Annotated in this window: 105 protein-coding genes and 1 pseudogene (1 of these 106 cut by a window edge); 47 read left to right on the forward strand and 59 right to left on the reverse strand. The window is 69.6% G+C overall.

The window, feature by feature from the left end:
- Positions 1–64 precede the first annotated feature (64 nt).
- From ASF65_RS20005 to ASF65_RS20015, 3 genes are all read left to right on the forward strand, one after another.
- Complete coding sequence (locus tag ASF65_RS20005; protein WP_055893430.1) at positions 65–1,882, forward strand: AAA family ATPase; 1,818 nt, start codon at positions 65–67, stop codon at positions 1,880–1,882.
- A gap of 478 nt (positions 1,883–2,360) precedes the next feature.
- On the forward strand, positions 2,361–3,782 hold the full coding sequence (locus ASF65_RS20010) for a reverse transcriptase domain-containing protein (protein WP_055893443.1): 1,422 nt from the start codon (positions 2,361–2,363) through the stop codon (positions 3,780–3,782).
- A 405-nt stretch (positions 3,783–4,187) separates the two neighbouring features.
- Positions 4,188–5,018, forward strand: coding sequence for a hypothetical protein (locus tag ASF65_RS20015; RefSeq protein WP_055893446.1), 831 nt, complete (start codon positions 4,188–4,190; stop codon positions 5,016–5,018).
- 175 nt (positions 5,019–5,193) lie between these two features.
- Here ASF65_RS20015 and gyrB read toward each other — a convergent pair whose 3' ends face one another.
- Positions 5,194–7,644 (reverse strand): DNA topoisomerase (ATP-hydrolyzing) subunit B, encoded by a 2,451-nt coding sequence (gene gyrB / locus ASF65_RS20020; RefSeq protein WP_055893450.1) that lies wholly within the window; start codon positions 7,642–7,644, stop codon positions 5,194–5,196.
- 198 nt (positions 7,645–7,842) lie between these two features.
- On the opposite strand from gyrB, the gene ASF65_RS20025 reads away from it, so the two are divergent.
- Together ASF65_RS20025 and rpsU are read left to right on the forward strand one after the other, a co-directional pair.
- Positions 7,843–9,222 carry a cytochrome P450 gene (locus tag ASF65_RS20025; RefSeq protein WP_055893452.1) on the forward strand — a complete coding sequence of 460 codons (1,380 nt, stop codon included), beginning with the start codon at positions 7,843–7,845 and terminating at the stop codon, positions 9,220–9,222.
- Between the two features lie 233 nt (positions 9,223–9,455).
- Positions 9,456–9,710, forward strand: coding sequence for a 30S ribosomal protein S21 (rpsU, locus tag ASF65_RS20030; RefSeq protein ID WP_055893455.1), 255 nt, complete (start codon positions 9,456–9,458; stop codon positions 9,708–9,710).
- 73 nt (positions 9,711–9,783) lie between these two features.
- Here the strand turns inward: rpsU and ASF65_RS20035 are convergent, their stop codons facing one another.
- Positions 9,784–10,734 (reverse strand): mechanosensitive ion channel family protein, encoded by a 951-nt coding sequence (locus ASF65_RS20035; protein WP_055893457.1) that lies wholly within the window; start codon positions 10,732–10,734, stop codon positions 9,784–9,786.
- Between the two features lie 135 nt (positions 10,735–10,869).
- On the reverse strand, positions 10,870–11,898 hold the full coding sequence (gene cysK / locus ASF65_RS20040; protein WP_055893460.1) for a cysteine synthase A: 1,029 nt from the start codon (positions 11,896–11,898) through the stop codon (positions 10,870–10,872).
- Positions 11,899–12,166: 268 nt separating this feature from the next.
- Here cysK and ASF65_RS20045 point away from each other — a divergent pair, with 268 nt between their 5' ends.
- Positions 12,167–13,006 carry a GGDEF domain-containing protein gene (locus tag ASF65_RS20045; RefSeq protein ID WP_055893465.1) on the forward strand — a complete coding sequence of 280 codons (840 nt, stop codon included), beginning with the start codon at positions 12,167–12,169 and terminating at the stop codon, positions 13,004–13,006.
- 7 nt (positions 13,007–13,013) lie between these two features.
- Here the strand turns inward: ASF65_RS20045 and ASF65_RS20050 are convergent, their stop codons facing one another.
- The 7 genes from ASF65_RS20050 to ubiE are packed head-to-tail and all read right to left on the reverse strand — an operon-like array spanning position 13,014 to position 18,385.
- Positions 13,014–13,631 carry a LysE family translocator gene (locus ASF65_RS20050; RefSeq protein ID WP_055893468.1) on the reverse strand — a complete coding sequence of 206 codons (618 nt, stop codon included), beginning with the start codon at positions 13,629–13,631 and terminating at the stop codon, positions 13,014–13,016.
- Between the two features lie 5 nt (positions 13,632–13,636).
- Positions 13,637–14,092, reverse strand: coding sequence for a dUTP diphosphatase (dut, locus tag ASF65_RS20055; protein ID WP_055893471.1), 456 nt, complete (start codon positions 14,090–14,092; stop codon positions 13,637–13,639).
- A complete protein-coding gene (gene coaBC, locus ASF65_RS20060) occupies positions 14,089–15,300 on the reverse strand; it encodes a bifunctional phosphopantothenoylcysteine decarboxylase/phosphopantothenate--cysteine ligase CoaBC (RefSeq protein ID WP_055893474.1) in 1,212 nt (403 codons plus the stop codon). Before coaBC ends, dut begins: the two co-directional genes overlap by 4 nt.
- Entirely contained in the window at positions 15,297–15,692 is a 396-nt protein-coding gene (locus ASF65_RS20065; RefSeq protein WP_200940086.1) for a type II toxin-antitoxin system VapC family toxin, read from the reverse strand. The genes coaBC and ASF65_RS20065 overlap by 4 nt, the downstream gene beginning before the upstream one ends.
- Positions 15,689–15,961, reverse strand: a complete 273-nt coding sequence (locus ASF65_RS20070; RefSeq protein WP_055893476.1) for a hypothetical protein — start codon at positions 15,959–15,961, stop codon at positions 15,689–15,691. Before ASF65_RS20070 ends, ASF65_RS20065 begins: the two co-directional genes overlap by 4 nt.
- 54 nt (positions 15,962–16,015) lie before the next feature.
- Positions 16,016–17,602: a 2-polyprenylphenol 6-hydroxylase gene (gene ubiB, locus ASF65_RS20075; RefSeq protein WP_055893479.1), complete on the reverse strand. Its 1,587-nt coding sequence runs from the start codon at positions 17,600–17,602 to the stop codon at positions 16,016–16,018.
- Positions 17,603–17,605: 3 nt separating this feature from the next.
- On the reverse strand, positions 17,606–18,385 hold the full coding sequence (ubiE, locus tag ASF65_RS20080; protein ID WP_055893482.1) for a bifunctional demethylmenaquinone methyltransferase/2-methoxy-6-polyprenyl-1,4-benzoquinol methylase UbiE: 780 nt from the start codon (positions 18,383–18,385) through the stop codon (positions 17,606–17,608).
- A 140-nt stretch (positions 18,386–18,525) separates the two neighbouring features.
- On the opposite strand from ubiE, the gene mutM reads away from it, so the two are divergent.
- The 11 genes from mutM (at position 18,526) to ASF65_RS20135 (ending at position 29,282) form a co-directional block, all read left to right on the forward strand.
- The gene (gene mutM, locus ASF65_RS20085) at positions 18,526–19,425 is read left to right on the forward strand and encodes a bifunctional DNA-formamidopyrimidine glycosylase/DNA-(apurinic or apyrimidinic site) lyase (protein ID WP_055893484.1); all 900 of its coding nucleotides are present in this window, start codon (positions 18,526–18,528) and stop codon (positions 19,423–19,425) included.
- On the forward strand, positions 19,422–19,760 hold the full coding sequence (locus ASF65_RS20090) for a hypothetical protein (RefSeq protein WP_055893487.1): 339 nt from the start codon (positions 19,422–19,424) through the stop codon (positions 19,758–19,760). The genes mutM and ASF65_RS20090 overlap by 4 nt, the downstream gene beginning before the upstream one ends.
- A gap of 58 nt (positions 19,761–19,818) precedes the next feature.
- A complete protein-coding gene (locus ASF65_RS20095; protein WP_055893490.1) occupies positions 19,819–20,592 on the forward strand; it encodes an enoyl-CoA hydratase in 774 nt (257 codons plus the stop codon).
- Positions 20,593–20,795: 203 nt separating this feature from the next.
- Entirely contained in the window at positions 20,796–21,065 is a 270-nt protein-coding gene (gene rpsT / locus ASF65_RS20100; RefSeq protein WP_055893495.1) for a 30S ribosomal protein S20, read from the forward strand.
- 677 nt (positions 21,066–21,742) lie between these two features.
- Entirely contained in the window at positions 21,743–22,177 is a 435-nt protein-coding gene (locus ASF65_RS20105) for a rhodanese-like domain-containing protein (protein WP_055893499.1), read from the forward strand.
- 116 nt (positions 22,178–22,293) lie between these two features.
- Entirely contained in the window at positions 22,294–23,742 is a 1,449-nt protein-coding gene (gene dnaA / locus ASF65_RS20110; RefSeq protein WP_055893501.1) for a chromosomal replication initiator protein DnaA, read from the forward strand.
- 151 nt (positions 23,743–23,893) lie between these two features.
- Entirely contained in the window at positions 23,894–25,012 is a 1,119-nt protein-coding gene (gene dnaN / locus ASF65_RS20115; protein ID WP_055893505.1) for a DNA polymerase III subunit beta, read from the forward strand.
- 20 nt (positions 25,013–25,032) lie between these two features.
- Positions 25,033–26,184: a DNA replication/repair protein RecF gene (gene recF / locus ASF65_RS20120; protein ID WP_055893507.1), complete on the forward strand. Its 1,152-nt coding sequence runs from the start codon at positions 25,033–25,035 to the stop codon at positions 26,182–26,184.
- On the forward strand, positions 26,181–26,963 hold the full coding sequence (gene moeB / locus ASF65_RS20125) for a molybdopterin-synthase adenylyltransferase MoeB (RefSeq protein WP_055893512.1): 783 nt from the start codon (positions 26,181–26,183) through the stop codon (positions 26,961–26,963). The genes recF and moeB overlap by 4 nt, the downstream gene beginning before the upstream one ends.
- 168 nt (positions 26,964–27,131) lie before the next feature.
- Positions 27,132–28,538: an FAD-dependent oxidoreductase gene (locus ASF65_RS20130; protein WP_055893516.1), complete on the forward strand. Its 1,407-nt coding sequence runs from the start codon at positions 27,132–27,134 to the stop codon at positions 28,536–28,538.
- A 162-nt stretch (positions 28,539–28,700) separates the two neighbouring features.
- Entirely contained in the window at positions 28,701–29,282 is a 582-nt protein-coding gene (locus ASF65_RS20135; protein ID WP_055893518.1) for an SH3 domain-containing protein, read from the forward strand.
- Positions 29,283–29,374: 92 nt separating this feature from the next.
- Here the strand turns inward: ASF65_RS20135 and irrA are convergent, their stop codons facing one another.
- Both irrA and ASF65_RS20145 read right to left on the reverse strand, forming a co-directional pair.
- Entirely contained in the window at positions 29,375–29,812 is a 438-nt protein-coding gene (gene irrA / locus ASF65_RS20140; protein ID WP_055893778.1) for an iron response transcriptional regulator IrrA, read from the reverse strand.
- A gap of 161 nt (positions 29,813–29,973) precedes the next feature.
- Positions 29,974–30,429 (reverse strand): hypothetical protein, encoded by a 456-nt coding sequence (locus ASF65_RS20145; protein ID WP_055893521.1) that lies wholly within the window; start codon positions 30,427–30,429, stop codon positions 29,974–29,976.
- Positions 30,430–30,587: 158 nt separating this feature from the next.
- Between ASF65_RS20145 and fabA the strand changes: the two genes are divergently transcribed.
- Genes fabA through fabI form a run of 3 tightly spaced genes read left to right on the forward strand, consistent with a single transcriptional unit; the run spans position 30,588 to position 33,258 of the window.
- Positions 30,588–31,121: a 3-hydroxyacyl-[acyl-carrier-protein] dehydratase FabA gene (fabA, locus tag ASF65_RS20150; RefSeq protein ID WP_055893525.1), complete on the forward strand. Its 534-nt coding sequence runs from the start codon at positions 30,588–30,590 to the stop codon at positions 31,119–31,121.
- Between the two features lie 57 nt (positions 31,122–31,178).
- The gene (fabB, locus tag ASF65_RS20155) at positions 31,179–32,402 is read left to right on the forward strand and encodes a beta-ketoacyl-ACP synthase I (protein WP_055893529.1); all 1,224 of its coding nucleotides are present in this window, start codon (positions 31,179–31,181) and stop codon (positions 32,400–32,402) included.
- A 13-nt stretch (positions 32,403–32,415) separates the two neighbouring features.
- Positions 32,416–33,258, forward strand: a complete 843-nt coding sequence (gene fabI, locus ASF65_RS20160; RefSeq protein WP_055893533.1) for an enoyl-ACP reductase FabI — start codon at positions 32,416–32,418, stop codon at positions 33,256–33,258.
- Between the two features lie 7 nt (positions 33,259–33,265).
- On the opposite strand, the gene ASF65_RS20165 is transcribed toward fabI, so the two are convergent.
- On the reverse strand, positions 33,266–33,922 hold the full coding sequence (locus ASF65_RS20165) for an HAD family phosphatase (RefSeq protein WP_055893535.1): 657 nt from the start codon (positions 33,920–33,922) through the stop codon (positions 33,266–33,268).
- A gap of 8 nt (positions 33,923–33,930) precedes the next feature.
- Positions 33,931–34,611 (reverse strand): alpha/beta hydrolase, encoded by a 681-nt coding sequence (locus ASF65_RS20170; RefSeq protein WP_055893537.1) that lies wholly within the window; start codon positions 34,609–34,611, stop codon positions 33,931–33,933.
- A 146-nt stretch (positions 34,612–34,757) separates the two neighbouring features.
- Here ASF65_RS20170 and ASF65_RS20175 point away from each other — a divergent pair, with 146 nt between their 5' ends.
- The gene (locus ASF65_RS20175; RefSeq protein WP_055893540.1) at positions 34,758–35,810 is read left to right on the forward strand and encodes an aldo/keto reductase; all 1,053 of its coding nucleotides are present in this window, start codon (positions 34,758–34,760) and stop codon (positions 35,808–35,810) included.
- Between the two features lie 4 nt (positions 35,811–35,814).
- On the opposite strand, the gene ASF65_RS20180 is transcribed toward ASF65_RS20175, so the two are convergent.
- On the reverse strand, positions 35,815–36,285 hold the full coding sequence (locus ASF65_RS20180) for a MarR family transcriptional regulator (protein WP_055893543.1): 471 nt from the start codon (positions 36,283–36,285) through the stop codon (positions 35,815–35,817).
- Between the two features lie 125 nt (positions 36,286–36,410).
- On the opposite strand from ASF65_RS20180, the gene ASF65_RS20185 reads away from it, so the two are divergent.
- Positions 36,411–36,839: an organic hydroperoxide resistance protein gene (locus tag ASF65_RS20185; protein WP_055893546.1), complete on the forward strand. Its 429-nt coding sequence runs from the start codon at positions 36,411–36,413 to the stop codon at positions 36,837–36,839.
- Between the two features lie 138 nt (positions 36,840–36,977).
- Here the strand turns inward: ASF65_RS20185 and pnp are convergent, their stop codons facing one another.
- The 21 genes and pseudogenes from pnp to ASF65_RS20285 form a co-directional block, all read right to left on the reverse strand.
- On the reverse strand, positions 36,978–39,110 hold the full coding sequence (gene pnp / locus ASF65_RS20190; protein WP_055893549.1) for a polyribonucleotide nucleotidyltransferase: 2,133 nt from the start codon (positions 39,108–39,110) through the stop codon (positions 36,978–36,980).
- A 322-nt stretch (positions 39,111–39,432) separates the two neighbouring features.
- A complete protein-coding gene (gene rpsO, locus ASF65_RS20195; protein ID WP_055893552.1) occupies positions 39,433–39,702 on the reverse strand; it encodes a 30S ribosomal protein S15 in 270 nt (89 codons plus the stop codon).
- A gap of 161 nt (positions 39,703–39,863) precedes the next feature.
- On the reverse strand, positions 39,864–40,850 hold the full coding sequence (gene truB, locus ASF65_RS20200; RefSeq protein WP_055893555.1) for a tRNA pseudouridine(55) synthase TruB: 987 nt from the start codon (positions 40,848–40,850) through the stop codon (positions 39,864–39,866).
- Positions 40,850–41,269, reverse strand: coding sequence for a 30S ribosome-binding factor RbfA (gene rbfA / locus ASF65_RS20205; protein WP_055893558.1), 420 nt, complete (start codon positions 41,267–41,269; stop codon positions 40,850–40,852). Before rbfA ends, truB begins: the two co-directional genes overlap by 1 nt.
- A gap of 129 nt (positions 41,270–41,398) precedes the next feature.
- Positions 41,399–44,152: a translation initiation factor IF-2 gene (gene infB / locus ASF65_RS20210; protein WP_348271184.1), complete on the reverse strand. Its 2,754-nt coding sequence runs from the start codon at positions 44,150–44,152 to the stop codon at positions 41,399–41,401.
- Positions 44,153–44,524: 372 nt separating this feature from the next.
- Positions 44,525–44,674, reverse strand: a pseudogene (locus ASF65_RS22365) (translation initiation factor IF-2 associated domain-containing protein); the annotation flags it as partial.
- Positions 44,675–44,771: 97 nt separating this feature from the next.
- Positions 44,772–45,440 (reverse strand): RNA-binding protein, encoded by a 669-nt coding sequence (locus ASF65_RS20215; protein ID WP_055893565.1) that lies wholly within the window; start codon positions 45,438–45,440, stop codon positions 44,772–44,774.
- 8 nt (positions 45,441–45,448) lie between these two features.
- Positions 45,449–47,038: a transcription termination factor NusA gene (gene nusA, locus ASF65_RS20220; RefSeq protein ID WP_055893568.1), complete on the reverse strand. Its 1,590-nt coding sequence runs from the start codon at positions 47,036–47,038 to the stop codon at positions 45,449–45,451.
- A gap of 95 nt (positions 47,039–47,133) precedes the next feature.
- Positions 47,134–47,742 carry a ribosome maturation factor RimP gene (rimP, locus tag ASF65_RS20225; protein ID WP_055893570.1) on the reverse strand — a complete coding sequence of 203 codons (609 nt, stop codon included), beginning with the start codon at positions 47,740–47,742 and terminating at the stop codon, positions 47,134–47,136.
- Between the two features lie 196 nt (positions 47,743–47,938).
- Positions 47,939–48,652: a tRNA (guanosine(46)-N(7))-methyltransferase TrmB gene (locus ASF65_RS20230; RefSeq protein WP_055893573.1), complete on the reverse strand. Its 714-nt coding sequence runs from the start codon at positions 48,650–48,652 to the stop codon at positions 47,939–47,941.
- Positions 48,642–49,850, reverse strand: a complete 1,209-nt coding sequence (gene metK, locus ASF65_RS20235; protein ID WP_055893576.1) for a methionine adenosyltransferase — start codon at positions 49,848–49,850, stop codon at positions 48,642–48,644. Before metK ends, ASF65_RS20230 begins: the two co-directional genes overlap by 11 nt.
- Positions 49,851–49,955: 105 nt before the next feature.
- Complete coding sequence (locus ASF65_RS20240; protein ID WP_055893581.1) at positions 49,956–50,381, reverse strand: helix-turn-helix domain-containing protein; 426 nt, start codon at positions 50,379–50,381, stop codon at positions 49,956–49,958.
- A gap of 121 nt (positions 50,382–50,502) precedes the next feature.
- A complete protein-coding gene (gene lnt, locus ASF65_RS20245; protein WP_082505911.1) occupies positions 50,503–52,095 on the reverse strand; it encodes an apolipoprotein N-acyltransferase in 1,593 nt (530 codons plus the stop codon).
- 120 nt (positions 52,096–52,215) lie between these two features.
- Positions 52,216–53,256, reverse strand: a complete 1,041-nt coding sequence (locus ASF65_RS20250) for a hemolysin family protein (RefSeq protein WP_082505913.1) — start codon at positions 53,254–53,256, stop codon at positions 52,216–52,218.
- 21 nt (positions 53,257–53,277) lie between these two features.
- The gene (gene ybeY / locus ASF65_RS20255; RefSeq protein WP_082505915.1) at positions 53,278–53,820 is read right to left on the reverse strand and encodes an rRNA maturation RNase YbeY; all 543 of its coding nucleotides are present in this window, start codon (positions 53,818–53,820) and stop codon (positions 53,278–53,280) included.
- Positions 53,817–54,851, reverse strand: coding sequence for a PhoH family protein (locus ASF65_RS20260; protein ID WP_055893587.1), 1,035 nt, complete (start codon positions 54,849–54,851; stop codon positions 53,817–53,819). Before ASF65_RS20260 ends, ybeY begins: the two co-directional genes overlap by 4 nt.
- On the reverse strand, positions 54,848–56,296 hold the full coding sequence (gene miaB / locus ASF65_RS20265) for a tRNA (N6-isopentenyl adenosine(37)-C2)-methylthiotransferase MiaB (RefSeq protein ID WP_055893589.1): 1,449 nt from the start codon (positions 56,294–56,296) through the stop codon (positions 54,848–54,850). Before miaB ends, ASF65_RS20260 begins: the two co-directional genes overlap by 4 nt.
- Before the next feature lie 155 nt (positions 56,297–56,451).
- Entirely contained in the window at positions 56,452–57,255 is an 804-nt protein-coding gene (locus tag ASF65_RS20270) for a lysophospholipid acyltransferase family protein (RefSeq protein ID WP_055893784.1), read from the reverse strand.
- Between the two features lie 64 nt (positions 57,256–57,319).
- Entirely contained in the window at positions 57,320–57,892 is a 573-nt protein-coding gene (locus ASF65_RS20275) for a GNAT family N-acetyltransferase (protein ID WP_244486873.1), read from the reverse strand.
- A 16-nt stretch (positions 57,893–57,908) separates the two neighbouring features.
- On the reverse strand, positions 57,909–58,613 hold the full coding sequence (gene tsaB, locus ASF65_RS20280) for a tRNA (adenosine(37)-N6)-threonylcarbamoyltransferase complex dimerization subunit type 1 TsaB (protein WP_055893592.1): 705 nt from the start codon (positions 58,611–58,613) through the stop codon (positions 57,909–57,911).
- A gap of 16 nt (positions 58,614–58,629) precedes the next feature.
- A complete protein-coding gene (locus ASF65_RS20285) occupies positions 58,630–59,211 on the reverse strand; it encodes a NifU family protein (protein WP_055893595.1) in 582 nt (193 codons plus the stop codon).
- A gap of 174 nt (positions 59,212–59,385) precedes the next feature.
- Between ASF65_RS20285 and ASF65_RS20290 the strand changes: the two genes are divergently transcribed.
- A complete protein-coding gene (locus ASF65_RS20290) occupies positions 59,386–60,549 on the forward strand; it encodes an HPP family protein (RefSeq protein ID WP_055893598.1) in 1,164 nt (387 codons plus the stop codon).
- Positions 60,550–60,604: 55 nt separating this feature from the next.
- Here the strand turns inward: ASF65_RS20290 and ASF65_RS20295 are convergent, their stop codons facing one another.
- Positions 60,605–61,489 carry a hypothetical protein gene (locus ASF65_RS20295; RefSeq protein WP_156369406.1) on the reverse strand — a complete coding sequence of 295 codons (885 nt, stop codon included), beginning with the start codon at positions 61,487–61,489 and terminating at the stop codon, positions 60,605–60,607.
- A 139-nt stretch (positions 61,490–61,628) separates the two neighbouring features.
- Between ASF65_RS20295 and ASF65_RS20300 the strand changes: the two genes are divergently transcribed.
- Together ASF65_RS20300 and ASF65_RS20305 are read left to right on the forward strand one after the other, a co-directional pair.
- Entirely contained in the window at positions 61,629–62,300 is a 672-nt protein-coding gene (locus ASF65_RS20300) for a response regulator transcription factor (RefSeq protein ID WP_055893605.1), read from the forward strand.
- The gene (locus ASF65_RS20305) at positions 62,297–63,766 is read left to right on the forward strand and encodes a HAMP domain-containing sensor histidine kinase (RefSeq protein WP_055893607.1); all 1,470 of its coding nucleotides are present in this window, start codon (positions 62,297–62,299) and stop codon (positions 63,764–63,766) included. Before ASF65_RS20300 ends, ASF65_RS20305 begins: the two co-directional genes overlap by 4 nt.
- Before the next feature lie 3 nt (positions 63,767–63,769).
- Here ASF65_RS20305 and ASF65_RS20310 read toward each other — a convergent pair whose 3' ends face one another.
- Both ASF65_RS20310 and trpS read right to left on the reverse strand, forming a co-directional pair.
- Positions 63,770–64,261 (reverse strand): universal stress protein, encoded by a 492-nt coding sequence (locus ASF65_RS20310; RefSeq protein WP_055893609.1) that lies wholly within the window; start codon positions 64,259–64,261, stop codon positions 63,770–63,772.
- Between the two features lie 241 nt (positions 64,262–64,502).
- On the reverse strand, positions 64,503–65,570 hold the full coding sequence (gene trpS, locus ASF65_RS20315; protein WP_055893611.1) for a tryptophan--tRNA ligase: 1,068 nt from the start codon (positions 65,568–65,570) through the stop codon (positions 64,503–64,505).
- Between the two features lie 232 nt (positions 65,571–65,802).
- On the opposite strand from trpS, the gene ASF65_RS20320 reads away from it, so the two are divergent.
- Complete coding sequence (locus ASF65_RS20320; protein ID WP_055893613.1) at positions 65,803–66,357, forward strand: DUF3597 domain-containing protein; 555 nt, start codon at positions 65,803–65,805, stop codon at positions 66,355–66,357.
- 21 nt (positions 66,358–66,378) lie between these two features.
- Here the strand turns inward: ASF65_RS20320 and murJ are convergent, their stop codons facing one another.
- The 4 genes from murJ to mutS all read right to left on the reverse strand — a co-directional run bounded on the left by murJ (position 66,379) and on the right by mutS (position 74,603).
- Positions 66,379–67,989 carry a murein biosynthesis integral membrane protein MurJ gene (murJ, locus tag ASF65_RS20325; RefSeq protein WP_055893617.1) on the reverse strand — a complete coding sequence of 537 codons (1,611 nt, stop codon included), beginning with the start codon at positions 67,987–67,989 and terminating at the stop codon, positions 66,379–66,381.
- Entirely contained in the window at positions 67,986–70,847 is a 2,862-nt protein-coding gene (locus tag ASF65_RS20330) for a [protein-PII] uridylyltransferase (RefSeq protein ID WP_055893620.1), read from the reverse strand. Before ASF65_RS20330 ends, murJ begins: the two co-directional genes overlap by 4 nt.
- Before the next feature lie 140 nt (positions 70,848–70,987).
- On the reverse strand, positions 70,988–71,833 hold the full coding sequence (locus tag ASF65_RS20335; RefSeq protein WP_055893791.1) for an SDR family oxidoreductase: 846 nt from the start codon (positions 71,831–71,833) through the stop codon (positions 70,988–70,990).
- Between the two features lie 124 nt (positions 71,834–71,957).
- On the reverse strand, positions 71,958–74,603 hold the full coding sequence (mutS, locus tag ASF65_RS20340) for a DNA mismatch repair protein MutS (protein WP_244486883.1): 2,646 nt from the start codon (positions 74,601–74,603) through the stop codon (positions 71,958–71,960).
- Positions 74,604–74,915: 312 nt separating this feature from the next.
- Here mutS and ASF65_RS20345 point away from each other — a divergent pair, with 312 nt between their 5' ends.
- Entirely contained in the window at positions 74,916–75,233 is a 318-nt protein-coding gene (locus ASF65_RS20345; RefSeq protein ID WP_055893625.1) for a DUF1236 domain-containing protein, read from the forward strand.
- Positions 75,234–75,279: 46 nt separating this feature from the next.
- On the opposite strand, the gene ASF65_RS20350 is transcribed toward ASF65_RS20345, so the two are convergent.
- The 4 genes from ASF65_RS20350 to ASF65_RS20365 form a co-directional block, all read right to left on the reverse strand.
- The gene (locus ASF65_RS20350; RefSeq protein WP_055893794.1) at positions 75,280–76,134 is read right to left on the reverse strand and encodes a GNAT family N-acyltransferase; all 855 of its coding nucleotides are present in this window, start codon (positions 76,132–76,134) and stop codon (positions 75,280–75,282) included.
- Positions 76,135–76,339: 205 nt separating this feature from the next.
- A complete protein-coding gene (gene lspA / locus ASF65_RS20355) occupies positions 76,340–76,840 on the reverse strand; it encodes a signal peptidase II (protein WP_055893628.1) in 501 nt (166 codons plus the stop codon).
- Positions 76,837–77,703: an RNA methyltransferase gene (locus tag ASF65_RS20360; RefSeq protein ID WP_055893631.1), complete on the reverse strand. Its 867-nt coding sequence runs from the start codon at positions 77,701–77,703 to the stop codon at positions 76,837–76,839. The genes lspA and ASF65_RS20360 overlap by 4 nt, the downstream gene beginning before the upstream one ends.
- Positions 77,688–78,812, reverse strand: coding sequence for a class I SAM-dependent methyltransferase (locus tag ASF65_RS20365; RefSeq protein WP_055893634.1), 1,125 nt, complete (start codon positions 78,810–78,812; stop codon positions 77,688–77,690). Before ASF65_RS20365 ends, ASF65_RS20360 begins: the two co-directional genes overlap by 16 nt.
- Positions 78,813–78,928: 116 nt before the next feature.
- Between ASF65_RS20365 and ASF65_RS20370 the strand changes: the two genes are divergently transcribed.
- Complete coding sequence (locus ASF65_RS20370; protein WP_055893637.1) at positions 78,929–79,402, forward strand: carbon monoxide dehydrogenase subunit G; 474 nt, start codon at positions 78,929–78,931, stop codon at positions 79,400–79,402.
- A 3-nt stretch (positions 79,403–79,405) separates the two neighbouring features.
- Here ASF65_RS20370 and ASF65_RS20375 read toward each other — a convergent pair whose 3' ends face one another.
- The 3 genes from ASF65_RS20375 to sppA form a co-directional block, all read right to left on the reverse strand.
- Positions 79,406–79,798 carry a LapA family protein gene (locus ASF65_RS20375; RefSeq protein ID WP_055893639.1) on the reverse strand — a complete coding sequence of 131 codons (393 nt, stop codon included), beginning with the start codon at positions 79,796–79,798 and terminating at the stop codon, positions 79,406–79,408.
- Positions 79,799–79,929: 131 nt separating this feature from the next.
- Entirely contained in the window at positions 79,930–80,211 is a 282-nt protein-coding gene (locus ASF65_RS20380; protein WP_055893642.1) for an integration host factor subunit beta, read from the reverse strand.
- A 111-nt stretch (positions 80,212–80,322) separates the two neighbouring features.
- The gene (gene sppA / locus ASF65_RS20385; protein ID WP_055893647.1) at positions 80,323–81,279 is read right to left on the reverse strand and encodes a signal peptide peptidase SppA; all 957 of its coding nucleotides are present in this window, start codon (positions 81,277–81,279) and stop codon (positions 80,323–80,325) included.
- Positions 81,280–81,431: 152 nt separating this feature from the next.
- Here sppA and lptC point away from each other — a divergent pair, with 152 nt between their 5' ends.
- From lptC to ptsN, 6 genes are all read left to right on the forward strand, one after another.
- Entirely contained in the window at positions 81,432–82,220 is a 789-nt protein-coding gene (gene lptC / locus ASF65_RS20390; RefSeq protein WP_055893650.1) for an LPS export ABC transporter periplasmic protein LptC, read from the forward strand.
- On the forward strand, positions 82,217–82,831 hold the full coding sequence (locus tag ASF65_RS20395; protein WP_055893653.1) for an LptA/OstA family protein: 615 nt from the start codon (positions 82,217–82,219) through the stop codon (positions 82,829–82,831). The genes lptC and ASF65_RS20395 overlap by 4 nt, the downstream gene beginning before the upstream one ends.
- Positions 82,832–82,961: 130 nt before the next feature.
- The gene (gene lptB, locus ASF65_RS20400) at positions 82,962–83,714 is read left to right on the forward strand and encodes an LPS export ABC transporter ATP-binding protein (RefSeq protein WP_055893656.1); all 753 of its coding nucleotides are present in this window, start codon (positions 82,962–82,964) and stop codon (positions 83,712–83,714) included.
- Between the two features lie 109 nt (positions 83,715–83,823).
- Positions 83,824–85,278 (forward strand): RNA polymerase factor sigma-54, encoded by a 1,455-nt coding sequence (rpoN, locus tag ASF65_RS20405; protein ID WP_055893659.1) that lies wholly within the window; start codon positions 83,824–83,826, stop codon positions 85,276–85,278.
- Positions 85,279–85,441: 163 nt separating this feature from the next.
- Positions 85,442–86,017: a ribosome-associated translation inhibitor RaiA gene (gene raiA, locus ASF65_RS20410; protein WP_055893662.1), complete on the forward strand. Its 576-nt coding sequence runs from the start codon at positions 85,442–85,444 to the stop codon at positions 86,015–86,017.
- A gap of 145 nt (positions 86,018–86,162) precedes the next feature.
- Positions 86,163–86,627 carry a PTS IIA-like nitrogen regulatory protein PtsN gene (gene ptsN / locus ASF65_RS20415; RefSeq protein ID WP_055893665.1) on the forward strand — a complete coding sequence of 155 codons (465 nt, stop codon included), beginning with the start codon at positions 86,163–86,165 and terminating at the stop codon, positions 86,625–86,627.
- Between the two features lie 71 nt (positions 86,628–86,698).
- Here the strand turns inward: ptsN and ASF65_RS20420 are convergent, their stop codons facing one another.
- From ASF65_RS20420 to ASF65_RS20445, 6 genes are all read right to left on the reverse strand, one after another.
- Positions 86,699–86,947 carry a DUF1150 domain-containing protein gene (locus ASF65_RS20420; RefSeq protein ID WP_055893667.1) on the reverse strand — a complete coding sequence of 83 codons (249 nt, stop codon included), beginning with the start codon at positions 86,945–86,947 and terminating at the stop codon, positions 86,699–86,701.
- A 44-nt stretch (positions 86,948–86,991) separates the two neighbouring features.
- Positions 86,992–87,447: an Hsp20 family protein gene (locus ASF65_RS20425; protein WP_055893670.1), complete on the reverse strand. Its 456-nt coding sequence runs from the start codon at positions 87,445–87,447 to the stop codon at positions 86,992–86,994.
- Positions 87,448–87,616: 169 nt separating this feature from the next.
- Positions 87,617–88,108 carry a peptide-methionine (R)-S-oxide reductase MsrB gene (gene msrB, locus ASF65_RS20430; RefSeq protein WP_055893673.1) on the reverse strand — a complete coding sequence of 164 codons (492 nt, stop codon included), beginning with the start codon at positions 88,106–88,108 and terminating at the stop codon, positions 87,617–87,619.
- Between the two features lie 86 nt (positions 88,109–88,194).
- Entirely contained in the window at positions 88,195–88,752 is a 558-nt protein-coding gene (locus tag ASF65_RS20435; protein ID WP_055893676.1) for a fasciclin domain-containing protein, read from the reverse strand.
- A gap of 125 nt (positions 88,753–88,877) precedes the next feature.
- Positions 88,878–89,321, reverse strand: a complete 444-nt coding sequence (arfB, locus tag ASF65_RS20440) for an alternative ribosome rescue aminoacyl-tRNA hydrolase ArfB (RefSeq protein WP_055893679.1) — start codon at positions 89,319–89,321, stop codon at positions 88,878–88,880.
- Between the two features lie 124 nt (positions 89,322–89,445).
- A complete protein-coding gene (locus tag ASF65_RS20445) occupies positions 89,446–91,056 on the reverse strand; it encodes a phosphoenolpyruvate carboxykinase (RefSeq protein WP_055893681.1) in 1,611 nt (536 codons plus the stop codon).
- A gap of 296 nt (positions 91,057–91,352) precedes the next feature.
- Between ASF65_RS20445 and ASF65_RS20450 the strand changes: the two genes are divergently transcribed.
- The 13 genes from ASF65_RS20450 (at position 91,353) to trxA (ending at position 109,994) form a co-directional block, all read left to right on the forward strand.
- The gene (locus tag ASF65_RS20450) at positions 91,353–91,832 is read left to right on the forward strand and encodes a pyridoxamine 5'-phosphate oxidase family protein (RefSeq protein ID WP_055893684.1); all 480 of its coding nucleotides are present in this window, start codon (positions 91,353–91,355) and stop codon (positions 91,830–91,832) included.
- Positions 91,833–92,022: 190 nt separating this feature from the next.
- Positions 92,023–92,727, forward strand: a complete 705-nt coding sequence (locus ASF65_RS20455; RefSeq protein ID WP_055893685.1) for a response regulator transcription factor — start codon at positions 92,023–92,025, stop codon at positions 92,725–92,727.
- Positions 92,728–92,821: 94 nt separating this feature from the next.
- Complete coding sequence (locus ASF65_RS20460) at positions 92,822–94,537, forward strand: sensor histidine kinase (protein ID WP_280137654.1); 1,716 nt, start codon at positions 92,822–92,824, stop codon at positions 94,535–94,537.
- The gene (locus ASF65_RS20465; protein WP_055893691.1) at positions 94,534–95,001 is read left to right on the forward strand and encodes a hypothetical protein; all 468 of its coding nucleotides are present in this window, start codon (positions 94,534–94,536) and stop codon (positions 94,999–95,001) included. The genes ASF65_RS20460 and ASF65_RS20465 overlap by 4 nt, the downstream gene beginning before the upstream one ends.
- Before the next feature lie 180 nt (positions 95,002–95,181).
- The gene (locus ASF65_RS20470; protein WP_055893695.1) at positions 95,182–95,583 is read left to right on the forward strand and encodes a PTS sugar transporter subunit IIA; all 402 of its coding nucleotides are present in this window, start codon (positions 95,182–95,184) and stop codon (positions 95,581–95,583) included.
- Positions 95,584–95,621: 38 nt separating this feature from the next.
- Positions 95,622–95,957 (forward strand): HPr family phosphocarrier protein, encoded by a 336-nt coding sequence (locus ASF65_RS20475; RefSeq protein WP_055893699.1) that lies wholly within the window; start codon positions 95,622–95,624, stop codon positions 95,955–95,957.
- 166 nt (positions 95,958–96,123) lie between these two features.
- Entirely contained in the window at positions 96,124–97,524 is a 1,401-nt protein-coding gene (gene ahcY / locus ASF65_RS20480) for an adenosylhomocysteinase (RefSeq protein WP_055893702.1), read from the forward strand.
- 262 nt (positions 97,525–97,786) lie between these two features.
- A complete protein-coding gene (locus ASF65_RS20485; RefSeq protein ID WP_055893705.1) occupies positions 97,787–100,279 on the forward strand; it encodes a PAS-domain containing protein in 2,493 nt (830 codons plus the stop codon).
- Positions 100,276–101,829: a tRNA (adenosine(37)-N6)-threonylcarbamoyltransferase complex ATPase subunit type 1 TsaE gene (tsaE, locus tag ASF65_RS20490; protein ID WP_055893707.1), complete on the forward strand. Its 1,554-nt coding sequence runs from the start codon at positions 100,276–100,278 to the stop codon at positions 101,827–101,829. The genes ASF65_RS20485 and tsaE overlap by 4 nt, the downstream gene beginning before the upstream one ends.
- A gap of 66 nt (positions 101,830–101,895) precedes the next feature.
- Positions 101,896–102,609, forward strand: coding sequence for a nucleotidyltransferase family protein (locus tag ASF65_RS20495; protein ID WP_055893796.1), 714 nt, complete (start codon positions 101,896–101,898; stop codon positions 102,607–102,609).
- A 202-nt stretch (positions 102,610–102,811) separates the two neighbouring features.
- Positions 102,812–105,922: a double-strand break repair protein AddB gene (addB, locus tag ASF65_RS20500; protein WP_055893710.1), complete on the forward strand. Its 3,111-nt coding sequence runs from the start codon at positions 102,812–102,814 to the stop codon at positions 105,920–105,922.
- Complete coding sequence (addA, locus tag ASF65_RS20505; RefSeq protein ID WP_055893712.1) at positions 105,919–109,545, forward strand: double-strand break repair helicase AddA; 3,627 nt, start codon at positions 105,919–105,921, stop codon at positions 109,543–109,545. Before addB ends, addA begins: the two co-directional genes overlap by 4 nt.
- Positions 109,546–109,673: 128 nt before the next feature.
- A complete protein-coding gene (gene trxA / locus ASF65_RS20510; RefSeq protein WP_055893715.1) occupies positions 109,674–109,994 on the forward strand; it encodes a thioredoxin in 321 nt (106 codons plus the stop codon).
- Positions 109,995–110,059: 65 nt separating this feature from the next.
- On the opposite strand, the gene ASF65_RS20515 is transcribed toward trxA, so the two are convergent.
- From ASF65_RS20515 to trpA, 3 genes are all read right to left on the reverse strand, one after another.
- A complete protein-coding gene (locus ASF65_RS20515) occupies positions 110,060–111,397 on the reverse strand; it encodes a folylpolyglutamate synthase/dihydrofolate synthase family protein (protein WP_055893717.1) in 1,338 nt (445 codons plus the stop codon).
- An 8-nt stretch (positions 111,398–111,405) separates the two neighbouring features.
- Complete coding sequence (gene accD / locus ASF65_RS20520; RefSeq protein ID WP_055893720.1) at positions 111,406–112,317, reverse strand: acetyl-CoA carboxylase, carboxyltransferase subunit beta; 912 nt, start codon at positions 112,315–112,317, stop codon at positions 111,406–111,408.
- Positions 112,318–112,397: 80 nt separating this feature from the next.
- On the reverse strand, positions 112,398–112,540 hold the final stretch of the coding sequence (trpA, locus tag ASF65_RS20525; protein WP_055893723.1) for a tryptophan synthase subunit alpha. It continues 685 nt past the right edge of the window; 143 of the gene's 828 nt are visible here — the last part of the coding sequence; its start codon lies beyond the right edge, outside the window; it ends in the stop codon at positions 112,398–112,400.

Below are 112,540 nucleotides of genomic sequence, written 5' to 3' on the forward strand. Positions count from 1 at the left end.
GCCACACCTCCGGTCGGGCTACGCCCTCCCTACGATGCGGCCCGCGCCGTCCGTCTCATCCTGATTGACGCCCAGTCTCATCCTGTTTGTCGCCGCGCAGAAGGCCGACCGCACCAAGTCGGTCGACGTCGTAGTGCCAAGTCTCCAAAGCCATCGCAGCACCTGCTGGCTCTATGACACGCCCGACGACGTCCCGGCGTTCCTCGCGACCATCGCGGACGGCGTCGCCGCCATTCCCGTGCCCGACAGCCGCCTGCTCCTAGCGATGGCCTCGCGCGTGCGGGCCATCGAGCCGATGGGTGCCCGCGAGATTGAGGACGTTATGTCTGTGCCCTGGCACCTCCTGACGTCCCTCGTGGAGGGCGGGCGCTCGTTCCGTGCCGCGGCCGGGCTGGCCAAGCGCGTCGAGGCGGCGCGCTCGGCTGAGCCGACGGGCCGGGATACCGAGGTTGCACCGGAAAAGAATTCCGATGCGGCGGGCGACACGTACGGAGTTTCCGACGGGCCGACGCTCGACGAGCTGCCCGGCCTCGGCGAGGCCGCCGAATGGGGACGGACCCTCTCGGTCGACCTCGCGGACTACAGGGCCGGCCGGATCGGTTGGGGCGAGGTCGACCGGGGCGCGCTCCTGCACGGACCGCCGGGGACGGGCAAGACCACGTTCGCAAGGGCGCTCGGACGCACGTGCGGCGTCCCCGTCCACGTCCACAGCCTCGCGCGCTGGCAGGCAGCGGGCTACCTCAACGCCCTGCTGAAGGCCATGCGTACCGCCTTCTCCGAGGCGATCGCGGCCGCTCCGTGCATCCTGTTCGTCGACGAACTCGACTCGTTCGGCGACCGGGCGAACGTCGACGACCACAACGCGCGGTACACGAGGGAGGTCATCAACGCCTTTCTGGAGTGCCTCGACGGCGCCGAGGGACGGCCGGGCGTCGTCGTCGTCGGCGCCACCAACCACCCGCACCTGATCGACCCCGCGATCCGCAGGGCCGGTCGCCTCGACAGGGAGATCGCCATCCCCATGCCGGACGCGGACGCGCGGGAGCGGATCCTACGCTTCCACCTGCGGGGGGATCTCCCGGGCGCGGACCTCACGGAAGTCGCGGACGCCATGGACGGGAAGAGCGGCGCCGACCTCGAGATCCTCGTCCGCGGAGCACGGCGGACGGCCCGAACCGCGCGGCGCCCCATGGAGCATGGCGACCTCGTGCGCGCCCTGCCGCCGGCCGTCCGGCTGACCGACGCGGCCTTCAGGCGGGTGTGCGTGCACGAGGCCGGTCACGTCGTGGTCGGGCAGGCGCTCGCCGCCGCGTCGGGGTCCGTCCCGGTGCGTGCCGTGGTCCGGCGCGAGCTTCGGGGTCCGAACGGCAACCGGACGGAGTTCACGCTCGAGCGCGGGGGAGAAGGGACGCTGGCCTCATACCTTCACTTGGTGACGACGATGCTCGGGGGGACGGCTGCCGAGCTCGAAGTGTTCGGCGAGTCGAGCGAGCTCAGCGGCGGGGCGCCGGATTCGGACCTCGCGAGGGCGACGAGGCTCGTCGCCCACATCGAGTTGGACCTCGGTCTCGGCGGCACGCTGGCCACGACGGGGATGACGTCCGACTACGAGGTCGCCCGGTGCCTCCGTCAGGACCGGGCGTTCGGGCGCCGCGTCGAGCGGACGCTGGCCGAATGCCTCGACCGTGCTCGTGGATTCGTCAGGGAACGACGGACCGACCTCGAGGCCGTTGCCGAGCGCCTAGAGATGCACGGTGTGTGGCATGCCGCGACGGGACTGCATTCCCTTCCTGCTGCCCCGGTCAAGGGGGCGGGGGAAGGCCAGCCGGCCGCTTCGCGTTCCGACAGGAGACGGGGCACGCCTCGCGCGGTTCCGGGCTGAGGGGCGGCCGGGACGGTCGACGGCCTCGGCTTGCCCGATCCCCGTGCGGCGGCGCGGAACCCGGGAGCCCCGGCTCTTGACGTGCGCGGTCGTGGCCCGTCGGTGGTATCGCCCCAGGAATCGTGGACAGCGAAGGATTCAATCCTCGGATCGAATCCTTGCAGGGCGATCCATTCGTCACCAAATCCTTGCCATCGCGGGCGCAAGGCCCGCGAGTCATGGGTTGACCCTGTCAAGGGCCGGCGACGAGATCAGGTCGATGAACAACGAGATCATCTCCTTGGTTGGTTCGCCGGACTGTTCCGGCAGGACGGCCAGAAGTCCGATGAGGACGGCACGGCCAGCATACCTCAGCATGTCGAATGACTGGCAGCATGAGAGGCTCCTCCGGGGTCTCGCCTAGAGACGGCAAGGGCGTCGGGTAGACGGAATGCCATCCCGACCGACGTCCCTTCTCGCTCCGCCCCGGCCCTGGTCGATGCCGCGCGACAGGCTCAAGCGTTACCCGCACTTCGACAGCCCCCTCAGCCCCGAGGCGGCCACGGCGCTGGCGACCGACCCGGTGGCGGTGGCCCGGCACCCCTTCCGTCCGCTGCTCCTCTTCCAGGACGTGAAGCGGTACTTCCGGAGGCACGGACAGCCACGCAAGCCGCCGAAGAAGCGGCCGATCCGCTTCGCGGCCCGCGGCGACGCCTACATCTACATGCGCTACCGGGACTGGCTGTCGTGCCTCTACGAGGAACGCCTGGGATCGCTGGACCTCGGCGACGCCGTCGCGGCTTACAGGCGGGTGAGGAGCCCGTACCGACGCGGCAACAAGTGCAACATCGACTTCGCGTACGACGCGATCGGGCACATCCGGCGCCTGCGCGACTGTCACGTGCTGTGCCTCGACATCAAGAGCTTCTTCGAGAGCCTCGACCATGCCCGGCTGAAGGAGGTCTGGGCGTCGTTGCTTGGGGTCGGAGACCTGCCTCCCGACCACTACCGCGTCTTCCGCAGCCTGACGAACTACGTCGAGGTCGACCAGCTAGAGGTGTACCGACGGCTGGGCTTCTGGGGATGGAAGGCTGTCCGTAACCGAGGGGACCTCGTCGAGGGCTACCTGGTCGACCGACGGCAGATACCGACCCAGCTTTGCGACGCGCGGACGATGCGTGAGGTGGTGTTTGGCGAGGGAGGCAAGCACCCAAAAATCGCGGTCAGGCGGACCGAGAGCTACGGCATCCCCCAGGGAACCCCGATCTCGGACCTCCTCGCGAACATGTACATGCTGGACTTCGACCGGGACATGAAAACGCTCGCGACGTCGCTCGGCGGTCACTACAGCCGCTACAGCGACGACATCCTGTTCGTGGTGCCCGCCGACGCGGTGGCACCCTCGGTCCTCGAAAGGACAGTGTCGGACGCGATCAGCCTCCAGGGCGACGAACTCCGCATCGCCGAGGCCAAGACGTCCGTCCATCGGTTCGCCCCGGACGGCGACACGCTGAGCTGCGTGGCCGTCGGAAGCACCCCGCCGAACAAGCGGTTCGAGTATCTCGGCTTCCGCTTCGACGGGCGCAACGTGCGCCTTCGCGACTCCACGCTCTCGGTCCTCCGCCAGAAGATCGCCGGAACGGTCCGTCAGGAGGCCGTCGCCCAGTCCAGACGGTACCGGTCGCGCACGACCGACGAGATCTGTGACCGCTACGACTACCGGAGGATCTACGAGCGGTACGGACGCGTCCGAGACTTCGAGGACGTGACCGACAAATCGGGTTGGACGTTCTGGACGTACGTCAAGCGCATTGAGGAGGTCATGGGGCCGGACGCGCGCCCGATCCTCCGTCAGTTGCGGAACCAGAAGGCGCAGATCCGCGAGCGCTTCAAGCACTACGTGGAGAAGGACAGGGCGTGACGCCGAGGCCGGAAGCGAGGGGCCGGCATCCGGAACGCACGCCGCTGAAGCGGAAAGGTGGAGCGCCCGCGTCTGCGGGACGGGGGCCGGTTGGAGCGATGGCGGAACTACCCATCGGGAGCCCAGTCGGCCCAACCGGTTTCGGACGAGAAGGCCCAATCCCTTCCATCGGTTCGCCAAATCCCTTCCATCGGGAAGTGCAACTCCTTTCACGACGATCCGAACGCCCCTCCGGAAGCCGCCTTGACGAGGCGTCGGCCGCCGCGGCCTCAAGCTGCGGGGGGCATGGCCACCTCGCACGGCCGGTAGCAACATGGGTCGAGACAGAAGGGGCGACGGGGTCGATTCTTTCGGTTGAGGCGGTCACCGACCCTTGGCATCGATGTCCCCTACGAAGGGTAGCCGATGAACGACAACCGACTCTCGGACCTCACCATCGAGTGGGCGAAGCCATCGACCTGGGTCGACGACATCGGAAGATGGGTCGGCCAGCGCTTGAAACCGGGCGGCACGGAGCGTTTGGCCCGGCGACCCCGGAAGCTGCATGCTTGCGACGATACGGAGTGGTTGTACCAAGTCGGAAAGGCATCCCGAGCCGACCTCGGCGACCTGCTGGACGAAATGGCGAACGACCTCGCCGCTGCACGCGCCATCGTCTTCCATGGCACCCGGGTCGACGATCCCGGCTGCTTCTCGAAGGAAGGTCTAAGGGTCAACGATCCCGACGCCCTCGAAAGACGGGTTCGCGAACTCCTCCGCGAGGAGCCCGAACTTGCCCGGCGTTACCCGGATCCCGACAGGCTTCTCTCGACGTTCGAGGACAGGGGCCGGGACGCTGGACGCCTGTTCCTGGCGTTGGACGACCGAAGCCTCCTCGACGGAGGGGGACATTACCTGCTGTACGGCAGCGAATGGCTACAGACGTTGTTGGGCTGGGATGCTCACCCCGTGATGCGCCGTCGCGGCCATCCGACGATCGTGCGTGCCGCCCTGCCACTCGATTCGGTCTCGGCCGGAGTGCGCAACGAACTGGCAGCCAAGCTGCTGTTGGAGTGGGCTCGCCGAACGGCGATCCGGACCGTCGAAGTGCCGAAACTCGATTTCTCGTTCTGCCTCAGAGGCGACCTACCGCCTTCCGCGATACTGGGACACGAGCATCCGGCCGAAATCGAGGATCCCTTCCATCGGGTCGTCTGGAAAACCGAGAATCGCACATGCCCGGATTGCAGTCCGTGAGACTTAAGCGACCCGAAGCGGTCGCGGGTCGCGGAAACGATAGGATGCGTAAGGCCGACGCTTTGGCACCGGGTTCTACCGACACCAAAGCTGGCTTCCAGTCAGCGTATTCCCGTTAGCGGAAGCCCAATCCGTTACAGACCGAGTTCAATCCCTTCCCGCCACACAGGTCCCGTCAGATGTCGAGGTTGGCGACCTGCAGGGCGTTTTCCTGGATGAACTCGCGGCGCGGCTCGACCTCGTCGCCCATCAGGCGGGAGAAGAGCTGGTCGGCATCCGTGGCGTCGGCGATCTTGACCTGCAGCAGCGAGCGGACCTCGGGGTCGAGCGTCGTCTCCCAGAGCTGCTCCGGGTCCATCTCGCCGAGCCCCTTGTAGCGCTGGAGCGACAGGCCCTTGCGACCGACCTCGAAGACCGCGTTCAGGAGATCGAGCGGACCCGTCAGCGCACGCTCGGTCTCCTTGCGCCTCAACACCGGCGGCGTCTCGTAGATCTCGCCGAGCCGGCTTGCCATGCGATGCAGCGCAATCGCGTCCGCCGACTGCACGAGGCCAGCGTCGAGCGCCTGCATCTCGAGCACGCCGCGCACGGTGCGCTGGAAGCGGTAGCCGCCCTCGCCGTCCGCCTCGCCGATCCAGCCGCGCTCCGTCTCCTCGGCGACGGCATCGAGCGCCTTGGCGATGCGGTCGGCCATCACCTCGGCCTCGCCGCGGTTCTCGGCGACCGAGGGGCTGAGCGCACCCGCGATCGCCGCCTGCTCCACCACGGCCCGCGCGTAGCGCGAATGGAGGCCGGACAGGATCTGGCGCACCTGGAGCGCATCGTCGACGGCCGCGCGCAGGTCGCGGCCCCGGCGCGCCTCGCCCGAGCCCAGCGTCAGGACGGCGTCCTCGAGACCGCCGTCGATCAGGTAGTTCTCGAGCGCCTTCTCGTTCTTCAGGTACTGGCTCTGCTTGCCGCGTGTCACCTTATAGAGCGGCGGCTGCGCGATGTAGACGTAGCCGCGCTCGATGAGCTCAGGCATCTGCCGGAAGAAGAAGGTGAGGAGCAGCGTACGGATGTGGGCGCCATCGACGTCGGCGTCCGTCATGATGATGATCTTGTGGTAGCGCAGCTTGTCGGCGTCGAACCCGTAGCTCGAGCCCTCGAACTTCCCGATGCCGGTGCCCAGCGCGGTGATCAGCGTTCCGATCTGGTCCGACGAGATCATCCGGTCGAAGCGCACGCGCTCGACGTTGAGGATCTTGCCGCGGAGCGGCAGGATGGCCTGGTTCTGCCGCGAGCGCGCGCCCTTGGCCGAACCACCGGCCGAATCGCCCTCGACGATGAAGATCTCGCTCTTGGCCGGATCCTTCTCCTGGCAGTCGGCGAGCTTGCCGGGCAGGGTCGAGACGCTCATCACGTCCTTGCGCACGGTCTCGCGCGCCTTGCGCGCGGCTTCCCGCGCGGCCGCCGCCTGCACCATCTTGCCGACCACGGTGCGCGCGTCGGACGGGTGCTCCTCGAACCAGGAGCTCAGCGCCTCGTTCATGGCGCTTTCCACGACAGGCCGCACCTCGGACGAGACGAGCTTGTTCTTGGTCTGCGAGGAGAACTTCGGGTCCGGCACCTTGACCGAGAGGACGCAGCTCAACCCCTCGCGGCAGTCGTCGCCGGTCGGCTGCACCTTCTCCTTCTTGAGGAGCCCCGAGCCTTCGGCATAGCCGATCACCTGGCGCGTCAGGGCGCCGCGAAAGCCCGCCATATGCGTGCCGCCGTCGCGCTGCGGGATGTTGTTGGTGAAGCACAGGACGTTGTCCTGGTAGCTGTCGTTCCACCAGAGCGCGGCCTCGACGGTGATGCCGTCGCGCTCGGTCTTCACGGTGATCGGTTCGGACAGGAGAGGCTTGCGGGCGCGGTCGAGGTAGCGCACGAAGGCCTCGAGGCCGCCCTCGTAGAACAGCTCGTTGCGCTTCTCGTCGGCGTGGCGCTTGTCGGCGAGCACGATGCGCACGCCCGAATTCAGGAACGCGAGCTCGCGCAGACGATGCTCCAGCGTGCCGTAGTCGAAGGTCGTGACGCCCTTGAACGTGTCGGTCGAGGGCATGAAGGTGATGGCGGTGCCCGTCTCGTCGCCCGCCTCGCCCGTCACCTCCAGCGGCGCGTCGGCGACGCCGTGGGTGAAGCTCATCTCGTGGATCCTGCCCTTGCGGCGGATCTTCATCTTCAGCCACACCGACAGGGCGTTGACGACCGAGACGCCGACGCCGTGGAGGCCGCCCGAGACCTTGTAGGAATTCTGGTCGAACTTACCGCCGGCGTGCAGCTGGGTCATGATGACCTCGGCCGCCGAGACGCCTTCGGAGGAATGGATGTCGGTCGGAATGCCGCGCCCGTTGTCGGTCACGGTGCAGGAACCGTCGGCGTTGAGCGTGACGGTGACGAGCGTCGCGTGGCCGGCGAGCGCCTCGTCGATCGCGTTGTCGACCACCTCGTAGACCATGTGGTGGAGGCCGGACCCGTCGTCCGTGTCGCCGATATACATGCCGGGACGCTTGCGGACGGCGTCGAGACCCTTCAGCACCTTGATGGAATCGGCGCCGTACTCGGCCGGGACGCCGGGGTTCGTCTCGAAGGCTTCTGACATGATGTTCCTGTGGTGACGCGGGAGGAAGCCGAAAAACGCTCCGCCCGCCCTGCACTCGTGCCCGACGGGGCCTTCCGGATATAATGGTTTCCGCCCCCGAATCCAAGCTTTTCAGCACTTTCGGCGATCCCGGCGCCCTTTCGCCGGCGCCGCGCGGTTCCCATGTCAGCCGTTCCGATTCACCGGAGCATCGCCCCGATGGCCGCGCTTTCCGACGCCTTTCTCGCGCCCGCCCCGCGCCCCCGGCCACGCCCGCTCTCGACGCCCGCCTTCATCTGGACGGCGATGCGCAACCCGATCGAGATCTGGGGCGAGCGGGCCTATCGCGAGCGGGTCCTGCGCAACGACTGGCTGCGCGTGCCCACCGTCATCGTCAACGACCCGGCCGCGATCCGGCACTGCCTCGTCGACAACGCGGCGAACTACGCTATGCAGCCGCTGCGCCAGCGCGTGCTGCGGCCGATGCTGCGCGACGGGCTTCTCACCGCCGAGGGCGAGCTCTGGCGCCGCACGCGCCGGGCGATGGCACCGGTCTTCACGCCGCGCAATGTCGGCGGGCTCGCCGCTATCATGGCCACGCGCTCGCAGGCCTTCGCCGATCGGCTGGGGACAAGCGAGACGGATGGCCCACGCGACGTCGCCAGCGAGATGACGCTTCTCACCTACGACATCCTGCAGGCGACGCTCTTCACCGATGCGATCGCCGGCGAGCCGGCCGAGTTCGCCCGCGCGATGGACGACTTTCTCCACCGCATGGGCCGCATCGACCCGCTCGACCTTCTCGACGCACCCGCCTTCCTGCCGCGCATCGGCCGCATCCTCGGCCATCGTTCGACGACCTATTTCCGGCGCCTGATTACCGAGACGGCCGAGCGCCGCCGCGCCCTGATCTCGGCCGATCCGGCATCCGCGCCGCGCGATCTCCTGACGCTTCTTCTCCAGACCGAGGGCCTGTCGGCGTCCGAGGTCGAGGACAACATCATCACCTTCATCGGGGCGGGCCACGAGACCACGGCGCGCGCGCTCGGCTGGACGCTCTACCTCCTCGCCAGCGCGCCCGCCGAGCGCGACAAGGTCGAGCGCGAACTCGACGAGCGGCTGCCGGGCCTACCCGACCCCAGCGACTGGGCCGACGCCCTGCCCCGCACGCGCGCCGCGCTGGAGGAGGCCATGCGCCTCTACCCGCCCGCCCCTTCGCTCAACCGCATGGCGATCGAGGCCGACACGGTGGCGGGCATCGAGGTGCCCGCCGGCGCCTCGCTCCTCGTGATGCCTTGGCTCGTCCATCGCCACGAAGCCCTGTGGGAGCGGCCGGGGCACTTTCTTCCCGAGCGCTTCAGCCCGGAGAATCGCGGGCGGATCGACCGCTTCCAGTACATTCCCTTCGGCGTCGGCCCGCGCGTGTGCATCGGCGCCTCGTTCGCCCTTCAGGAAGGCGTGATCGCGCTCGCCTGCCTGATGCGCACGCTGCGCTTCGACTATGCCGGCGCCCGGCCGCCCCACCCCGTCCAGAAGATCACCGTGCAGCCGCGCGGCGGCCTGCCGATGCGGGTGACGCGTCGCCGGGCGTCGCCCTGACGCGGCCCAATCGAAGATCGCCGTGCGGGTGGACCTTGATTTCGGCGGCGAAAGAGGCCATTGACACGCGATCGTTTGCCTGCCGACCGCGACGGACGTGGCTTCTCCTTCCGGGGAAGAGCCCCGAGCCTTTCGGCTCCGCCGCCGACGGACGAATGAATGTAGAACCGCCGGGTCATCCCGGACATCAACCCACGGGGTTCGCAACCCCGGCCCGTATCGAAAGGATGCCCATGAAGGTCGACGTTCGCGACAACAATGTGGAACAGGCGCTGCGCGCTCTGAAGAAGAAGCTCCAGCGTGAGGGCGTCTTCCGCGAAATGAAGGAGCGCCGGGCTTACGAGAAGCCGTCCGAGCGTCGCGTTCGCGAGAAGCAGGATGCCATCCGCCGCACCCGCAAGGCCGCCCGCAAGCAGGCCCAGCGCGAGGGTCTGCTGCCGGCGCCCAAGAAGGCCGTCCGTCCGGGCGCTCCGTCCCGCGGGGCGTAAAGCCTGGTCGAATGAATGGAAAAGGGCGGCGGATCGCAGGATCCGCCGCCCTTTTCGTTTGCGCGTCGGGGCTTCATCCCCTCGCGGTGGTGACAACCCCTTGAGAAGGCGTTTCCGGCCGGTCGTTGACGAGGGTGGGATTGGCGGCCGGCGCCTCGTCCTGCCCGAGATAGCGCGAGGGGTCGTTGTCAGCCGGCACGATGCGCTGGATCGCTCGCGGCTCCTGCCCCTCGCCGAACCGCTGGAGGAACCGAGTGCGGATCGCCTCGGCGATGCGCCGCTGGGCGGTCGCCGTTTCGCCTTCCGTGACGCGCCCGCGCAGCACCAGGATCTGTGCATCCACCGTCAGCTGGTCGAGAAAGGCGACGGGCTCGCTGAGCCGCCCGTCCGCGCTCTCCTGTTGCCACGCCTCGATCAGCGCCTGGCGCGCCGCCTCGAACGGCATGTCGCGCGGCACGGTCACGGCCCAGGCGAGAAGCCGCGAGGCCGCGCGCGAATGATTGCGCATCCAGACGTTCCAGAGCGTCGAGTTCGGGGCGAACACGAAGAGGCCGTCGAAGGTCTCGAGATGCGAGACGAAGAGGCCGATCTGGTGGACGCGCCCCGCGAAGGTCTGCGTCTCGATGTAGTCGCCGACGCGAAACGGGCGCAGCCACAGGAGCATGATGCCGGCCGCGATGTTGGTGAGCGTTCCCTGAAGCGCCAGACCGACGGCCAGACCGGCCGCGCCGAGCACCGCGAGCAGCGAGGTCATCTGCACCCCGACCTGGCCGAGCGCGATGATCAGGGTCAGGATGACGACCACGTAGCGCACGATCGCGACCAGCGGCTCTCGCACGGTCTGGTCGACCTTGGTCGACACGCCGAAGGCGCGGGTGACGAGGTTGGCGAGCCGCCCGGCCAGGAACAGGCCGACGGCGAGAATCAGGATCGCGGCGATGAGGTTGGGCAGGAAGGCGGCGGCCTCGGAGGCGAGGCGCGCCAGAAAGGTGTGCGAGGTCTCGAGCGTTTCCTGGATGGGCATTCCGGTCGGTCCGTTTCGGCTGGGTCGCAGCGGGCGCGCTCCCTCCCGAAGCACCCATCCCTAGAAAGGACGCCCGGCCGAAAAGGAAAGGGCCGCCCGGCGGCGGCCCCTTCCGTCAATTCGTTGCGTCGGCCATCAGATCGACGGCGTGCCGCGCGGCGGCTCCTTCGGCTCCCCCTCGTCGACGAGCCCCTCGAAGAGGGCGGTCGAGAGGTAGCGCTCGGCAAACGACGGGATGATCACGACGATCGTCTTGCCGGCGTTCTCCTCGCGCTGGCCGACGCGGATCGCCGCGGCGAGCGCCGCCCCCGACGAGATGCCGACCGGCACGCCTTCGAGGCGCGCCACGAGCCGCGCGGTCTCGAACGAATCCTCGTTGGAGACGGTCACGACCTCGTCGTAGATCTCGCGGTCGAGGATCGGCGGCGCGAAGCCCGCGCCGATGCCCTGGATCTTGTGCGGTCCCGGCGATCCGCCCGACAGGACGGGCGAGGCCTCGGGCTCGACGGCCACCACCTGCAGGCCGGGCTTGCGGCTCTTCAGGACCTGCCCCGTGCCGGTGATCGTGCCGCCCGTACCGATGCCGGAGACGAAAATGTCGACACCGCCCGCGGTATCGTTCCAGATCTCCTCGGCCGTGGTGACGCGGTGGATCTGCGGGTTGGCGGGGTTCTCGAACTGCTGCGGGATCACCGCGTTCGGAATCTCGGCCTTCAGCTCCTCGGCCTTGGCGATCGCGCCCTTCATGCCGCGCGCGCCCTCGGTGAGCACGAGCTCGGCGCCGAGCAGGCGCAGCATCTTGCGGCGCTCGATCGACATCGTGTCGGGCATGGTCAGGATCAGCTGGTAGCCCTTGGCGGCGGCCGCGAAGGCGAGCGCGATGCCCGTGTTGCCCGAGGTCGGCTCGATCAGCGTGTTGCGGCCCGGCTGGATGGTGCCGGCCGCCTCCAGCGCCTCCAGCATGGCGACGCCGATGCGGTCCTTCACGGAGGCGATCGGGTTGAAGAACTCGAGCTTGGCGACAAGGTGCGCCTTCACGCCCTTCTCGCGCGCCAACTTGTCGAGGCGCACCAGCGGCGTGTCGCCGATCGTGTCGAGGATGGAATCGTAGATCCGGCCCCGGCCATGGGTGCGCGCGGTGGTCTCGCTCGTCGGATTGTCCATGGGATGCGCGTCCTCTTCTGGTTGCCCGGCGCTGTCGCGCTTGTCGGCAGTCTAAGCCGAACCGCCCGCGCGACACAGCCCGCGCCACGCGTCCGAGCGGCCGCTGCGGGCAATATTGTGCCCCGCAGGCGCCGCGTCGAGGAATGATCTTCGTCCCCAGCCATGACAAGCGGTTGAACGGGCATCGGCGCAATTCGACACGATGGGTTCACGCCCCTGCAAGGCGCTGGCCTCAGGCTAGGGGCCAAGACCGCTGCAAGGGCATGCCATGCGACAGACCTCGATCGACGATCTCGTCCGCTTCTCGATGGAGCTTCTCGGCCTCACGCTGACCATGGGTGCGATCATGGTGATCGCCGCCTTCTACGCCTTCGACGGGTTCGGCCTTCCGGCCACGCGCTCGACGCTCCTGTTCTGCCTCTTCGCGTTCTTCGGCTGCGCGCTGCCGCTGCAGATCTATGCGGCCGCGCGCATCGCGGGCCTGCGCCGGCAGAACGAGCGGCTGCACCATGCAGCGACGCGCGACGGGCTGACGCAGGTTCTCAACCGCACGGCCTTCAAGCGCGCGGCCGAAGCCGAGATCGGCGCGACCGGCCGCCGGCGCGCGCGCGACGCCGTCCACCACACGCTGCTGATCCTCGACGCCGATCATTTCAAGAAGATCAACGACCGGCTCGGCCACCATGTCGGCGACGAGGCGCTGACGGCGATCGCCGCCACCTTGCGCCGCTCGGTGCGCCAGGACGATCTCGTCGGGCGGCTCGGCGGCGAGGAGTTCGCGATCCTCCTGAAGGACGCGAGGCTGGAGGAGGCGCGGATCGTCGCCGAGCGCCTGCGCCGTGCGATCGAACGGCTGGAGGTCGGCCCGGCCGACCGGCGCACGCGCTTGTCGGTCTCGGCCGGGGGCGTCGCCTTTCGCGGCCCCGTCGCGTTCCAGGCGCTCTACAAGATGGCGGACGCCAACCTCTACCAGGCGAAGCGGACCGGCCGGAACCGCGTCGAGCTCACGCGCCTCGGCGCCCTCGCGCGCGGGGCCACGATCGAGGGCAAGCCGGTGGAACGGCGCCTGCGCGAGGCCAAGGACGCGCGCCGGATCACGGCACGCTGATCGCAGGCTATGCCCGGCGTGCCAGCGTCCAGACCGCAGCTCCGGCCAGAAACAGGGCGGCGCTGCGGTTGAGACGCGCCAGCATCGCGGGCCGCCGCAGGAAGCCGCGCGCCCGCGCGGCGAGCGCCGCATAGGGCGTCATGACCATGACGAGCACCGCCGTCGTCAGCAACGCGAGGACCAGGTAGTCGGTCAGGGTGACGTGCCGGAGGTCGACCAGCGTCGGCACGAGAGCGAGGTAGAAGGCGATCGTCTTCGGGTTTCCGAGCGTCACCACGAGACCGGCCAGAAAGCTTCGCGAGGCGCGCTCGTTCGTCAAGGCGGACACCTGCGTCCCATCGCCGGCCGAGCGCCACAGGCACCAGGCCAGCCACAGGAGATAGGCCGCGCCGCCGTACCGCACGAGCACGAACAGGCTTCCGAGCATGTCGGCCACGAGCGCCAGCCCGAACACTGCCGCCGACAGGTAGACGAGATCGCCGATCACGAGACCGGCGGCAAACGCCATACCGTGGCGAAAGCCGGCGCCGAGCGCCCGCGCCACCAGCGCCACGACGCCGGGACCGGGCACCGCCGCCGCGATGCCGAGCGCCAGCGCATAAGCCAGGAAACCCGCCGGCGTCATCGCGCCTACCTCCCCGTCGAACCGAAGCCGCCAGCCCCGCGCAACGAGGCCGACACCGTCTCCACCGTCTCGAACACGGCCTGCACCACCGGGGCGACCACGATCTGTGCGATGCGCTCGCCGCGCGTGATGGTGAAGGGCTCGGCCCCGAGATTGACGAGGATCGCCATCACCTCGCCCCGGTAATCGCTGTCGACCGTGCCGGGACTGTTGAGGACGGTCACGCCATGGCGCGCGGCGAGCCCGGAGCGCGGGCGCACCTGCACCTCCCAGCCGTCCGGAATGTCCATCACAAGGCCCGTCGGCACCAGAGCGCGCCCCTGCGGCTCCAGCACCAGCGGCTCGGCGAGCGCGGCGCGGATGTCGGCGCCGGCCGCGCCCGCCGACTGGTAGGCGGGCAGGTCGAGGCCTTCGGCATGGGGCAGGCGGCGGATGCCGATCCGGGGTCGCGTGGTGCTCATGGTGTGCCGGTTTCGGCCAATCGCCGCGCGATGTCCAGCGCCAGCCGGTCGGCAACCTCCCCCTTCGGCATGCGCGGCCATTCCTCGACACCGTCGCGCGAAACGAGCCGCACCGTGTTCGCCTCGCCGCCCATGACGTCGCCCGACACGTCGTTGGCGACGATGAGGTCGGCGCCCTTGCGCTCGAGCTTGGCGGCCGCGTTTTCGAGGAGATCGCGCGTTTCGGCGGCGAAGCCGACCACGAGCGCCGGGCGGCGCGACCCCGTGCCGACCGTGCGCAGGATGTCGGGGTTCTCGACGAGGCTGAGTGCGGGCGGTCCCTCCGTGCCCTTCTTGATCTTGTGGGCGGCATCGCCCTCCGTGCGCCAGTCGGCGACGGCCGCCACGAACACGGCGGCATCGGCGGGGAGCGCCGCCTCGACCGCCGCCAGCATCTCGCGCGCCGTCTCGACATGGATCGTCGACACACCCGGCGGATCGGCGAGCGCCACCGGGCCGGACACCAGCGTGACGCGCGCACCGAGCCGCGCGAGGCTCGCCGCGATCGCATGTCCCTGTCGCCCGGACGAGCGGTTGGCGATGTAGCGGACGGGATCGATCGGCTCGTGGGTCGGCCCGGACGTGACGAGGACATGCCGGCCGGCGAGCGGTCCGGTGCCGGTCGCAAGGATCGCCTCGGCGGCAGCCACGATCTCCAGCGGCTCGGCCATCCGCCCCTCGCCGCTCTCGCCGCTCTCGGCCATCTCGCCGCGGTTCGGACCGACGAAACGGAGGCCGTCGCGCCGGAGCGTCTCGAGGCTCCGACGGGTCGCGGGGTGTGTCCACATCGCCGGGTTCATGGCGGGTGCCAGCAGCACCGGCGCGCGGGTCGCAAGCAGGATCGCGCCGGCGAGATCGTCCCCGATGCCGGCCGCCATCTTGCCCATGCGCGTCGCGCTCGCCGGCGCGAGGATGACGAGGTCGGCGCCGCGCGCGAGGCGGATATGGCCGACGTCCTGCTCGTCGTCGCGGTCGAACAACTCGCCGTAGACCTTGGTGCCGGCCAGCGCGCCGACCGACAGGGGCGTGACGAACTCGCCCGCCGCGCGCGTCATCACCGGCGTCACCTTCGCTCCCCGCTCGCGCAGGCGCCGGATGAGGTCGAGCCCCTTGTAGGCCGCGATGCCGCCGCCGATGACGAGGAGGATGCGTTTGTCGGCAAGGGTCATGGCGGGCTCGCAAGGGCGGAGCGGACATCGGTGTGGATGAAGTCGTCGCCCTTGAAGAGCAGCGGCGCGTCGAGCGCGTAGGAGGAGCAGTCGCCCAGGTTAAGCTTGGCTGGATGCCCGCTTCCCCGCCCGAAGCGCATCGCGCATGGAAGCGCGACATCGGCTTGGGTGCGATCGAACGGAACGATGCCAACCCTCAAGTCGGCTATCACCGCGGTAAGCCGCCTCAGGCCGTCAGGCCCCAGGCGTCGGAGTGTCAGAATCTGCAATTCGACCTGAGAGACAGCGGACAGGAACACGCTTTCGGCCTGGACTGCCGCCGCCAGAAGGTCAACAGCCTCAGGTTCGCCATTGAGGATTGCAAAGAGCCCCGACGTATCGACAACGATCACTCCAGGAAATCCCACATCGCGTCAGATTCCGCCTTCCAGTCGATCGGCTGAACCGGCCTGCGCGCATAGGACAGAAGGCGCTGAACGCGCGCCTCCTTCTCCTCTTCCGTGAGCGGCACCGGTTTACTTACGGTGATCGGTGCCCCCACAAGCGCCTCCGCCAAGATGCGCTCCGCCTCTTGAGAAACGGACAAACCGTGTTCGGCTGCACGCTGGCGCAGCTTCCGCTCCACAATGGGATCGAGCGCCTCGATTAGAATAGTGTCCACGGTCCACTCCCATCTGTCACGACAGGCAAGGCAAGGCCTCGGAGTTTCCTCACCCTATCCGAAGGTCAGCTGCCAGGCGATCACCACAAGCGCGATGGCGGAGGCCACTTGCGCGATGTGGCTGATGATGAGGCCGGTGCGCGATTCCTTGGCGAGCTCCATCAGGTCGTCGTCGTTGATGTGGATGCCGTTCTCGATGAGGTCGGGCATGTTGTTGGCGAAGACCTCGAGGCCGGCCGCAAAGTCCGGGAAGCGGTGGATCACCCGGCCGATCGCCTCCAGCCCCCGCTTGGCGTCGCGCAGCCTGGCCGCGGGGCCGAGCTCGGAGACGATGTAGTCGGTCACCACCGGCTCGGCGGCTTCCCACATGTTGAAGCGCGGGTCGTAGGAGCGCGCGACGCCCTCCACCACCACCATCGTCTTCTGCAGGAGCACGAGTTCGGGCCGCGTCTGCATGTCAAAGAGCTCGGTCACCTCGAAGAGGAGGGTGAGGAGGTGCGCCATGGAGATGGTCTCGGCCGGCTGGCCGTGGATCGGCTCGCCGATCGCGCGCAGCGCCTGCGCGAAGGACAGGACGTCCTGCGTGCGCGGCACGTAGCCCGCCTCGAAATGCACCTCGGCGACGCGCTGGTAGTCGCGGCGGATGAAGCCGTAGAGGATCTCGGCGAGGAAGCGGCGGGAATCGGCGGTCAGGCGGCCGACGATGCCGAGATCGACCGCGACGATCGTCCCGTCCGGCACCACGAAGAGGTTTCCGGGATGCATGTCGGCGTGGAAGAAGCCGTCGCGCATCGAATGGCGCAGGAAGGACTGGACGAGATCGACGCCGAGGCGCGGCAGGTCGTGCCCCGCCGCGCGCACCGCCGCCACGTCGTTCATCTTGATGCCGTCGATCCACTCCATCGTCAGGACGTCGCGGCCCGTGCGCTCCCAGTCGATGCCGGGCACCCGGAAATGCGGATCGTTCGCGACGTTGTCGGCCATTTCCGACGAGGCCGCCGCCTCGAGACGAAGGTCCATCTCGATGCGGGTCGACTGGGCGAGCGTTTCCACCACCGCGACGGGACGCAGGCGGCGCGAGGAGCGCACGAAGGTCTCCAGGACGCGGGCGATGAAGGCGAAGGCCTCGAGCTCGCGCCGGAAGCGCACGCGCACGCCCGGCCGGATGACCTTGACCGCGACGTCGCGATACGCGCCGTCCCGCGTCAGGACGCGCGCCTTGTGGACCTGCGCGATCGATGCGGCGCCCACCACGTCGCCGAACTCGACGAACAGGTCGTCGATGCGCCGGCCGAGCGTCACCTCGATGTCGCGGATCGCCTGCTCGCGCGGGAACGGCGGCACCTTGTCCTGCAGCTGGCTGAGCTCCAGCGCGATCTCGGTGCCGACGATATCGGGGCGCGTCGCCAGGAACTGGCCGAGCTTGACGTAGGAGGGTCCCAGCCGGTTGAGCGCCTGGCTGAGGCGGTCCGAGCGCGCCGCGCGCCGGGCCGAGCGCCGCGCCATCAGGCCTGCCAGGCGATGGGCGAGAGCGGCCATCGGCGGCAGGCCCTCGGCGGGCAACGCCGAGAACACGCCCTCGCGCACCAGGATATAGACCGCCCGAAGAAGGGCGAAGGTGCCTGTGATGGGGTTGCTCAAAGGCTAGAGCTTCCAGCCCGAATGGATCGCCGCGATGCCGCCCGTGAGATTGCGGTGCGTCACGCGCTCGAAGCCGGCGCGCCGGATCGCCGCCTCGAAGTTCATCTGGTTGGGGAAGCGGCGGATCGACTCCACGAGATACTCGTAGGAGGCGCGGTCCTTGGCGACCGCTCCGCCGATCGCGGGAATCGCCTTGAAGCTCCAGAGGTCGTAGATCCGGTCGAGAACCGGCAGATCGACCTCGGAAAATTCGAGGCACAGGAAGCGCCCGCCGGGCTTCAGCACGCGATAGGCTTCCGCGAGCGCCAGATCGATGCGCGGCACGTTCCGGATGCCGAAGGCGATCGTGTAGGCGTCGAAGCTGTCGCCCGGAAGCTTGAGGTCCTCGGCGTTGCCCTCGACGAAGGCGAGGTTGCCGGCGAGGCCGCGCTTCTCGGCGCGCTCGGCGCCGACCTGCAGCATCGAGGCATTGATGTCGAGGACGGTGCCCTCGGCCGCGCCGCGCGAGGCGTCGACGATGCGGAAGGCGATGTCGCCGGTGCCGCCCGCCACATCGAGGAAGCGCCAGCCCGGCCGGCGCGAGGGCGCGAGCCACTGCACCATGGCGTCCTTCCAGACACGGTGCATGCCGGCCGACATCAGGTCGTTCATCAGGTCGTAGTTCGAGGCGACGCGGTGGAACACCTCGTTCACGCGGGCCTGCTTCTCCTCGCGGCTAGAAACCGTCTCGAAACCGTAGGAGGTTTCCATGCCCTCCGTTGCGCCGACGCGGGTTCGCGACATGCTGATCGACCTCTCGAGTATTCGGGCACCCAGGCGGCGTGGCCCACGGGCGGACCCATAGCGGAACGGGCGCGGGCACGCCATGTCTTGTGGCGCGCCCCGATCCGGGGCGCGTCCCATGCCGGAGATGATAAGCAGCGATGCCCGAATTGCCAGAGGTCGAGACGGTCCGCCGCGGGCTGGCGCCGGTGATGGAAGGGGCGCGGATCGCCCGCGTCGAGACGCGGCGGGGCGACTTGCGCTTTCCCCTCCCCGACCGTTTCGCCGCCCGCCTCGAGGGCCGGCGCATCCTGTCGCTCGGGCGGCGGGCGAAGTATCTTCTGGCCGAGATCGAGGGCGACCTCATCCTCGCCATGCATCTCGGCATGTCCGGCTCGTTCCGGATCGAGGGGATCGACGGGACGGGCGGGGGCGAGCCGGTGGCGGGCGCGGCCTTCCATCTCGCGCGTTCCGAAGACCGCCTGCACGACCACGTCCTCTTCCATCTCGACACGCCCGCCGCGCGCATCGTCTTCAACGACCCGCGGCGCTTCGGCTACATGAGCCTGATCGAGGCGGGATCACGCGACACGCATCCGCATTTCCGCGCGCTCGGCATCGAGCCGACCGGCAACGCGCTGTCGGGCGAGGCGCTCGCCCCACGCCTCAAGGGCAAGGCGGCACCGCTGAAGGCCGCGCTCCTCGACCAGACGATCATCGCGGGCCTCGGCAACATCTACGTCTGCGAGGCCCTGTGGCGCGCCCGCCTGTCGCCGCGCCGCCTCGCCGGCACGCTCGTCAAGGTCGACGGCCGACCGATCCGCCGCCTCGACGAACTGGCGCTCCATATCCGCGAGACGATCCGCGACGCGATCGAGGCCGGCGGCTCGACCTTGCGGGACTATCGCCAGGCGGACGGCGCGCTCGGCTATTTCCAGCATCGATTCTCGGTCTACGACCGCGAGGGCGAGCCCTGCCGGCGCGAGGGCTGCCGGGGCATCGTCCAGCGGATCGTGCAGTCCGGTCGCTCGACCTTCTTCTGTCCGGTCTGCCAGCGGTGACGGACCGCTATCCGCGCACCCCGGACGGACGCTATTTCGTCGCCCGCGGCCGGCTCTGGCGCTCGTCCGACCCCGGCCTTTCCGAGGCAGACCGGGAGGCGGCCGTCCACGACCTGATGGACGCCCGCCGCGCCGTGCGCGATGCGGCGGACGACGAAGAGCGCCGCAAGGCCCGGCGCGCAGTCGATGCGGCCAAGCGCGCGCTCGGCGAGCGCGGCCCGGTCTGGTGGGCGGACGGCGCGCGCGACTGGACGCGCTTTGCGCCGAAGAACACGCCCTATGCCGGGTGGTTCTCGGGGCTCTCCGCCCCTGAGCGCGAGGCGGCCGGCGGCTGAGACGCTTGGCGGCATCGCCGCCCGCCCCTATCCTTGGCCGGACAACGGGAGGACGAGCATGGACTACACGAGCATCAAGGTGGAACGCCGCGGCCGGGTCGGCTGGATGGTGATCGACCGCCCGAAGGCGCTGAACGCCCTGAACACGCAGGTCCTCACCGAGCTTCTCCATGCGTCCGACACGTTTGCGGCCGATGCCGAGATCGGCGCGGTGGTGCTCACCGGCTCCGAGCGGGCCTTTGCGGCGGGGGCCGACATCAAGGAGATGCAGCCCTTCGGCTTTGCGGAGGCCTACCTCTCCGACTTCGCCAGCGGCTGGGATCGCTTCGCGAGCGCCCGCAAGCCGATGATCGCGGCGGTCGCGGGCTATGCGCTCGGCGGCGGCTGCGAGGTCGCGATGATGTGCGACTTCATCATCGCGGCCGAATCGGCGAAGTTCGGCCAGCCCGAGATCACGCTCGGCGTCCTGCCCGGCATGGGCGGCACGCAGCGCATGGCACGCGCCATCGGCAAGGCGAAGACCATGGACCTCTGTCTCACGGGCCGGATGATGGACGCCGCGGAAGCAGAGCGCTCCGGCCTCGTCGCGCGCGTCGTGCCCGACGCCGAGCTCCTCGCGGAAGCCCAGAAGGTCGCGGAGACGATCGCCGGCTTCTCGCTGCCCGCCGCGATGATGGCCAAGGAGGCGATCACCAGAGCCTTCGACACGACGCTGACCGAGGGGCTGCGCGCCGAACGGCGCCTCTTCGCCGCCGCCTTCGCGCTGGAGGACCAGAAGGAGGGCATGGGCGCCTTCGTCGAGAAGCGGAAGCCGAACTTTCGTCATCGCTGACGCGTTGAGCCCAGCGCCCGTTGACGAGGCGGGCGCTTGATCCTATAAGCGCGCCAGATTTCAGGCGGCACCACGGTGCGGCCTTTCGCGCCTTGCCGCTCGGGTTCTCGTTCGGCTTGGCGGCTTCACGCTGAAACCATTCGCGCGGAGACAGGCGGCCCGGTTGGCCGTTCGGTTCCGCGTCAAGCCGAGAGAGACTGAACATGGCCAATACGCCGTCGGCCAAGAAGGCCGCCCGCAAGATCGCCCGCCGCACCGCGATCAACCGCGACCGTCGTTCGCGCGTTCGCACCTTCCTTCGCAAGGTCGAGGAAGCGATCCTCTCCGGCGACAAGGCTGCGGCCCAGGCCGCCTTCAAGCTGGCCGAACCGGAGCTGGCGCGTGCGGCCTCCAAGGGCGTGATGCATCGCAACACGGTGTCCCGCAAGATCTCGCGCCTGTCGAGCCGCGTGAAGGCCGTCGGCGCCGCCTGATCGGCTCCCGCGACATCTCCTGACGATCTCAAAGGCCCGGAGCGCCCGCTCCGGGCCTTTTCCGATTCCGGCTCCAGCCCGGTCGATGGCCGGGAACCGACAAATCCACCTGTCACCCACTTGTCACGCAAGCGTGGCGCGATAGCCCGCAGCGGCTTTGCCCGAGTCAGCGTTTCATCAACGATTGCAAGGGCTTGGCGAAGGGTCTGCCACGGGGCCCGCGAGCCCGGCCGACGCTCGGGCGAGTCGCATGAGTCAAGCCGGAGTCGGAAAAAGAATCCCGGCTTCAGACCTGCGACCAAATCGCGGCCGAACCGTGCCGTGAATCTCCCTGTGAATCAGGCGATTGCCGTTTGACGCCCGAAATCGGGCATGTCCGACTCGCCACAGTTCAGCCACGGTCAGGTCGCGAGCGCCGATTCAAAGCTTGCCCGAAGCTGGGCTGTTCCGTAGCTTTTGCCTCACGACAAGAGTGCCGGACGACGAAGGCTGGGGACAAGGGGCGTTTTCCAGAACTTGTAGGGGGACCCGCGACAGACCGGGTCGTCCAGGCGCTTTCCGTTAATCGATGAGTATCACCCGGTCGCTCGTGCCTGGCATAGGCGCGGCAGGGTGAATTTCGTTCCGCGTTTCGCTGCGACCGGCTGTTTCCGGCGCGGCGTGTTGGGAGTTCGTAGATGAGCCGTTCCTACAAGGGCGACGTGTCGGCCGAGGCGTGCTGGTCGGCGCTTCAGTCCGATCCCCAGAGCTTCCTGATCGATGTCCGCACGTCGGCCGAATGGAATTTCGTGGGCTTTCCGATGGTGCCCGAAAACGGCCAGGACGCGCTGTTCGCGGAATGGCAGACCTATCCGACGATGGCCGTCGATCCGCGCTTTGCCGAGCGCGTCGGCGCCGCCGTTCGCGCCGCCGGCGGGTCGGAGGGTTCCAAGCTCTATTTCCTCTGCCGCTCGGGCGCCCGCTCCATGTCGAGCGCCGCGGCGATGACCGCGGCCGGTTTCACCGACTGCTACAACATTCTCGACGGCTTCGAAGGCCCGCCCGATGCCGACGGCCACCGCGGCCAGGTCGCGGGCTGGAAGGCGGCCGGCCTGCCCTGGAGGCAGAAATGACCGCTCTTCAGACCGGCGGCCGTTCGTCTCCCCCCGTTGCCGGCGCCCGCACCCGCGCCTTTCCCTCCACCCCCAGCCGTGCGGCTCCCGCCGCACCCGCGAACGGCGAGACTTCCATGGCAGCACCGGCACGCGACGAGACGGCGATCCTCGATCGCGTGAACGCCCGTCTCAAGGCGCAGCTCGGCCCCGACGTCTTCGCCTCCTGGTTCGCCCGCCTGAAGCTCGAGCATGTCGGCAAGGGCGTCGTCCAGCTGTCGGTCCCGACGGCGTTTCTGAAGTCGTGGATCAACGGGCATTACCGCGACCTCCTCCTGCAGATCTTCGCCGAGGAGGTGCCGGGCACGCTCAAGGTGGACGTCGCCGTCCGCTCGGCCGTGCGCGGCGCCAGCGTGCCGCCGCCGGCCGCCAATGCCGACCAGCCGACTGCGGTCCTGAGCACCATGCGCGCGGCGGGAAGCGCCGTCCCGCGCGTCGCCGCACCGGCCGAGCGCACGGCACCCGCCGAGGGCGCGCGCGCCGAGTTCGGCTCGCCGCTCGACCCGCGCTACGTCTTCTCGAGCTTCGTCGAGGGCGCGTCGAACCGCGTGGCGCTGGCCGCCGCCCGCTCGATCGCCGAGAACGGCCCGCAGTCGGTGCGCTTCAACCCCCTGTTCCTTCACGCGTCGGTGGGACTCGGCAAGACGCACCTCCTCCAGGCGATCGCCAACGCGGCCGTCGCCCGCGAGGACAAGCCGCGGGTCGTGTACCTCACGGCCGAATACTTCATGTGGCGCTTCGCCACCGCGATCCGCGACAACCAGGCGCTCGACTTCAAGGAGAACCTGCGCGGCATCGACATCCTGATCATCGACGATATGCAGTTCCTGCAGGGCAAGTCGATCCAGCAGGAGTTCTGCCACCTCCTCAACGCGCTGATCGATTCGGCGCGGCAGGTGATTGTGGCGGCCGACCGCCCAGCCTTCGAGCTCGAATCGCTCGACAGCCGCGTGCGCTCGCGCCTCTCGGGGGGCGTCGCCATCGAGATGGTGTCGCCGGACTACGAGATGCGCCGCGGCATCCTCGCCTCGCGCGTGTCGGCGATGAAGGCGGGCGACCCGAGCTTCGCCATCCCCGAGACGGTGGTGGACACGATCGCGCGCCGCGTCGTCGGCTCGGGGCGCGATCTCGAGGGCGCCTTCAACCAGATCGCCTTCCGCCATGCCGTCGGCCAGCCGCTGTCGGCCGAGCATCTCGACGACCTCCTCAATCAGCTGACGCGGGCCGGCGGCGAGAAGCGGGTGCGCATCGAGGACATCCTGAAGTTCGTCTCGCGCCACTACAACGTGTCGCGCACCGACATCCTGTCCGCCCGGCGCACGCGCACGATCGTGCGTCCGCGCCAGATCGCGATGTATCTTGCCAAGACCATGACGCCGCGCTCGCTGCCCGAGATCGGCCGTCGCTTCGGCGGGCGCGACCACACGACGGTGCTCCATGCCGTGCGCAAGATCGAGGCGGAGCGCTCCAAGGACGAGAAGCTGTCGGAGGAGCTCGACGTCATCCGCCGCATGATCGAGGAATGAGGTCTCCCGCCTGACCCGTGCCGCCGGAAACGCAAGGTTTCCGGCGGTTTTCCTTTGCGCCCGCCGGCCTTTGCTCTAAAACGTCGGGACCTTTTCTGAATGGGGTTCGGCGGGCTCGTCGCCCTTTCGACCCTGCGAACGGTTGTCGTCCATGCGTATCATCATCGAGCGGTCGAACCTCCTGAAGTCGCTGAGTCACATCCAGCGCGTGGTGGAGCGGCGCAACACGATCCCGATCCTGTCCAACGTCCTCCTGAAGACCGAGGATGGGGCGATGCGCCTGAAGGCGACCGACCTCGACATCGAGATCACCGAAAGCGTGCCGGCGAGCGGCGACGTGCCGGGGGCCACCACGGTGCCCGCCCACCTCCTCTACGACATCGTCCGCAAGCTGCCCGATGGTTCCGAGGTGAAGCTCGAGACCACCGGCGACGGCGCGCAGATGACCGTCTCGGCCGGGCGCTCGACCTTCCGCCTCCAGTGCCTCCCCGAGGCCGACTTTCCCGACATCACCGCCGGCGCCTTCACCCACGCCTTCACGCTAAAGGCCGCCGATCTCGCGCGGCTCGTCGAGCGCACGCAGTTCGCGATCTCCACCGAGGAGACGCGCTACTACCTCAACGGCATCTTCCTCCACACGATCGAGACCGGCGGCGCGCTGACGCTGCGCGCGGTGGCGACCGACGGCCATCGCCTGGCGCGCGCCGAGATGCCGGCGCCCGCGGGCTCGGAAGGCATGCCCGGCATCATCGTGCCGCGCAAGACCGTGACCGAGATCCAGAAGCTGCTCGGCGAAGGCGCCGAGACCGTGTCGATCGAATTGTCGGACTCCAAGATCCGCTTCTCGCTCGGCGCCGTGGTGATGACCTCGAAGCTGATCGACGGCACCTTCCCCGACTACCAGCGCGTCATCCCGACCGGCAACGACAAGGCGCTGACGCTCGATCGCCAGAGCTTCTCGGCCGCCGTCGACCGCGTGTCCACGATCTCGTCGGAGCGCGGACGCGCGGTGAAGCTCGCGCTCTCGGGCGGCCAGCTCGTCCTCACCGTCAACTCGCCGGACGCGGGCACCGCGACCGAGGAACTGCCCGTCGGCTACGAGGCGGAGGAGATCGAGATCGGCTTCAACGCCCGCTACCTCCTCGACATCACCGCCCAATTGTCCGGCGACAGCGCCGTGTTCATGATGGCCGATCCCGGCTCGCCGACCCTGATCCGCGACGGCGGCGACGAGGGCACGCTCTACGTCCTGATGCCGATGCGCGTCTGACGCGGCGCATCGCCGCGCCGATGGACCCCACCCGCGATGCCCGGATCCGCGTGACCGGGCTCGGCCTCGTGGACTTTCGCAACTACGAGACGCTGAACCTTGTCATCCGCTCGCGCTTCGTCGTGCTCCACGGCGACAACGGCTCGGGCAAGACCAACCTCCTGGAAGCCCTGTCGCTCCTGTCGCCCGGCAAGGGACTGCGCCGCGCCGCCTATGGCGAGATCGCACGCAGCACGGGCGGCGCGGCGACCGGCGGCTTTTCCGTGCGCGCGCGCCTCGCCGCGCCGGTTCCGGAGGACGAGCCGACCGACGTCCTCACCCTGGTGCGGCCCGACGAGGGCACGCCCGCACGGATCCTGCGCATCGACGGCACCACCGCGCGTTCGAGCGACGAGCTTCTCGACGTCCTGCGCGTCGTCTGGCTGACGCCGGCAATGGACGGGCTGTTCACCGGCCCCGCCACCGAGCGCCGCCGCTTCCTCGACCGCATGGTGCTGACCGTCGATCCCGAGCACGGGCGGCGCACGCTCGACTACGAGAAGGCCATGCGCGGGCGCAACCGCCTCCTCACCGAAGACCGGCTCGACGACCGCTGGCTCGCCGGCATCGAGCGGCAGATGGCCGAGCTCGGACTGGCGATCGCGCTGGCGCGCGCCGATCTCGTCGCCCGCCTCGCGGGCCTCCTCGATGCCGCCTCCGCCTCGCCCTTCCCGGTGGCCGAACTCGGTCTCCAGTCCGGCTACGACGACCTTCCCCTCGAAGGCGCGGCGGTCGATCTCGAGGATCGCGTCGCGGAGCGCCTCGCACGCCGGCGGATGGTCGACCGCGCCGCCGGCCGCACGCTGGAAGGTCCCCATCGCGGCGACCTCGCCGTCACGCACCGCGCCAAGGCGATGCCGGCCGCGCTCTCCTCGACCGGCGAGCAGAAGGCGCTCCTGATCGGTCTGGTGCTCGCCCATGCGCGCCTCGTCGAGGCGGCGTCCGGCATGGCGCCCGTCCTCCTTCTCGACGAGATCGCCGCCCATCTCGATCCCGGCCGCCGGGCCGCCCTCTTCAACATTCTCGACGAACTCGGCGTCCAGTCCTTCCTGACCGGCACCGACGCCGCGCTGTTCGAAGCGCTGGACGGGCGCGCGCAGATGCTCCTCGTCGCCAACGGAGCCGTGACATGACGCTCTCTCCATCCCCTCCCCCGCTTTCCGCCGACGAGCTCGGCCGCTACGCCCGCCATATCGTTCTGCCCGAGATCGGCGGGCCGGGGCAGCAGAAGTTGAAGGCCGGGCGCGTGCTCCTCGTCGGCGCCGGCGGCATCGGCTCGCCGGCCGCGCTCTATCTTGCGGCGGCCGGCGTCGGCACGATCGGCCTCGTCGACGACGACCACGTGTCCCTGTCGAACCTCCAGCGCCAGGTGCTGTTCGAAACCGGGGACCTCGACCGGCCGAAGGTGGAAGCCGCCGCCGAGGCGCTGGGTCGGCTCAATCCGCACATCGCGGTCGATGCCCATCCTGTCCGCCTCGATGCGGCGAACGGACCGGCCCTCGTGTCGCGCTACGACGTCGTCGTCGACGGCTCCGACAACTTCGCGACGCGCTTCCTCGTCGCCGATCTCTGCGAGGCCGCCGGCGTCCCGCTCGTCACCGTCGCGGTTCAGCGCTTCTCCGGGTCGCTGACGACGCTCGTGCCCCATCGGGCCGGTCCGGACGGGCGGCTCTCGCCCCGCTACCGCGACCTCTTCCCCGAGCCGCCGCCGGAGGGCACCGTGCCGACCTGTGCCGAGGCCGGGATCCTCGGCGTCGTCACTGGGATCATGGGCACGATGGGCGCGGCGGAGGCCATCAAGCTCGTGGCCGATGTCGGCGATCCGATGGTCGGGCGGCTGCTCCTCGTCGACATCCTGCGGATGCGTTTCGAGGAAATCCGCTACCGCCGCCCGGCCGATCCATCGCCCTGAGCCCATGCCGCTGCGGAAGTCGTCAGGGGTCCTGACGGACGATCTTCGTTAGCCTTAAGTCGAGATACTGATCACGGGCCCGTGATTCTCTCGAATTGCGACTGTATCCTTCCCCCATTGTTCACCGACGTTCTGCTTAAGTCTGCGGAACGAGATGGGGAGAAGACGATGAAGCCGATCGCGGTACTGGGAGCGGGTCTCGCCGGACTGACGGCCGCGGCCGAACTCAAGCGACGCGGCCTGCCGGCGGTGGTGTTCGAGGCGGGCAAAGCGGTCGGCGGCATGGCGGCCTCCTTCAAGGATGCCGAGGGCTTCTCCTACGACTACGGCGCGCATTTCATCTCCAACCGGCTCGCCAAGGCGCTCGGCGCCGAGGACATCTGCCGCACGGTCCGTCACTACGGCGAGGCGGTGCATATCGACGGCCGCGACCGCAGCCATCCGTTCGGGCTGATGGCCGAGCCGCGATTTCTGGCAAGCGCGCTGAAGAGCCGTTTCGCGAGCCAGCCGAAGACGCCCGCTGCCAACGCCGAGGACTGGATGCGCCGCTCCTACGGCGACGCCATGGCCGAGGAGGTGGCGATGCCGTTGGTCGAGGCGTGGTCGGGCGCCCCGGCGCGCGAGCTCTCGTCCTCGGTCGGCGAGAAGTTCGGCAACAGCATCGTCAAGTCGCTCTATCTCAGCGCCGCCGCCAAGGTGACGCGGCGCGCCGTGTGCAACGGCTACACCCGCACGATGCCGGAGGGCGCGGGCGTCTATCACGTCTATCCCGAGGGCGGCCTCGCCCGGATGCTCGAGCCGATCCTGCGCAAGCTCGACGGCGCCGTGCGCCTCCAGTCGCCGGTCGAGCGCATCCTCGTCGACAAGGGCCGGGTCGTCGCGGTCCGCAGCGCGGGCGCCGAGATTCCCGTCTCGGCGGTCATCTCCACCGCGCCGGTCAACGTCCTGCCGCGGCTCGTCGAGGGCACCGACGCGCTGAAGCCGCTCGCGGCGTTCCGCTACCGGCCGATGATGTTCGTGAACCTCCGGTTTTCCGGTCGCGCCATCCTGCCGAACACGATGGTCTGGGTGCCGGACCGCAGCCAGCTGTCGTTCCGCCTCACCGAGGCGCCGATCTCGATGCCGTGGCTGGCGCCCGAGGGCAAGACGCTGATCACCTTCGACATCGGCTGCGAGGTCGGCGACGCACGGTGGACGATGAGCGACGAGGACCTTGCCCGCACCTGCCTCGACCAGATCTGCGCGCTCTACGGCGAGGAGCTTCGCGGGCGGTATCTCGGCGCCGGCGGCACGATCCGCACCCCGATCTCCTACCCCGTCTATCTCGGCGCCTACGAGACCGAGCGCCGCCTCTTCTCCATGTCGACCGGCGTCGACGGCCTCTACAGCGTGGGACGCAACGGCGAATTCGCCCACATCCTGATGGAGGACGTGTTCTGGCGCACGATCCGGCGGATGGAGGACGTCGCCCGCTACGTGGCGGCCCCGTCCGAAGGCAGCCAGCCTGCCGTATCCCTGGAGGAGCGTCTCGCGGGGCTCGGTCTCTCGGCTCCCGGACTGTCGCAGCCGGCCTGAGACGCGCGCTCCGATCAGCTTCAGGCAAGGGGTTGTTAACCCCGATGCGCGATCATGGCGGAGCGTCGGGCATACGGGTTATCTTTTGAAAAGATCCTTGTGCGCCCGGCCACCCGGCTCCGCCGGGCCAAAGCCGTCCCGCATGTCCGGAGCCCTCCCCCCGTGTCCCGCTCGTCCCTTCTCGCCTCGATCGCCCTTGCCCTTCTCGCCGCCCTGCCGTCGGTCGGCGCGGTACAGGCCCAGTCGCCGGCCGCCGCCGCGACGCCGCCGGTCGCAGCCGCCGCCGAGGAAGGCGAGGATGCCGAGATGCAGCGCAAGCTGCCGCTGCCGCGCTTCGTGTCCTTGAAGTCCGCCCGCGTGAACCTTCGCGTCGGCCCCGGCAAGGACTATGCGGTGTCCTGGCTCTACCTGAAGCCCGGCCTGCCGGTGGAGGTGATCCAGGAATACGACCTCTGGCGCCGCATCCGCGACAGCGAAGGCACCGAGGGCTGGGTCTACCATTCGCTCCTGTCGGGCGAGCGCACGGCGCTGGCGGCTCCCTGGCTGAAGGGCAAGACGCAGGCGACCATCACCATGCACCGGTCCGCCGCGACCGACGGACCGATCGTCGCCGAGATGGAGCCCGGCGTTCTGACCAAGGTGCGCGAGTGCTCCTTCGGCTGGTGCGAGGTCGAAGCCTCCGGCCGCCGCGGCTTCGTCACGCAGAAGGAAATCTGGGGTGTCTACCCCGACGAACGATTCTGAGGCGCCTCGTCCCCCCGCCTCGAAACGAGGAAGGCCGGCCATCCCACCAGGATCGCCGGCCTTCTTCGTTTAGAACCAAGGGCGCGCGAGCGTCAGCCGAGCGACTTGGATCCCGTCTTGCGGCGCAGTCGCACCACGACGTCCACGTTGACGATCTCCATGCCCTCGGGCGGCTCGGGCAGGTTGTCGATCGTGATCGTGCCGTCGGGAATATCGATCATCGTGTTGTCGGCCTCCACGAAGAAGTGGTGGTGGTCCGACGTGTTGGTGTCGAAATAGGTCCGCTGGCCCTCGCCCGAGAGCGGCCGCACGAGGCCGGCGTCGGTGAACTGGTGCAGCGTGTTGTAGACGGTCGCCAGCGACACCGGCTCGCCCGCCTTGTGCGCTTCCTCGTGCAGCTCTTCCGCCGACAGGTGACGGTCGCCGGCGCCGAAGATCAGGTTGCACAGCGCCACGCGCTGGCGGGTCGGCCTGAGACCCGAGGCGCGCAGGCGCTCGAAGACGCAGAAGCTCTGGGCCCGACCGGCCATACGCGCGTCCGCTGTCGCGAGGGGCTTCGCCCGATTGTCCATCACGTCGACCACCGAAAACCTGACTCTTTCATTCACCTTTAGACGAGCGTCACACGCCGCCGCAAGGCCTTGCTGCGATTCAATATAGTCGGATTTCGCACCGCGAACAACGCGGCGCCTCAAGGGGCGGCGCATGCGGGCGCGAGCGCCGCGATCGCCCGGCTCGATCCGGTGAGCGGCAGGCGGACATGACCCGCCGGGCTCGACACTTCGAGGCTCTTGCCGCGCTTGAGGGCGCCGAGCAGCCCGACCGCATCGCCCGCGTCCAGCGTGCGCACGAAGCGCGAGCCGCCGCCCGCCCCCTCCGGCTCGACGCGCGCCGAGCCGGAATAGGCCATGCCGTCGACGGAGAGGACCAGCGTCACCGGCCGATCGGCCGGGAAGCGCGCCCCGTTGCCGGCCGCCGTGACGCCGAGCCGCCCTTCGGGCAGGCAGGCGATCTCGGCACCCGCCGGACGGCCTTTGAGGGCGAAGTAGGCGCGCGCCCCCTCGCCCCGGCCGCTCGCACGCCATTCCTGCGAGAGCGCCGGGACGGCCGAGCCTGTGAGGACGAGCAGCACGAAAAAGACACGCATATCGGCTCCAAGGTGAGGACGCCCGGCGCGAAACCGTGACACCTCTCTAGACGTTAACGCATTTGCCCTCGGGCGCTCGCGTGGTAAGGGCCGTCCCGCGATCGATTTGATACAAGTTGGAACGGCGGCGGCATACCGTTCCCCAACCGGACGGATCAATGGACACGGTGAAGACCTATTTCGGCAAGGACGAGATTCTGGCATGCGGCCGGGGCGAGCTCTTCGGCGCGGGCAACGCGCAGCTCCCCCTGCCGCCGATGCTGATGTTCGACCGGATCACCGAGGTCACCACCGACGGCGGCGAGTTCGGCAAGGGTTCGATCCGCGCCGAGTTCGACGTCTCGCCCGACCTCTGGTTCTTCGACTGCCACTTCAAGGGCGATCCGGTGATGCCGGGCTGCCTCGGCCTCGACGCGCTCTGGCAGCTGACGGGCTTCTATCTCGGCTGGCTCGGCGAGCCCGGCCGCGGCCGCGCGCTCGGCGTCGGCGAGGTCAAGTTCACCGGCCAGGTGACGCCCAAGGTCAAGCTCGTGGAATACGGCGTCGACTTCCGCCGCGTGATGCGCTCCAAGCTCAAGCTCGGCATCGCCGAGGGCTGGATGAAGGCGGATGGCGTCGTCATCTATCAGGCGAGCAACCTGCGCGTCGGCCTGTTCCAGGACGAGCAGGCGGACGAGACGGTCGGCGGCTGACGCCGCCTGCTCATCGAAGACAACGGGTCCTTGGAGACCCTTGCAAGGGAGTTTGCCATGCGGCGCGTCGTCGTGACCGGAATGGGCATCGTGTCCTCGATCGGCAACGATCTGAACGAGGTCACCGCCTCGCTGCGCGAGGCGAAGTCGGGCATCAGCTTCGCCCAGGACTTTGCCGACAACGGCTTCCGCTGCCGCGTCTGGGGCAAGCCCGAGATCGACGTCTCGGACATGGTGGACCGGCGCGCCATGCGCTTCCTCAGCCAGGGCGGCGCCTGGAACCACGTCGCCATGAAACAGGCCATCGCCGATTCCGGCCTGCCCGAGAGCGACGTGTCCGGCAACGAGCGCACTGGCATCATCATGGGCTCGGGCGGTCCCTCGACGCGCACGCTGATCGAGGCCGCCGACATCACCCGCAAGAACAACAGCCCCAAGCGCATCGGCCCCTTCGCCGTGCCGAAGGCGATGTCGTCGACGGCGTCCGCCACGCTCGCGACCTGGTTCAAGATCCACGGCGTCAACTACTCGATCTCGTCGGCCTGCTCGACCTCGGCGCATTGCATCGGCAACGCCGCCGAGATGATCCAGTGGGGCAAGCAGGACGTGATGTTCGCCGGCGGCCACGAGGACCTCGACTGGACCATGTCGAACCTTTTCGACGCGATGGGCGCCATGTCCTCCGATTTCAACGACCGCCCGTCGGTCGCCTCGCGCGCCTACGACAAGAACCGCGACGGTTTCGTGATCGCCGGCGGCGCGGGCGTCGTGGTGCTCGAGGAATACGAGCGGGCGGTGGCGCGCGGCGCCAAGATCTACGCCGAGCTCGTCGGCTACGGCGCGACCTCGGACGGCTACGACATGGTCGCCCCGTCCGGCGAGGGCGCGATCCGCTGCATGCGGCAGGCGCTGTCCACCGTGAAGGGCCGGGTCGACTACGTGAACACGCACGGCACCTCGACGCCGGTCGGCGACTCGAAGGAGATCGGCGCGATCCGCGAGGTATTCGGCGACGACATGCCGTACGTCCAGTCGACCAAGTCGCTGACCGGCCATTCGCTGGGCGCGGCGGGCGCGCAGGAAGCGATCTACTCGCTCCTGATGATGCAGGCCGGCTTCATCGGCGAAAGCGCCCATATCGAGGAACTCGACCCAGAGTTCGAGGGCGTGCCCATCGTGCGCAAGCGCATCGACGACGCCAAGGTGGACATCGCCCTGTCCAATTCGTTCGGCTTCGGCGGCACCAACGCCACGCTCGTGTTCCAGCGCGTCGGCGCCTGAGGAAGCTTCCCTGATGACCGGACTGATGACGGGCAAGCGCGGCCTCGTGATGGGCGTCGCCAACCACAACTCGATCGCCTGGGGCGCGGCGCGCTCGCTCGCCGCCCAAGGCGCCGAGATCGCCTTCAGCTACCAGGGCGAGGCCTTCGGCAAGCGGCTTCGGCCGCTCGCCGCCGAGATCGGCTCCACCCTCCTCGTCGATTGCGACGTCGAGGACATCGCCTCGGTCGACAACCTCTTCGCCACGCTCGAAAAGGCGTGGGGGCGCATCGACTTCGTGGTTCATGCCATCGGCTTTTCCGACAAGAACGAGCTGAAGGGCCTCTACGCCGACACGACGCGCGAGAACTTCACGCGCACCATGGTGATCTCCTGCTTCTCGTTCACCGAGGTCGCCAAGCGCGCGGCCGCGATCATGAACGAGGGCGGCTCGATGGTGACCTTGACCTACGGCGGGTCGATGCGCGTCATGCCGAACTACAATGTGATGGGCGTCGCCAAGGCCGCGCTGGAAGCCTCGGTGCGCTATCTGGCGGCCGATTTCGGCCCACGCGACATCCGCGTCAATGCCGTTTCGGCCGGCCCCTTGCGCACGCTCGCGGGCGCGGGCGTCTCCGACGCGCGCCTGATGCTGAACTACCAGCGCCGCAACTCGCCGATGCGCCGCAACGTGACGCACGAGGAGGTCGGCAACTCGACGCTCTACCTCCTGTCCGACCTGTCGCGCGGCGTCACCGGCGAGGTCCACTACGTCGATGCCGGCTACAACATCATGTCGATGCCCGCGCTCGACGAGCTGAAGGCGCAGGAGCGCCGGGCCGAGATCGCCGGCGAGGTCGACGCCACCGCCGGCTGACCGGTCTTCAACCCTGGCGGAGACGCTCGCCGATCTCCGCCATCGAGCCTGCCACATGGTCGGCGCCCGCCGCCCGAAGCGCCTCCGCAGCCGCCGGCCCCATGTGGCTCGCGCCGGTATAGCCGATGGCCGTCATTCCGGCGGCCTTGGCGGCGGTGATCCCGAAGCGCGAATCCTCGATGACGACGCAGCGGCGGGGATCGGCACCCATGCGCGCGCTCGCGTGAAGGAAGAGGTCCGGCGCCGGCTTGCCGCGCCGGACTTCGGACGCCGAAAACACCGCATCGTCCGCAAAGTACGCGGCGAGTCCGGTCACGCGAAGGCTGAGGCGCAGGCGGTCGGGATGCGAGGACGAGGCGACGCAGCGGCGAAGCTCCGAGGCGGCGAGAAGGTCGACGACGCCCTCGCAGGGCCTCAGCCGCTCGCGAAACACCGCCGCCGTCGCCGGCCAGAGATCGGCCTCCGTGCCCGGCGGTAGCGTCCGGCCCGTCACGGCGGCGAGCGCCGCCAGTCCGTCCACCGTCTTCATGCCGATGATGGTGGCAAAAAGCTCGCCCGACACGTCGATCCCATGCGCCCGGTGCAGCGCGATCAGCGCCTCGCCGGCCAGATGCTCGCTGTCGACGAGCACGCCGTCGCAGTCGAAGATGACGAGATCGGGCATGACCCCTCTCAGGCGAAGCGCGCGCGGATCGCGGCGGCGACCCGCATCGGCGCCTCGAGGCTCGGCAGGTGGCCGCATTCTTCCAGAAGGACGAACTCGGCGTCCGGCATGGCCTCGGCCATCGCGCGGCCGGCGTCCGGCGCGGAGAAGCTGTCCGCCTCGCCCCAGACGAGCAGCGAGCGGCAGGCGAGGCGGGAAAGGTCCGCCGTGCGGTCGGGCCGCGTCATCAGCGCCTCGTTCTGGGCGAGCAGCCGGTCGGTGCCGGCGCGCGCCGCCATCGCACGGAAAATGTCGGCCGCCTCCTGGCCGCGCCCGTCCGGCTCGAACACGATCGCGCGCGCCATCTCCTCCAGCATGTCGGCACCACCGTCCGCCTCGATCGCCGCCCTGCGTCGGTCGAACGGCTCCCGGCTCGCCGGCCCCTGCGGCGCCGCGCCCATGACCACGAGGCCCCGGACCAGCGAAGGCGCGGCCAGCGCCGCCTCGCGCGCGACATGCCCGCCGAACGACGTGCCGGCGACGATGAACGGCTTGCCCTCCGCCGCGTCCACGACCTCGCGGGCGCAGGCCGCCATGTCGGGCGCGGCCGGCACCACCGTGCGGCACTCGAAGTCGGGCCGCAGGAGCGCGATCAAAGGCTCGTAGAGATCGCCGTCGCAGGCGAAGGCGGGCACGAGGATCAGGCGCATGGACACTCCGACGGTCGGGATGGATGCCCTGATCTAGGGCACGGGCATGCGGATGCGATGACAGCCCCGCCGTTGCCGCCGGGGCGGCGCGGGTCTAAAGCGAAGGCGAAACGCCCCTCCCCCACCCTACGCTCACGGAACCCATCATGCAGCAACGACCGCTCGGGCGCACGGATCTGCGCGTCAGCCGGATCTGCCTCGGCACCATGACCTTCGGCGAACAGAACACGGAAGCCGAGGCGCACGAGCAGCTCGACCGCGCCGTGGAGCGCGGCGTCAACTTCCTCGACGCGGCCGAGCTCTACCCGATCCCGCCCAAGGCCGAGACGCAGGGGCGCACGGAGGCCTATATCGCCTCGTGGCTGAAGGCGCGCGGCAACCGCGACCGGCTGGTCATCGCGACCAAGGTGGTCGGGCGCTCCACCTCGACCTGGTTCCGCGCCGACGGCTCCGAGCCGCGCCTCGACCGGCGCAACGTCGTCGAGGCCGTCGAGGGGTCGCTGAAGCGCCTCGGCACCGACTGCATCGACCTCTACCAGATCCACTGGCCGGACCGCCCGACCGCGGGCTTCGGCTCGGTGCCGACGCGCTGGACGACGCCCGACCCCGTCGCGGACGAGGTGGCGATCGAGGAGACGGCCGCGGTCTTCCAGGACCTGGTGCGGGACGGCAAGATCCGCCACGCCGGCCTGTCGAACGAGAGCGCCTGGGGCACGATGCGCTGGCTGACGCTGGCCGACGCTGGAAAGGCGCCGCGCATGGCGAGCATCCAGAACGCCTACAACCTCCTGAACCGCACGTTCGAGACGGCGCAGGCCGAGATCGCCGTGCGCGAAGGCGTCGGCCTCCTCGCCTACTCGCCGCTGGCGCAAGGGTACCTCACCGGCAAGTATGCCGGCGGCGCACTGCCTGCGAGCTCGCGCAAGGCCCTGTTCGACCGGCTGCAGCGCTACGAGAAGCCGGGCACCGCGGAGGCGGTCGACGCCTATGTGGCGCTCGCGCGCGCGTTCGGCCTCGCACCCGCCACCTTCGCCAACGCCTTCGTACTGGCGCAGGACTTCGTGACGGCCTCGATCATCGGCGCGACGACGATGGCGCAGCTCGACGAATCCCTCGCCGCCGAGGACGTCGCGTGGACCGCGGAGATGCAGGACGCGGTGGACGGCCTGCATCAGCGCTACGGCAACCCGGCGCCTTGAGCCGTTAGTCCCCGACGGGAGCGGCGGCATCCGTGCCCCGCCCGGCCACCGCGTCGCGCAGCTGCCGCGCATCCGCGGTCATCTCCCGCAGCCGGTCGAGCGACAGTCCGGCCGCGGCTACCAACGCCTCTCCGAGGCAGCGGCTGCGGTCGGCGAGATCCCGGCCAGCCTCCGTCAGCCGCACGATGACCTGACGCGCATCGACCGTGTCGCGTTCGCGCGTCACGAAGCCTGCCGTCGCAAGCCGCGTCACCAGCGGGGTCATCGTGCTCGGCTCGAGGTCGAGCCGGGCCGCGAGGTCGCCGACGCGCTGACCGTCCGCCTCCCACAGGACCGACAGCGTCAGGTACTGCGGGTAGGTGATGCCCCACTCGTCGAGGATCGGCTTGTAGAGCCGGCCGATTGCCATCGACGCGCCGTAGAGCGCGAAACACAGATGGTCGTCGAGCGGGAGCGGCGAGTTCGCGCGCGTCATGGCTTCAGCCTCGGTCCGGTGCGGTTTTTATTTATCACGATAGTTTTCCGCTGGACAGGGGTCGGGCCGGCCTCTAGGTTGGCGTTTATCGCGATAACCAATTGCGCCAACGAGGAGAAGGTTCCATGCCTGTCGACACGATCTACAAGACCCGCGCCACGGCCTCCGGCGGCGGCCGTGACGGCCACGTCCGCTCCGAGGACGGCAACCTCGACCTGAACCTCGTCGTCCCCAAAGAGATGGGCGGACCGGGCGGCGACGGCGCCAACCCGGAGAAGCTGTTCGCCGCCGGCTACTCCGCCTGCTTCCTCGGCGCCATGCGCGCCGTGTCCTCGAAGGTCGGCGTGAAGGTGCCGAACGATGCGACGGTGACCGCCGAGATCGGCTTCGGCCCGCGCTCGGAAGGCGGCTACGGCATCACCGCCGACCTCACGATCTCGCTGCCGGGGCTCGACCGCGCCGACGCGCAGAAGCTCGTCGACACGGCGCATCAGGTCTGCCCCTATTCCAATGCGACCCGCAACAATCTCGACGTCGGCCTGACCATCGTCTGACCGCATCGCCATCGTGCATTGAAAAGGCCCCGGCGGACGCTCCGCCGGGGCCTTTTCGTTTCGCGGTGGGCCCCCATTCCGCCAACGAAAAGGGGCGGCCCATGGGCCGCCCCTTCGATCGTCACGAGCGAGACGGGATTACTCCGCGTCGTCTTCCTTGGCCTTCTTGATCTCCTCGCCGGTCGCCTGATCGACGACCTTCATGGAGAGGCGGACCTTGCCGCGCTCGTCGAAGCCCATGAGCTTGACCCAGACCTTCTGGCCTTCCTTGACGACGTCCTGCGTCTTCTGGACGCGGTCGGCGGCCAGCTGCGAGATGTGCACGAGGCCGTCGCGCGAGCCGAAGAAGTTCACGAAGGCGCCGAACTCGACGCACTTCACCACCGTACCCTCGTAGATCTCGCCGACTTCCGGCTCGGCCACGATCGAGTGGATCCACTTCTTGGCGGCTTCGATCTCCTTGCCGGAGGACGAGGCGATCTTCACGGTGCCGTCGTCCTCGATGTTGATCTTGGCGCCGGTCTTCTCGACGATCTCGCGGATCACCTTGCCGCCCGAACCGATCACGTCGCGGATCTTGTCGGTCGGGATCTGCATGACCTCGATGCGCGGGGCGAACTCGCCGAGCTCGGCGCGGGCCGAACCCAGCGCCTTGTTCATCTCGACAAGGATATGCTCGCGACCGCCCTTGGCCTGCTCGAGGGCGATCTTCATGATCTCCTCGGTGATGCCCTGGATCTTGATGTCCATCTGCAGCGAGGTGATGCCCCGGTCGGTGCCGGCCACCTTGAAGTCCATGTCGCCGAGGTGGTCCTCATCGCCGAGGATGTCGGACAGGACCGCGAAGCGCTCACCCTCGAGGATGAGGCCCATGGCGATGCCGGCCACCGGGCGCGCCAGCGGCACGCCGGCGTCCATCAGTGCGAGCGAGGTGCCGCAGACGGTCGCCATCGAGGACGAACCGTTCGACTCGGTGACTTCCGAGACGGCGCGGATCGTGTAGGGGAAGGCTTCCTTGGCCGGCAGCATCGGGCGGATGGCGCGCCAGGCGAGCTTGCCGTGGCCGATCTCGCGGCGGCCGGGCGAACCCATGCGGCCCGTCTCGCCGACCGAGTACGGGGGGAAGTTGTAGTGAAGGAGGAACGTCTCCTTGTAGGTGCCGGTCAAGCTGTCGACGTACTGCTCGTCCTCGCCGGTGCCGAGCGTGGCCACCACCAGCGCCTGCGTCTCGCCGCGCGTGAAGAGCGCCGAGCCGTGGGTGCGCGGCAGGATGCCGGCCTCGGAGACGATCTGGCGCACGGTCGACAGGTCGCGGCCGTCGATGCGGCTCTTGGTGTCGAGGATGTTCCAGCGCACGATCTTGGCCTGGAGTTCCTTGAAGACCGTGCCGACGTCTTCCTTCGGCGCCTTCGGGTCCTGACCCTCGGGCAGGAAGTGCGCCATGACCTTCGCCTTCACCGCGTCGACGGCGGCGTAGCGCGCCTGCTTGTCGGTGTTCTTGTAAGCGTCGCGCAGCTCCGCCTCGGCGAGGCCCAGCATCTCGCTCTCGAGCGCCGAGTGATCGGGCACCGTGTGGTTGCGCGGCTCCTTGGCGGCGTGCTCGGCGAGCTTGATGATCGCCTCGATCACCGGCTGGAAACCGCGGTGACCGAACATCACGGCGCCGAGCATCGTCTCTTCGTCGAGCTCGTGGGCCTCGGACTCCACCATCAGCACGGCATCCTGCGTGCCGGCGACCACGAGGTCGAGCTTGGACTCGCCCATCTCGTCGACATGCGGGTTCAGCTTGAACTCGCCGTTGATGTAGCCGACGCGCGCGCCGCCGATCGGGCCCATGAAGGGCACGCCCGAGAGCGTCAGCGCGGCGGAAGCCGCGACCATCGCCAGGACGTCCGGATCGTTCTCGAGGTCATGCTGCAGGACGGTGACGACGACCTGCGTGTCGTTCTTGTAGCCTTCCGCAAAGAGCGGGCGGATCGGACGGTCGATCAGGCGCGAGACCAGCGTCTCCTTCTCGGAGGGACGGCCCTCGCGCTTGAAGTAGCCGCCCGGGATCTTGCCGGCGGCGAACGCCTTTTCCTGGTAGTTGACGGTCAGCGGGAAGAAGTCGAAGCCGGGCTTGGGCGCCTTGGCCGAGACGACGGTCGCGAGCACGGCCGTCTCGCCGTAGGTGGCGAGCACGGCGCCGTCGGCCTGACGGGCGATCTTGCCGGTTTCGAGGGTCAGCGTGCGGCCGCCCCATTCGATCTCGACCTTGTGGGTATTGAACATGCGATAGGCCTCGTGTCTGCGCCGCGACGGATCGCGGCCGGGCAAAGGGAAACGCGCATGGGCAAGACGGCGGGAGGCTTCCGGTCGCGGCGCGGCTTCAAATCAGCGGCGCCCGGGCACGATGGGTTCCCTCGGGCGCTCGGCCGTCGGGATCATGCCGGGAAGCATCCGGCAATCCTGCCCCATGAGCGTTGGGCTCTCTGGCGCGGCGCTCATTGAAGCCGCCGGCCGGGACAGGCTTTCCCCGCCGGGGCGGGAGAAGCTGGTTCGAAATGCGGGCGCGGCGCTCAAGGACCCTTGAGCGCCGCGCCGAATGACAAGTTTAGCGACGCAGGCCGAGACGGCCGATCAGCGCGGTGTAGCGCTCTTCCTCGCGCTCCTTCAGGTAGTCGAGGAGGCGGCGACGCTGGGACACCATCTTGAGAAGGCCACGACGCGAGTGGTTGTCCTTCTTGTGGCCCTTGAAGTGTTCGGTCAGGTTGGCGATGCGCTCCGACAGAAGGGCGACCTGCACCTCGGGCGAACCGGTGTCGCCTTCCTTGGTGCCGTATTCCTTCATGAGTTCGGCTTTGCGCTCGAGCGTGATCGACATCGGATATCCCTTTCTTGGAGATTTGGAGGGTCGGGACGCCCTAGCCGGGATGTCGTCCAGCCAGGGCCATGAAGCGAAGCCCGGACGGAACGGCCGGGCACGCGGGGCGGGTATAGGCGCATTCGGCGGGGAATGCCAGCCCGGAACGACGAGGGCGCGGTCTACCCGCGCCCGCCGAACACGCGCTTGGGGTGGAACGAGCCCTGGTCGATCGAGCCGATCGCCACGAGCCGCCCCTGCCCGGTGGCATAGGCCTCGTCGCAGAAGGCCGGCGCGTCGCGCCCGCGCAGGAGCACCGGATTGCCCGAAAGCACCCGTCCCGCCTGGTCGTCGGTGAGCGCCACCTCGTAGAGGTCGCTGAGCGCGGTCGCCGCATCCAGCACGATCTCGTCGAGCGCGGTGAAGTCGGTGATGCGCGCGCGCGCGCCGGCCTCCCCGGCCTCCGGCGTCAGCTCTTCCAGCCCCTCTTCGGCCGCATCCATCAGTTCGTCGAGCGTGACCATGTCGTCCTCGTCGAACGAGCCGACGCGCACGCGGCGAAGCTCGGTGATGTGGCCGAAGCAGCCGAGGTCGCGCCCGAGGTCACGCGCGATGGCGCGCACATAGGTGCCCTTGCCGCACTCGGCCTCGAAGGTCGTGGTCGAGGCGTCGGGCGTATCGACGATCGCCAGCCGGTGCACCGTCACCGTGCGCGCGGCGATCTCGACGGTCTCGCCGGCACGCGCCAGATCATAGGCGCGCTCGCCCTCGATCTTGATTGCCGAGAAGGCCGGGGGCACCTGGGAGATCTCGCCGGTGTAATTCGGCAGCAGCGCCTCGATGTCGGCGCGGGACGGACGGCGGTCGGAGGCGTTCACCACCGGACCTTCCGTGTCGTCGGTCGTCGTCTCGGCGCCCCAGGACACCGTGAACCGGTAGGTCTTCTGCCCGTCCATCACGTAGGGCACGGTCTTCGTCGCATCGCCCAGCGCGATCGGCAGCATGCCGGACGCCAGCGGGTCGAGCGTGCCGGCATGGCCCGCCTTTTGCGCGAAATAGAGCCACTTGATCTTCGAGACGGCTTCCGTGGAGCCCATGCCTTTCGGCTTGTCGAAGATCACCCAGCCGGAAATCGGGCGGCCCTTCGGCTTCTTCCCGCGACGTGCCATTAGTTGTCGTCCTCGTCGTCTGCCGTCCCTTGCGTGTCGCGCAGGACCTCCGGCGAGCGCAGGAGCGCGTCGATCCGGGCATAGTTGTCGAAACTGTCGTCCTGCCGGAAGCGGACCTCCGGCATGTACTTCATCTGCCTGAGCGCGGGCGTCAGCCGTCCCCGCAGGAACCGCGCATGGCCGTTGAGGGCCTGCACATAAGGGTCCACGTTGTCCTGTCCGAACACCGTGACATAGGCGGTGGCGAGCTTGAGATCGGAGCTCATGCGCACTTCCGTCACGCTGATCACGGCGTTTTCGAGGAGCGGGTCCAGGATCTCGCGACGCTGCAGGGTTTCGGTTAGGGCGTGGCGAACCTTCTCGCCCACCGACAGCTGACGCTGCGACGGCCCTTTCGGGGCTTTGGTATGCTTGGCCATGGCTGATTGCTCCTAGGCGGGAGGCCGCATCGTCCCTTGCACGAACGCAACTGCAAAGCCCGGCGTCGCCGCCGGGCTTTGCGCATTGGGTCCGGTCGGGCGGTCCGCTGAGGGACCGCCGTCGTGGGATCAGAGCGTGCGGGCGATATGCTCCACGCGGAAGTTCTCGATGATATCGCCGACGCGGATATCCTCGTAGTTCTGGAAGGCCATGCCGCACTCCTGGCCGCCCGGCACTTCGGCGACTTCGTCCTTGAAGCGCTTGAGCGTCTTGAGCGTGCCCTCGTGGATGACCACGCCGTCGCGGATGAGGCGCACGCCCGCACCGCGCTCGACCTTGCCTTCCGTGACGCGGCAGCCCGCGACCTTGCCGATCTTGGTGATGTGGAACACCTCCAGGATCTCGGCATTGCCGAGGAACGTCTCGCGCCGCTCGGGCGACAGGAGGCCCGACATCGCCTGCTTCACGTCATCCACGAGGTCGTAGATGATGTTGTAGTAGCGGATCTCGATCCCCTCGCGCTCGGCGAGCTGACGGGCCTGCGCGTTGGCACGCACGTTGAAGCCGATGATCGCGGCATTCGAGGTGGCGGCCAGCTGGACGTCCGACTCGGTGATCGCACCGGCGCCCGAATGGACGATGCGCGCCTGCACCTCGTCCGTGCCGAGCTTCTCCAGAGCCGTTCCGATCGCCTCGACCGAGCCCTGCACGTCGCCCTTGACGAGCAGCGGGAAGGTCTTCAGGCCGCTCGACTGCAGCTGGTTCATCATCTGCTCGAGCGAGCCGCGCTGACCGGCCGACTTGGCGACCGCCTTCTCGCGCGTCAGGCGCTGACGGTACTCGGTGATCTCGCGGGCCTGCGCCTCGTCCTTGACCACGGCGAAGCGATCGCCGGCGAGCGGCGTGCCCTGCATGCCGAGGACCTCGACCGGGGTCGACGGGCCGGCCTCCTTCATCTGCTGGCCCTGATCGTTGACGAGGGCGCGCACGCGGCCCCACTGGTCGCCGGCGACCACGATGTCGCCGACGCGCAGCGTGCCGGCCTGGACCAGCGTCGTTGCCACCGGGCCGCGACCGCGGTCGAGCTGGGCCTCGATCACGACGCCTTCCGCGGTGCGGTCGGGATCGGCCTTCAGGTCGAGGATTTCGGCCTGCAGCAGGATCGCCTCGAGGAGCTTGTCGAGGTTGGTGCCGGCCTTGGCCGACACTTCCACGTCGAGCACCTCACCGCCCATCGATTCGACGAACACCTCGTGCTGGAGGAGCTGCGTGCGGACCTTCTGGGCGTCGGCGGCCGGCTTGTCGATCTTGTTGATCGCCACGATGATCGGCACGCCCGCCGCCTTCGCATGGCTGATCGATTCGATCGTCTGCGGCATGACGCTGTCGTCGGCCGCCACCACGAGGATCGCGATGTCGGTCGCCTGGGCGCCGCGGGCGCGCATCGCCGTGAAGGCGGCGTGGCCCGGCGTATCGATGAACGAGATCTTCTGCCCGTTCTGCTCGACCTGGTAGGCGCCGATGTGCTGCGTGATGCCGCCGGCTTCGCCGGACACGACGCTGGTCTTGCGGATCGCGTCAAGCAGCGAGGTCTTGCCGTGGTCGACATGGCCCATGATCGTGACGACCGGCGGGCGCGTGACGAGCTTTTCGGGATCGCTCGCGACATCGAACATGCCGGTCTCGACATCCGATTCCGCCACGCGGCGAACCGTGTGGCCGAACTCGGATGCGATGATCTCGGCGAGATCGGCGTCGATCACGTCGCCCGGCTTCATCATCTGACCCTGCGCCATCAGGAACTTGATGACGTCCACGGCCCGCTCCGACATGCGGTTGGCGAGTTCCTGGATGGTGATGGTCTCGGGGATAATCACTTCGCGGGCAATCTTCTCGCGGACCTGGTTCTGCTGCGATCGCTTGAACTTCTCCTGACGCCGACGCATCGACGACAGCGAACGGCCGCGCGCGTCCTCGTCCGACAGCGCACGCTCGACGTTCACGCGGCCGGCGCCGCGACGGTCGTCGGGCGTGCGGGCGCGGGTCGGCTTGGCGGCGTCGGCAGCCGGCGCGCGCGCCGGACCACGAGCCGCGCCCGGACGACGACGATCGTCCTCGTCGTCGGCGCGCGTCTTCTTGGTGAGGTCGGTGCGGCCGGCGGGCCGGAGGCCGAGACCGTCGTCCACCGGCGGCGGGCCGGGGATGACGTTGACGTTGGCCTTGGCGCCGCCCGGACGGGCGGCCGGCTTGTTGGCGGCGCGGCGAGCCGCATCCTCCTCGGCCTTCTTGCGGGCGGCGGCCTCGATTTCGAGACGCGCGGTCTCCTCGGCCTGACGGCGCTCGGATTCCTCGCGTTCGGCGCGGCGGCGCTCGTCCTCGGCGACGCGGCGCGCCTCCTCGATCTGGAACAGGCGGCGGTCCTCGGCCTCACGCTGCTGCGCGAGGATCAGGGCGCGGCGACGCGCATCCATTTCCTTGGACGACAGATCCGACAGGACCGCACCGCGCGGCTGGCGAGCCCCCGGAGCGGCAGCGGCCGGCGCGGGTCCGCGACGGTCGTCGCGACCGCCCGGCTGGCCCGGACGACCGGCCTGCGTCGGCTGGCCGGGGCGCTGCTGGCCCAGCGCGCCGGGGCGGCCGGGCTGCGAGCCGGCATAGCCGGGACGCGCGGGCTGGCCCGGACGCTGCGCACCGGCCGGACCGCCGGTGGCGGGACGGGCGGGCGCCGGGGCGCCGGGGCGCTGCGCGGTGCCCTGCGGGGCCCGCGGCGCCGCGGATGCGGCGGCCGGAGCGGTGGTCGTGGTGGCCGCGGGCGCGGCGGTTTTGGCGGTATCGCTCAAGGAAGGCTTCGATGACTCAGGTTCGGAAGGGGGCGTGGACACGGCTGCCGTCGCGGCGGGAGCCTCGACAGCGGGCGCGGCAGGGGCGCTCGCGACCGGCGCGGGCGCCGGTTCGGGCTGCGCGGACACGGGCTCGGCCGCTACGGGTTCGGCAGCCGAGGCGACAGGGGCCGCCTCGGGGGCCTTGGCAACCGGCTCGGCGGGGGCCGCGGGTGCGACGGGGCGATCGGGGGCGACCGGCGCCTGCGGGTTCTTGGCCGCATGCTCGAGCGCCGCGATCTGCGCGGGCGTCAGCGCCGGGCGCGCCGGGGCCGCCGCCGTCGGCGCGGGCGCAGGTGCCGCGGGCGCGGGCGCGGCCTCGGCCGCAGCCGGCGCTTCCTTGGCTGCCTCGCCGGGGACCGAGAACTTGCGCTTCTTGGTTTCGACGACGACGTTCTTCGTCCGCCCGTGCGAGAAGTTCTGCCGCACCGTCGACTGCGAAACGCTGCCGCTCGGCTTCAGGGTCAGGGTCTTCTTCGGGGTGACGCTCAGCGTCTTGTCATCGCCCGATTTCGTATCGCTCATTACCGCTTCCGCTTCCTGCGCGGGTTTGTCCCCCGCGCCACTATCCGTGCCTAGAGCATTTTTCAACCGTGCTCAGCCGTTGATCTTAATGGTGGCTTCACGAAGCCGGCGGGTGGCCGGCATCCGCTTCGTTGGTTTCCCGGGCGCCTGTGCCCCGGTAGGTCTCCAGCGCATCGAGGCGCTCGATCAGGGCCGCTCCAGCTCCACCGGGCAAGATGGCCGCGTGTATCACATTCTGGTCGCCCATGGCCAAACCGATTTCGGTGGCGGTGAGCGAGTGGTAGGCCGGCACCGGCCGACCGCCCGTCTCGGCGGCCCGCGCATGACGCGCGCCGTCGAGCTTTCGTATTCCGTCCGCCGCGCCGTCCGAGGCATGGAGAACGGCGAGTGCCTTTCCGGCCCGCAGCGCCGCATCGACCTTGGTCGCCCCGGTCGTCAATTGCCCGGCCTTGCGGGCCAAGGCCAAGGCCCCCGCCGCCAACCGCACCAGGAGCGCGTCCAAATCGTCGGCGAGCGTTTCGGTTCCCGTCAGCTCGCGCTTCAGGGCCCGCGGCAGAAGCTTGCGCTTCATCGCCGTCTCGACCACCGCCCGTCGCGCCTCCAAATGGGCGCCGCGTCCGGGCAGCCGGCGCTTCAGGTCCGGCACGACCTGCCCGTCCGGGCCGGCGACGAAGCGGATCAGGGCGTCGGCCGGCAGCGAGCGGCGCGATACGATGCACATGCGCCCATTCATCACCGCCGCCTCCAGATCCGCGTCCTCGTCCATTCCCTCGCTCAGGCCTCCTCGGCCTCCTCGTCGACCTCGCTCGCGGGTGCCTCGGGCTCGACCCAGCCGGCCATCACGCGGGCCTGCATGATCATCGCCTCGGCGTCCTGGCGGCTCACGTCAAAGGCCGAGAGCGCGCCGGTGAACTTCTTGGTCTCGCCGTCCTTGCGCTCGGTCCAGCCGACGAGATCGTCCGCCGCGCAGCCCGCGAAGTCCTCGACGCTCTTCACGCCGTCCTCGCCGAGCGCGACCAGCATCGCCGTGGTCAGCCCCTCGATCTGGCGCAGGTCGTCCTCGACACCGAGTGCCTTTCGCTTGTCGTCGAGTTCCTTCTCGCGCTGGTCCAGGAACTCCTTGGCGCGGTTCTGGATCTCGGCCGCGGTGTCCTCGTCGAAGCCCTCGATCGAGGCGACCTCGGAATTGTCGACGTAGGCGACTTCCTCGACGCTGGCAAAGCCTTCCGACGCCAGAAGCTGGCCGACCATCTCGTCGACGTTCAGAGCATCCATGAAGAGGGCCGAGCGCTCGGTGAACTCCTTCTGGCGACGCTGCGACTCTTCCTCTTCGGTGAGGATGTCGATGTCCCAGCCGGTGAGCTGCGAAGCAAGGCGCACGTTCTGGCCGCGGCGACCGATCGCAAGGCTAAGCTGGTCATCCGGCACCACGACTTCAATGCGCTCGGCATCCTCGTCGAGCACGACCTTGGCGACTTCCGCCGGCTGCAGCGCATTGACGAGGAAGGACGCCGCATCCGGCGACCAGGGAATGATGTCGATCTTCTCGCCCTGCAGCTCGCCGACGACGGCCTGGACGCGGCTGCCGCGCATGCCGACGCAGGCGCCGACCGGATCGACCGACGAATCGCGGCTGACCACCGCGATCTTGGCGCGCGAGCCGGGATCGCGGGCGACCGCCTTGATCTCGATGATGCCGTCGTAGATTTCCGGCACTTCCATGGTGAAGAGCTTCGCCATGAACTGCGGGTGGGTGCGCGACAGGAAGATCTGCGGGCCGCGCTGCTCGCGGCGCACGTCGTAGACGAAGGCGCGCACGCGATCGCCGTAGCGGAAGAGCTCGCGCGGGATCTGCTCGTCGCGACGGATGATGCCCTCGCCCTTGCCGAGATCGACGATCACGTTGCCGTACTCGACGCGCTTGACCGTGCCGTTGACGATCTCGTTCACCCGGCCGATGAACTCGTCGTACTGCTTGTCGCGCTCAGCCTCGCGCACCTTCTGGACGATGACCTGCTTGGCGGACTGCGCCGCAATGCGGCCGAACTCCATCGGCGGCAGCTGCTCGGCGATGAAGTCGCCGGGCTCGGCGTCGGGGTTCTTGTCGCGAGCCAGGTCCAGATAGATCTGGGTGTTAGGATCCTCGACCTCCTCGACGACTTCCAGAAGCCGCTGCAGCTTCATCTCGCCGGTCTTGGTGTTGATGTCGACGCGGATGTTGGTTTCCTGGCCGTAGCGCGAGCGGGCGGCCTTCTGGATCGCATCCGCCATCGCGGCGATCACGATCTCCCGATCGATCGACTTCTCGCGCGCCACGGCGTCCGCGATCTGCAGAAGCTCGAGTCGGTTCGCACTGACTGCCATGTTCACGTCTCCTGTCGAAAGCCGCCGGGCATCCAAGGCTCCGGCCCTTCGGGATGGGAGGCCGGCGCCTTCAAGCGCCGCCTCCCGTCGTCACATCAATGCGCGCCGGGCTCTCCGGCTGCGTCCGGCGTCTCGTCGTCGTCCTCGATCGGCAGACCCTTCGCCTTGCGCGCGGCCTTGTCGGCCTTCAGCGACGCCGCGATGAGATCGTCGGTCAGGATCAGCCGGGCTTCGGCCAGCGCGTCGAACGGAATGTCGACGATCCGGTCCTCGCCCTCCGACACCCCGTCGCGCTCCAGCCGGAAGCCCTCGCCCGAAACGGACAGGATATGCCCGCGGAAGCGCTTGCGGTTGGCCACGAGACGGGTCGTCTCGAGCTTCATGAGTTGGCCGGACCAGGCCTCGAAGTCGCCGACGCGCACCAGCGGACGGTCGATGCCGGGCGAGGAAATCTCGAGGTGGTAGGCCCGGTCCATCGGATCCTCGACGTCGAGCACCGGGGAGATGCCGCGCGACACCGCCTCGCAGTCCTCGACGCTCATCGAGCCGTCCGGCCGCTCGGCCATGATCTGCAGCGTCGTGCCGTTCATCGCCGAGACGCGAATACGCACGAGGCGGTAGCCGAGCTGTTCGATCACGGGCTCGAGGAGGGCGGCGATGCGGCCTTCGAGGCCCTGTTCGGTGATGATGCGCTTGTCCGTCACGAAATCTCCGGTCGTGCCTCGGGACGCTCATTGAAGCCGTCCCGCCTGCGGCGACCGCCGGATCTCCTGCCGGGGCTATGCCCCTAACAAAAAAGAGCGGGACCGGAAGGACCCACTCTCACGATCGCATCGCAGAGAATTTGAACCCCATATACAGTCGAAGCGCCGCCATGGCAAGGCGAACGCCCCGCTCCCGTCAGAGGCGGCGGAAGGTGAGATAGGCGCCCTTGCGCCCCTCGCGGTGCGCCTTCGCCTCGTATCGCGTGCCGGGCCAGCCCTCGTAGGGCGTGTGCCAGTCCGCAGGGCCTTCGGCCTCCCACGCGAACGCGGGGTGGTCGCGCAGGTGCTGCAGCGTCCAGTCCACATAGGTCTCGATGTCGGAGGCGAAACGGAACCGCGCGCCGGGCTTGAGCACCCGCGCCATGCGCTGGAGCGTGCGCGGGTTCACGAAGCGGCGCTTCCAGTGCTTCCGCTTCGGCCAGGGGTCGGGATAGAAGAGGTCGATCCCGTCCAGCGAGGCGTCCGGCAGCCAGTCGAGAAGCAGCGTCGCGTCGTCGCCGAAGAGACGCAGGTTCGCGCGCGGATCCTCCTCCAGCGCCACCAGCATCTTGGCCATCGAATTGACGAAGGGCTCGACGCCGATGAAGCCGGCATCCGGGTGACGACCGGATTCCAGATGCAGGTGCTCGCCGCCGCCGAACCCGATCTCGAGCCGCACCGCCTCGACGGGCGCCGAGAACAGGGTGCGAAGGTCGGCGGGCGCCCCTTGAGGGAGGTCGAGCGCCAGCGAGGGCAGCGCCTCTCGCAGGAGCCCGGCCTGCAGCGGGCGCAGCGTCTTGCCGCGCGAGCGTCCGAAGAAGTTCTCCCGGACGCGCGTGCGTTCGCCGTTCGTCCGTCGTTCAGCGGCCAAGTTTCGCCTTCAGCTTGGCGACGAGGTCGGTGCGCTCCCAGGAAAACGAGCCGTCGCGGCCGGGCTTGCGGCCGAAATGGCCGTAGGCCGAGGTCTTGGCGTAGATCGGCCGGGCGAGGTCGAGATGCTCGCGGATGCCGCGGGGCGTCAGGTCCATCAGCTCGCGCAGCGCCTTTTCCAGCGCCGCCTCGTCGACCTTGCCGGTGCCGTGCAGGTCGACATAGACCGACACCGGCTCGGCGACGCCGATCGCATAGGAGAGCTGGATCGTGCAGCGCTCGGCGAGATTGGCCGCGACGACGTTCTTGGCGAGATAGCGCGCGGCATAGGCCGCCGAGCGATCGACCTTGGTCGGGTCCTTGCCGGAGAACGCGCCGCCGCCGTGCGGGGCCGCGCCGCCATAGGTGTCGACGATGATCTTGCGGCCGGTGAGCCCGGCGTCGCCGTCCGGGCCGCCGATCACGAACTTGCCGGTCGGGTTGACGTGCCAGACGCACGTCTCCTCGATCGGCAGGCCGCTCGTCGCCTCGCGCACGAAGGGCTCGACCAGCCGGCGCACGTCGGCCGAGGTCAGGCTCTCGTCGACATGCTGGGTCGACAGGACGATCGAGGAGATCGAGACGGGCTTGCCGTCCTGGTAGCGCACGGTCACCTGGCTCTTGGCGTCGGGGCCGAGCACACCGGCTCCCCCCTCGCCCGAGCGGCGCGCCTCGGACAGGCGCTCCAGGATCTTGTGCGCGTAGAAGATCGGGGCCGGCATCAGCTCGGCCGTCTCGCGGCAGGCATAGCCGAACATGATGCCCTGGTCGCCCGCGCCCTCGGTCGCCTTCGAGCCGGCGTCGACGCCTTGCGCGATGTCGGCCGACTGCTCATGCAGGAGGACGTCGATCTTGGCGGTCTTCCAGTGGAAGCCGTCCTGCTCGTAGCCGATCGCCTTGACGGCGCGGCGGGCGGCGGAGCGCACCTTGGAGCGGAGCTTGGGCGAATCGAGCGTCGAGCGCACCTCGCCGGCGATCACGATCCGGTTGGTGGTCGCCAGCGTCTCGCAGGCGACGCGAAGCTGCCAGGCGTCCATCTTGGCCTTGCGGGCCTCGCGGTAGAGGAGATCGAGCACCTCGTCCGAGATGCGATCGCAGACCTTGTCCGGATGCCCCTCCGAAACACTCTCGGAGGTGAAGAAGTACTCGCCGCTGCGCATCCGCCTGTGGTCTCTCAGCTGTTGGGACTTCGATCGGGGTCGCCGTCCCTTATCAGGGGTTCCCCGCGGCGCAAGGCTTTTCTCGCGAAGGGCCTCGGGCCCGCGCTACTTGGTCTCGCCGATCTCGGCTTCGGCTTCGGCCAGCGAGCGCACGAGTTCGAGGATGCGGCGCCGGACCTTCGGGTCCTGGATCTTGCCGAAGGCGCGGTTCAGCTGAATGCTTTCGGCCGACACCGGATAGTCGCTGACAAATTCGGCATCGGGCTCGTGCAGGCCCGAGGGAAGCGCGTCCTCGCCCTTGTAGCCCTCGAAGAAGAACGACACGGGGACCTGCAGCACCTCGGCGATCTTCTGCAGGCGGCTGGCGCCGACGCGGTTGGTGCCCTTCTCGTATTTCTGAACCTGCTGGAACGTGACGCCGAGCGCTTCGCCGAGCTTTTCCTGGCTCGTGCCCGTCATCGTGCGCCGAAACCGCACCCGCGCGCCCACATGCACGTCCACGGGATTTGGTTTCTTGCTCTCGATCGCCATCGATGACCCCTCGGGCGCCGCAGCCTGCCGCGACCCCAGCTGGACCGGCCCCCGCCATCCAGCACCTAACCTATACGCGGTTATTTAGATGATACGACTTAGACGAGCAATCGTGCGCGCTTCAAACACGGCCCGATCGGACGGATGCCGCGATCCCCAGGAGCGCGAAAAGACTGACAATTACGGCGAACGCAAGATTGCCGATGCGGGAATAGACGGTCGGCGGGCCGGCGACCGGCAGCGCGGCGTCGACCGTGCCGCCCTCCCCGAGCGAAAGACCGGCGACCGGACGCCCGACGCTGTCGGTCACCACGGAGATGCCGGTGTTGGCGGCGCGCACCAGCGGAAGGCCGAAGGCCGCCGCCGTCAGCTGTGCCTGCTTCAGGTGCTGGTAGGGCCCGGGGGTGTGGCCGTACCAGGCATCGTTGGTGACGTTGAGGAGAAAGTCCGGCCGCGATTCGCCCGAGCCCAGGATCTCGTCGGGGAAGATCGCCTCGTAGCAGATCAAGGGCAGGAAGCTCGGACCGCCCTCGCCTGCCCGCATGACGCGGCGCGACGAGCCGGCGGAGAAGCCACCCGGAAGCATCGTCAGTTGCGTGATCCCGAGGCTCTCGAGCGCCTCCTGGAACGGCAGGTACTCGCCGAACGGCACGAGATGCAGCTTGTCGCCGGCATCGCGCACCGCGCCGCTCGAATCGATCACATAGAGCGAGTTGTAGAAGCGGGCACCGGGATCGGAGGTTTCGCCCTCGACGCGCGTCGCCCCCGCCATCAGCGTATCGGTCGGTGCCAGCGCGTCGGCGAGGCGCGTCACCGCGTCCGGGCGGTCCGTGAGGATGAAGGGAAAGGCCGATTCGGGCCAGACCACGAGGCGCCGCGTGTTCTCGGCCGCCGGTTCGCCCCCGCTCGTCAGCGACAGGAGCTTGGCGAAGTTCGCATCCGCCTCCGCCGGGTCCCACTTGTCGGACTGGAGGATCGCCGGCTGCACGATGCGCAGCGCGACGTCCGGCACGGTGCCGACGGGGGCCTGCGACAGGTGCCAGGCACCATAGCCGGCATGCGCTGCAACGATCGCCACCCCGAAGGCGGCGGTGAGCGCACGGCCCCTCGGCGCGCCGGCGAGGAGCGCCGGCAGCGAGAACACGAAGACGGCGAGGATCGTCAGGCCGTGCAGCCCGATCAGCGACAGGCTGCCCATCAGGAGCGGGACGGGCGCGGCGAGGACGCCGAGCTCGTTCCAGGTGAAGCCGGTGAGAAGCGTGCCGCGCAGCCATTCGAAACCGGCGAACGAAGCGGCCAGAGCGAAGAGGCGGCCGGGGCCGTCGCTCCAGGCAAGGCGCGCCACGGCGGCGGCGAGGCCGTGATAGATCGCAAGCACCATGGGAAGGCCGAGAACGGCAAGCGGCAGGGCCCAGAGGAAGGCGGTGCCGCCCTGGAGCACGGCAGCGCCGAGCCACCAGAGCCCACCGAGGAAATAGCCGAAGCCGAAGCACCAGCCGATCCGGAAGGCCGGCGCGACGCGCCTGAAGAGGCCCGCGCCCGGACGGCCGCTGGCCCCGTCGAGCAACCAGACCAGCACCGGGAACGAGAGGAAGCCGACGGCGGGAACGTTGACCGGCGCAAGGCCCAGCGTCGCCACAAGGCCGGCGGCGAAGGCCAGAAGCGCTCGCCGCCGGCCGTGGAGAAGCATGATCCGTCCGGCCAGTCTGTCCAACGTCGATGTCCCCACTCGCTCCGGCTCAGGCGGAACCCGTCATGCGCCGAACGGACGCACCCTCCAACGGTGGTAGAGGACGGGACTGTCGCGAAGCCTGCCGACGGGCCTTCCTGCGGATCAGCTGTCGAGCGCCGTCGCCACGCCTTCCGGGAAACGGACGATGCGCAGCCGCTTCACGCGCCGCGGATCGGCGTCCATCACCTCGATCTCGAAACCGTCGACGGCTTCCACCACCTCGCCCGGCGCCGGCATGCGGCCGAGCGCGTTGACCACGAGCCCGCCGATGGTGTCGGCGTCCTCCTCGTGGGCGCTGGTGTCGAAGTCGGCGCCGACAATCTCGCGGACCTCGTCGAGATCGGCCCGCCCGTCGGCATAGAAGACGCCGTCGCCGGCATGGGTCACCAGCGCTTCCTCGTCGTCGTGCTCGTCCTCGATGTCGCCGACCACCATCTCGAGGATGTCCTCGAGCGAGACGAGGCCGTCGGTGCCGCCGTACTCGTCGATCACCAGCGCCATCTGGATATGGCTCGCCTGCATCCGCTGCATCAGTTCGGCGGCGTGCATGGAGGGCGGCACGAAGAGGATCTGACGGAGAAGGCCGAGGTCGGAGATCGTGTGTGCGAGGTCGACGCGACCGAGGTCGAGGGCCGAGCGCACCGGCGCGTCGGCCGCGCCCTCCTCATGGCGGAAGCAGAGGGCGGCGCGGGTGACATGGCCGATCACGTCGCGGATGTGGACCATGCCGAGCGGGTCGTCGAGGCCGTCGCCATAGACCGGCATGCGGGAATGGCCCGTTTCCTCGAAGCGCGCCATCAGCTCGCCGAGCGTCGCGGAGGACGCGATGCCCTCGATCTCGGTGCGCGGGATCATGACGTCCTCGACGCGCACGTCGTGCAGCTGGAGGATGTTGTTGAGGAGGAGGCGCTCGTTCGGCGTGAAGCCGGAGGCCTCGGTCTCGGGCCGCGTCAGGGCCTCGGCGATCTCCTCGCGAAGCGAATGCGAGACGCGCGGGCGCAGGAACGCGACGAGCGAGTCCAGAAATCCCGGCTCGGCGGGCACCTGTGCCGCGCGCCGGGGACGGCGACTTCGCGTCTCTGCGGGGGGTTCCGACGCGACCGGCTCCTGGCCGGTCTCGTCGCCGTAGGGGGGCATACTCATGTGATTCACCAAGGGTCCCTTCTAGGTGAGCGCGTCGGCGGAATGATCGGCGTCGGCATAGGGGTCGGCGATGCCGAGCCCGGCCAGGATCGCAATCTCGAGGGCTTCCATCTCGTCGGCTTCCGGCTCGCTCTCGTGGTCGTAGCCCAGAAGATGCAGCACGCCGTGAACGAGGAGATGACGGAAATGGTCGTCAGGGGATTTCGCTTCGTCCCGCGCCTCGCGCTCCAGCGTCTGGCGGGCGAGGATAAGGTCGCCGAGCATCGGGCCGGGCGCGTCGCCCGGCTGGAGCGGCATCATCGGGAAGGACAGGATGTTGGTCGGCTTGTCCTTTCCGCGCCATTCGGCGTTGAGGGCGCGCACGTCCTCGTCGTCCGACAGGGTGACGGAGACCTCGGTCTCGACGTCCGGGCCGAGCCCGGCTCCGGCCGCGGCGGCGAAGACGGCCTCGCGCACCATCTCGCCGGCAGGGCGCGACAGGAGCGCCCCCCAGGCGTCGTCCTCCACCGACAGGAGGATCCGCGGCCCGGTCCGGACCGCGGCGGAAGATCGTCCGTCGTTCATGGCGCCGCCTTGACGCGCGCCTGCGTCGCGTCGGCCTCGTAGGCCTCCACGATCGCCTGCACGAGGCGGTGGCGCACGACGTCCTTGGCCTCGAAGCGCACCGACACGATGCTGGAGACGCCCTCCAGAACGCGCAGCGCCTCGACGAGGCCGGACTTCACGCCGGGCGGCAGATCGATCTGCGAGGGATCGCCGGTCACCACCATGCGCGCGTTCTCGCCAAGACGCGTCAGGAACATCTTCATCTGCATGGTCGTCGTGTTCTGCGCCTCGTCGAGAATGACGGCGGCGTTGGCGAGCGTGCGACCGCGCATGAAGGCGAGCGGTGCAATCTCGATGGCGCCGGCGGTCAGCGCGCGCTCGACCTTCTCGGCCGGCATCATGTCGTAGAGCGCGTCGTAGAGCGGGCGCAGGTACGGGTCGACCTTGTCCTTCATGTCGCCCGGCAGGAACCCGAGGCGCTCGCCGGCCTCGACGGCGGGGCGCGACAGGATGATGCGCTCGACCTGGCCGCGCTCCAGGAGCTGGGCGGCATGGGCGACGGCGAGATAGGTCTTGCCGGTGCCGGCGGGACCGACGCCGAACACCAGTTCGGCCCGCTCCATCGCGCGCATGTAGGCGTCCTGCGTCGGCGTGCGGGCGTAGATCGTCTTCTTGCGGGTCGCGATCTGGGCGAGCGCGAGGCGGCCCTTCTTCTCCAGCGTCGGCAGCACGAGCTGGTCGTCCTGCGCCACCGCCATGCGGATCGCGCCCTCGACATCGGAGACCTGCAGGTCGTGGCCGGACTGGAGGCGGGCGTAGAGGATGTCGAGCGTGCGGCGGGCCTGCTCGGCCGCCACCGGATCGCCGCGCAGTTCGACCTTGTTGCCGCGCGCGCGCGCATCCACCGACAGCTTCTGCTCGATCTTCGCCAGATGCTCGTCGAACTGCCCGAACAGGGCGCTCGCCAGCCGGTTGTCGTCGAAGGTCAGCACGATATGGGCCATGTCCGATGCGCCGGAGGTCGGAAGCACGCCGCGGGCTGCCTTCATGCGATCTTCCTCAACTGGGGCTCGGACGCTGCCGGAGCCGAAACGACCGGCTCGGCGCCGGCGGCCATCACAGCCGGCTCGGCGCCGGCCGCCATCAATGAATTGGGGCGCGTCTCGGAAATGCGAACCGTGACGATATCACCCACCTCGCCCGCCGAGGACGGAACCACGACCGGCAGGAGGAAGGGCGAGCGGCCGATCATCTGGCCGGGGTGACGCCCCGGCTTCTCGATCAGGACCTCGGTGTCGCGCCCGACGAAGGACTCCTGGAAGGCGACCTGCTGCTCGCGGATCAGCGCCTGCAGGCGCTCCAGCCGCTCGGTCTTCACGTCTTCCGGCACATGGCCATCCATCGTGGCACCGGGCGTTCCGGGCCGGGGCGAATACTTGAACGTGTAGGCGGCGGCGTAGCGCACGGTGCGCACGAGATCGAGCGTCGCCTCGAAATCGGCGTCGGTCTCGCCGGGAAAGCCGACGATGAAGTCGCCGGACAGGGCGATGTCGGGGCGCGCGGCGCGGATGCGGTCGAGGAGAGCGAGATAATCCGCCGCCTTGTGACGTCGGTTCATCGCCTTCAGGATCGGGTCCGAGCCCGACTGCACCGGCAGGTGGAGATAGGGCATCAGCGCGCGGAGGTCGCCGTGGGCGGCGATCAGGTCGTCGTCCATATCGCGCGGGTGCGAGGTCGTGTAGCGAAGGCGCGCAAGGCCCGGAACGGCGGCAAGCTCGCGCAGGAGGCCGGCCAGCCCGATCGGTCGGCCGGACGCGTCCGTGCCGGCCCAGGCGTTGACGTTCTGGCCGAGCAGCGTCACCTCGCGCACGCCCGCCTCCGCCAGCCGGCGCGCCTCGTCCATCACGGCCGCATAGGGCCGCGAGACCTCGGAGCCGCGCGTGTAGGGCACGACGCAGAAGGTGCAGAACTTGTCGCAGCCTTCCTGCACGGTCAGGAACGCGGTGACGCCGCGCCGGGCGATCGCCGACCTTGCCGAGGCCGGCAGATGGTCGAACTTGTCCTCGACGGCGTAGTCGGTCTCGACCACGCGCTCGCCGCGGGCGACGCGCTTCAGCGCGTCCGGCAGGCGGTGGTAGGTCTGCGGGCCGATCACGAGATCGACGACGGGCGCGCGTTCGATGATCTCGGCGCCTTCGGCCTGCGCGACGCATCCCGTCACGCCGACGCGAAGCTCGCGGCCAACCGCTTCCCGCTCGCTCTTCAGCACGCGGATGCGCCCGAGCTCGGAATAGATCTTCTCGGCGGCTTTCTCGCGGATATGGCAGGTGTTGAGGAGCACGAGATCGGCGTCCTCGATCACGTCGGTCTGCCGGTAGCCGTCCCGCTCAAGCGCGTCGCCCATGCGCTGCGAATCGTAGACGTTCATCTGGCAGCCGTAGGTCTTGATGAAGACCTTGCGTTCGCCGCGCGCGCTCTCGTCGGTTGTGTCCATGCGTCCTTTGCGGGCTCCGTCCCGTCCTGCCGATCGGCGGGACGCTGGAACCCATGGGGAAGTCCTCGACGTCGCCGCACCGCCGCGCAACGCCCGCCGGCCCAGCCTTCTTCCTTCTATATCGACCCCCAGCCCGTCCGACGCAAGCGACGTTTTCACGTCACGGTGGTCTGTGCGGTTCGGGGATCCTGCCGAAAGCCGAGGCTGGCGAGCAGCATCCGGCGCACCTCGGCCTCGCAGCGGCGGGCCACCGCCTTGCGGTCGCTGCCGGGCGAAACGCGGATCGGCTCGCCGAACGAAATCTCGACGTCGATCGCTCCTTCGCGCAGGAAGGCCGACAGATGCGGCATCAGTTCGACCTCGCCGGGCCAGGCCGCGAGCGGGCGGCCGAAGCGCCCGAGCGCCATGCCGTTGGCGCCGACATAGGCGATCGCGACCGACTGGACGAGCACCTCGGCGGCGCTGGACGCCCTGAGTGCCGCCTGCGCCGCGCCGAAGAGCGCCGTCTTGAACGGCAGCACCGTGTTGCCGTCCGAGGTCGTGCCTTCGGCAAACAGCACCATCGCGTCGCCGGCTCCCAGCCGTTCGGCGATGGAATCGGCCTGCGCGCCGGTGCGCCCACGCGCGCCGCGCTCGACGAAGACCGTGCGCTGGAGGCGCGCCAGAAGCCCGAAGACGGGCCAGCCCTCGACGTCGGATTTCGCGATGAAGGACAAGGGCATCACCGAGCCGAGCGCCATGATGTCGGCCCAGGACTGGTGGTTGGAGACGAGAAGCAACGGGCGACCGGCAGCGGGCGCGCCGCGAACATGAACCCGCAGGCCCGCCACGCGCACCGCGATGCGCTGCCAGAGGAAGGGAAGATACCCCGCAAGCTTCCACCGGAAGCGGATCGCGAGAAGCTGCAGCGGCGTCAGGACCAGCGTCGTCAGCGCCAGAACCAGCGCGATCCCGGCCAGCCGCGCCCGCGCGACGGGATCGCGCGACGGCGAGCCCGGTTCCGCCTCGCGCGTTCCTCCGGCGTCAGTAAGGGCCAAGGGTCCGCTTCAGGATCAGGGCGTTCTGCCGCTGCCCGTCGGCGCCGACATAATAGGCCGGCCGCCGCCCGACCTCCTCGAAGCGCAGGTGCCGGTAGAGCTTGAGCGCCGGCGCGTTGGTCTCCTCGACCTCGAGGAAGAGGCTCGCGGCGCGCTCGGCATGTAGGTGCTGGAGGACGTTGTCCATCAGGAGCCGCCCAAAGCCCTTACCGCGCGCGGCGCGGTCGACGACGATCGTCAGGATCTCCGCCTCGTCGGCGGCGGTGCGGAAGAGGACGACGCCGAGCGGCCGGACGTGGCCCGTGCGCCGCACGACGAAGCCGAAGGTGCCGTTTTGGGACAGGAGCGAGGCGAATTCGTCGCCGGACCACGGTTGCGAGAACGCCTGGCTGTGCAGCGCCGCCGCCCATTCGACGTCGTCGGCCGTCATCGGCTCGGCGACGTGATCGACCGGCGTGACGAGACTGTCCCAGAAGGACAGGGTCCAGGCCCATGGCAGATACCAGTACATGCCCTCCTCCTCCGGAAGGATCGCGGCCGGACCGGAATCGCCGGCCAAGCCACGACTATCGGCCTCAAGGGTTAACGGCGCCTGTCGAAACCGCGGCCCGAAGTCCGGCCGGCGTCTGCGCCTTGGCGTCCGCTCCTCTCAAGTAGAGCGGAAGCGGGGGTGCGGCGACGGGACGGGACGCGGCAAGACGCGCGAGAGCGCGGATCGACGCCGAGCCTTCCTGGCTGGCGATGCGGGCCGCGTCGAGCCCGAGCCGTTCCGCGGCGATCACGGCGCCCGACCCGACGAGACGAAAATCGCCGGGCGCCAGCGCCGCGAGCCCGGCCAGGGCGTCGGGCGACAATGCCTGCGGCGCGGCGATCGCCCGGCCGCCCTGCGCAAACAGCGCTGCATAGACCTCGCCGCGCTTGGCGTCGTGGACGGCCAACACCGCTCCATCGCCCCAGAAAGGTTCGGCCTGCGCCTCCAGCGTGGTGACGCCGACGCTCGGCACCCCGAGCGACAGCTCGAAGCCGCGTGCGGCCGCGACCGCAACGCGGATGCCGGTGAAGGAGCCGGGACCGATGCCGACGCCGAGCTTGGCGATGTCGCCCCAGGCCGCGCCGGCCAGCGCCAACGCCTCGGCCACCGTGTCCATCAGGACCTCGGCATGGCCCCGGCCGATCACCGGATCGACCACCGACAGGATCTCGCCGTCGTCCAGGCGCAGGATCGCGGCCGAGCAGCGCTCGCCCGCCGTGTCGATCGCCAGTAGCAGGCCGCCGCTCATCGGACGATCCGATAGGTCAGGCCGCTTCCATCGCCTCCACGGCCTCGACCTCGGGCACGAAGTGGCGCAGGAGGTTCTCGATGCCGTGTTTCAGGGTCGCGGTGGAGGACGGGCAACCGGCGCACGAGCCGCGCATGTTGAGGAACACGACGCCGTCGCGGAAGCCGCGGAAGGTGATGTCGCCGCCGTCCTGCGCGACCGCCGGGCGCACCCGGGTCTCCAGGAGTTCCTTGATGGTCGAGACGACGGTCTCGTCGCCCGGCTCGAAGAACTCCTCGCCCGAATCGTCGGCTTGAGCCCCGCCCGCGGCGCCCGGCGCCATCACCGGCTCGCCCGACAGGAAGTGCTCCATCAGACCCGCGAGGATCGCCGGCTTCAGGTGCTGCCAGCCGGTCTCGTCCTTGGTGACGGTGACGAAGTCGTAGCCGAAGAAGACGCTTCGCACGCCCTCGATGCCCATCAGCTTGGCGGCAAGCTTCGAGCGCGCCGCGGCGTCCGCTGCGTCGAGGAACTCCGCCGTGCCGTTTTCCAGCACCACCCGGCCGGGCAGGAACTTCAGGGTTTGCGGATTGGGAGTGGATTCGGTCTGGATGAACATGGGCACGCCTCGGTTCAGCGGCGGAAGGTCGTGGTCTCCAGATAATCGCCGCGGGCTGCGGCCGCAAGCGAACGGCGGAAAGACGCTCTGTTCGAAAGCCAAGGCAGGCTTGCATCCGAGCGTTCCCTCAGCGATGGAACGGCCTCGCTCGCCCTCGAACCCGTTGCCTGCCCGATGATCGCGCTCGCCCGACGCCTACTGCCCGACCTTCCCCCTGTCAGCTGGCAGGAGCGGCTGCGCGTCGTCCTCGGCGCGCTCGTCGGGCTGATCGTCACGGGCCTCGTCTGCCGGGCGGCGGTGGGGCCGGGCTCGGCGCTGCCGATCCTCGTCGCGCCGATGGGCGCCTCGACCGTTCTCCTCTTCGCGGTGCCGGCAAGCCCCCTCGCGCAGCCCTGGTCGATCCTCGGCGGCAACACGATCGCCGCGCTCATCGGGGTCGGCGTGCGGATGCTGGTGCCCGACCCGATGCTGGCGGCGGCCATGGCGGGCGCGGCGGCGATCCTCGCGATGCTCGTCCTGCGCTGCCTCCATCCGCCGAGCGGCGCGGTGGCGCTGACGGCGGTGCTCGGCGGACCGGCTGTCGTCGACCTCGGCTTCGGTTTCGCCCTGTGGCCGGTCGCGGCGAACTCGGCGCTCCTCCTCCTCACCGCGCTCGCCTACAACAACCTGACCGGGCGCCCCTATCCGCACCGCGCGCCGCGCCCGGCGGCCGGGCACGCAACACAAGACCCGCCGCCGAGCGAGCGCATCGGCTTCTCGACCGCCGATCTCGACGCGGCGCTCGCCGAGACGGACCAGCTTCTCGACATCTCGCGCGCCGACCTCGAAGCGCTTCTGCGGCGCACGGAGCTGCATTCCTTCGCGCGGCGGGCGCGGGCGACGCGCGCGGCCGACATCATGTCGCGCGATGTCGTCGCGATCTCGCCCGACGCCTCGTTCCGCGAGGCGCTTGACACCTTGCGCCGCCACCACATCAAGGCGTTGCCGGTGACCGACGACAGCGCGCGCGTCGTCGGCATCCTCACGCAGACCGACCTTCTCGACAAAGCCGCCTGGGACGCGCGCGGGCCCCGCATGGGCGCACGCGAGCGCGTGGCGCTGACGATGCGGCGCGGCCGGGCGCCGGCCGCCAGCGTCGCCGACATCATGACCGCGCCGGTGACGACGATCGGGCCGGACGAGGCGATCGCCGACGTCGTGCCGGCGATGTCGGCGCTCGGCATCCACCACCTGCCCGTCACCGGACCGGACGGACGCCTCGTCGGCATCGTCTCGCAGACCGACCTCGTCGTGGCGCTGCTGGCCGATGCCGCGCGGCGCGGGGAGACGACGGACTGACGCAAAGAGAGGCGGCGCCGCAGCGCCGCCCCTTCCCTTCACCGGTGCCGAGCGATCAGCTCTCGAAGCGCTCCTTGCGCAGCGAGCCGTCGGCATTGAGCTCGATGCGCACGTCGCGGCCCGCGGCGTCCTTGGCATCGGCCTCCACGTGGTTCTTCTTCACCTCGAAGTCGCCGCCATAGGTGTAGCCGAGCTTCTCGATCGCGGCGCGCGCCGCGTCCTCGGCCATCGGCGCGACGTAGGGCTCGCGCTCGGCGAGGCGGTTGTCCTCGTCGACCTTGACCGCCCACATCTGGCCCGCGGCATCCTTGGCCGTGAACTCGGCGTGGTGCTTCTTGGTGTCGGTGAGCGTCACCTCGGTGTAGCCGGCGTCGGTCAGCGCCTTGGTCGCCGCCGCCTCGTCGACGCCGCCGCCGAACCAGCCGCGATCAACGCGCTCCTCGCGCGGGGGCGGCGGGCCGTCCTCGCCGCGGGGGCCGTGGCGCGGACCGTCGCGATCGGGACCGCGACCCGGGCCACCGGGTCCGCGCGGGCCGTCACGCTCCGGGCGCGGGCGCTCCAGCGCGATACGCTCGGCGCCGCCGACGCTGATCGAGCGGGCATCGATCTGGCCGCGCTCGAAGCGCCCGTCGACCGACACCGTGTCGCCGACCTTCACGAGATCGCCGCGCTCGCCGCGGGGTCCGAGCTCGATCAGCGTGCGGCCGGTCGCATCCTCCAGCACGAAGCGGTTGCCGAAGACCTCGGCGACGCGCCCTTCGAGGCGAAGATCGTTCATATCGCGCAGCTCGTTGACGGTGGCGGTGCGGGGGACGGGCGGGGCGGGAGGTGTCACGCCGGTGGTCGCGCCTTGGGCGAAGGCCAGCGTCGAGCCGGCGAGGAGCGGAACCGCGAGGGCGGCGAGGCCGAAGCGGCGCTTGGGCGAGAGGGTCGTCTTCATGATCGACAAATCCTTGTCGGTTGCGGATGACGCTCCTTCTATCCCCCGGCCTGAAACCCCTCCTGAACCGCGCGGTTCAGGTTCCGTTCAGCTGTCCGGACTAGGCGGGCGGCGATCGAAACAAAGGACGACCCCTCTCATGCGCGTGCTTCTGGTCGAGGACGACGCGGGCCTGGCCGCCGAGATCGCGGGCGCGCTGCGGGCCGAGAACTTCGCGGTCGATCACGCCGACAACGGCATCGACGGCCTGCATCTCGGCGACACCGAGCTCTTCGACGCGGCGGTGCTCGACCTCGGATTGCCCGGGCTCGGCGGCATCGAGGTGCTGCGCGGCTGGCGAACTGCCAAACGCGACCTGCCGGTCCTGATCCTCACCGCGCGCGACGGCTGGAGCGACAAGGTGCAGGGGTTCAAGGCCGGGGCCGACGACTATCTCGTCAAGCCGTTCCGGGTCGAGGAGCTGGTGATGCGCCTGCGCGCGCTGGTGCGCCGCTCGCGCGGCCACGCCGACGCGCGCATCGCCTGCGGCCCCCTCACCTTCGACGCGCAGGTCGGCACGTTCGAGCGCGACGGCCTGCCATTGAAGCTGACCGCGCTGGAATGGCGCGTCCTCTCCTGCCTGATGCTGCGCAAGGAGATCGTCGTGCCCCGCGCCGACCTCATCGAGCGCGTCTACGAGGGCGACGCCGAGGTCGATTCGAATTCCGTCGAGGTCATCATCGCGCGGCTGCGCCGCAAGATCGGCCATGCGATGATCGAGACCGTGCGCGGCCTCGGCTATCGCCTGACGGCCAGCGGGGAGCCGGGATGACGCCCCATCGCCCGCCGCCCCCTCCGCCGCATCCGCACGCCCCCCCGCCTCCACCGGCCCGCCCGCGCGCGCTGCGCGACCTGTCGCTTCGGGCACGGCTTACCCTGTCGGCAGCGCTCTTCGTGCTCACGGCCATCGTCGTCACCGGCGTCCTCATCGGAACGGTGCTGGAGCGGTTCGTGCGCGGCGAGGTCGCCGGCCGTCTCGACCTGCAGATCGCGACGCTCCAGACCGCGCTGCTCACGCCCCCGCCTCCTGACGAGCCGCGTCGCGGACGGCGCGCGCCCGAGCCGCCTTCGCTCGCGCGCGCGCTCGCCGAGGTCGACGGCGCCCCGTTCGACCGTCCGCGCGGCGACTGGTTCTGGCAGGTGGACGTGGACGGCCGGGCGCTCGCACGCTCCCGCTCGCTCGGCGGGCGCGATCTCGCCCACGACGGCGACGACGCGTTCTCGATCGGCGGCGGTCCCGACCGCCTGGACCTCGGGCGCGGCCCGAACGGCGAGGCGATCGTCCTGCGCGAGGACACCATCGATCTGCCGGGCGGGCGGGAGGCACGCATCCTCGTCGCCGCCCCGCGCGGGGCGATCGACAACCCGCTGCGCGACGTCACGCTCCAGGTGGCAGCGACCCTCGCCGGCCTCGGAGCGCTGCTCGTCGCGGCCATCTTCGCGCAGGTCCGCTTCGGCCTGAAGCCGCTCGACCGGCTGCGCACCGCGCTCGTTCGCGTGCGCTCGGGCGAGCGCGAGACGGTGGAGGGACGCTATCCCGCCGAACTCGAGCCGCTGCAGCGCGAGCTCAACGCGCTGATCAAGCAGGACGCGGCCAACCTTCGCCAGTCGCGGCTCCATGTCGCCAATCTCGCGCATGGTCTCAAGACGCCGCTTGCCACGCTCTCGGCCGCCGCCGAGCGCCTGCCCGATCCCGACGCGCGCGCCCGCTTCCTCGACCTCTCCGCCCTGATGGACCGGCGGGTGCGCCATCACCTCCGCCGGGCCCGCTCCGCCGCGCTGGGCGGCCCCGTGCGCCAGCGCACGGATCTCGCTGGCCATGCCGAGGACCTCGCCTCGACGCTCCGAAAGTTCGATCCGCGCGTTGCGATCGAGACGCGGCTGGCGCCCGGCCTCTTCGTCGCGGTCGATCAGGAGGATCTCGACGAGATGCTCGGCAATCTTCTCGACAATGCCTGCCGGCACGCGGCCGGGCGCGTCGTTCTGGAGACCCATCAGGAGGGCGCGCAGGCCGTGGTGCGGATCGCCGACGACGGGCGGGGCCTCTCGGCGGACGAGATCGCCGCCGTCCTCCAGCCCGGCCGCCGGCTCGACGAGACGAGACCCGGCCACGGGTTCGGCCTGCCGATCACCGCCGAGATCGCCGGCCTCTACGGCGGGCGTCTCGCGCTCGGCCGCGCGCCCGAAGGCGGGCTCGAGATGCGACTGACGCTGCCGCTCTCGGCCGCCGGCGCCTGACCTCTAGCAGAGGCTCTCGATGTCCTCGTCGGTGAGCGTCGCAGGGACGATCGTGACCGGGACCGGGAAGGCCGAGCCGGAGCCCGCCACCGCCGAGACCAGCGGCCCCGGCCCCTCGGCGGCGTCGCTCGCAGCCAGCACCAGGATCGCGATCTCGCGGTCGGCCTCGATCAGGCCGCGGATCTCGGCCACCGTCTTGCCCTCGCGCACCAGCGTCTCGGGCTCGATGCCGACCGCCTCGCGCACCTCGTCGGTCACCCGCGCCATGCGCGTTTCGGCCTCTTCCATCGCCTCGGCGCGCATGATGTCGCCGACCCCCAGCCATTGCTGGAAGTCCGCGCCGTCGATCACGTAGAGGAACACCACCGCGCCGCCCGACGCCTTGGCGCGCCGCGCCGCATAGGCAGCGGCCCGCCCGCATTCGGGCGTCTCGTCGATGACGGCCAAGAACTTGCGGCGGCCGCCTTCGCCGCGCCCGAGTCGCTTCGATACCATGGCCGGACCATGCCAGCGCCGCGCCGGGGCGGCAAGCGGGCGGGCGGGCGTGGAGAGGCGGGGCTGCCGCCCCGGTCCCCGCTCGGGAAGGAATTCTCGAACCCTTCTTCTCATTTGACGACTTTTCCAGGAGTGACGGGGGCCGCTGGCCCCCGTCACTCCTGGACACTCTTCGAGTGAGGCGGGTCCAGGGACATCATGTCCCTGCCGGGGTGCAGCGGCAGCGCCCCTGCCTCACCCCCTACCCGTTCAGCAGCCCGACGATGGACTTCACGTCGGCGAGCGTGCGGCCGGCGATGGCGCGGGCGCGCTCCGCGCCGTCGCGCAGGGTCCGGTCGATCTCGGCGGGATCGTCGAGGATACGGCGCATCTCGGTCGCGATCGGCGCGAGCTTGGCGACCGCGAGGTCGGCGAGCGCCGGCTTGAACTCGGAGAACGGGCGGCCGCCGTATTCGCCGAGGATGTCGGCCTTCGACCGGTTGTCGAGCGCGGCGAAGATGCCGACGAGGTTGTCGGCCTCGGGGCGCCCGGCGAGGCCCGCGGTCTCGGAGGGCAGCGCGTCCGGATCGGTCTTCGCCTTGCGGATCTTGCGCGCGATCGTCTCGGCGTCGTCCGTCAGGTTGATGCGGCTGAGGTCGGACGGGTCCGACTTCGACATCTTCTTCGAGCCGTCCTTGAAGCTCATGACGCGCGTCGCCGGCCCCTCGATCAGGGGATCGGTCATCGGGAAGTAGCCCTGCACGGTCTCGTCGCCCATCGCGATCGGGTGCCCGAGGCCCTTGCCCGCGATGCGGTCGGAGTAGTCATGGTTGAACTTGGCGGCGATGTCGCGCGTCAGCTCCAGATGCTGCTTCTGGTCCTCGCCGACCGGCACGAGCGTCGCACGATAGGCGAGGATGTCGGCGGCCATCAGGCTCGGATAGGCGAAGAGCCCGAGCGAGGCGCGCTCGCGATCCTTGCCGGCCTTTTCCTTGAACTGCGTCATGCGTTCCATCCAGCCGAGGCGGGCGACGCAGTTGAAGATCCAGGCGAGCTCGGCGTGCTCGGGCACCCGGCTCTGGTTGAAGAGGATGTGCTTCTTCGGGTCGATGCCGCTCGCGATGAAGGCGGCGGCCACCTCGCGGATCGAGCGCTCCAGTTCCTCCGGCTCCTGGAACACGGTGATCGCATGGAGATCGACCACGCAGAACAGGCAGGGGTACTCGTCCTGCAGCGCGACCCAGCGCCGGATCGCGCCGAGATAGTTGCCGAGATGCAAGTTTCCGGTCGGCTGGACGCCGGAGAACACGAGCGGCTGGAACGCGGCCATGGGACAGCTCCGAAGGCTTCAGCGGCCGTGGCGGCCGGTCGCGCGCTTATGGCGAAGCGGGACGCGCGCGGCAAGTCGCGCGGTATGGGAACGACAGACGTCGCCGGGCGAACGCCGGGGGTCGCCGAGCGAACGCACAGCGTCGCCGGGAACCAACCGCACAACCCTTGCGTCTTCGCTGCACACCCGCCGCGTCCAGCAGCGGCTGCACGAGACACGAGGAGACCGCCCCATGAGCTTCTTCGACCGCATCAAGTCCAAGATCTTCGGCTCGGCCCATGCCGAGACGCCGGCCACCGAAGCCGCGCCGCAGGCCGGCACCGGCCCCGCCGCGACGCCGGCCTCGACCAGCCTTGGCGGCACCGCCGCACCCGCCGGCCAGGCGAGCGCGCCGAGCCCGCAGATCACGGCGCCCGCGAGCGGTGCGCCCGGCACGTCCGAGGTCGTGTCGCCCGCGACGGCGGGAACGTCGAGCCCGGTCGCCTCGACGCCCGGCGCGTCCGGCCTTCCCGCCTCGGCGTCGGCGGGCGCGGTGGATGTCGCCGCGATCCTCGACGGTAAGGCCAAGGGGGCCGGCCAGACGCTCAACTGGCGTCACTCGATCGTCGACCTCCTGAAGCTCCTCGACCTCGATTCCAGCCTCTCGGCGCGGCAGGAGCTGGCGAAGGAGCTCGGCTACACCGGCGACCACAACGATTCGGCGGCGATGAACACCTGGCTCCACCGGCAGGTGATGACGAAGCTCGCCGCCAACGGCGGCACGGTGCCGGCCGAGTTGCGCGACTGACGATCTCGGAGCCGGGCGGCCCTAGCCGGCCGCCCGTTTCCGCCGCACGAGCTTGAGCACCATGGCCCGGTCGGCGGCCCCGGTCAGGAAGGCCAGCGCGAAGTAGATCAGCATGGCGACGCCCGCGAGCGCCAGGACGGCCAGCGACTGGTGGATGACGTTGGGGTCGGACCCCATCCAGCGCTCCAGCGCCTCCAGCATCACGAGGAGCGCGCCGCCCATCAGGGCGGCCGACAGGAACACCAGCCCGGCGCGGCGCAGGAGCTTGCCGTCGACGTGCCACAGCCCCTGGCGGCGCAGCCCCTCGAAGAGAAGCGCGGCGTTGATCCAGCCGGCGAGCGTCGTCGCGAGCGCGATGCCGCGCTCGGCGTAGAACCAGAACAGGGCGACGGACAGAACGGTGTTGGCGAGCGCCGAGATGCCGGTGACGATCATCGGCGTGCGCGTGTTCTCGCGCGCGAAATAGCCGGGCGAGAAGACCTTGATGAGGACGAAGGCCGGCAGGCCGAGGGCGTAGAGGCCGAGGACGGCGGCGACCTTCTCGGTCGTGTCCGGCCCGAAGGCGCCGCGCTCGTAAATCAGGCGGATGATCGGCTCCGGCATCACGAAGAGCGCGACGGCCGCCGGCACGGTCAGGAACAGCGCGAACTCGAGCGAGCGGTTCTGCGCGTGCTGCGCCTCCTCCAGTCGCCCCGCCTTCAGGGCGCGGGCGAGCTCGGGCAGGAGCACGACGCCGATCGCGACGCCCACCATGCCGAGCGGCAGCTGGTAGGGCCGGTCGGCATAGGTGAGGATCGACACCGCGCCGGGCTGGTAGGAGGCGATCGCCTGGCCGACGAAGAGGTTGATCTGGGTGATGCCGCCGATGAGGGCGGCGGGACCGGCGAGGATCAGGAGCCGTTTGAGGCCCGGCGTCCAGCGCGGCCGCCCGAGCGAGACCGAGAAGCCGGCGAGCCGCATGGCGAGCGTCACCATCAGAAGCTGGCCGATGCCGGCGGCCAAGACGCCCCAGCTCATCAGGAAACCGATCGTCTGCTGGTCGGCCTGCGTCCACCAGGCATAGGCGAGGACGCCGATCAGGATGAAGTTGAGGAGGGTCGGCGCGGCCGCGGCCGCGAAGAAGCGACGGAACGCGTTGAGGATGCCCGACACCATCGCCATCAGCGACATGCAGGCGAGATAGGGAAACATGATGCGCGAGAAGGCGACGGTGATGCCGAAGCGATCCTCGCAGGAGAGCTGCTGGCGAAGCGTCTCGGGGTCGTCGATGCAGGCGGCCAGACCCGGCGCGATGATCGTCTTCACCAGGAACGGCATGAAGATCATGGCGACGACGGTCAGCCCCGTCAGGACCACGAAGAGGGTGGCGAAGATCTCGGACGCGAAGCGCCGCGCGCCGGCCTCGCCCTCCTCCTCCAGCGAGCGGGCGAAGAGCGGGATGAAGGCGGCGTTGAACGCGCCTTCCGCGAACAGGCGCCGGAAGAGGTTGGGAAAGCGGAAGGCGAGGTTGAAGGCGTCCGCGACCGGCCCGATGCCGAGCGCGGACGCCATCATCATCTCGCGCGTGAAGCCGAAGACGCGGCTGACGAGCGTCGCACCGCCGACGGTGGCGAATTTCTTGAGAAGGCTCACGAGACGATCCCGAAGGCGACCGGCGTCGGCTTGACGGAGGGCGAGGAAAGCTCCCCGTCCGGGTCCTCGAAGACCGACAGGAGACGGCGGCGGATGCGATCCAGTCGCCCCTCGCCCGTCACCTTCATGCCGAGAAGGTCGGTGACGTAGAAGACGTCGACCACCTTCTCGCCATAGGTCGAGATGTGGGCCGACCGGATGTCGAGCGACAGGTCCGAGATCGCGCCGGTGAGGTCGGCGAGCAGCCCCGGCCGGTCGAGCCCCTCGACCTCCAGCACCGTCAGGCGGTTCGACAGCTCGTTGTGGATGTCGATGCGCGGCGGGAAGGCGAAGGACGGGCTGGTGCGGGGCGAGCGTCGCCGGGCGATCAGCGCGGGAATCGCCTCGCGCCCGTTGAGGAGGCTCTCGATCGTGGCCGCGATCCGCGTCGCGCGGCGAAGTTCGTCGGCGTCCTCCGCGAACTCGCGGTTCAGCGTGACGATATCGAGCGCCCGTCCGTCGGTCATCGTGAAGATCTGCGCGTCGGCGATGTTGGCGCCCGCCGAGGCGCAGCCGCCGGCGATCAGCGACAGGAGGCGCGGATGGTCGGGCGCCAGCACCGTGATCTCGGTGACGCCCCGGAACCTGTCGGTTCGGGCGATGGTGGCGAAGGTCCGGCCCGCCGCGTCGCGCACGAACTCGGCGTGGCGGACCTGCTCGTCGATCGGCACCGACAGGAAGTAGTTCTGATAGTGCTGGTCCACCGCCGCCTCGCGCGTCTCCGCGTCCCAGGCCGACAGGCGCGCGCGAAGCTCGGCCTTGGCGGCCTGCGTGCGCTGCTCGCGCGAGGATTCCGAATATCCGCCGGTCAGCATCGGCTCGGTCTCGGCATAGAGCGTGCGGATGAGCTGGCCCTTCCACCCGTTCCAGACGCCGGGGCCGACCGCGCGGATGTCGCAGACCGTCAGGATCGTCAGGAGCTTCAGCCGGTCCAGCGTCTGCACGCGCGCGGCGAAGTCGCGGATCGTCTTGTGGTCGTTGAGGTCGCGCTGCTGCGCCACCATCGACATCACGAGGTGGTCGCGCACCAGCCAGGCGACGAGCTCGGTCTCGCCGGCATCGAGGCCGAGGCGCGGGCAGAGCTCTTCGGCGATCTCGGCGCCCGCCACCGAATGGTCCTCCGGCCGGCCCTTGGCGATATCGTGGATGAGAAGCGCGACATAGAGCGGCACGCGGTCTCGGATCGTCGAGATGAAGCCCGAGGTCACCGGCAGTTCGCCGCCGAGATTGCCGCGCTCGAGCTTGGAGAGTTCCGCGATCGAGCGCAGGAGATGCTCGTCCACCGTGTAGTGGTGGTACATGTTGAACTGCATCATCGCGACGATCTTGCCGAAGTCGGGCACGAAGCGGCCGAGCACCCCGGCCTCGTTCATCCGGCGCAGGTGGAAGGCCGGGTCCTCGCGGTCGGTCAGGACGTCGATGAAGAGGGAGTTGGCTTCCGGGTTGCGACGCAGGTCGTTGTCGATGAGGCGCAGCGAACGGCGGATCAGCTTCAGGGCGTCCGGGTGATACTCCAGCCGATGGACCGCTGCGAGCTTGAAGATGCGCAGGAGGTTGACCGGGTCCTGAGCGAAGACATGCCGGTCGGCGACGTTGATGCGGCCGTTGTCGACGAGGAACGAGAGCGTGCCGGGAATGTGGCGCGAGCGACGGCGCAGCGACTGGACGAAGCCGCGGATGCCCGGCATGTCCTTGGCCTTCTCCTCCTCCAGCGCCGCGCAGAAGATGCCGGTGAGGTCGCCGACGTCTTTCGCGATCAGGAAGTAGTGCTTCATGAAGCGTTCGACGTCGGTGAGGCCCGGATGCGACGTGTAGCCGAGGCGCGCGGCGATCTCCGGCTGGATGTCGAAGGACAGGCGCTCCTCGGCCTTGCCGGTCAGGAAGTGCATGTGGCAGCGCACGGCCCAGAGGAAGTCCTCGGCCTTGCCGAAGATCTGGCCCTCGCGCCGCGAGAATACGCCGGCCGCCACCAGCGCCTCGCGCGTGTCAACGCGGTAGTGGTCCTTGGCGATCCAGAACAGGGTGTGGAGGTCGCGAAGCCCGCCCTTGCCTTCCTTGACGTTGGGCTCGACGAGATAGCGCGTGTCGCCGCCCTTGGCGTGGCGCGCGTCGCGCTCGGCGAGCTTGGCGGCGATGAAGGCGCGGCCCGTGCCCTCGACCACCTCGGCGTCGAAGCGTCGACCGAGCTCGGCGAAGAGCTCGGCATCGCCGCAGATCAGCCGCCGCTCCAGGATCGCGGTGCGGATGGTGAAATCGCTCTCCGACAGGCGCACGCTCTCCTCGACCGAGCGGGTCGCGTGGCCGACCTTCAGGCCGAGGTCCCACAGGAGATAGAGGAGGTACTCGGCGACCTGCTCGCCGAGCGCCGTCTGCTTGTAGGGCAGGAGAAACAGGAGATCGATGTCGGAGCCGGGCGCCAGCGTCCCGCGCCCGTAGCCGCCGACGGCGAGGATCGCCATGCGCTCGCCGGACGACAGGTTGGTCGCGGCGAAGACATGGCAGAGGGCGAAATCGTGGACGGCACGGATCAGCTCGTCCTGCAGTGCCGAGATGCGCGCGGCGCAGGGCAGCCCCCCGCCGTCGGCGAACAGCATGGCCTCGGCCGCCTTCCGCCCGGCGACATTGGCGGCCTTGAGGACGGCCAGCACCTTGGCGCGCACCTCGGGCGTGGCGCACGCCCCCGGCTTTTCGGACGGTACGAGGGCCCAGAGCGCCGCGCGCAGCGCCGCCGGGTCGACGATCTCGGCAAGGCGCAGGTCCTCGCCGTCGAGCGGATGGCGCGCCGCAAAGCGGATGCCGGGTTTGGAGTGAACGCTCATCGGACTGCCTCATGCCGGCGCAACGCCGCCGCCGGTGGGCGGGCGTGAAAGCCCGTCCGTCCGGCGGCGGCGCTCTAGCATGGGCGAGCCGCCCTGACAAAAGGTTGCGCCGGGAAGACCTCCACCCGGCGCGTCCGGGGTCAGGCGCCGACGATGGTCCCGCCGTTCGGGTGCATCACCTGACCGGTGAAGTAGGAGCCGTCCTCCGAGGCGAGGAACAGGAGCGCGGAGGCCACCTCGTTCGGCTGGCCGGCGCGCTTCATCGGCACCTGGCTGCCGAAGCTTGCGACCTTCTCCTCGTCCATCGCCATCGGGATGAAGGGCGTCCAGATCGGCCCCGGCGCGACGCCGTTCACGCGGATGCCCTTCTCCACCAGGTTGGAGGCCATCGAGCGCGTGAAGGCGGTGATGGCGCCCTTGGTCGAGGAGTAGTCGATCAGGGTGTCGTTGCCCTTGTAGGAGTTGACCGAGGTCACGTTGACGATGGCGGCGCCGCTCTTCAGGTGATCGAGCGCGGCCTGCGTCATGTAGAAGTAGCCGTAGATGTTGGTCTCGAAGGTCTTGGCGAGCTGCTCCTCGGAGATCTCTCTGAGATCCTCCACCTCCTTCTGGTGGGCGGCGTTGTTGACGAGGATGTCGAGCTTGCCGAACGTGGCGACGGCCTTGTCGACGGCGTCCTTGCAGGCGGCCTTGGAGCGGACGTTGCCCTTGATCAGGAGCGCCTTGCGGCCTTCGCGCTCGACCAGCGCCTTGGTCTCCTCGGCGTCGCGGTCCTCGTCGAGATATAGGATCGCGACATCGGCGCCCTCGCGCGCGAAGAGGACGGCGGTGGCGCGACCGATACCGGAATCCCCGCCCGTGATGATCGCCGTCTTGCCGGCAAGGCGACCGGACCCCGGAAAGCGCGGCTCGTAGTCCGGCCGCGGCGTCATCTCGTGCTCGAGGCCGGGATCGCGGGACTGGTGCTGGGGGGGAAAGTTCGACATGGCGCATGGCTCCTTCTGCGCGCCGCCGGGGCGGCGCATCCGGGCAAGGAAGGCCGAGGCGCCCGGGGCGTTCCCGCTTCGGCCGCCGCGCAAAGCGTGGCCGGGCAACGATCCGGGCGACGCGTCAGGGCTTTGCGGCGACGAGCCCCTTGAGCCGATAGAGCGCTTCCAGCGCCTCGCGCGGGGTCAAGGCGTCAGGGTCGAGCGCGGCGAGCGCCTCCAGCGCGGGCGACGGGGCCGGGGCGGCAGGCGCGCGGGCGGCCTGCGAGAACAGCGGCAGGTCGTCGAGGAAGGCGGTGCGCTTCTCGCCCTGGCCGGACCGCTCGAGCTCCGACAGGATCTGCCGCGCCCGCTCGACCACGGCCGGCGGCAGGCCGGCGAGGCGCGCCACCTGGACGCCGTAGGAGCGGTCGGCGACGCCCGCTGTCACCTCATGGAGGAAGATCACCTCGCCTTCCCACTCCTTGACGCGCACCGTCGCGTTGCGCAGGCGCTTCAGACGCCCGGCCAGCGCCGTCATCTCGTGGAAGTGGGTGGCAAACAGCGCGCGGGCCCGGTTCGCCTCGTGCAGGTGCTCGACGGCCGCGAAGGCGATCGACAGGCCGTCATAGGTCGAGGTGCCGCGCCCGATCTCGTCGAGCACGACCAGCGTGCGCTCGGTCGCCTGGTTGAGGATCGCCGCGGTCTCGACCATCTCGACCATGAAGGTCGAGCGGCCTTCGGCGAGATCGTCCGACGCGCCGACGCGGCTGAACAGGCGGTCGACGACGCCGATATGAGCCTTCGTCGCCGGCACGAAGGCGCCGATCTGGGCGAGCACCGCGATCAGCGCGTTCTGGCGCAGGAAGGTCGACTTGCCGCCCATGTTAGGACCGGTGATCAGCCAGATCGCGCCGGCACCCCCCACCTTGCCGGACACACCCTGCGGCGGCGACAGGTCGCAGTCGTTGGCGACGAAGGACTGGCCGCCCCCCTTCAGCGCCGCCTCGACCACCGGATGGCGGCCGCACTCGACGAAGAAGGCGAGCGAGCCGTCGACCGCGGGCCGGACCCAGTCCGCGGCGACCGCAAGTTCGGCAAGCCCCGCCGACACGTCGATCACGGCGAGCGCGTCGCTGACGGCGCGGATGGCGTCGATCTCGGCGAGCACCGCCTCGCGCAAGGCGGAGAAGAGCCCAAGCTCGATCGCCAGGGCCTTCGAGCCCGCCTCGGTGATGCGGGCCTCGAGGTCGGCGAGTTCCGGCGTCGAGAAGCGCATGGCGGAGGCGAGCGTCTGGCGGTGGTGGAAAGCGCCGCCCGCCAGCATCGCCGGCCCCTGCGCCTCCGGCACCTCGACGAAATAGCCGAGAACGTTGTTGTGCTTGACCTTCAGGGAGCGGATGCCGGTCTCGCCGGCATAGCGCGCCTGCAGTTCGGCGACGACGCGGCGCGAATGGTCGCGCAGCGCCCGCGTCTCGTCGAGTTCGGGATCGGCCCCGGCGCGCACGAAGCCGCCGTCGCGGCGCTGGAGCGGCAGGTCGTCGGCGAGCGTGTCGGAGAGGCGGGCGGCGAGCGCCTGCGGGCGGGCATCGAGCGCGGCGAGGGCTTCCGCCAGTTCGCGCCCGAGGTCGGCGCCCGCGAGTTCGCGCGCGATCGTCCCTGCCCGCGCGAGCCCCTCGGCGAGCGCGCCGAGATCGCGCGGCCCGCCGCGATCGAGGCCGAGCCGCGACAGGGCGCGATCGATGTCGGGCAGGCCGCGCAAGCATTCGCGCAGGCGACGGCGCAGCGTGCTGTCCTCCACGAGGCTCGCCACGCTGTCCTGCCGTTCGGAAATCCCAGCCGGGTCGGTCAGCGGCAGGGCGAGCCGTGCGCCGAGAAGCCGCGAGCCCGCGCCCGTCAGGCAGCGGTCGATGGTGGCGAGCAGCGAGCCCTGCCGCTTGCCCGCGACGGTGCGCGTCAGCTCGAGGCTCGCGCGCGTCGCGGGGTCGATCCTGAGATAGGATCCCGCTTCCACGCGGCGCGGCGGCGAGAGCGGCGGATGGGCCTTCAGCTGCGTGCGCGCGAGATAGGCGAGAAGCGCAGCGCCCGCCGACAGCTCGGCGCGCCCGAACGTGCCGAACCCGTCCAGCGTCGAGACGCCGAAGAAGCGGCACAGGCGCTCCTCGGCCGTCGCCCCGTCGAAGAGCACCGCCGGCTCGACGCGCAGGCGCCGCCCGAGCCGCTGCACAAGCGGGCCGAGCGCCTCGTCGGTGGCCAGCGTGTCGGCGACGACGACCTCGGACGGCTCCATCGCGAGGACGTCGGCGGCGAGCTGGTCGGCGCTCGTCTGCGCGATGCGGAAGAGGCCGGTCGAGAGGTCGGTCCAGGCGATGGCGTAGGCGCCCGCCGCCCCGCCGATGCGCGACAGGCACATGAGGTAGTTCGGCCGGCCGGGCTCGAGCAGCGTTTCCTCGGTGATCGTGCCGGGCGTGACGAGGCGCACCACGTCGCGCCGCATCACCGACTTGGCCCCGCGCTTCCTGGCCTCGGCGGGGTCCTCGACCTGCTCGCAGACTGCGACGCGAAAGCCGAGGCCGATCAGCTTCTGCAGGTAGTCGTCGGAGGAGACGACCGGCACGCCCGCCATCGGGATGTCGGCGCCCAGATGCTTGCCGCGCTTCGTCAGCGTGATGCCGAGCGCTGCGGAGGCCGCCACGGCGTCGTCGAAGAACAGCTCGTAGAAGTCGCCCATCCGATAGAACAGGAGGCAGTCGGCGTGGCGTTCCTTGATCTCGAGGAACTGCGCCATCATCGGCGTCGGCGCGTCGCCGGCGGCGGCGCCTTGCCCCGCGTCGGGGGCCTGTGGCGGTTCGCGGTCGGGTCGCAGGATGTCGAGCATGGATGCATGGATAACGGCGCCCGCCTCGTCGCGGAAGCCGTCCGCTCCCTGCCGTCCCCAGGATTTCGGAGGGAACACGCACCATTCATCGAGCATTCAACAACCGCATGCGAGACTGATGGTCTGCAGGCGTCCATGATTTTGCCGAAGGCTGGTGCTAGAACACGATCAGGATGGATTTTGCTCGATGCGCGGTGCTGAAGGCTGCGCGTCCGGGGACAGGCGATGACACGGATCGACGGATTTTCGAGGATCGGCGGGGCGGCGCTGGCGGCGCTCGTTCTCATGGGCGGGCTCATGGGCGGCGCCGGCACCGCGCTGGCGCAGGACCAGAAGGAGCGCGTCAACGTCTACCAGTACGCGGTGGACCACCCGCAGGCCGACGCCCAGATGAAGAGCGCGCCGAGCCTCGGCGCCTCGGTTCCCCAGGCGGTGGAACTCGCGCGCGTCGAGGGCGAGCAGGACTACGGCTACTTCTATTTCGACGGACGCCCGGTGCTGGTCGACATGCGCACCCGCTCGGTGGTCCGCGTCGACCAGTAGGCTTCGGCTCGCAGCCGGGCGGCTTCGGTCCGCCGCCCGGACGGCCTCAGGCGGCGAAGCGGCTGGCGTCGGCCCCGTAATGGCTGACGTAGCGCGGGTTGATCCGCGACACCGGCAACACCACGAGAACGTCGGTGGTGCCGAACTGGTGGTCGACCACCGCATCCTCGCCGACATAGCCGCCGATCCGCAGGTAGCCTTTCAGGAGCGGCGGCAGCGTGCCGAGCGCGCGTTTGGGGTCGGCGCAGACGGTGCCGGGCGGCAGCGTCGAGCGGCGTCCGGTGACCGCGCGCACGCGCCACTCGTCCGGCGCCGGCGCGCTGTCGCGCAGGAGCGCCAGGGCATCCGACAGCTTGGACAGGTCCGTGCCGGCGAGCGAGGCGCAGCCGAACAGGACGTCGATCCGGTGCTCCAGCACATAGGCCCAGATGCCCTGCCACAGGAGCTCGACCGTGCGCTTGCCGCGATACTCGGGCAGGACGCAGGAGCGGCCGAGCTCGAGGAAGCGCAGCCCCGCATGGCGCGCGACCAGACGGTCGATCTCGAACTCGCCGGCCGTGTAGAAGCCGGGTGAGCGGCCCTTGGTGGCCTGTCGCAGGAGACGATAGGTGCCGACGATCTGCGCCGTGCCCTCGCCCGCCCTTGCACGGTCGAAGACGAGGAGATGGTCGCAGAAGCGGTCGAACCCGTCGGCGTCGCGACGCGTCATCTTCTGGAGCGGCGAGGGCTTCGCGCTCATCTCCTCGTAGAAGACGTGATAGCGCAGTTCCTGCGCCGCGCGGATCTCGGCCCTGGTGCGGGCGAGCCGCACCTCGAGCCCGCCGAGGCGGCCGAGGACGGGCGCGCGCGGGTCGAGCGGCGCGGCGAGGCTGCGCGGCGCCGAGGGGATCAGCGAGAGCATGCGCTTCGACAGGGGCTCGCCGGTGCGTGCGGCGTGCGATCCCCAGGTGGCGGCAAATCCCATCTTCGCGTCTCCTGCCGGCGATCGAACCATCGGGTCGCTCTCGAATTAGCCGAAGGCGGCGACGGTTTCGTGACGAGCGTGTTGCGTCGAGACGGCCGCGCCGGATGGCCTGCCCCGTGTTTCCGCCCGTTTCACGAAGACGTCAACTGTCCGCCGTCTTGCCGCCCTCGGCGTCGCGCTTCTTCCGGTGGAGGACGAACTCGTCGAGGAGGATCAGCGCCGCACCGACCGAGATGAACGTGTCGGCGAGGTTGAAGACGGCAAAGCTCCAGACCGGCGTGTGGAAGAGGATGTAGTCCACAACATAGCCGAGCGAGACGCGGTCGATCAGGTTGCCGATCGCGCCGCCCACGATGATGGCGAAGCCGAACTGCGTGAGCTTGCGGTCGGCGGGGGTGTTCCACCAGAGCCAGCCGACGAAGCCGAGCACCACGACCGAGATCGCGGCGAGGCCGAGCCCGTGGAAGCCGTCGAGCATCGAGAAGGCGATGCCCTCGTTGCGGGCGTGGAAGAGCGCCAGGAAAGGCAGGACCTCGATCGCCTCGCCGAGCCCCATCGTGTCGACCACGAGGCGCTTGATGCCCTGGTCGACCGCGACCGCGAGCGCGACGATCGACAGGGCGGAAAGAAGCCGGGGCCTCACAGCGCGAGGCTCCCGCGGCGCGCCTCGAAGATCATCAGGCCGGTGGCGACCGCAAGGTTCAGGCTGTCGGCACGCCCGGCCTGGGGAATGCGCACCAGGGTGTCGCAGGCGCCGGCGAGCGTATCGGACAGGCCGGACTGCTCGTTGCCCATCAGGAGAAGCGTCGGCTTCGACCCATAGGCGGGCTTGCGGAAGTCCGTCTCGCCGCGCATGTGCGTGCCGACGACGAGGCCGGAGAAACCCTTGCGGAAGGCGAGGAAGGCGGCCTCGTCGACCTTGGCGACGGGCACGGCGAAGATCGACCCCATCGTCGCGCGCACGGCCTCGAGCGAGAACGGATCGACGCTCTCGCCGACCAGGACGACGCCCTTGGCGCCCGCGGCATCGGCGGTGCGCAGGATCGTGCCGAGATTGCCGGGATCGCGCACCCGGTCGAGGACGACCAGCAGCCCGTCGCGGCCGAGGTCGATCCGGTCGAGCCGCGTCGTCTTCTGCCGGAACACGCCGATCGCGCTCTGCGGGTTGTCGCGGCGCGAGATCGCGGCGAGCACCTTGTCGCTGGCCTCCAGGACATCGGCACCGCCGGCCACCGTACGCGCGGCGGTCTTCGACAGGAGGTCGGAATGCAGCTGCGTCTTGGCGGCGATCAAGGTGTCGATCGTCCAGCCCGCGTCGAGCGCGTCGATCACGAGCTTCAGCCCCTCGGCGAGGAACAGGCCGGTCTCCTCGCGGTGCTTCTTGAGCGCGAGGTTGCGGATGTCCTTGACGATCGGGTTGGAGACGCTCGTCACCTCCTTGACCCGGCCGGGCGGCGAGGTGGCGGGGCGGCGGGGGGCTTCGCGGTCGGTCAAGCGGACACCCATCTGGAAAAGAGCGAGGTGGACAGGTGGCGGGCGTCCTCGCCCTCCTCCCGGATGACGAGTTCGCCCGATTCCACGGTGCCGCCGAGGCCCCGCATCGCCTCGCCCATCAGCGCCGAGAGCGAGTAGAACGAGGAGCGGATGGAATAGGCGGTGAGGACCAGCGCGAGCGGGCGGTCCGACAGAAGCTGGCGCATTAGGACGAGAAGATGCGGCAGATCCTCGAAGAGCTGCCAGACCTCGCCCTTGGGCCCGCGGCCGAACTTCGGCGGATCGAGGAGGATGATCTCGTAAGCCGAGCCGCGGCGCGCCTCGCGCTCGGCATAGCGCACGGCGTCCTCGCAGATCCAGCGGATCGGCGCGCCGGACAGGCCGGCGAGTTCGGCGTTCTCGCGGGCCCAGCCGATGGCGCGCTTCGAGGCGTCGACATGCGTCACCTCGGCGCCCGCGCGCGCGGCCAGAAGCGAAGCGAGGCCTGTGTAGCCGAAGAGGTTGAGGACGCGCACGGGCCGCTGGTGCCGCTCGCGCTCGCGCTCGATCGTCTCGGTCATGAACCGCCAGTGGACGGCCTGCTCGGGGAAGACGCCGACATGCCGGAACGAGGTGAAGCGGCCGAGATAGGGCAGGCCGTCCTGGCGCATCGGCCAGGTCTCGCCGAGCGCCGTCGCGGGAAAGCGCCAGCGGCCGGCGCCCTCCTCGTCGGTGTCGCCGGTGAAGATCGCGTCGGCCCCGTCCCACCGGGCGGCCGCCATGCGCCGGGGCCAGATCGCCTGATTCTCGGGGCGGCGGATCGTCAGCGGTCCGTAGCGCTCGAGCTTTTCGCCGTCGCCCGAATCCAGGAGCGCGTAATCGGCGCCCGGCTCGACCTCGAGGACGACCGGCGCCCGGAAGGCGGGACGCTCCCCCTTCGGCCACTCGACGGCCGGACGGTCGCGGCGGTTCTCGCGCGCGATCTCCTCGACGCTTTCGCGCCGCGGTGGCTCGGCGGCGGCGGCCGGCGCGGGCGGGCGCGGCCTCTCTCCGGTCGCCTTGGCCGGTCGCGAGCCCGGCCGCTCCGCCGGGCGCTCACGTTGATCGGGCTTGCCCGGCCCCTTGGATCTGTCGTTCCTCATGGGCGGCTCATAGCGTATCGCGGGGGAGGACGGCAAACGGTGCCGGCTTGGCAAAGCGCCTCGCCGGTTCCATTCTCCCGCCGTGCCGGCCACAGGGCCGGCGGGGAGGATAGGACATGGATCTCAAGGGCGAATACCGCCTGCCCGCGCCGCGCGAGACGGTCTGGGCGCTGCTCAACGACCCGGCGGTTCTGAAGGCATGCATTCCCGGCTGTCAGGAGCTGGAGGTAACCGGCGAGAACGAGATGGCGGCGACCGTGGTCGCCAAGGTCGGACCGGTGAAGGCGACGTTCACGGGGCAGGTCCGGCTGGAGAACATCGTTCCGCCGGAGAGCTATTCGATCGTCGGCGAGGGCAAGGGCGGCATCGCGGGCTTCGCATCCGGCGGCGCCGACGTGCATCTCGCCGACGAGGGCGCCGAGACGGTCCTCACCTATACGGTGGACGCCAAGGTCGGCGGCAAGATCGCGCAGCTCGGCGGACGCCTCGTCGATTCGTCCGCCAAGAAACTCGCCGGCCAGTTCTTCGACAATCTGGCCGCCCGCGTCAGCGGCGAAGAGCCGGCAGCCTCCGCGGCGGCCGACGCCTGACGTTTAGATCGCGGCTGGCCTGGACAGGGCCGGCCGCGCCTCGACGGGCGCAGCCAGCGCCGGGCCGGACGGGCGCACCTCTTCCTCGCGCATGCGGCGCAGGCGCTCGTTGCCGACGGCGACCTCGTGGCGGAGGTTCTCGACCTCGTCGGTCCGGCGCGCGGCGCGCGCGCGATAGTGATGCTGGGTGAACCAGGTGCCGAGACCGCCCAGAATCAGGCCGACGATCACCGCGCCGATCAGGAGCACGAAGAGCGGTATCTCGTAGACGAATTGCGGCAGGGTGCCGATCGGATCGAGCGACACGGGCACCGGGGCCCGGTTGGCGACGCAGAACACCACGAGCAGGATGGCCAGCGGCCCGAGCACGAGAAGGGTGAGGATCTTCGAGATCATGGTCTGTCCGTCTTGAAGGGCGCGAGGCGACGGGCCGCCCGGCCGCACGCCCGCGTGTCCGGGCACCGGGTTTAGGTATGAAGGCCGGGCCCCGCGTCAATCGCCCTGCAGGCGACTGCGTGGCCGAAGGCTCAGGCGTCGTTCAGGCGCTCGCGCAGTTCCTTGCCGGTCTTGAAGAAGGGCACCCACTTCTCCTCCACCTCGACCGCCTCGCCGGTGCGCGGATTGCGGCCGGCGCGGGGCGGGCGATTCTTCACCGAGAAGGCGCCGAAGCCGCGCAGCTCCACCCGGTTTCCGTCGCAGAGCGCCTGCGTGATCTCGTCGAAGATCGCGTTCACGATGGTCTCGACATCGCGCTGGTAGAGATGCGGATTGCGGCCGGCGATGATCTGCACGAGCTCTGACTTGATCACGATACGTTGTCCCCGGAGCGCAACCCGAAGGCGCGTCGGCCGCACGCGCGGAGCGCGAGACCGAAACGCCAGCAACTTCAATTGGATGACGCGATCTGGCCGCGCCCTGTTCTAGTGGCCGGGAGGCTGCCAGAGCGATACCATCCCGTCAAGGCGGCCGGCGGCGCCCGCCACGGCCTGTCCGAGGCCGGAGGCGGCGGGATCGAAGCCGAGAAGGCTCACCGCCAACGCCCGCGCGCCGGACGACAGCCCCCAGCGCCCCTCGCTTTCGGGCTCACGCTCCACGATCTCGAGATCCTTCGGCACGCCGCGCTCCTCCTCCAGCCAGCGCCGCACCTCGGCTTCGCCGCCGAGCGCATCGACCAGCCGGTTGGCAAGGCCCTGCTCGCCCGAAAACACCGAGCCGTCGGCGAGCGCGTCGGTCTCGGCCGGCGTAAAGCCGCGGCGCTCGGTGACGAGGCGCTTGAACCAGTCGAACGAACTGTCGACGAGCCGGCCGATCATCTCGCGCGCTTCCGGCGGCGCCGGATCGAAAGGCGAGGGCTCGGCCTTCAGCGGCGAGGACTTCACCGCCGCGACGTCGACGCCGATCCGGCCGAGGAGCACGGAGGCATCGACATACTGGAACAGGACGCCGATCGAGCCGACGATCGAGGAATGGTGGGCGACGATCCGGTCGGTCGCCATCGCCACCATGTAGCCGGCGGAGGCCGCAAGCTGGCCGACCTCGGCCGCCACGGGCTTGGCCTCGGCGAGACGCCGCACCGCATGGAACAGCGTCTCGCCGCCGACCGTCGTGCCGCCCGGCGAGTTGACCTTGACGATCACGGCCTTCACCGCGTCGTCCTCGGCCAGATCCTCGAGAAGGTCGAGCATCTTGCGGTCCTCGGTGATGACGCCCGAAATCTCGACGCGCGCGATCGTGGGACCAAGCCCCGCGCCCGGCCGCCAGCCGGCGGCCAGAACCGCCAGCAGCACCGCGAGCGCCAGGCCGCAGAGCGCCACGACACGCCAGAACGACAGCTTGCGGCGCAGCCGCCGCCGGTCGATGATCCCTTGTGCGTCCATGCCGCCCCGCCTGGTCCCCGAACATCCGGGGGCCAGCGATAGACGGACCTGCGCGGCTTGCCAAGCGCCGTGCGGGCCGCACCCGGATCGGTTGCGCGGGGCCTCGCGCCCGATGGTTTTACCATGTAAAAACCCTATATCGCGCATACAGGGTGGCCGGGCAGAGCCGGGCTTCGCCCTCGCCCCGCATTTCCCGTCCGAATCGATCCGGAGCCTTCTTCATTCTCGACGCACCCGACAGGCAGGACAGGCAGGCGAACGCCACGCGCGACGGACTGGCCCTCGGCAATGCCGCCGAGCGGCCGGCCGACGCGTTCGACCGCGCGCAGTCGCATTCGCGGCGCGTGCGCTGGCTCAAGATCGGCCTGCCGCTGGTCGCCACCGCCATCGTGCTGGCGGGCGCGGTGGCCATCTGGCTGGCCCGCAGCCTGCCTGCCGACATCGCCTTCGCCTCGACCTCGATCGAGGACGGCCGCCTCGTGATGCGCGATCCGCGCATGTCGGGCGTCGACGGCAACGACCGCCCGTTCTCGATGGTCGCGAGCCGCGCGATCCAGGCGCTCGGAGGCTCCAGCATCGATCTGGAGGGCGTGCGCGCCAACCTGACGGTCGACCAGAACACCACGGCCGAGCTCACCGCCGCCAAGGGCCGCTTCGACACGCGCACCAACATGCTGCGCCTCTACGACCAGATCGCCGTCGACACGACGAGCGGCATCCGCATCCGCATGCAGAGCGCCGACGTGTCGCTCGAGGGCGGCTCCCTGACCGGCACCGGGCCGGTCGAGATCGCGACCAGCGACCAGCGCCTGGAAGCCGGCACTGTCTCGATCTCGGACGGCGGCAAGACGCTGTCCTTCGGCAACCGGGTCAAGCTGACCCTTCTTCCGCAGTCCCTTTCCAACGGGGGCGAGGCCCCACTCAGCGAGCCAGGACCATGACAACGATCCATCGCCTGCCCGTCGTGCTGGCCGTTCTCGGCTCCCTCTGCGCCGTCGGCGCGGCCGTGGCGCAGCAGCAGTCGCAGGGGTTCGGCAACTCCTTCGGCGGGCTCCAGGTGAAGGGCGACCAGCCCGTCGCCATCGAATCGAACCAGCTCGACGTCGACGACGGCAAGTCGCTCGCCACGTTCTCGGGCGACGTCAGCGTGCGTCAGGGCCCGACCTCGATGAACGCCGAGAAGCTTCTCGTCTTCTACGTCCGCAACAAGGACGGCGAGGCGCAGCCGGCCGCCCAGCGCTCCAACATGCCGGGCGGCTCGGGCGACATCAGCCGTCTCGAGGCCACCGGCAAGGTCACCATCCGCTCGGCCGACCAGGTGGCGACCGCCAACAAGGCCGAGTTCGACATGGCGACGCAGGTCGCGCTCCTCACCGGCGACGTGGTGCTCAGCCAGGGCAAGAACGTCGCCACCGGCTGCGTCCTGCGCATCCAGATGGACACCGGCGTCGCGCGGCTCCAGAGCAACAACTGCAACGGCGCCTCGGGCGGCGGCGGCCGGGTTCGCATGCTCCTGTCGCCGGGCGCGAACGGCGCGGCCGGCACCAACTGACGCCTCCCTTCCGCTCGATTTCCTTCGGGCGGGCCGGCGCCTCGCTGGCCGCCCAGACCCCGGACGTTTCGTGGCCGCACAGATCGATACCCCTCCCCGCCGCCCGGTCGGCGATCCCCGCGAGACCGCGATGCCCGGCGAGACGCGGGCGCATCCGTCCGCCGGAACGCTGGTCGCCCGCGGCATCACCAAGACCTATCGGGGCCGGCGCGTCGTCGACAGCGTCGACGTCGCCGTGCGGCGCGGCGAGGCGGTCGGGCTTCTCGGCCCGAACGGCGCGGGCAAGACCACCTGCTTCTACATGATCACCGGGCTCGTGCCGGTCGATGGCGGACGCATCGAGCTCGACGGCCACGACATCACCGGCGTGCCGATGTACCGGCGCGCGCGCCTCGGGATCGGCTACCTCCCGCAGGAGGCCTCGATCTTCCGCGGCCTGTCGGTGGAGGACAACATCCGCGCCGTGCTCGAGATGGTCGAGCCTTCGAAGGCGGAGCGCGAGCGCCAGCTCACCGCGCTTCTCGAAGAGTTCCACATCGGGCACCTGCGCAAGCAGCCCTCGACCGCGCTGTCGGGCGGCGAGCGGCGGCGCTGCGAGATCGCGCGCGCGCTCGCCTCGCGCCCGACCTTCATGCTGCTCGACGAGCCCTTCGCGGGCGTCGACCCCATCGCGGTCGCCGACATCCAGGAACTCGTGCGCCATCTCACGCGGCGCGGGATCGGCGTCCTCATCACCGACCACAACGTGCGCGAGACGCTCGGCCTCATCGATCGCGCCTACATCATGCACGCCGGGGCCGTCCTCACCCACGGCACGCCGCAGGACATCGTCGACAATCCCGACGTCCGGCGGATCTATCTCGGCGAGCAGTTCACCTATTGACGATTTCCCGCGCGGCGCTAGCGCGTTTTTCTTGACAAGCAAGATGCGGACCAGTTTCCTTCCGAGGCTTGCCCCTGGCTGACGGGGCGCCCTGGAAGGGAGGATCGCGGTGAACTTGTCGATGAACCTCCAGGTGCGTCAGAGCCAGTCGCTCACGATGACGCCCCAGCTTCTGCAGTCGATCCGGCTTCTGCAGTTCCATCACGTCGAGCTCCTCGCCTTCCTGCAGCGCGAGGCCGACGCGAACCCGCTTCTCGAACTCGTCGCCCCCGCCGAAGCCGCTCCCCCGCTGCCGCCGTCGGCGGAGCCGGCCGTAGCAGCCGCCGACCCGGTGCCGCTGTCCGGCTGGCAGGACGATGGACCGGCGTTTCGGGACGGTGCCGGCGTCGAAGGCGAGCGCCATCCGGACGCCGCGGACCGGCTCCTCGACGTGCGTGGGACGGGCTCTGCGGCGCCGGGCCCCGATGCGGGGTCCTGGGAAGACCGGATCGGCGAGGAGGCGCCCTCGCTCCACGCCCACGCGCTCGCCGAGATTGCCGAGGTCTTTGCACGGGGTGAGGAACGCCGGCTGGCCGAGCTCTGGTTCGCCGATCTCGACGCCTCCGGCTTCCTCCATGCGGACCTCGACCTGCCGTCCGATCTCCTGCCGCTTCTCGTCCGGCTTCAGGACGAGGCCGAGCCGGCCGGGCTCTTCGCGCGCTCGCTCCCTGACTGCCTCGCGATCCAGCTGCGACGACGCGACCGGTTCGACCCGGTGATGGCGACGGTCGTCGCCAACCTGCCGCTTCTCGCCAAGCGGGACTTCGCCGCCCTTTCGCGCCTCACCGGCGAGAGCGAGGCGGATCTCCTCGACATCCTCGGCGAGATTCGTAGGCTCGATCCGCGGCCGGGCTCCGCCTTCGCGCTTGGTGCGCCGGCGGTCGTCGTGCCCGATGCCGTGGTGACGCGCGAGGCGGGCGCGCCGAACGGCTGGCGGGTCTCGCTCAACCCGGAAGCCTTCCCGCGTCTGCGGGTTCATCTGGAGCGTGGCGGGGCGGCGGGCGCCGAGGAGCGGACGTTTCTGGCCCAGTGCCGGCAGTCCGCCGGCTGGCTGCAGCGCTCGCTCGAGGGCCGCGCGCGCACAATTCTCAAGGTCGCCGACGAGATCGTGCGCCAGCAGAGCGCCTTCCTGTCGCGCGGCGGCGGCCACCTGAAGCCGATGACGCTGATGGACGTGGCGGCGGCGGTCGGCATGCACGAATCCACCATCAGCCGCGTCACCGCCGGCAAGTACCTCGCGACGCCCCGCGGAACGATGGAAATGAAGGCCTTCTTCTCCGCGGCGATCGCCGCCAGCGACGGGGGCGACGCGCATTCGGCCGAGAGCGTCAAGCTGCGGATCCGCGCGCTCATCGCCACGGAGGGCGCCGGCGGCGTCCTGTCCGACGACGACATCGCCGCGCGGCTGAAGGAGGAGGGCATCGATCTCGCCCGGCGCACCGTCGCCAAGTATCGCGAGGCGCTCGGCATCGCTTCCTCGGTGCAGCGCCGCCGCGAGATGAAGGCGCGACGGCTCGCCGGCTGAGGGATGCTGGATTTTTGAGCGCGCGGGCCTTGGCCCGGTCACCGATTTGGGATCGAATGATTCCCCCGGCAGGCCGGAACGAAATGGTCGCGCGAAGTCTTCGATATGACGGCGACCAAGAGCCTTCGAAGGCCCGTCGCCGGACGAATGGAAGGAGACACGAATGGGACTTCGCGTATCGGGCCGACACATGGACGTCGGCGAAGCCTTTCGCTCGCGCATCGAGGATCGGCTGAACGACTTGGTCGCCAAGTACTTCGACGGAAACTTCTCCGGCGCCACCGTTCTGTCCAAGGAGGGCGCGCGCTACAGCGCGGACATCACGCTCCATCTGGACAGCGGCGTCGACTTTCAGGCCACCGCCGATACCCACGACCCGGAATCGAGCTTCACCGAAGCCTCCGAAAAGATCGAGAAGCGCCTGCGACGCTACAAGCGGCGGCTGAAGGACCACAAGGCGAACGCAGCGGCATCGCGCGAGATCGCCTACACGGTCATCAGCTCGGTGCCGGACGAGGATGACGACGTGCCGGAGGACTTCGCGCCCGCCGTGATCGCCGAAACCTCGCTCGTCATGGGCACGATGAGCGTCGCCAGCGCCGTGATGGAACTCGACCGCCGCGACGGGCCGGTCGTGGTGTTCAAGAACGGCGCCACGGAAGAGGTCAACATCGTCTATCGCCGCCCCGACGGGAATGTCGGCTGGATCGACCCCTCGACATTGCGGGCCAGGGTCTGATACCCGCCCACGGACGATCGGCCGGACCCCCAAAAGGTCCGGCCGACGTTTATCGGCGTGTCCGGGAAGGGCGGCGCAAGGTTTGTCCGGCACGATCATCCCCGCTGGGGCTGCACGGACCGGTTGAGCGGAAGGCATTGACGACGTGGAGCTGGCCGAACTGATCCGGGAGGACGCGATCCTTCCCTCGTTGAAGGCGCATTCCAAGAAGCAGGTGCTGCAGGATCTGTCCGAGCGCGCCGCCGCGCTGAGCGGGCTCGACGCCCGCGCCATCTTCGAGACCGTGATCGCCCGCGAGAAGCTCGGCTCGACCGGCATCGGCCACGGCATCGCCATTCCGCACGGGAAGATTTCCGGCGTCCAGCGCATCCAGGGCGTCTTCGCGCGCCTGGCCAAGCCGATCGACTTCGAAGCGCTGGACGACCAGCCCGTGGACCTCGTCTTCCTCCTGATCGCGCCCGAGGGCTCGGGGGCCGACCACCTGAAGGCGCTTTCGAAGATCGCTCGTCTCCTGCGCGATCCGCGCACGGTGAACGAATTGCGGGCCTCGCGCGACGCGAGTTCGCTCCACCACCTGATGACGCATCAAGCCCCGCCGCACGCGGCCTGACGAGCGCCCAGAAAAAAACCGGCGCGGACAGGGTCCGGCCGGTCTCTCATCATGGTATCGCCGCCGTCAGGTCAGTGGATGCTGACCGTCAGCAATTCGTTCTCGGTGGCACTCGCCAGGATCGAACCGCGGTCGTCGGAGACCGCGAGCGGTGTCCCGTCGGCGGAGAACAGGGCCCAGAGCTTCAGCCCCGGCCGGATCGACTGGGCGGAGGGGAAACGCGCGCGGATGTCGTCGGACGACATGCGGCGCAGATAGGCCAGATGCCCTTCGCCGATCGAGGCGAGGTCGGACGGGGTGATCGAATTCGTACGGGTCATGGGGCGTCTCCTGTAGAGGCAAACGGGAGATCGGGTCCGAGGTTTCAATCCTCGACGGTAATCTCGATCTTTTTCACAACGCGCTCGGGCTCGGGCTTCACGAGATCGATCATCAGGAGACCGTTCTTCAGCTGGGCGCCGAGGATGCGCATGCCGTCCGCAAAGAGAAAGCTCTTCTGGAACTGGCGTGCGGCGATCCCCCGGTGAAGGAAATCGCGCTCCTCCCGGTCGCTCTGCGAGCCCCGGATCGTCAGCTGGTTGTCTTCCGTCGTGATCTCGAGGTCTTCCGTCTGGAAGCCGGCGACCGCAAGCGTGATGCGAATGGCGGGTTCCCCGCCGGTCCCGTCGCGCGCAGCGCCTTCGCGCTCGCCCGGGGCACGGATGCGCTCGATGTTGAACGGGGGATAGCCATCGCTGGCCTTGCCCATCCGCTCGAGCATCCGCTCCACCCCGTCGAAACCGAGAAGCAGCGGACTGGAAAACGGCGTCATCCTGTTCATGTCACGGCAAGCCCTTGTCTCAAGCGACTTGTCGGTCGGGGCCCTGATGCGGCACCCCGCTCGACCTGTCCGAGATATGGCGACCCGAAGGGCTGCGTTCAATGCGCGCCGCCCTTCCGCGGCCCCGTCATCATTGAGCGCCGCAAAGATTGACGAAGGCTTGCCCCGCTCAGGTCACCGGACCCGGCTTGAACTGCATGGCGACGCCATTGATGCAATGGCGCTTGCCGGTCGGCGGCGGCCCGTCGTCGAAGACGTGGCCGAGATGGCCGCCGCATCGGGCGCAATGCACCTCGGTACGCGGATAGACCAGAACGTAGTCGGTCCGGTTGCCGATGGCCCCGGCGACTGGCGCCCAGAAGCTCGGCCAGCCCGTTCCCGAATCGAACTTCGTGGCGGACGAATAGAGCGCGTTGTCGCAGCCCGCGCAGTGAAAGAGGCCGCTCGTCTTCACGTTGTTGAGCGGGCTCGAATAAGGCCGTTCGGTCGCCTCCTGGCGCAGCACCGCGTACTGGTCGGAGGTCAGGCGGCTCTTCCAGTCCGCATCGCTCAAGGTGAAGGGAAAGGTCTCGGCGCGGGCCGCGCCCCCGCCCCGCAGCGCGAGGGCCGAAGCCCCGAGCCCGAAGGCCGCGAAGCCGAGAAGGAACTGTCGACGCTGCATGGCATGGCTCCCGTGCGTGGCGGATGAAACGGAGACGGCCCCGCCCCCATATGGAGGCGGGGCCGTCGGTGATCCATACGCTGAGATCAGGGCATCAGTACGGTGTCGATGACGTGCACGACGCCGTTCTTCTGCATCACGTCGGCCTGCGTGACGGTCGCGACATTGCCCTTGGCGTCGGTGATCGTCAGCTTCTTGCCCTTCATGGCGAGCGTCAGGGTCTCGCCCTCGACGGTCTTCACGACATGCTTGCCGCCGTCGTCCTTGATCATCTTCATCGCCGCCTCGGCCGTCGCCTTGGCCGGGACGACATGGTAGGTCAGGATCTTGGTCAGCATCGCCTTGTTTTCGGGCTTCACCAGCATCTCGACGGTGCCGGCCGGCAGCTTGGCGAAGGCCTTGTCGTCGGGCGCGAAGACCGTGAAGGGACCCTTGCCGTCGAGCGTCTTGACGAGGCCGGCCGCCTTCACCGCCGCCACCAGCGTCTTCAGGTTCTTGGCGTTCGGGGCATTCTCGGCGATCGTCTTGGAGGCGTACATCGGCGCGCCGCCGACCATCACGCTCTTGCCCTGAGCCATCGCGCCACCGGCCGTGCCGAGGAGGAGCGAGGCGACGACGACACTGCGGAACAGCTTGGAGATCATGGGTTCGTTTCCCCTGTTGGTGCCCTCCCATCGAGGGGCGTCAGGAGCTACGAGGCCGATGATGCGCCGGATGCAGAAAAAATGATCCGCGATCAACTTTTCTTTAGGAGCCGTCCGACGGGACGTCAGTCATCGACGCGGCCGCGCATCCGCTTGACGGTCGAGCGCCCCTTCTTCGCCTCCAGCCGCCGCTCCACCGAGCCGCGCGTCGGGCGCGTCTTCTTGCGCGGCGGCGGGGGCGGCACGAGCGCCTCGCGGACGAGGGCGACGAGGCGCTCGCGCGCGTCCTCGCGGTTGCGCTCCTGCGTGCGGAAGCGCGAGGCCTCGATCAGCACCTCGCCGGCCTTGGTCGCGCGCTGGCCGGCCAGCCGCAGGAGCCGCGCCTTCACCTCGTCGGACAGGACGACGGAGGCGGCCGCCACGAAGCGCAGCTGAACGGCGGTCGCCACCTTGTTGACGTTCTGGCCGCCCGGCCCGGCCGAGCGGATGAAGCTTTCCTCCAGCTCGTCGTCGGGAATGGTGATGCGGGCGTTCACGGGCAGGCCTTTGGCGGAACCGGGCTCTGCCATGGGTCGCGTCTCCTCGAGCGTTCGCGGCGGCAACGCCGCCGTCTCACCCGTGGTTGCCGCAAACGACAGGGGCCCGCAACCCGAAGGTCGCGAGCCCCTGACCTCCTCCCAGAGGTCTTGGGTGTTACTCGGCCGCGAGCGCCAGCGCCGGCGAGGCGTCGACGACGCCCGCATCGACGTGATCCTCGAACTTCTCGAAGTTCGCGCGGAACATGCCGACGAGCTTGTTGGCCTGGCGGTCGTAGGCGGCCGGATCGCTCCAGGTCGAACGCGGGTCGAGGATCGCGCTATCGACGCCGGGCACCGCGACCGGCACCTGGAAGCCGAAGTTCGGATCGGTGCGGAACTCGGCATTCTTCAACGAGCCGTCGAGGGCGGCGGCGAGAAGCGCACGCGTCGCCTTGATCGGCATGCGCCGCCCAGTGCCGTAGGCTCCGCCCGTCCAACCGGTCGAGACCAGCCAGCAGTCGACGCCGTGGCTCGCGATGAGGTCGCGCAGGAGGTTGCCGTACTCGGCCGGATGACGCGGCATGAACGGTGCGCCGAAGCAGGTCGAGAAGGTGGCTTCGGGCTCCGTCACGCCCTTCTCGGTGCCCGCGACCTTGGCCGTGTAGCCCGACAGGAAGTGGTACATCGCCTGTTCGGGCGTCAGCTTGGCGATCGGCGGCATCACGCCGAAGGCGTCCGCCGTCAGCATGATGATGTTCTTCGGGTGCGCGCCAAGACCGGTCTCGCTGGCGTTCGGGATGAAGTGCAGGGGATAGGCGGCACGCGTGTTCTCGGTGAGCCGGCCGTCCTCGAAGTCGGGCACGCGGCGCTCGTCGAGGATTACGTTCTCGAGGACCGTGCCGAACATGCGCGTCGTGGCGAAGATCTCCGGCTCGGCTTCGGCCGAGAGGCGGATCGTCTTGGCGTAGCATCCGCCCTCGAAGTTGAAGATGCCGTTCTCGCCCCAGCCGTGCTCGTCGTCGCCGATGAGCGTGCGCTTCGGGTCGGCCGAGAGCGTCGTCTTGCCGGTGCCGGACAGGCCGAAGAACACGGCCGCGTCGCCGTTGGCGCCGACATTGGCCGAGCAGTGCATCGGCATCACGCCGGTCTCGGGCAGGCGGTAGTTGAGAACCGTGAAGACCGACTTCTTCATCTCGCCGGCATAGGTCGTGCCGCCGATCAGGATGATGTTGCGCGTGAAGTCGCAGGCGATCACCGTCTCGGTGCGGCAGCCGTGGCGCTCCGGGTCCGCCTTGAAGGACGGCAGGTCGATGATCGTCAGCTCCGGCACGAAGCTCTCGAGCTCGGTGCGCTCCGGGCGGATCAGGAGGTTGCGGATGAACAGCGAGTGCCAGGCGAACTCGGTGACGACGCGCGCCTTGATCGCGTTGTCCTTGTCGGCACCGCCGACGAGATCCTGCACGAAGAGGTCACGCCCCTCGGCATGCGCCTTGAAGTCGGCATAGAGGCGCTCGAAGGCGTCCGGCGCCATCGGCTTGTTGTTGTCCCACCAGATGCGGTCCTCGGTGGTCTCGTCGCGCACGACGAACTTGTCCTTGGGGCTACGGCCGGTGTGCTGGCCGGTGGTCACCACCAGCGCGCCGTGGGCCGTCAGCGTTCCCTCGCCTTGCCGCACCGCGGTTTCGACGAGTTCGCTTTCCGAGAGGTTCCAGCGCAGGGACGACACGTTCGCGAGGCCGGTCGTCTCGATGCCGCGATCGGGGTTGCGGAGCCCGAATTCATCCATGTGCCTGCTCCTTCAAAACAACCGGGCCGCCCCGGCGTGAGCCAAGCAAGTATCGCCGTTACCGCGTGGCGGCAACTGTCTAAAAGATAAGGAAATACATGGCCTTCTCAATATCAAACGATTTAAAACATGCTCGGGCTCGTCTAAATCGGTTCAAGGCTCCGCTTCAATCGGATTAACCCAAGCAAAAATAATTTTGCCGTTGAGGGCCGATCGAGGGTTCCCGATGCAGGTCGGGGCACTTTTCGTCGCCCGGCGCGTTGAAGGGCCGAGTTTCAGGCAAGAAAGGACGAGAGATGGCCGAGGCGGCAACCGAGAAGTTCTGGGACATGATCGGCGACTTCGAGACCTGCATGGTCACGACGCGCGATGGCCGGCAGCTGCGCTCGCGCCCGATGGCGCCGAAGATCTCGCGCGCGCGCGGCGAGATCCTGTTCGTGACCGACCGCAACTCCCACAAGGTGGACGAGATCGCGGCCGACGATCAGGTCGCCTGCTCCTTCGTGCAGAAGGAAGAGTACGTCGCGGTCTCGGGTACGGCGAGCGTGACGAACAATCGCGCCCGCATCGAGGAAGCGTGGGACGCGCAGGCCGAGGCCTGGATGCCCGGCGGCAAGGACGATCCGAACACGGCGATCCTCGTGATCCGCCCCAACCAGGCCGAAATCTGGGACGTGACGTCGAACAAGATCTCGCAGGCCTGGGAGTTCGCGAAGGCGTATGTCGGCGACAAGCCGCGGCCGGACACGACGGAGAACATCAAGGTCGACCTCTGAACCGGCTCGGATGAGCGTTCCGGCGGGGCGCGGAAATGCTTTAGGCGTTGCAAAAGCGCCACGAACGCCACATTTCCCTTCCAGACAGGGAATCGGGTCCGCATCGGCGACGATGCGGACACCGGGCGTTTCCGGCGCTTCGCTCGGTCGAAGACAAGCGCCCGCCCGCCGGAACAGGAGTTGAAACAAGATGCCGACGATCGCGCTGGTGGATGACGACCGCAACATCCTGACATCCGTGTCGATCGCGCTGGAGAACGAGGGCTACCGGGTCGAGACCTACACCGACGGCGCCTCGGCGCTGGAGGGCTTGTCGGCCCGGCCGCCGCATCTGGCCATCTTCGACATCAAGATGCCGCGCATGGACGGGATGGAGCTCCTGCGTCGCCTGCGGCAGAAGAGCGACCTTCCGGTGATCTTCCTGACCTCGAAGGACGAGGAGATCGACGAACTCTTCGGCCTCAAGATGGGCGCCGACGACTACATCCGTAAACCCTTCTCGCAGCGCCTTCTGGTCGAACGCGTGCGCGCGATCCTGCGCCGCGGCGCCCCGCGCGAGGCGGTGGCGGGCAAGCCGGGCACGGCGCCGGAATCCTCGCTCGAGCGCGGCCAGCTGGTGATGGACCAGGAGCGCCACACCTGCACCTGGATGGGCCAGCCGGTGACGCTGACCGTCACCGAGTTCCTGATCCTGCACTCGCTCGCGCAGCGCCCCGGCGTCGTGAAGAGCCGCGACGCGCTGATGGATGCGGCCTACGACGAGCAGGTCTATGTCGACGACCGCACGATCGACAGCCACATCAAGCGCCTGCGCAAGAAGTTCAAGGCGATCGACGACGACTTCGACATGATCGAGACGCTCTACGGCGTGGGCTACCGCTTCCGCGAAGTCTGACGGACCGCCGGCCTTGACGGCGACGGACACATCCGAGACGGGACGCGCGGCGGCCGCGCGTCGGCGCGTTGGTCGCTGGCGGCGCAAGCCCATCGTGCGCCGGCTGCTGATCCGCGCCCGGCGCGTTCTCGGTCACTCCGTCTTCTCGTCGCTGACGCGGCGAATCGTCTTCCTCAACCTCGTCGCGCTGATCGTCCTCGTCTCGGGCATCCTCTACCTCAACCAGTTCCGCGCCGGGCTGATCGACGCGCGTGTCGAAAGCCTGCTGACGCAGGGCGAGATCATCGCGAGCGCCATCGCCTCCTCGGCGACGGTCGAGACCGATTCGATCACGGTCGATCCGGAGAAGCTCCTGGAGCTGCAGGCCGGCGCGACGCTGCAGCCCAATCCCGACCAGTCGGAATCGCTCGACTTTCCGATCAATCCCGAGCGCGTCGCCCCGCTGTTGCGCCGCCTGATCTCCCCGACGCGCACGCGCGCGCGCCTCTACGACCGCGACGCCAACCTCATCCTCGATTCGCGCCACCTCTATTCGCGCGGCCAGATCCTGCGCTACGACCTGCCGCCGGTGGAGAGCGAGGAGGAGACGGGCATCTTCGCCTGGATCAGCCGCGAGACGGGCCGCCTCCTCGGCCACGGCGACCTGCCGGTCTACAAGGAGACGCCGGGCGGCTCGGGCTCGACCTATCCGGAGGTGATGAGCGCGCTCACCGGCGGTCCACGCGCGCTGGTTCGCTCCACCGAGAACGGCGAGCTCATCGTCTCGGTCGCCGTGCCGATCCAGCGCTTCCGCGCGGTGCTCGGCGTCCTCCTCCTGTCGACGCAAGGGGGCGACATCGACAAGATCGTGCAGGCCGAGCGCATGGCGATCGTGCGCACCTTCGCGGTCGCCGCGATGGTGACGGTGATCCTGTCGGCGCTCCTCGCCTCCACCATCGCGACCCCGCTCCGCCGCCTGTCGGCCGCCGCGATCCGCGTGCGCCGGGGCGTGACGGCGCGCGAGGAGATCCCCGATTTCGGCGACCGCGCCGACGAGGTCGGCCACCTCGCCTCCGCCATCCGCGACATGACCAACGCGCTCTACGCCCGCATGGACGCGATCGAGAGCTTCGCCGCCGACGTCAGCCACGAGTTGAAGAACCCCCTCACCTCGCTGCGCTCAGCCGTCGAGACGCTGCCGCTTGCCCGCAACGAAAGCTCGCGCGAGCGCCTGCTCGCGGTCATCCAGCACGACGTGAAGCGCCTCGACCGGCTGATCACCGACATCGCCGACGCCTCGCGCCTCGACGCCGAACTCGCGCGCGAGGTCGCGGGCGAAGTCGATCTCGCCGGTCTCGTCGGCTCGGTGGTGGACGGCGCGCGCGCCCATCTGAAACCCGAGCAGTCGATCACGATCGCGCTGACGATCGCTCCCCCGCCGCCCGGCAAGACCTACCGCGTCGCCGGCCACGACCTTCGCCTCAGCCAGGTCTTCACCAACCTCATCGACAACGCGCGATCCTTCGTGCCCTCGACGGGCGGCCGTATCAGCGTGCGCCTGCAGCGCCGCCCGCGTGCCTGCGTCGTCACCATCGAGGACAACGGGCCCGGCATCCAGGCCGAGAAGATCGAGCGCATCTTCGAGCGCTTCTACACCGACCGTCCGGGCGCCGAGTCCTTCGGCCAGAACTCCGGTCTCGGCCTGTCGATCTCGCGACAGATCGTCGAGGCGCATGGCGGCCAGATCCGCGCGGAGAACATGGTCGATGCGAGTGCGCCGGGCGGCCTCGCGGGCGCCCGCTTCACCGTCGAGATTCCGGCTGACACGTGAGTTCGAGGACCAACCTTCATGCGAGCGCGCTGCGCCTCGGCGGGCGTGGCCTGCTGGTGCGCGGCCCTTCCGGCAGCGGCAAGTCCTCGCTCGCGCTCTCGATTCTCGCCCGAAGCGCCGCCGCAGGCTTCGAGGCCGCTCTCGTCGCCGACGACCAGGTCTTCGTGGAGCCGCGCGGCGGGCGGCTCTACGCGCAGGCTCCGGCAGTCACCGCCGGGCTGATCGAGGTTCGCGGCGTCGGCATCCTGTCCCGGCCGCACCTCGCCGAGACCGCTCTCGACCTCGTCGTCGATCTCGTGCCCCGCATATCCGTAGAACGCCTCCCGGAGGATCACGCGGTCGCCATATCCGGGATCGAGATCCGCCGGATCGGGCTGCCCGATCGCGATCCGTCCTTTGCCGCCGACGTTCTTCTGACCCTCGTCGCGACGCCCTCGTTCTGGACCGCCACGCGCACCAGTTGATATCGCGGCGCAGCATTCGCGTCGCGGCTTCGTGAATGGGAAGAAAACCCCGGAATGCAGGCGTTCGGCGCCAGTCTGGAAAGATTCCGAGGGGTGTGACTTGCTGCGTCTTGCAGCAATCTGGCCGCAAGCGCACAATCCGTTGCACAGGGAAGCGGCGGAGTCCGGGATGGTCGGCGTATGATTGGACTGGTGCTGGTGACGCATGGCCAGCTCGCGCGTGAATTCAAGCTCGCCGTGGAGCATGTGGTCGGCCGCCAGGAGGCGTTCGAGACGATCTGCATCGGCCCCGACGACGACATGGAGCAGCGGCGGCTGGACATCCTCCAGGCCGTCCGCGAGGCCGAGCGTGGCAAGGGCGTGATCATCCTCACCGACATGTTCGGCGGCACCCCCTCCAACCTTGCGATCTCGGTGATGGACGAAGGGAACATCGACGTGCTGGCCGGCGTCAATCTGCCGATGCTGATCAAGCTCGCGAGTGTCCGCGGCGAGAAGCCGATGGCCGACGCGCTCGTCGCCGCCCAGGACGCCGGCCGCAAGTACATCGCCGTCGCAAGCCGCATTCTCAGCGGCAAGTAACTCTCGAACAGATCGAACGGAATATCGGCGGCCGGGCCATGGACAAGTCAGAACACTTCCCCCCGCCGTGCGATTCGCCCCTGTCCGGCTCGTCGCCCACCGGGCCGGTCGAGCAGACGATGACCATCGTCAACCGCAAGGGGCTCCATGCCCGCGCTTCGGCCAAGTTCGTGCAGCTCGCCGAGCAGTTCGAATGCGACATCACCATCACGCGCGAGGGCCTGTCGGTCGGCGGTCAGTCGATCATGGGCCTGATGATGCTGGCGGCGGGCCAGGGCACCACGATCGACGTGCGCGCCGAGGGTCACGACGCCGACAAGGCCGTGGCGGCGATCTCGGCGCTCGTGGCGGACCGCTTCGGCGAGGACTGCTGATCGGCGGCAGCCGCAGCGCCTCGATGCCCCTGCCGCCCGGCCGGCGGGTCGAGATAACGATATAAGGATTTCCTTATATCCCCTCTCCTGATAAGGAAGCGCCTTGAACGGCGGCACCGGACGGCTCGGTCGAGCCCGCATGCCGCCCACGAGAAGGAGCTCCCGCATGGCCGACACAGGCGATTTCGTCGTCAAGGATCTCTCGCTGGCCGACTGGGGCCGCAAGGAACTCGACATCGCGGAAACCGAAATGCCGGGCCTCATGGCCTGCCGCGAGGAGTTCGGCGCCGACCAGCCGCTGCGGGGCGCGCGCATCACCGGCTCGCTGCACATGACGATCCAGACCGCGGTCCTCATCGAGACCCTGCAGGCGCTGGGCGCCAAGGTCCGCTGGGCCTCGTGCAACATCTTCTCGACGCAGGATCACGCTGCGGCCGCGATCGCCGCGACCGGCACACCGGTCTTCGCCGTCAAGGGCGAGAGCCTCGAGGAATACTGGGACTACACCGACCGGATCTTCCAGTGGCCGGACGGCGAGCCGTCGAACATGATCCTCGACGACGGCGGCGACGCAACGATGTACATCCTGACCGGCGCGCGCGCGGAAGCCGGCGAGGACGTCCTCTCGAACCCCGGCTCCGAGGAGGAAGAAGTCCTCTTCGCGCAGATCCGCAAACGCCTCGCCGCCACCCCCGGCTTCTTCGCGCGCCAGCGTGATGCCATCAAGGGCGTGACCGAGGAGACGACGACGGGCGTCAACCGCCTCTACCAGCTCCAGAAGCGCGGCCTCCTGCCCTTCCCGGCGATCAACGTCAACGACTCGGTGACGAAGTCGAAGTTCGACAACAAGTACGGCTGCAAGGAATCGCTCGTCGACGGCATCCGGCGCGCCACCGACGTGATGATGGCCGGCAAGGTCGCGGTCGTCTGCGGCTACGGCGACGTCGGCAAGGGCTCGGCCGCCTCGCTGCAGGGCGCGGGCGCCCGCGTGAAGGTGACCGAGGTCGATCCGATCTGCGCGCTGCAGGCGGCGATGGACGGGTTCGAGGTCGTCACTCTCGAGGACGCCGCGCCGACCGCCGACATCATCATCACGACCACCGGCAACAAGGACGTCGTGACGCTCGACACGATGCGCACCGTCAAGGACATGTGCATCGTCGGCAACATCGGCCACTTCGACAACGAGATCCAGGTGGCGGCCCTTCGCAACCTAACCTGGACCAACATCAAGCCGCAGGTCGACATGGTGACCTTCCCGGACGGCAGGCGCATGCTGCTTCTGTCGGAAGGGCGCCTCCTCAACCTCGGCAACGCGACAGGCCACCCGTCCTTCGTGATGTCGGCATCCTTCACCAACCAGACGCTGGCGCAGATCGAGCTCTTCACCAAGGGCGAGAAGTACGAGAACCAGGTCTACGTCCTGCCCAAGCACCTCGACGAGAAGGTCGCGCGCCTGCACCTCGACAAGCTCGGCGCCCGGCTTTCCACCCTCTCGGAGGATCAGGCCGCCTATATCGGCGTGACGCCGCAGGGCCCGTTCAAGGCCGAGCACTACCGCTACTGACGACGGATCGGGCGCCCGTCGCAAAGACGGGGGCTGCATAGCAAGAGGGCGTCGAGGGCAAGCCCCCCGGCGCCCTTTCTTTTTTCCGATGCGTGTCCGATCGACGCTTTGCGGACGGTTATCCACCGTTTAGATTCGCGCCCGAGCCTGCCGTTGGGGAGCGGGGGCGCTACGGGGACACCCGCCTCCCTCGAGGGGCGGCTGAAAGGACGCGATGCGGACGCGCGAATCAGTGCAGGAGGCGGGTCGGGGGACCTGCTCGATGAAAGCTGGCCGGAACGGCGAGCAGCGACGGGTCGCGTGGGCGCCTGTCCTGGCGTCGGCGGTCCTCGTCCTTTGCGTCGGCAGCGGTCCGGCTCGGGCGCAGGCAGAGGCCCAGCCACTGGCCGCCGAGCCGCTCCTCTATCTCGCCCTCGTGGCCCTGACGATCGGCGCGGCGATGATCGCCGCCTTCTGGCTGATCCGCCAGCAGGCCGCGACCGCCGAGGAGAATGTCCGGCTTCGCGCGGACCTCGCCGACGCGCTGACCGAGGCCGACCGACGCGCCGGTCTCCTCACCGACGATCACCAGCGTCTCGTCGTCTATGCCGGCGCCGGCGCCCCGGACATCATCGGAACGCTGCCGAAGAACCTCGGCGTCCCCGGCGAGCCCGCGTCCTTTCTCGACTTCTCCGCTTGGATGGATGCCGGCGAGGCCCGCCGGCTGGAAGCCGCGATCGCGCAGCTGCGCACCCGCGCCGAGCCCTTCCGCCTCGAGATCGAGCGCCCGGACGGGCGGCTGATCGAGGCCTCGGGCCGCACCGTCGGCGCGCTCGCGACCGTGCGCTTCGCTCCCTTGTCGGGCCTTCGCGAGGAACTCGCGGCGCTGAAGGTCGAGAACGCCCGCACCAACGGCATGATCGAGACGATGCAGGCGCTGTTCGATGCCGCGCCCCTGCCCATGTGGGTGCGCGATGCCGACGAGCGCCTGATCTGGGTCAACGACGCCTATGCCAAGGCCGTCGATGCGCCGGGCGTGACCGGCGCCGTCGCCGCGCAGACCGAGTTCCTGAACGAGCAGGACCGCACCCGCATCGCCGCGACCCGCCGCCAGTCGAGCCACTTCAGCGACCGGCTCAGCGCCGTGGTCGAAGCCGACCGACGCAACTTCCACGTCGTCGACGCCGCCGGGCCGTTCGGTGCTGCGGGCCTTGCCATCGACATCTCCGACGCCGAGGCGATCCGTCGCGAGCTCGACGAGACCGTGCGCTCGCATTCCGAGACGCTGGACCAGCTGACGACCGCCATCGCGCGCTTCGACGACAAGACGCGGCTCCTCTATCACAACGCGGCCTTCGCCCGGCTCTTCGACCTGTCGACGACCTATCTGGAGACCGCGCCCGACCATATCGGCATCCTCGACCAGCTCCGCTCGCGCGGCATCCTCCCGGATGACCGTCCCTTGCGCGACGTCAAGGCCGAGATCCTGGCCGCGCACCGCGCGACGCAGCCGACCGAGGCGCTCTGGCACCTGACCGACGGGCGCACGCTGCGCGTCTTCGCCAGCCCCGAGCCGCGCGGTGGCGCGAGCTGGGTGTTCGAGGACCTCACCGAGAAGCTGCAGCTGGAGTCGCGCCTCAACTCGCTGGTGCGCCTGCAGGGCGAGACGCTGGACTATCTGCGCGAGGGTGTCGCCGTGTTCGGCCAGGACGGGCGCCTGCGCCTGTCCAACCCGATCTTCGCCGAACTCTGGGGTCTGTCGGCCGAGTTCCTGGCCGCCAAACCGCATATCCGCTCCTTCGCGGCCACCGCCTCGGTCTCGATCCGAGCGCCGCTCGGCGGCGAGGCCGGTCCGACCTGGGCGACCTTCGCCCACGCCGTCACCGCCTTCGACGAGGGCGCGCGCGAGGCCGAAAGCGGCGAGATCGAACTGTCGGACGGGCGCGTCGAGGCCTACGGCATCGTGCCGCTGCCGAACGGCCAGACCATGCTGACCTTCACCGACATTTCGGACGCCCGCGAGGCCGAGCGCATGCTGCGCGAGCGCAACGACGCGCTGGAGAACGCCGCGCGCCTCAAGAGCGACTTCGTCCAGCACGTCAACTACGAGCTGCGCTCGCCGCTAACCAACATCATCGGCTTCTCCGCGCTCCTGCGCTCGCCCGAGACCGGGCCGCTCAACGACCGCCAGTCGGAATATCTCGACTATATCGGCACCTCGACCTCGTCGCTTCTCACCATCGTCAACGACATCCTGGATCTGGCGACGATCGACGCCGGCATCATGGACCTCGACCTGACCGACGTCGACGTCGCCGGCACGGTCGGCCATGCGGCCGACGGGGTGCGCGACCGGTTCCGCGAAAACGACATCCTCCTCAACATCGACCTCAGTCGCGCCGGCTCGACCTTCCGGGCCGACGGGCACCGGGTCACGCAGATTCTCTTCAACCTCCTGTCGAACGCCGCCAACTTCGCGCCGGCGGGCTCGGTGGTGAACCTCAAGGCGGTGCGCGGCAACGGCGAGATGGTGTTCAGTGTCTCCGACCAGGGACCCGGCATCGCGCCCGGCGAGGTCGCGCGCCTCTTCGAGCGCTTCGAGACCAACCCGTCCGGTGGGCGCCAGTCGGGAGCCGGGCTCGGCCTGTCGATCGTGCGCTCCTTCGTCGAACTCCACGGCGGCCGGGTCGAGATCCAGTCGGGCCCGAAGGGCGGCACCACGGTGACCTGCCGCTTCCCGCTCGACCGCGACGAGCAGGACCTCGCCGCCGAATGACGACCGGCTCCGGCGCGGCCGCCGACGAGACCCGCTCTTTCACGCTGGAGCTTCCCGACGAGGCCGCGACCATCCGGCTGGCGCGCCTCCTCGCCCCGCTCCTCAACACGGGCGACGTCGTCGCCCTGTCGGGTCCGCTCGGCGCCGGCAAGACGACGCTCGCCCGGGCGCTCATCCGGGCCGTGGCGGGCGATCCCGACCTCGAGGTCCCCTCGCCCACCTACACGCTGGTGCAGATCTATCCGACGCGCCCGCGCATCAGCCATTTCGACCTCTATCGGATCGGCGATCCCGACGAACTCGTCGAACTCGGCTTCGACGAGGCGGCCGAGACCGGCATCGTGCTCGCCGAATGGCCGGAGCAGGCGCCGGACGTCCTGCGTGCCGCCAACCTTCGCCTCACGCTGGCGGACCGCCCCGGCGGCGGACGGCAGGTGGTGATACACGCGCTGCCCGAAGCCGCGGCGCGCATCGAGCGCCCGTTCGCGCTCCATGCCTTTCTCGCGGCCGCCGGCGAGGGCGACGCCGACCGCAAGCCCTTTCCAGGCGATGCTTCCGCGCGCCGCTACGAGGTGTTGACGACCGCGGCCGGGCGACCGCTCATCTTGATGGATTCGCCCGATCTCGTGCTCGGCCCCCCGGTGCGGGACGGGCGCGCCTATGCCGAGATCGCCCGCTCGGCCCGCAACACCGTGCCCTTCGTCGCGGTCGCCGGAGCGCTGCGCGAGCGCGGGCTGGCCACGCCGCGGATCGAAGCCTTCGACACATCGCGTGGTTTCGTCCTGATGGAGGATCTCGGCCGAGAGTCTGTCCTCGACGCCGAAGGGCGACCGATCCCGAAGCGCTACGAGACGGCAATGCGGGCGCTCGCCCATCTCCACGCGACGCCGTTCGATCCGCATCTCGTGCTGCCCGACGGCCGGCCCTACGAGGTGCCGCCGTTCGACCACGCCGCCATGGCGATCGAGGCGAGCCTCCTTGTCGACTGGTACGTGCCGCACGTCTTCGGCCGGCCTGTGACGCCGGCCGAGCGCGCGGCGTTCGAAACCGCTTGGTCCGGGCTCTTCCACACCCTGGACGCCGCCGAGCGCCATCTCGTCCAGCGCGACGTACAGGCGCCCAACCTCGTCTGGCGCCCCGAGCGGACGGGGATCGATCGCATCGCCTTCCTCGACTTCCAGGACGCGATGGTCGGCCCCTCCGCCTACGACGTCGCCGCCCTTGCCCACGACCCGCGCGTGACCATCGAGCCGGCGCTGGAGGCCCGCCTGCGCGGCGCCTACGTGGACGCGCGCCGCGCTGCCGATCCCGCCTTCGACGAGACCGGCTTCGCCACCGCCTATGCGATCATGGCGGCGCAGCGCCAGACCAAGATCCTCGGCATCTTCGTCCGATTGCTCGCGCGCGACGGCAAACCGCAATACCTGCGTCACATTCCCCGGATTAAAGCCTATCTCAGGACGATCCTGACCCATCCGGCGCTCGGCGAACTGGCCAGTCTCTACGAGGCATGGCACCTTCTGGACGAAGCCGACGCCCCATCCCGCTAAGAGCCCGACGTGAACGCCCGCATCATTCCCGCCCGCCCGCCCCGCGCCCCGAAGCCGAAGACCGCGATGATCCTCGCCGCGGGCCTCGGCAAGCGCATGCGCCCGATCACCTCGACCATCCCGAAGCCGCTGGTCGAGATCCGCGGCAAGGCGCTGATCGACTACGGTCTCGACGCGCTTGCCCGCAACGGCGTCGAGCGCGTCGTCGTCAACGTCCACTACATGGCCGACCTGATGCGTGCCCACCTGCGCAAGCGTCGCGACATGGAGGTGCTGGTCTCCGACGAGAGCGACAAGCTTCTGGAGTCCGGCGGCGGCATCGTGCGCGCCCTGCCGCTGATCGGCGACGATCCGTTCTACCTCATCAATTCCGACACGTTCTGGATCGACGGCTACCGCGACAACCTCGACCTCCTCGCCGACCTCTGGAACCCGGCCGACGCCGACATGTCGCTCCTTATCGCCGAGATGCGGCAGGCCACCGGCTACGAGGGGCGCGGCGACTTCACCATGGATCGCGAGGGGCGCCTGCGCCGCGTCGCCGAGCGCGACATGAGCCCCTTCATCTATGCCGGCGCCGGCATCCTGAAGCCCGATCTCTTCCGCGACCTGCCGGAGGAGACCTTCTCGCTCAACCGCGTCTTCGACCGCTCCATCGAGGCCGAGCGCCTCTTCGGCGTGCGCCTCGACGGGCTCTGGATCACCGTCGGCACCCCCCGCGCCATCGCCGAGGCCGAAGCGGCCTTCACCGCCAGCGCGACGCGGGCCGAGCGGGCATAGCGGGGCTGCTGCCCCGATCCCCGCTCGGGAAGGAATTCCCGAACCCTTCTTTTTGTTTGGGACTTTTCCGAATGTCGGAAAGGCCGTTGGCCCTTCCGACATTCGGACACAGCGCGAAATGAGGAGGGGTCCAGGGGAAATCATTTCCCCTGGCGGGGTGCGGGGTGGAACCCCGCCATCCCCATCGGCTAGGGTGGCCGCGATGCCCTCGCATGTGTTTTCCATCGCTCCTGCCCTGCCCTTCCTGCCGACGCTGGCGCGCGGCGTGCTCGACGGGCGCTTCCTGCCGGGCGAGGATTTCTCCGCCGATCCGCTGGCGCTCGCCGGGCTGACGATCCTGGTGCCGACGCGCCGTGCGGCGCGTTCGCTGGCGGGCGAGTTCGCGCGGGCGATGGGCGGCGCCTCGGCGATCCTGCCCTCGATCCGCACGCTGGCGGAAGCCGACGAGGGGGCGGCCTTCGTCGATCTCGGCGCGGCGATGGCGCCGGCGATGGACCCCTTGGAGCGACACCTCCTGCTCGCGCGTCTCGTGCGCTTCTGGAAGGTCGGGCTGAACCGGCAGGCGTTGCGCCTTCTCGCGAACGAGGAGATCGTGCTGCCGGCCTCGGCGGCGGACGCCCTCTATTCGGCCGAGGACCTCTGCGCCTTTCTGGACGAGGCGGTGACGGAAGAGGCGGGCCTGCACAAGCTGACGGGCCTTGCGCCCGACCGCCTCGCCGAATGGTGGCAGCTGACGCTGACCTTCCTGTCGATCCTGTCGGAGCAGTGGCCGGCGATCCTGAAGGAGCGCGGGGTCGAGGATCGCGCGAGCCTGCGCCGCCGCTGGTTCGATGCGGAAGCGGAGCGGCTCCAAGCCAGCGGCTCGCGGGGACCGATCCTTGTCGCCGGCTCGACGGCGACCGCGCCCTCGACGCTGCGCTTCCTGCGCGCGGTGGCGGGCCTGCCGAACGGCGCGGTGATCCTGCCGGGCGTCGATTGCCATCTCGACAACGCGAGCTTCGACGCGATCGATCGCGCCCGCTCCATCGCCGCCCCGGGGCACCCGCAGCATGCCCTGAAGCGCATCCTGCAGGGGCTTCTGGTGGAGCGCGACGGCATCGAGCTCCTGTGCCCCGACCGGGGCCATCCGCTTCTGGCGCGCGAGAAGTTCCTGTCCGACGCGCTGCGCCCGGCCGAAACCACCGACGCCTGGTCCGATGCCGATCGCCGGCATGGCGGCGACGCGCTGGACGGGCTGGAGCTGATCGAGGCGGCGGACGAGCGCGAGGAGGCGCTGGCAATCGCCGTCGCGATCCGCGACGCGCTGTCCGACCCGTCCGCGACCGTCGCGCTGACGACGCCCGACCGCAACCTCGCCCGGCGCGTGTCGGCCGAGCTCGAGCGCTTCGGCGTCGCCGCCAACGATTCCGCCGGCCGCCCGCTGCACGCGACGCCGCCCGGCACCTTCTGCCTGCTCGCCCTGTCGGTGGCGTTGGAGCCGGGCGATCCGATCACACTCCTGTCGCTCTTGAAGCACCCGCTCCTGCGGCTCGGTCTTGGCTCCGCCCGCGCGCGCGAGGCGGCGCGCACGATCGAGCTGATCGCGCTGCGCGGCGGCTGCGGCGTTGCGGACGGCGGCAAGCTCGCAAGCCTCTTTGCCGAGCGCCGCAAGGCGGCGGAGGCCGAGGACGGCCGTGCCCCGCGCCCCGTGCAGCTCGTGCCGGAGGAAGACCGCGACGCCGCGCAGGCGCTCGCCGAACGGCTGGAGGCAGCGCTCCAGCCCCTGTCCGGCCTGCGCGACGGGGGCGAGCAGGAACTCGCCGACTACGCCGTCTGCCTGACGCGCGTTCTGGAAGCGCTGGCGGCGGGCGAGGATGGCGCGCCGACGGCGCTCTATGCCGAGGAGGCGGGCGCGGCGCTGCGCGACATGCTGCGCTCCTTCGTCGCCGCACCCGAAACCGGCTTCTCCTTTCGCGCGCCCGAGTTGCCCGACGTGGCGCTGGCGCTGATGCGCTCGATCAACGTGCGGCCGCGCGGCGGCCTGTCGCAGCGCGTCTTCATCTGGGGCGCGCTGGAGGCGCGGCTGCAGAATGTCGACGTGATGATCCTCGGCGGACTGAACGAGGGCACGTGGCCGGGCACCGCGCGCTCCGACGCCTTCCTGTCGCGCATCATGCGCTCGGAGATCGAGCTCGATCCGCCCGAGCGCCGCATCGGCCTGGCCGCACACGACATCTGGATGGCGCTCGGCGCCCGCCGCGTCGTGATGGCGCGCTCGCACCGCGCCGGCGGCGCGCCGGCCATCGCCTCGCGCTGGCTCCAGCGCATCCTGACGCTGGCGGGACCGGACGGCGCGAGCGCGCTTCGCGCCCGCGGCGAGACCTACCTCCACCATGCGCGCCGCCTCGACGAGCGCCCGGAGGAGCTGCGCGCGCCGCGGCCGGAACCCAAACCCCCGGTGGACCGGCGGCCGATCCGCCATTCCTTCACCGAAGTCGAGACGCTGGTGCGCGACCCCTATGCGGTCTACGCCCGCCGCGTCCTGAGGCTCGATCCTCTCCCCGAGATGATCCGAGCGCCCGGTGCGCCGGAGCGCGGCGACCTCTACCACGCGATCCTCCACCGCTTCGTGGATGACGGCATCGATCCCGATGCCGAGGACGCGCGGGACCGGCTGCTCGCCATCGCCCGCGAAGCCTTCGACGACGCCGCCCTGCCGCCCGAGATCGAGGCCGTCTGGTGGCCGCGCATGGAAACGCTGGCGACCAACATGATCGCCTGGGAGCGCGAGCGCGCGCCGATGGTCGCCGAGCGCCTGACCGAGGTGAAGGGCGCGTTCGACCTGCCCGGGATCGGCGTCGGCTTCCACGGCTATGCCGACCGCATCGACCGGATGCGCGACGGCTCCGTGGAGATCATCGACTACAAGACCGGCACCACGCCGTCGGTGAAACAGGCGCGCACGCTTCTCAGCCCGCAGCTGCCCCTGGAAGGCGCGATGGCGCGGCTCGGCGGTTTCGAGAAGCTCGGCCCGGTGTCCTCCGTGCGCGACCTCCTCTACGTGCGCCTGCGCGAACGCGACTTCTACGAGGAGCGCCTTGCGCACAACGGCGGCCGAACGGGCGAGCCGCAGTCGGGCGACGACCTGTCGGATGCCGCGCTCGGCGCCTTCCGGGGCTTGGCGGCCGCCTATCGCAACCCGGAGAAAGGCTACCTGTCGCGCGCCCGCCCCTTCCAGGCCGGCGACTTCTCGGGCCCCTACGACCATCTCGCCCGGGCACGCGAATGGACGGCGGCGGGGGCCGGCGCCGCCGACGAGGACGCCGTGGAATGAGCGAGATCCTTCCCACCACGATCGAAGCGCAGCGCATCGCCTCCGATCCCGCGCGCTCGGTCTTCGTCGCCGCCAACGCCGGGTCGGGCAAGACGCATGTCCTCACCGAGCGCGTCGTGCGGCTGCTTCTGGCGGGCGCCGAGCCTGCCAAGATCCTGTGCCTCACCTACACCAAGGCGGCGGCCGCCGAGATGCAGACGCGCGTCTTCGCCCGCCTTTCGCACTGGGCGGTGACGGACGAGGCGACGCTCCGACAGGCGATCGAGGATCTCGACAAGCGCGCGCCGTCGCGGGAACGCCTCGCCGAGGCGCGGCGCCTCTTCGCCCGCGCGCTCGAGGCGCCGGGCGGCCTGAAGATCCAGACCATCCACGCCTTCTGTGAGGCGGTGCTCCACCAGTTTCCGCTGGAAGCCAATATCCCCGGCCATTTCGAGGTGCTGGACGACGCCGAGAGCGCGCTCCTCCTTGCCGAAGCCCGGCGCATGCTGATCTCGGGTGCGCGCACGAGCCCGGACGATCCCGGCGGGCAGGATGCGGAGGACGCGGCGATCGCGCGCGCCTTTGCCGATGCCCTGTCGATGGCGGGCGAATGGGGCCTCGACGCGCTGCTCGGCGAGATCGTCCAGCGCCGCGACCGGCTGCGCCGGCATCTCGAGGCGACGGGCGGGCGCGACGCGGCCGAGGAGCGCCTGCGTCGGGCACTCGGTCTCCAGCCCGGCGAAACGGAGGCGAGCGCGCTCAGTGCGGCGATCGATCCGCCGGGCTTCGAGGAGGATTTCCGCGAGGCCCTCGCCGAGGCGGCGCAGCGCAGCGGCAAGGCGACCGACGCGAAGCTTGCCGCCAAGATCGCCCTCGTCGAGAGCGCCGCAACGCCGGAGGCGCGGTTTACCGCTCTCTGCGCGGTGGTCTTCAAGGCCGATGGCGGACGCTACAAGGCGTCGAGCGTCGCGACCAAGGCTGTGTCCGGTCTCTTCGCCGATTTCGAGGAGCGGCTGGAGACGCTCGCTGAGTTCCTGGAGGAGCGCCGCGAGCGGCTCGCCACCTTGCGCCTTGCGCGCGCCAGCGGCGCGGCGCTGACCATCGCCGAGAAGCTCGAGGCGGACTACGCGGCGCTCAAGCGCCGGCGCGGGCGACTCGATTTCGAGGACCTGATCGTGCGCACCGCCGATCTTCTCCTGCGCGCGGACGCCTCGGCCTGGGTCCATTTCAAGCTCGACCAGGGCATCGACCACGTGCTCGTCGACGAGGCGCAGGACACGAGCCCGCGCCAGTGGCAGGTGGTGCGCCAGCTGGTCGAGGAGTTCTTCGCCGGTGCCTCGGCGAGCGTCCGGCCGCGCACGGTCTTTGCAGTCGGCGACGAGAAGCAGTCGATCTATTCGTTCCAGGGCGCCTCGCCGGAGATGTTCGACGCCGAGCGGCGCTATCTCCGCTCTCTTGCCGAGGGCGGGGACCGGCCGTTCGCGGCCGTCGAGCTTCACCAGTCCTTCCGCTCCGTGCCGGAGATCCTGAAGGCGGTGGATCAGGTCTTCGCCGATCCCGCCGACCGGCGCGGCCTCCAGTCCGACGAGGGCCCGCCCGTCCACGTCTCGACGCGCACCGCCGATCCCGGCCTGATCGAGGTCTGGCCGGTCGTCGTGCCCGCGACCGTGCCCCAGCACGAGGACTGGCTGACGCCGGTCGACCTCCAGCCGGAGACCTCGCCCGCCCATCGCCTCGCCGGGCGTATCGCGGCCCAGATCAAGAACTGGATCGGCCGTCCGATCCGCGCGAAGGGAAAGCTGCGCCCGCTCGATGCCGGCGATGTGCTGATCCTCGTTCGCAAGCGATCCGGCTTCGTCGCGGCGATGGGCGCGGCGTTGCGGGCCGCGGGCATTCCCGCCGCGGGCGCGGACCGGCTGGTGATCACCGACCATATCGCCGTCGCCGACCTCGTCGCGCTGGGGCGCACCGTGTCGAACGCCGAGGACGAGCTGTCGCTCGCCGCCGCCCTGAAGAGCCCGCTCTTCGGCTTCAGCGACGACGAACTGATGGCGCTCGCCCTGTCGCGCAAGGGCGCCCGGCAGCCCGAGGCGCTGTACTTCGCTTTGCGCCGCCTCGCCCGGCCGGGCGGCGCGGAACGCGTGCCCCCCTTCGTGACGGGGGCGGCGCGCGAGCGGCTGCGCGACAAGGCCGCCCACGCCTTCGACCGGCTGGAGGAGCTGCGCCGTCGCGCCGGTTTCGAGACCGTCTTCACCTTCTTCGCGCGCATCCTCGGCCCCGAGGAGGGCCGCGCGAGGCTCGTCGCGCGGCTCGGCCGCGATGCCGGCGACGTGGTGGACGCGTTCCTCGATCTGGCGCTCGCCGAAGAGCAGGCGGGGCGCGGCGGACTGGAGGCGTTCCTCGCCGATCTCGCCGCCTCGCCGCCCGAGATCAAGCGCGAGATGGAGCATGGGCGCGGCGAGGTGCGCATCATGACAACGCACGCCTCCAAGGGGCTGGAGGCGCCTGTCGTGTTCCTGGTCGATCCGGGCTCGGCTCCGTTCAGCCATTCGCACGGCGCCAAGCTCATGGAATGGTCTGATATGCCCGCCCGGCCGCCCGGCATGCCGCCGGGTTTCCTCTGGTGCCCCGATCTGTCGGCGCGCGATGCGGCGGTGGCCGCCTTGCGCGAGGCCGAGCGCGCGCGTGCCGAGGACGAGTATCGTCGTCTCCTCTATGTCGGGCTGACGCGCGCGGCCGACCGGCTCGTGGTCTGCGGCCTGTCGGGGGTGCGCGGGCCGGACGAGGCGTCCTGGCTGCAGAAGGTCGAGGCGGCCCTCAAGCCGCACGCGCGCGAGATCAAGGACACCGGGACGGGCGAGACCCTCGCCTGGCGGCTCGGCTCGGAACTGGAGGGGGCCACCCTTCCGCCTGTCGCCGCGCCGGATGCGCCGGTCTTCCGCGCGCTCGACCTGTCGAAGCTTGCGCCCGAGGACCTGCCGCCGCGCCCGCTGCAGCCGTCCACGGCGTCCGGCGGCAGCCGGATCGAGGTCGCGGCGATGGACGACGAAGGGGCCCTGTCGGCCTCGCCGGTGCTGGGCGCGGCGGGGCGGCCCGCCACGGGCGTGCGCCGCGGCCTTCTTCTCCATCGCCTCCTGCAGGCGCTGCCGGACCTCGCCCCGGAGGCGCGGGAGGCCGCAGCGCATGACTTCGCCCGGCGCGAAGGCCGGGCGCTCGGCGAGGAGGAAGCCACCCGCATCGCGGGCCAGGCGCTCGCGATCCTCGACGAGCCCGCCTACGCCCCCTTCTTCGGCCCCGGCAACCGGGCGGAGGTGGCGGTGGCCGGCGAGATCGAGCTTGCCGGGCGACGCTATGCCGTCAGCGGCGCGATCGACCGGCTGGCGGTGACGGCGGATGCCGTTCACATCCTCGACTACAAGACGAACAGACCGTTTCCCGAATCGCTCGCCGCGGTTCCCGCCGCCCATCTCCTGCAGCTCGCGCTCTATGCCGAGATGGTGCGTCCGCTCTTCGAAGGCCGACGGATCCGGGCCGCGCTCCTCTACAGCGAGGGGCCGCGGCTGATCGAGGTGACGGAACAGGCGATGGCCGAGGCGCTGGCCGAGCGGGCGGCCCGGAGCGCTGCGGGGGGGGCGGCGGCTTGAACCGGCCGCTCCTCCCTTCTACCTATGGAGCACCCGAGACCGGCCCCAGGCGATTCCCTCGCGCCGGCTCTTTCTCGAACCATCGCGCAATGGCTCAACTCGCAGCCATTGCGTCATCGGAGCGCCCCATGGCCACCAAGAAGACCGACAGTTCCTCGTTCCAGTCCGACGTTCTGGAGGCCGGCAAGCCGGTCGTCGTCGACTTCTGGGCGGAGTGGTGCGGCCCCTGCAAGATGATCGCGCCGAGCCTCGAGGAAATCTCCGAGGAGAACGACAAGGTGTCGATCGTGAAGGTCAACATCGACGAGAACCCGGATCTCGCCGCGCAGTTCGGCGTGCGCTCGATCCCGACGCTGATGCTCTTCAACCCCGGCCAGGAGCCGGTGGTGAAGGTCGGCGCTGCCGCCAAGAGCCAGCTTCTCGCCTGGATCAACCAGAACGCCGCCTGAGCTATCGCTCGGTCGCAACGCCAAGCCCGCGGCCCTCACCGGCCGCGGGCTTTTTTCGTGGGGCGTCAGCGCGGCGCGAGGCCGCTCTCGGCGAGGACGTCGCCGGCGAGATAGAGCGAGCCGCAGATCAGGAAGCGCGGGGCCGGCCCGCCGCGCCAGTGCGAGGCGACGCGCCGGATCGCCGCCGACACGTCGGCCGCCGGCTCGGCGTCGAGCCCGGCCTCCAGCGCGGCGTCCGCCAGCACCACCGGATCGACGCCTGCATCCGACGAGCGGATCGGCACGGTGAAGGCGTGGCGCGCCATGCCCGCGAAGGCCTCGAAGAAGCCCTTCGGCTCCTTGGTGTTCAGCATGCCGGCGATCAGGACCAGAGGCCGCGGCACCCGCTCCTCCATGTCGGCCATCGCCTCGGCGATGACGAGGCCGGCGCCCGGATTGTGCCCGCCGTCGAGCCAGATCTCGGAGCCCTCGGGCGCCAGCGCGACCAGCGGACCGGCGGTGATGCGCTGGAGGCGGCCGGGCCATTCGGCCGCCGCGATGCCGCGCTCGATTTCGGTGGCGCTGGGGTTGAAGCCGGCGGCGCGCACGGCGGCGATCGCGGTTGCGGCGTTGCCGATCTGGTGTCGGCCGGGAAGGCGCGGCAGCGCGAGGTCGAGAAGCCCGTACTCGTCCTGATAGACGAGGCGGCCGCGCTCGGAGATCGCGTGGAATTCCTGCCCGTGGATGAAGACCGGCGCGCCGGTGCGCCGGGCGTGGTCGCGCAGGACCTCGAGCGCCGTCGGCTCCGTCTGCGGGCCGATCACGACGGGCGAGCCGCGTTTGAAGATGCCGGCCTTCTCGGCGGCGATCAGTTCGACGCGGTCGCCGAGATAGGCCTGATGGTCGAGCGAGATCGAGGTGACCGCGGTCACCGCCGGGCGATCCACCACGTTGGTCGCGTCGAAGCGTCCGCCGAGGCCGACCTCGAGCAGCACGGCATCGGCCGGGTGCTCGGAAAACAGAAGAAAGGCGACGGCACTGAGGAGCTCGAAGACGGTGAGCGTCTCGTCGCCGTTGGCGGCCGCCGCGCGCCGCACCGTCTCGGCGAGAAGTGCGTCGTCCACCAGCGCACCGCGCCCGCCCGCCGTGCCGGCGATCCGGTAGCGCTCGTGCCAGTCGACGAGATGGGGCGAGGTGTGGACGTGGACGCCCTTGGCTGCCGCTTCGAGGATCGCGCGCGCGAAGGCGACCGTTGATCCCTTGCCGTTGGTGCCGGCGACGTGGATCACCGGGGGGAGCCGGTGCTGCGGCTCGCCGAGGGCGGCCAGAAGCCGGCGGATGCGGTCGAGGCCGAGATCGATGCCCTTCGGCATGCGCTCGTGGAGGCGGGTGATCTCGCCCGCCGCAAGGCTGGTCGCGCTCATCGCGCCCGTCAGGCGGCCGCGGCGGATTCGGCGGACGGCGTCGCCTCTTCGGCGGGCACCGCCAGCGGCGTCTTCGTCAGCACCTTGAGGAGGCGAGCGATCGTGCCCTTCAGCTCATGCCGGTGGACGACCATGTCCACCATGCCATGTTCCATCAGGTACTCGGAGCGCTGGAACCCCTCGGGCAGCTTCTCGCGGATGGTCTGCTCGATGACGCGCGGACCGGCAAAGCCGATCAGCGCGCCCGGCTCGGCGATGTGGACGTCGCCCAGCATCGCGTAGGAAGCGGTGACGCCGCCCGTCGTCGGATTGGTGAGGACGACGATGTAGGGAAGCCCCGCCTCCTTCACCATGTCGACCGCGACCGTCGTGCGCGGCAGTTGCATCAGCGACAGGATGCCCTCCTGCATGCGCGCGCCGCCCGAGGAGGCGAAGAGCACAAGCGGGCGCGAGCGCTCCACCGCCGTTTCGGCGGCGGTCACGATCGCCTCGCCCGCCGCCATGCCGAGCGAGCCGCCCATGAAGGCGAAATCCTGCACGGCGGCGACGATCGGCAGCGTCTCGATTGCGCCGCAGGCAACGAGGACGGAATCCTCCATGCCGGTCTTGGCCTTGGAATCCTTCAGGCGATCGACATAGCGGCGCTCGTCGCGGAACTTCAGCGGATCGACCGGCACCTTCTCCAGCGTGATCTCCTCGAAGATTCCGTCGTCGAAGAAGGTCGTCAGCCGGTCGCGCGCGCCGATGCGCATGTGGAAGCCCGAGGACGGGATCACGTACTGGTTGGCCTCGAGGTCCTTGTGGAAGACCATCTCGCCGGTCTCGGGACACTTGATCCAGAGGTTTTCCGGCACCTCGCGCGGCTGCTGGCCGAGAAGGCTCGAGATCTTCGGGCGGACGTAGTTGGTGATCCAGTTCACGGGAGCCTGGTCCTTCGAAACACGTGCGGCGGGCGCAGCGCTGCGGCGGCCCGGCCTTTGACTGCTAGATGGCGGCCTTTTCAGGCGGCCGCAAGGCGGGCGTCCCGAAGGCCGCCGGCGAGATCGCGCACCAGCGCGGTCACGGCCTCGACCATGGCCGGCGTCCCGCCGTCCTGCGCCGCCTCGACCGCGGCGACCAGCGCCGAGCCGACCACGACGCCGT

It is taken from the genome of Aureimonas sp. Leaf324 (assembly GCF_001423245.1).
Classification (GTDB): domain Bacteria; phylum Pseudomonadota; class Alphaproteobacteria; order Rhizobiales; family Rhizobiaceae; genus Aureimonas.

Excerpts from the sequence above, each read along its gene's own strand:
- arfB (WP_055893679.1), bottom strand. The coding sequence starts at position 89,321 with ATGGCAGAGCCCGGTTCCGCCAAAGGCCTGCCCGTGAACGCCCGCATC.
- rpsT (WP_055893495.1), top strand. The coding sequence starts at position 20,796 with ATGGCCAATACGCCGTCGGCCAAGAAGGCCGCCCGCAAGATCGCCCGC.
- trxA (WP_055893715.1), top strand. The coding sequence starts at position 109,674 with ATGGCCACCAAGAAGACCGACAGTTCCTCGTTCCAGTCCGACGTTCTG.
- ASF65_RS20485 (WP_055893705.1), top strand. The coding sequence starts at position 97,787 with ATGAAAGCTGGCCGGAACGGCGAGCAGCGACGGGTCGCGTGGGCGCCT.
- ASF65_RS20450 (WP_055893684.1), top strand. The coding sequence starts at position 91,353 with ATGGCCGAGGCGGCAACCGAGAAGTTCTGGGACATGATCGGCGACTTC.
- fabB (WP_055893529.1), top strand. The coding sequence starts at position 31,179 with ATGCGGCGCGTCGTCGTGACCGGAATGGGCATCGTGTCCTCGATCGGC.
- ASF65_RS20320 (WP_055893613.1), top strand. The coding sequence starts at position 65,803 with ATGAGCTTCTTCGACCGCATCAAGTCCAAGATCTTCGGCTCGGCCCAT.
- moeB (WP_055893512.1), top strand. The coding sequence starts at position 26,181 with ATGACGCTCTCTCCATCCCCTCCCCCGCTTTCCGCCGACGAGCTCGGC.
- ASF65_RS20010 (WP_055893443.1), top strand. The coding sequence starts at position 2,361 with ATGCCGCGCGACAGGCTCAAGCGTTACCCGCACTTCGACAGCCCCCTC.
- ASF65_RS20095 (WP_055893490.1), top strand. The coding sequence starts at position 19,819 with ATGGACTACACGAGCATCAAGGTGGAACGCCGCGGCCGGGTCGGCTGG.
- ASF65_RS20495 (WP_055893796.1), top strand. The coding sequence starts at position 101,896 with ATGATCCTCGCCGCGGGCCTCGGCAAGCGCATGCGCCCGATCACCTCG.
- ASF65_RS20305 (WP_055893607.1), top strand. The coding sequence starts at position 62,297 with ATGACGCCCCATCGCCCGCCGCCCCCTCCGCCGCATCCGCACGCCCCC.
- msrB (WP_055893673.1), bottom strand. The coding sequence starts at position 88,108 with ATGCAGCGTCGACAGTTCCTTCTCGGCTTCGCGGCCTTCGGGCTCGGG.
- rpsU (WP_055893455.1), top strand. The coding sequence starts at position 9,456 with ATGAAGGTCGACGTTCGCGACAACAATGTGGAACAGGCGCTGCGCGCT.
- ASF65_RS20345 (WP_055893625.1), top strand. The coding sequence starts at position 74,916 with ATGACACGGATCGACGGATTTTCGAGGATCGGCGGGGCGGCGCTGGCG.
- sppA (WP_055893647.1), bottom strand. The coding sequence starts at position 81,279 with ATGGACGCACAAGGGATCATCGACCGGCGGCGGCTGCGCCGCAAGCTG.
- ASF65_RS20330 (WP_055893620.1), bottom strand. The coding sequence starts at position 70,847 with ATGAGCGTTCACTCCAAACCCGGCATCCGCTTTGCGGCGCGCCATCCG.
- ASF65_RS20035 (WP_055893457.1), bottom strand. The coding sequence starts at position 10,734 with ATGCCCATCCAGGAAACGCTCGAGACCTCGCACACCTTTCTGGCGCGC.
- ASF65_RS20025 (WP_055893452.1), top strand. The coding sequence starts at position 7,843 with ATGGCCGCGCTTTCCGACGCCTTTCTCGCGCCCGCCCCGCGCCCCCGG.
- dnaA (WP_055893501.1), top strand. The coding sequence starts at position 22,294 with ATGGCAGCACCGGCACGCGACGAGACGGCGATCCTCGATCGCGTGAAC.
- mutM (WP_055893484.1), top strand. The coding sequence starts at position 18,526 with ATGCCCGAATTGCCAGAGGTCGAGACGGTCCGCCGCGGGCTGGCGCCG.
- recF (WP_055893507.1), top strand. The coding sequence starts at position 25,033 with ATGGACCCCACCCGCGATGCCCGGATCCGCGTGACCGGGCTCGGCCTC.
- fabI (WP_055893533.1), top strand. The coding sequence starts at position 32,416 with ATGACCGGACTGATGACGGGCAAGCGCGGCCTCGTGATGGGCGTCGCC.
- ASF65_RS20285 (WP_055893595.1), bottom strand. The coding sequence starts at position 59,211 with ATGTTCATCCAGACCGAATCCACTCCCAATCCGCAAACCCTGAAGTTC.
- ASF65_RS20185 (WP_055893546.1), top strand. The coding sequence starts at position 36,411 with ATGCCTGTCGACACGATCTACAAGACCCGCGCCACGGCCTCCGGCGGC.
- ASF65_RS20105 (WP_055893499.1), top strand. The coding sequence starts at position 21,743 with ATGAGCCGTTCCTACAAGGGCGACGTGTCGGCCGAGGCGTGCTGGTCG.
- ASF65_RS20170 (WP_055893537.1), bottom strand. The coding sequence starts at position 34,611 with ATGCGCCTGATCCTCGTGCCCGCCTTCGCCTGCGACGGCGATCTCTAC.
- ASF65_RS20475 (WP_055893699.1), top strand. The coding sequence starts at position 95,622 with ATGGACAAGTCAGAACACTTCCCCCCGCCGTGCGATTCGCCCCTGTCC.
- ASF65_RS20365 (WP_055893634.1), bottom strand. The coding sequence starts at position 78,812 with ATGAGGAACGACAGATCCAAGGGGCCGGGCAAGCCCGATCAACGTGAG.
- ASF65_RS20425 (WP_055893670.1), bottom strand. The coding sequence starts at position 87,447 with ATGAACAGGATGACGCCGTTTTCCAGTCCGCTGCTTCTCGGTTTCGAC.
- rbfA (WP_055893558.1), bottom strand. The coding sequence starts at position 41,269 with ATGGCCAAGCATACCAAAGCCCCGAAAGGGCCGTCGCAGCGTCAGCTG.
- ASF65_RS20455 (WP_055893685.1), top strand. The coding sequence starts at position 92,023 with ATGCCGACGATCGCGCTGGTGGATGACGACCGCAACATCCTGACATCC.
- metK (WP_055893576.1), bottom strand. The coding sequence starts at position 49,850 with ATGCGCAGCGGCGAGTACTTCTTCACCTCCGAGAGTGTTTCGGAGGGG.
- dnaN (WP_055893505.1), top strand. The coding sequence starts at position 23,894 with ATGCGTATCATCATCGAGCGGTCGAACCTCCTGAAGTCGCTGAGTCAC.
- irrA (WP_055893778.1), bottom strand. The coding sequence starts at position 29,812 with ATGGCCGGTCGGGCCCAGAGCTTCTGCGTCTTCGAGCGCCTGCGCGCC.
- ASF65_RS20175 (WP_055893540.1), top strand. The coding sequence starts at position 34,758 with ATGCAGCAACGACCGCTCGGGCGCACGGATCTGCGCGTCAGCCGGATC.
- addA (WP_055893712.1), top strand. The coding sequence starts at position 105,919 with ATGAGCGAGATCCTTCCCACCACGATCGAAGCGCAGCGCATCGCCTCC.
- ASF65_RS20420 (WP_055893667.1), bottom strand. The coding sequence starts at position 86,947 with ATGACCCGTACGAATTCGATCACCCCGTCCGACCTCGCCTCGATCGGC.
- coaBC (WP_055893474.1), bottom strand. The coding sequence starts at position 15,300 with ATGACCCTTGCCGACAAACGCATCCTCCTCGTCATCGGCGGCGGCATC.
- ASF65_RS20445 (WP_055893681.1), bottom strand. The coding sequence starts at position 91,056 with ATGGATGAATTCGGGCTCCGCAACCCCGATCGCGGCATCGAGACGACC.
- ASF65_RS20260 (WP_055893587.1), bottom strand. The coding sequence starts at position 54,851 with ATGAAGGCAGCCCGCGGCGTGCTTCCGACCTCCGGCGCATCGGACATG.
- gyrB (WP_055893450.1), bottom strand. The coding sequence starts at position 7,644 with ATGTCAGAAGCCTTCGAGACGAACCCCGGCGTCCCGGCCGAGTACGGC.
- ASF65_RS20335 (WP_055893791.1), bottom strand. The coding sequence starts at position 71,833 with ATGTCGAACTTTCCCCCCCAGCACCAGTCCCGCGATCCCGGCCTCGAG.
- ASF65_RS20395 (WP_055893653.1), top strand. The coding sequence starts at position 82,217 with ATGACAACGATCCATCGCCTGCCCGTCGTGCTGGCCGTTCTCGGCTCC.
- lptB (WP_055893656.1), top strand. The coding sequence starts at position 82,962 with ATGCCCGGCGAGACGCGGGCGCATCCGTCCGCCGGAACGCTGGTCGCC.
- pnp (WP_055893549.1), bottom strand. The coding sequence starts at position 39,110 with ATGTTCAATACCCACAAGGTCGAGATCGAATGGGGCGGCCGCACGCTG.
- ASF65_RS20165 (WP_055893535.1), bottom strand. The coding sequence starts at position 33,922 with ATGCCCGATCTCGTCATCTTCGACTGCGACGGCGTGCTCGTCGACAGC.
- ASF65_RS20130 (WP_055893516.1), top strand. The coding sequence starts at position 27,132 with ATGAAGCCGATCGCGGTACTGGGAGCGGGTCTCGCCGGACTGACGGCC.
- ASF65_RS20310 (WP_055893609.1), bottom strand. The coding sequence starts at position 64,261 with ATGGTATCGAAGCGACTCGGGCGCGGCGAAGGCGGCCGCCGCAAGTTC.
- ASF65_RS20215 (WP_055893565.1), bottom strand. The coding sequence starts at position 45,440 with ATGGACGAGGACGCGGATCTGGAGGCGGCGGTGATGAATGGGCGCATG.
- trpS (WP_055893611.1), bottom strand. The coding sequence starts at position 65,570 with ATGGCCGCGTTCCAGCCGCTCGTGTTCTCCGGCGTCCAGCCGACCGGA.
- truB (WP_055893555.1), bottom strand. The coding sequence starts at position 40,850 with ATGGCACGTCGCGGGAAGAAGCCGAAGGGCCGCCCGATTTCCGGCTGG.
- ASF65_RS20370 (WP_055893637.1), top strand. The coding sequence starts at position 78,929 with ATGGATCTCAAGGGCGAATACCGCCTGCCCGCGCCGCGCGAGACGGTC.
- ASF65_RS20145 (WP_055893521.1), bottom strand. The coding sequence starts at position 30,429 with ATGCGTGTCTTTTTCGTGCTGCTCGTCCTCACAGGCTCGGCCGTCCCG.
- mutS (WP_244486883.1), bottom strand. The coding sequence starts at position 74,603 with ATGATGGCGCAGTTCCTCGAGATCAAGGAACGCCACGCCGACTGCCTC.
- dut (WP_055893471.1), bottom strand. The coding sequence starts at position 14,092 with ATGAGCACCACGCGACCCCGGATCGGCATCCGCCGCCTGCCCCATGCC.
- ASF65_RS20360 (WP_055893631.1), bottom strand. The coding sequence starts at position 77,703 with ATGGGTGTCCGCTTGACCGACCGCGAAGCCCCCCGCCGCCCCGCCACC.
- ASF65_RS20470 (WP_055893695.1), top strand. The coding sequence starts at position 95,182 with ATGATTGGACTGGTGCTGGTGACGCATGGCCAGCTCGCGCGTGAATTC.
- ASF65_RS20350 (WP_055893794.1), bottom strand. The coding sequence starts at position 76,134 with ATGCTCTCGCTGATCCCCTCGGCGCCGCGCAGCCTCGCCGCGCCGCTC.
- ubiE (WP_055893482.1), bottom strand. The coding sequence starts at position 18,385 with ATGTCGCGAACCCGCGTCGGCGCAACGGAGGGCATGGAAACCTCCTAC.
- cysK (WP_055893460.1), bottom strand. The coding sequence starts at position 11,898 with ATGGACAATCCGACGAGCGAGACCACCGCGCGCACCCATGGCCGGGGC.
- nusA (WP_055893568.1), bottom strand. The coding sequence starts at position 47,038 with ATGGCAGTCAGTGCGAACCGACTCGAGCTTCTGCAGATCGCGGACGCC.
- ahcY (WP_055893702.1), top strand. The coding sequence starts at position 96,124 with ATGGCCGACACAGGCGATTTCGTCGTCAAGGATCTCTCGCTGGCCGAC.
- ASF65_RS20250 (WP_082505913.1), bottom strand. The coding sequence starts at position 53,256 with ATGAGTATGCCCCCCTACGGCGACGAGACCGGCCAGGAGCCGGTCGCG.
- tsaB (WP_055893592.1), bottom strand. The coding sequence starts at position 58,613 with ATGAGCGGCGGCCTGCTACTGGCGATCGACACGGCGGGCGAGCGCTGC.
- ASF65_RS20435 (WP_055893676.1), bottom strand. The coding sequence starts at position 88,752 with ATGATCTCCAAGCTGTTCCGCAGTGTCGTCGTCGCCTCGCTCCTCCTC.
- raiA (WP_055893662.1), top strand. The coding sequence starts at position 85,442 with ATGGGACTTCGCGTATCGGGCCGACACATGGACGTCGGCGAAGCCTTT.
- ASF65_RS20045 (WP_055893465.1), top strand. The coding sequence starts at position 12,167 with ATGCGACAGACCTCGATCGACGATCTCGTCCGCTTCTCGATGGAGCTT.
- ASF65_RS20375 (WP_055893639.1), bottom strand. The coding sequence starts at position 79,798 with ATGATCTCGAAGATCCTCACCCTTCTCGTGCTCGGGCCGCTGGCCATC.
- ASF65_RS20050 (WP_055893468.1), bottom strand. The coding sequence starts at position 13,631 with ATGACGCCGGCGGGTTTCCTGGCTTATGCGCTGGCGCTCGGCATCGCG.
- fabA (WP_055893525.1), top strand. The coding sequence starts at position 30,588 with ATGGACACGGTGAAGACCTATTTCGGCAAGGACGAGATTCTGGCATGC.
- ASF65_RS20295 (WP_156369406.1), bottom strand. The coding sequence starts at position 61,489 with ATGAAGACGACCCTCTCGCCCAAGCGCCGCTTCGGCCTCGCCGCCCTC.
- addB (WP_055893710.1), top strand. The coding sequence starts at position 102,812 with ATGCCCTCGCATGTGTTTTCCATCGCTCCTGCCCTGCCCTTCCTGCCG.
- ASF65_RS20290 (WP_055893598.1), top strand. The coding sequence starts at position 59,386 with ATGATCGCGCTCGCCCGACGCCTACTGCCCGACCTTCCCCCTGTCAGC.
- ASF65_RS20180 (WP_055893543.1), bottom strand. The coding sequence starts at position 36,285 with ATGACGCGCGCGAACTCGCCGCTCCCGCTCGACGACCATCTGTGTTTC.
- rpsO (WP_055893552.1), bottom strand. The coding sequence starts at position 39,702 with ATGTCGATCACGCTCGAGCGCAAAGCCGAACTCATGAAGGAATACGGC.
- ASF65_RS20300 (WP_055893605.1), top strand. The coding sequence starts at position 61,629 with ATGCGCGTGCTTCTGGTCGAGGACGACGCGGGCCTGGCCGCCGAGATC.
- ASF65_RS20240 (WP_055893581.1), bottom strand. The coding sequence starts at position 50,381 with ATGGCGATCGAGAGCAAGAAACCAAATCCCGTGGACGTGCATGTGGGC.
- tsaE (WP_055893707.1), top strand. The coding sequence starts at position 100,276 with ATGACGACCGGCTCCGGCGCGGCCGCCGACGAGACCCGCTCTTTCACG.
- ASF65_RS20515 (WP_055893717.1), bottom strand. The coding sequence starts at position 111,397 with ATGAGCGCGACCAGCCTTGCGGCGGGCGAGATCACCCGCCTCCACGAG.
- ASF65_RS20015 (WP_055893446.1), top strand. The coding sequence starts at position 4,188 with ATGAACGACAACCGACTCTCGGACCTCACCATCGAGTGGGCGAAGCCA.
- miaB (WP_055893589.1), bottom strand. The coding sequence starts at position 56,296 with ATGGACACAACCGACGAGAGCGCGCGCGGCGAACGCAAGGTCTTCATC.
- ybeY (WP_082505915.1), bottom strand. The coding sequence starts at position 53,820 with ATGAACGACGGACGATCTTCCGCCGCGGTCCGGACCGGGCCGCGGATC.